The sequence below is a fragment of the Agrobacterium sp. S7/73 genome (assembly GCF_019355535.1).
Lineage (GTDB): Bacteria > Pseudomonadota > Alphaproteobacteria > Rhizobiales > Rhizobiaceae > Agrobacterium > Agrobacterium tumefaciens.
This window is the reverse complement of the sequence record NZ_CP072136.1, coordinates 1561049-1675308: the sequence shown is the minus strand read 5'-3', so window position 1 is coordinate 1675308 and position 114260 is coordinate 1561049. Positions and strand designations below refer to the sequence as shown.

Genomic DNA, 114260 nt, shown 5'->3' with positions numbered 1-114260 from the left:
AACTAGGAAGGTCACGATTCGTTGGCCCGTGGCGGGCCTTGCGAGGGCGCTGGCGCAAAGAATGCCGTTGGCGGCATCCTTTCCATACAAACAAAAAACGCGCCCGTTGGGCGCGCTTTTGCCGGAGAACCCGATCAAGAATTACTTGATCTTGGTTTCCTTGAATTCAACGTGCTTGCGTACAACCGGGTCATACTTCGTCTTCGTCATCTTGTCCGTGAACGTACGGCTGTTCTTGGTGGTGACGTAGAAGGTACCGGTGTCGGCTGTCGACAGCAGCTTGATCTTGATTGTTGTAGCTTTCGCCATGGTCGTCCTGCCTTTAAACAAAAGAGAAGCCGCAGGCGCTTCTCACCTCGGCTAAATCTGGCGCGAAACTACGTATCGCGCCTGAAAAGTCAAGTCTGTTTTGCCCTGAAAACAAAACGGAAGGCATAAAGCACCACGTAAAGCCCGAAAAACACGGCAAGCGCCCAGGCGAAACCATCGGTACCCGCAACATCCATGGAAATGCCGACGGCCTGTGGTCCGGCTATTGTGCCCATGGCATAGCAGAAGATGAAGGCGGCGTTGGCGGCCACCAGATCGGCCCCTTTGAGACGCGATCCCAGATGGGTAAGGCCGACGGTATACATGCCGGATACGAGGCCGCCCCAGAACAGCAGCAGGGCCGCGACGAGAATCCATCTATCCACCAGCAAGGGCAGCGCCAGCGTGCCGCAAACGCCCGCAAAGGCCATCAGCGCCAGCATTGTGCGCCGGTCCTTCATTCGGTCCGAAAGCAGGCCGATCGGTATCTGGAAGACCATGTTGCCGATGCCCATCACGGTCAGCAGAAGTGCCGCCTGCGATTCGTTGAAGCCTTCGCGGGTCGCATAGATGGGAAAGAGCGACAGACCGCCCGCTTGCACGGCGCCGAACACGAAGGCCGCCGCAGAAGCCATCGGCACCAGCCATATATAACGGGCGAAATGGTGGTTCGGCCTTTCGCTCAGCTCCGGGCTTTCGCCGCGCGCAAGGAAGATCGGGATCGCGGCAAGCAGTATGATTGCTGCCCCGACCAGAAACGGCAGGATGCCATCGCTGCCGACCACGGAAAACAATAACGGGCCAACCGCAAACCCAACCGCAAGTCCGGTGGCGTAGATGCCGAGAACCATGCCGCGTTTTTTCGGTGGCGCGGTCATGTTGATCCAGTATTCGGAGAGGATGAACAGCGTGGTGGTTGCGCCATGGAAGACGATTCGCAGCGGAAACCACATCCAGAAGGCGTCGGCGAAATAGAAACAGAGCGCACTCAGGGCCGACACGACAACGGCAAATAGCATCGTTCGCGCCACGCCGAAATCATGGGCGATCTTGGTGGTCACCGGCGCTGCCATCATCGCCGCAACGCCGGCCATTGCCGAATTTACCCCGATCATGGTGGAGGAGATGCCGCGCTTCTCAAGGATGATCGACAGGAGCGGCAGGCCCAGGCCGATGGCGACACCGACCGCACTGATGGCGGAGATGGCGGCGATCAGTGAGGGCCAGTGAATGGCGTCCGCTTCGCATTTCATTTGTGACATGACGGCCTTTATACAAAGTCTCGAATGAATCGGCCGTGGCGCGTGACATAGAGCCGCGCGGGGCTTTCAAAGGGCAGTGACGGATCACCTATCATGAGTTTTGTGACATCTTCGAGAACCGTGCGTGTGATTTTCGGCATGTTCAGACTGGAAAGCGCTGTCATGTCAAGCCATTGCACATTGTGCAGCTCATCTGAATCCCTGATTAGCCGGGTATCCAGCCGTAACTCGTCGGCGTAACAGCAAAAGAATCGCGTGTCGTAACGCCTGATATTGCCGGGCGGGGTGATTGCGCGCGCCACATATCGAAAACGCGAAAGATCCGGACCATCAGCGTCCATGCCCATATCGACGCCGGTTTCCTCCACGAGCTCGCGCGCGGCGGCAAGCGCCAGCGCCCGTGCCCCGGCAGCGCTCAGGCGGCGCGCGGCAGACGAGGTGAGGCTGCGCAGCACGGCGGGGTGCAGATCGCCGGAGAAGGGCAGAGCGTGGTCGCGCGGATCGCGTTTGCCGCCGGGAAACACGTAAGCGCCGGGCATGAATATGTGGGCGTTACTGCGCCGGCCCATCAGCACGCGAATAGCAGGGCCGGAACGATCAAACAGGATGATCGAGGCGGCATCGCGCGGCCGTAGTGGGCCGCTCGCCGCTTGGGTGTTCGAGGGAAGCTCGGACACTTGCAAATTCCCGCCCGCCGTCAGTGGGAGGAGCCGTCTATCTGCACTTTTGGCTGTTTTCCTTCGAAGCCGTGCATTCTAAGTGCCCATTGCAGGCCGATGACGCCACCCTTGATCGGTTGCAGCGTCAGAAGCGCGGCCAGAATGGTGATAGGCACCCAGATGGCGAAGTGTACCCACATGGGAACGGAAAGCACGAGATCGGTCATCATGAAGCCGCCAACGGCGATATGGCCGATGATGACGATGGAAATATAGGGCGGCAGGTCGTCGGAGCGGTGATGATGCATTTCCTCGCCGCAGGCCGCGCAATTGTCCACCGGCTTCAGGAAGGCCCGAAACAGGCGACCGCTGCCACAGGCCGGGCAGCGATTGGCCATGCCCCGCATGATCGAGCGGCCAAGCGGACGCTCCGCGCTTCCATCTCCGAAGGTAACCGTTTCCGAGCCCTGATTTGCACTCATCCTGAAGTCCTTCTCCCGTTTGTCTTAACCGCTTGACGCGGTCTTGTTACCGACGTCCTCTCGGCGGCCTTGTTCCCGGCTTGGCGGAAGGACGTGATGTCCGCCGGCCTGCCTTGTGGAACGACCGCGAGCCGACCGGCATCTTGCGCCCCGGGCTCAGCATTTCAAACCGCAGCGCACCAGCCAAGGGTACCGCTTCTGCAAGCCGCACCTGAACCGTATCGCCGAGTTGATAACCGAGACCCGTCTTTTCCCCCGTCAGAGCCTGATGGGCTTCGTCGTAGAGGAAATAGTCGGTTCCAAGTGTAGATATAGGAACAAACCCGTCGGCGCCAAACTGCGGCAGCGCGACAAATAGTCCCGCCTTGGTGACACCCGCGACGCGGCCATCGAACTCCTCACCGACGCGCTCGGAAAGATGGTGCGCGATCAGCCGGTTAATGGTGTCGCGCTCTGCGGCCATGGCGCGGCGCTCGAAGGTCGAGATTTCGGCGGCGATATCGTCCAGCGTCGCCTCTTCCTGCGGGGTGATGCCGCCTTCGCCGAGGCCTAGCGATCCGACCAGCGCCCGATGCACGATCAGGTCGGCATAACGGCGGATCGGTGAGGTGAAATGCGCGTACTTCATCAGGTTGAGGCCGAAATGGCCGATATTTTCCGGGCTGTAGATCGCCTGGCTCTGGCTGCGCAGCACCATCTCGTTGACCATGATCTGGTGCGGCGTGTCGAGTGCGCGCGCCAGAATGCCGTTGAAGGAATTGGCGCGCATCGCGACACCCTTGGCCATGGAAATGCCGATGGTGCCGAGGAATTCGCGCAGCACTTCCTGCTTGGTAAGTGTCGGGGCGTCATGCACGCGGTAGACCAGCCGCTGCTTTTTCTTTTCCAGGGTCTCTGCGGCGGCGACGTTCGCCTGGATCATCATTTCCTCGATCAGCTTGTGCGCGTCGAGGCGTTCGGGAATGACGACCTTGTCCACCGTGCCGTCGGGCCTGAGCTGGATCTTGCGCTCCGGCATGTCGAGTTCCAGCGGCTGGCGGCGATCGCGGCCCCGCTTCATCACGGCATAGGCGTGCCACAGCGGCTTCAGGATCGGCTCCAGCAGCGTGCCGGTCTTGTCGTCCGGGCGGCCGTCGATTGCGGCCTGCGCCTGCTGGTAGGAGAGCTTGGCGGCACTCTTCATCATGATGCGATGGAAAGTGTGGCTCGCCTTGCGGCCTTCCTTCGAGAAGGTCATCCGCACAGCAAGGGCAGGGCGGTCGACGCCTTCCTTCAGCGAGCAGAGGTCGTTGGAGATGCGTTCCGGCAGCATCGGCACGACACGATCAGGGAAATAGACGGAGTTACCACGCTTCAGCGCCTCGCGGTCGAGCGGTGCCCCTGATCGCACATACCAGGACACGTCGGCGATAGCGACGGTGACGATCACTCCATCAGGATTGTCGGGCGAAGGGTCGAGTTCGGCATAGACCGCGTCGTCATGGTCCTTGGCGTCGGCCGGATCGATCGTGATCAGCGGCAGGTCGCGCCAGTCTTCGCGGTGCGAAATGGTCGCGGGTTTTGCGGCATCCGCCTCGGCCAGAACATTCGGCGGGAAGATGTGCGGAATACCGTGGGCATGGATCGCGATCATCGAGATCGCCTTTTCCGAGGCGACTGAGCCGACGACCGAAAGAACCTTTGCGCGTGTCAGGCCGTAACGACCGCTGTTGCGCGAGGTTTCCACCTCGATCAGGTCGCCGTCCTTCGCATCGCCCACACCCTCGGGGTCGATGACCATTTCCTCGCCGCGCCGGTCGATCGGCATCAGGCGTCCGCCGCCGCCTTCCGTTTCCTTGAACACGCCAAGCAGTGCGTTCTGACGACGGTCGATCAGCTTGACGACGCGGGCCGTGTAGGCTGGGCCGATGCTGTCCTTGGAGGGGAAGATTTTTGCCAGAATGCGATCGCCGAGACCGGCGGCAGGGGCTTTCTTACTGCGATCCTGCGAGGACTGGCGGATGAGCACGGCGGGGGCCGCGCCCTGATCTTCAGGCCATTCGGCAGGCCGGCCGATCAATTCGCCGTCTTTGTCGCGGGTGGTGATGTCGAGAACCGTCACCGGCGGCAGGCCACCCGGTCGCGTCAGCGTCTTGCGGCTCTTCTGCACCATGCCATCGGTTTCAAGCTCCTTCAGCAGTGCCTTGAGCACAACGCGGTCGTCGCCTTTCAGCCCGAAAGCCTTGGCGATTTCGCGCTTGGAGGCCTGCTGCGGATGCTCGGCGATGAATTTCAGCAGCACTTCGCGGGAAGGCACCTCGCCATGGATGATGCCTTCACCTTCATTTGCCCGCTTGCCGCGCCCGGTACGTCCGAAGCCGTCGCTGGCGGAACCCTGTCTCTGACGCGGCGCCTTGCTCACGATTCTGCCTTCTTGGGTTTGGCTGCGGCCTTCGGCTTGGCAGCCGTCTTGCTTTTCGTTGCGGCCTTGGCTTTTGTCGCCTTCGGCTTTGCGGCTGTGTCGCCATCGGCCTTCTTGGCAGCAGGTTTCTTGGCCTTGGCGGGCTTGCCGCCGGTTCCTGTCTTGGCGATACGCTCGGCAATCAGCACCAGCGATTCGTCCAGCGTCACGGAGGTCGGATCCTGCCCCTTTGGAATGGTGGCGTTAACTTTGCCCCAGTTGACGTAAGCGCCGTAACGCCCGTCGCGGACAGTGATCGGGCCGCCATCGGGGTGATCACCCAGTTCCTTCAGCGCCGCAGGCGTGCCGTTGCGGCCGCGCCCCGGTCCCTTGCTCTGCTTCTCGGCAATGACGGTAACGGCACGGTTGAGGCCGATCGAGAACACGTCTTCGATGCTTTCGAGGTTCGCATAGGAACCGTCATGCAACAGGAAGGGTCCGTAGCGGCCAAGCCCGGCGGAAATCATCTTGCCGGTTTCGGGATGCTTGCCGATATCGCGCGGCAGGTTGATGAGCGCCAGCGCCTTTTCGTGGTCGATGTCCTCAGGCTTCCAGCCCTTGGGCAGCGAGGAGCGCTTGGCTTCCTTGCCATCGCCGCGCTGGATGTACGGGCCGAAACGGCCAGACCGAAGCGTCAACTCCTCGCCGGTCATCGGATCGGCACCCAGCGCTTTCGGCTCGTTGGATACGGAAGCTTCGGCTTCCGAGCCATCGGACGTGAGCTGGCGGGTGAAGTTGCACTCCGGATAATTGGAGCAACCGACGAAAGCGCCATATTTGCCGAGCTTCAGCGAAAGGTTGCCGGTGCCGCAAACCTGACAGATGCGCGGATCGGAACCGTCCTCACGCTTGGGGAAGACCAGCGGGGCCAGAACTTCATTGAGCGCATCCAGCACGTTGGTAACGCGCAACTCCTTGGTATCTTCGATCTGCGCGAAGAAATCCTTCCAGAAATCGCGCAGCACCTGCTTCCAGTCCAGTTCACCCGCGGAAATGCGGTCGAGCTTTTCTTCCAGATCGGCGGTGAAGTCGTATTCGACATATTTGGCAAAGAAGCTTTCGAGGAAAGCCGTCACCAGCCGTCCGCGCGAATGGGGAATGAGCTTGCGCTTGTCGATGATGATATATTCGCGGTCGCTTAGCGTCTTCAGTGTCGCCGCATAGGTGGAAGGACGGCCGATGCCTAGTTCTTCCATCTTCTTGATGAGCGATGCTTCCGAATAACGCGGCGGCGGCTCGGTGAAGTGCTGGCTGGCGTTGATCTTCTGCTTGGCGAGGTTCTCGCGCGCGTTGATCTGCGGCAGGCGGCCTTCATCGTCACCGTCGTCGCTCTGCTCGCCATCTTCTTTCTGGTCGGTATAGGCGGCAATGAAGCCGTCGAAGCGGATGACGGAACCGACGGCACGAAGCCCGGCCTTTTCACCGTCCTTGTCGGCAAGGATTTCCACCGTGGTACGTTCGATTTCGGCAGATGCCATCTGGCTCGCAATGCCGCGCTTCCAGATCAGGTCGTAAAGACGCAACTGGTCGGCATCGAGGTAACGCTTCACCTGATCCGGTGTGCGGTTAAAATCGGTCGGACGGATAGCTTCGTGCGCTTCTTGCGCGTTCTTTGCCTTGGTCGAGTAGAAGCGCGCCTTTTCCGGCACATAGCGGTCGCCGAACTGCTCGCCGATGGCGCGGCGTGCGGCATCGATCGCTTCCGGCGCCATCTGCACGCCGTCGGTACGCATATAGGTGATCAAACCAACGGTTTCGCCGCCGATGTCGATACCTTCATAAAGCTTCTGGGCCACCTGCATGGTGCGCGAGGCCGAAAAGCCCATGCGCGAGGAGGCAGCCTGCTGCAGCGTCGAGGTGGTGAAGGGCGGGCCGGGATTGCGCTTGACGGGTTTCGCCTCGACCGTATCGACAATATAGGTCGCGCCTTCCAGGAGCGCCTTCAGGCGGTTGGCGTCATCTCCTGTCTTGATCGAACGGCCTTGCAGCTTCTTGCCATCGGCGGAAACCAGCTTCGCCTCGAACTCGTCACCGCGCGGTGTCTTCAACAGCGCGCTGATGTTCCAGTATTCCTCGGAGACGAAACGCTCGATCTCGGCTTCGCGGTCGCAGACGAGACGCAGCGAAACGGACTGCACGCGGCCGGCGGAACGGGCGCCCGGCAGCTTGCGCCACAAAACCGGCGACAGGTTGAAACCGACAAGATAATCCAGCGCACGGCGGGCAAGATAGGCATCGACCAGCGGCACGTCGATGTCGCGCGGGTTCGCCATCGCGTCCAGTACCGCCTTTTTGGTGATGGCGTTGAAGACCACGCGCTTCACCGGCTTGTCGCCGAGAACGCGCTTCTTCTTCAAGAGATCAAGCACATGCCAGGAAATCGCTTCACCCTCGCGATCCGGGTCGGTTGCGAGAAACAGGCCGTCGGAGGATTTCACCGCGTCGGCAATGTCCTTCATGCGCTTGGCGGATGCGCTATCGACCTCCCAGGACATTTCGAAGTCCTGGTCGGGCAGCACAGATCCGTCCTTGGCAGGAAGGTCCCGGACGTGGCCAAAGGATGCAAGAACCTTGTAGCCCGGACCAAGATACTTGTTGATCGTCTTGGCTTTGGCAGGAGATTCTACGACGACGACATTCATATTGTTTTTTCTCTGGAACTGGTCCGTTAACATAGCCGGATCACGGCATAATGCCGCAATTCGCCTTCTTTATAATTCGACATGGACAGGTAATGCGCGCGGGTCAAGAGGCAAGCCCGATTTTATCGCTCCAAGGCAATTGCAACCTATGGATAATCTGTCGTTGTATTGCAATCTTTGGTAAATTTGTTATAGTGACCAACATGATTTGAATTGACGTAATGATCTTTGTTTCAGGTTGAAATTCCAGGATAGATATATGGTCCCGAACGCAACAAACAATAATGCCGATAATGAAGGGACCAGAGAGAACTTGGCTTATATTCGCCAGATGCTCGCGGAACTGAGGCTCGTCGCCAATCGCGAGGGCGCCGACATGCTGTGCTATCTGATTGAAATGGCCTATGTGGAAGTCGGCGATATCCAGAGCGGGCGGCGCAAGCTTTCAATCCGCGAGGAGCGAAACCCGCCCCCCGGCGTGCCGGTTTAACCGCCCGGCAATATCGAGTTCCAGCAGCACCATGTGAACCGTGGCTGCGGAAAAACCCGTGTGGCGAATGATATCGTCCGTTTCGACGGGCGAGTGCCCGAGAGCGGCAGCAACGATGCTGCGCTCGTCATCTCCGGGTGGTGACATTTCCTCATCGGATCGTGGTTCCTCGACCTTGCGGTCATAGGGCAATTGCGGTTCCATCAGCGGTCGTAGCGCATCGAGAATATCGGCCGCCCCCGTGGTCAGCATCGCGCCTTCCTTGATCAGCCGGTTGGTACCTTCGCAGCGCGCATCGAGTGGGGAACCTGGCACGGCGAAAACCAGCCGGCCCGCTTCGCCGGCAAGCCGCGCCGTGATCAGCGAACCGGATCGTTCCGCCGCTTCCACTATGACGACGCCGAGTGAGACGCCTGATATCAGCCGGTTGCGGCGGGGAAAATCCCGCGCGCGTGGCTCCCAGCCGAAGGGCATTTCGCTGATCGTCGCGCCGCCCTGTTCGTAGATGTCCTGCAAGAGCCCGAAATTTTCCTGCGGGTAGGGACGGTCGAGACCGCCCGCCAGCATGGCCACCGTGCCAGTTGCAAGGCTTGCCCGGTGCGCTGCCGCATCGATGCCGCGCGCCAGCCCGGAAGCGATCGTATAGCCCGCACGACCGCAATCGCGCGCCAGCATCGCGGCGAATTTCGCGCCGTTGATGGAGGCGTTGCGTGATCCGACGATGCCGACGCAAGGTCTTGTTGCGGTGGATGCTGATCCCTTCATGGCGATCAGTGGCGGCGCGCCGTCGAGCTGTCGCAGGGCAGGCGGATAGTCTGGCTCACCGATGCCGACGAAGCGAGCGCCGAATCTTTCAGCCGTTTCGATTTCGCCTTCCGCTTCCGCCTGTGTGGCAATGCGCGGGCTGCGCAATGAACCGCCGCGCCTTGAAAGCTCGGGCAGGGCAGAAAGCGCTTTTTCAGCGCTGCCAAAATGATTGATGAGTTCGCGGAAGGTGACGGGGCCGATATTGTCGCTGCGGATCAGCCGAAGCCATGCGACCCGCTGCCGCGCGGAAAGCTCTATGCCCTGCCGTGTCGTTTCCTCATGCGGCATGACTTATCCCTAAAGCTGGCCTTAGCCCTTTTGCCCGATCCTGCTTTCCGTGCCGGCCAGAAGCCGTGCGATGTTTTCCCGGTGTTTCCACCAGGAAATCACGCTCAGCAACGTTACCAGAAGCGCCGTCTTTTCAGGCCCGACTATCCAGAGGGCGACCGGGATCACAAGCATGGCAACCAGCGCCGACAGCGAGGAATACCGGGTGATGAACGCGGTTGCGAGCCAGATCAGCGCAAAAGCCAGCATCATCAGGGGGGCAGCGCCTAAAAGCACGCCGATATAGGTCGCCACGCCCTTGCCGCCCTTGAAACCGAGCCACACCGGAAACAGATGGCCGAGAAAGGCAAAGAAACCGGCAACCAGCGACGCCTCGTAACCCCAGAGCGCATTGGCGACGAGCACTGCGGCGGTGCCCTTCAGCGCATCGAGCAGCAATGTCGCTGCGGCGAGCTTCTTGTTGCCGGTGCGCAGCACATTGGTGGCGCCAATATTGCCGGAACCAATCTTGCGCACATCGCCCAGCCCCGCCATGCGGGTAAGAAGCAGGCCGAAGGGTATCGAGCCGAATAGATAGCCAATCAGCGCTGCAAGCGCGAGAAGGGCAGGCGCCGTCTGCCAGTCAGTCAAAGCACTCATTCAACGTTCCCTCTCGTCGCGCGCCTGCGTGATCCCATGCCCGTGATCTTATGCCAAGGAATGAACCGCTTTGCCAGCCACATAAGTGGCGACAGCGCGGCCGCTGAAACGGGCATCCTCAAACGGCGTATTCTTGGATTTCGACACCAGTTGATCTCTCGCAACCAGCCAAGGCTCGTCCAGGTCGATCAGCGTGATATCAGCCTTCGCGCCGGCTTTAAGCGTTCCCGCATCCAGTCCGAAGATTTTCGCCGGGCGGGTGGAAAGCGCATCGATCAGCCGCATCAGCGGAACCTCGCCGCTATGGTGAAGGCGAAGCGCCGCCGCCAGCATGGTTTCCAGCCCCACCGCACCGCTTGCCGCATCCGAAAAGGGCAGGCGCTTGGTGTCCACGTCCTGCGGGTCGTGCGACGAAACGATGATGTCGATCGTGCCATCCTTCAGCGCCTCGACCATGGCCTTGCGGTCGTCTTCTGCGCGCAAGGGAGGTGAGAGCTTGAAGAAGGTACGGTATTCGCCGATATCGTTCTCGTTCAGCGTCAGATGGTTGATCGAGATGCCGCAGGTCGCCTTGACGCCCCGCTGCCGGGCAAGACGGATCGCTTCTGCCGATTCCGGCACGGAAATCTTGGCGGCGTGATAGATCGCTTGCGTCAGACCGGCAATGCGTAGGTCGCGCTCCAGCGGAATGATCTCGGCTTCCTTGGGGATTCCGGACAGACCGAGCCAGCTTGCGAAAAGCCCCTCGTTCATGTCGCCGCCGCCGATATATTTGTCGCGGGTCTCAAGTGCAATCACCGCACCCAATTCGCGCGCATAGGTCATGGCGCGGCGCAGCACCAGCGTGTCGGAAAGCGCCCTGCGGCCATTGGTGAAGGCAACCGCACCGGCTTCCTTCAGCATGCCGATCTCGGTCATTTCCTCGCCGTTGAGGCCCTTGGTCAGGGCTGCGGCGGGATGCACATTGACGAGCGCCTTGTCGCGTGCCGCCTTTTTTACATATTCGACCAGCGCAATGTCGTCGATAACGGGGTCGGTGTCCGGCATGACGATGATGCTGGTGACGCCGCCGGCCGCTGCCGCGCGCGATGCGGATTCGATGGTTTCACGGTGTTCGCCACCCGGCTCACCGACAAAGACGCGGGCGTCCACCAGACCGGGAACGGCCAGCAGCCCCTTGCAGTCGCGAACCGTCGCACCCTCGGGCACACCCTGGTTGTGTGCCTGCCCGCCGGAGGCGAGGATCGTGCCGTCGGCACCGATGACGATGCTGCCCACCTCGTCCAGATTGCGGGAGGGATCAACGATGCGAAGGTTTTTGAGAACGGTCACGGCACTCATACGCGCTCACCCTGATTTTGCGAGACAAGCAGGGTTTCCATGACAGCCATGCGCACGGCAACCCCCATTTCCACCTGGCTTTCGATGACGCTCTGCGGACCATCAGCCACTTCGGATGAGATTTCCACGCCACGGTTCATCGGGCCGGGATGCATGACCAGCGCATCTTCTTTCGCTGCCTTCAACTTTTCGGCATCGAGACCGTAATAGTGGAAATATTCGCGCACCGAAGGCACGAAGGAGCCGGACATGCGCTCGCGCTGCAGGCGCAGCATCATCACAACATCGGCGTTCTTCAGGCCTTCCTTCATGTCATGGAAGACCTCGACGCTCATGTCGCGAATGCCGGAGGGAAGAAGCGTCGCGGGAGCGACGACGCGCACGCGCGCGCCCATCTGGTTGAGCAGGATGATGTTGGAGCGGGCAACGCGCGAATGCAGTACGTCGCCGCAGATCGCCACCGTTATTCCCGAAAGATCACCCTTGGCGCGGCGAATGGTCAGCGCGTCGAGAAGGGCCTGCGTCGGGTGTTCATGCTGGCCGTCGCCGGCATTGACCACGGAGCAGGCAACCTTCTGCGCGAGAAGGGCTGCGGCACCGGCCGAGGAGTGACGCACGATCAGCACATCGGGGCGCATGGCGTTCAGCGTCATCGCCGTGTCGATCAGCGTTTCGCCCTTCTTCACCGAGGAATTGCTGACCGACATGTTCATCACATCGGCGCCAAGCCGTTTTCCGGCAAGTTCGAAGGAGGATTGTGTCCGGGTCGAAGCTTCGAAGAACAGGTTGATCTGCGTGAGGCCCCGAAGCGTCGAGGTTTTTTTCTCGCGCTGACGGCTGATTTTCACCGCTTCGTCGGCCTTGTCGAGAAGCAGGGTTATATCCTGATGGGAAAGCCCCTTTATGCCGAGGAGATGGCGGTGGGGAAAATAGACCATGGAAATTGTCCTCCGGGTCGCAATAGTCAACGGGTCTATAAAGACAGGTGGCTTTGCGGGCAAGCATGCGATAAGCCGGGTTTTGGCATATACACGCAATAAAGCACGAATCCCGATAGAAGGATGCGAATGACAGGCATGAACCGGACAGAAGAATCGCTCGCCGAACTAAACCAGCCTAGCCTATGGTCCGGTATTAATGCCTATCGTTCCGATCCGCTGATCGTCGACCTCACATCCGGCCTGTCACGCAATCTGAGGGACGAGTTCGACCAGCTCGGCCGTTACGTCACCTCGCACGAAGCGCAGGAACTGGCGCGCATGGCCAATCAGGGCGTGCCGCAGCTGCACACGCATGGCCCGCGCGGGGAACGTCTCGATCAGGTTGAGTTCCATCCCGCATGGCACGCACTGATGCGCCGTTCCATGTCATCGGGTCTTCATTCCAGCGTCTGGGAAAATGCAGCCGAAACGCGCGGCAATGAACACAAGGCGCGCGCCACCAAATTTTATCTGACCTCGCAGCTCGAGGCCGGGCATCTCTGCCCGTTGACAATGACCAGCGCCTCTGTCGCCGCCATCATGACCTCGTCGCGTGTGCAGAAGGAATGGGTGCCGAAGATACTGTCACGGAAATATGATTCCTCGCAGAAACCGGCCTTGCAGAAAACCGCCGTCACCGTCGGCATGGGCATGACGGAAAAGCAGGGCGGCACGGATGTGCGCGCCAACCGCAGCACGGCGGAGCGGGTGGGCGAGGGCATCTATCGCCTGTCCGGCCACAAATGGTTCCTGTCCGCGCCGATGAGCGACGGTTTCGTCATGCTGGCGCAGATGGGCGACGGCATGGGCTGTTTCCTGGTGCCGCGTTATCTGGAAGACGGTTCCGCGAACGGCCTGCATTTCCAGCGCCTGAAGGACAAGCTCGGCAACCGCTCCAACGCCTCCGCCGAAGTCGAGTTCACCGATGCTTTCGGTTATCTTCTGGGTGAACCGGGCAGCGGTGTGCGCACCATTCTCGACATGGTGACGCTGACGCGGCTCGACTGCGCGCTGGCATCATCAGGCATGATGCGCGCTTCGCTCGCCGAAGCCGTGCATTTCGCACGCGGCCGTTCCGTCTTCGGCAAGACGCTCGTCAGCCAGCCGATCATGACGCGCGTTCTCGCCGATATGGCGCTGGATGTCGCAGCCGCGACGGCACTCTCCTTCCGGCTGGCATCGGCATTCGATGCCGCCCGCAACAATGCCGCCGAGGCGGCCTATGCGCGGGTGATGACGCCGATTGTGAAATACTGGTGCTGCAAGATCGCGCCGGCGTTGATCTACGAGGCGATGGAGTGCCTTGGCGGCAACGGATATGTGGAAGAACGGCCGATTGCCCGCCACTACCGCGAAGCGCCGGTCAATGCCATCTGGGAAGGCTCCGGCAACGTCATGGCGCTGGATGTGCTGCGTGTTCTTCAGCGCGGCAAGGATCTGTTCGATCTCGTTTTCCAGACGCTGGAGCGCGACCTCGGACCCGCCGGAAAAAAGACCACGGATGTGCTGCGCGCCGCAATCGCGCTTGCCGAACGCGATGAGGGTGCTGCCCGCCTGCTGGTGGAGCAATTCGCACTTGCTGCCGCTGCCGCAGAGCTTTGCCGGCTCGGCGCCGGCAAGATCGCAGACGCCTTCCTCGAAACCCGTCTGGCGGGTGGTTGGCGACATACTTACGGCATGCTCGATTCTCGCTTTGATCCGAATTATATAATCGATTTATTGTATCCGCCCGCGTCCTGACCAATAAAGGGTGGAAAGCTGTTGTTGCAGTCCCTGTGGGAGGGGTATCGGATTTGAGAAAAGGCGTTGGCGTGGGGCGTATTTCTGTCTTTAAGTCGTTGGGCGCGTGCGCGCGCATGGAGATGGAGGTCGATAGCAGATGCTGACCTTCCGCTCCGCCCGTCCTGAAGATGAAGAGGCGCTCTACGCCATCAGTCTTGCCACCGGCGATGCCGGGCAGGATGCCACCCCGCTTTATCGCGATGGCCGCATGGTGGGGCATATCTATTCCGTGCCTTATCTGCATCTGTGGCCCGATGCCGTTTTTGTGGCGGAAGACGAAGAGGGTGTCTGCGGTTACATCGCCGGCGCGCTCGATACCGCCTTGCATGATGAGCGGCTGGAGCATGAGTGGTGGCCGCATCTGCGCGCCCTTTATCCCGACCCCGTTGGCGACCAGCAAACATGGGACGCCGATCAGCGCCGTGCACATTTCATCCACCACCCGCGCCACACGCCAACCTGGCTGACCGATCCGTTTCCGGCCCATATCCACCTGAACCTTCTGCCACGCACGCAGGGCAAGGGCGGCGGCACGCGGCTTTTGTCGCGCTGGCTCGATATGGCGAGACAAAACAACGTCTACGGCATCCACCTCGGCGCCAGCGAGCGCAACCAGGCGGGTATTCGCTTTTGGGAAACCCGCGGCTTCAAACGTCTCGAAACCCACGACACACCAGGCACCGTGTGGTTTGGAATGGCGCTGGAGTGATTATTTGCGGGGTACGGGTCCTCGATCTTCATTCATCCACAGGAACCTTCTCCCCAGCTGCTGCGCTGCATTGTCCTCGTCTTCATGCTTTGTTAACCCGTTGGGTCAGGCCTTTTAAAAGACGGGTAGGGAAGTATGCTGGCGACCGCAGAGGTGATTTCAGCCGACAAGCCGGAAAAGCGCATCAAGGATCGCGCCGCGACCGAGAAGGCGATTTTTGAGGCGGCCCGGTCGCTTCTGGCCGAAGAGGGCTTTCAGGGTTTTGGCATCAATGCCGTTGCCCGCCGCGCCGGATGCGACAAGCAGCTGATCTACCGTTATTTCGGCGGTCTGGAAGGGTTGATCGAGGCGATCGGCGAGGATCTCGGATCCTGGGTAAAGGACCGTATTCCTGAAGATACTGGCGGCATGTTCCTGTTGACCTATGGCGATCTCATGGAAAAGCTGGCGCTTTATTTCATGGATGCGCTGCGCAGCGATCCTCTCGTCTGCAAGATCATTGCCTGGGAAGTGTCGGATGGCTCGCCGCAGGTCAGGCAGCTTGCCGAAGCCCGTGCCAAATCGCTCGGCAAATGGCTGGAGCGCATGCGCGGATCGCTGGCAGCACCCAAGGGCGTAGATACCGCAGCCGTCAATGCCGTGTTGTTCGCCGCCATCCAGCATCTCGTGATTTCCGCCGCCACCAGCGGCCAGTTCGCCGGTGTGCCGTTGAAGTCGGACAAGGACTGGGACAAGATTGCAACCGCCGTCAAAAGACTGGTGCGCGGCGTTTACGGCTGAACCCGGCGTAACGAGCCGGGCGAGACGGTCGCCTTAACAAAATCGGCCGTTATTTGACGAAAAATCAACCATGTTTTCAGTGGTCCGGCAACCTTGCGGCATCGCATGCCGTTGGCTTCGTGAGGGGTGTTTTCCACAGCCGGACCGGCCACCGTTAACCATACCGACAGCTTTCATTTGCTTAGCCATGGTTACGGGTCCAGTGTGAATTAACAAAATGTTAACCATGCGCAATGACTGCGTATAAGGGAGCCGCAAGTGAGCCGCTGGACAGCTTTGGGCGTCATGATGACGTTTTTTGCTATGCTGCCGTTGGATATTGACGCGCCAGCGTTTAACCTTTGCCTGATGGCTCTGGTGCGCTGGGCGGTGCTTGCTGGCATTCCCGATACGATTTTCACGCGGGAGCAGACTGCATGAAGTGGTTTTTGATCCTCTGGGCCGGTCCCGTTGCATTGCTCGGCAGCTGGTACTGGCTATCCTATTACGACTTGAGCTTCGGCTTCTTCATGCTGACGCGCCAGACGCATGATCTGGTATTCCAGATTTACGGCAATATCCTCGGCCTGCCGCCGGAAAGCCTGCCGCCGCTGGTCGCGCGCGCCATAGCGGTCGACAGCCTGATCGTTTTTGCGATCCTTGCTTTCCGCAAGCGAAAACAGATTGCCAATTGGTGGCAGGGACGTCAGCCCGTTGCGCGGGCGAGTGCCGAAAGCCTGTCCAGCGCGCCCTGAAGAATGAAGCTTGCGGCTGCCGAATCGATGCGTTCGGCCCGTTTGGCGCGTGAGACATCCATTTCCAGAAGCACACGTTCGGCGGCGACCGTTGAAAGCCGTTCATCCCAGAAAATGAAGGGCAGGGCGGTTTTTTCCCCCATGGTACGAACGAAGGCGCGTGTTGCCTGCGCGCGTGGTCCGGCCGATCCATCCATGTTTATGGGCAGGCCGATGATGAAAGCTGATACCTTTTCCTTTTCGGCAAAGGCCAGCAGCACCTCGGCATCCCGAGTGAATTTGACCCGTTTGATGACGGGGCGCGGCGTGGCGAAGCGCCGCGACAGGTCCGACATGGCAAGTCCGATGGTTTTCGTCCCAAGGTCGAGGCCCGCAATCGCCTGCGCCGGCTGAAGCGTTTCCGCGAGCTCCTCGATGGTAAGTATCGCCATGTCGTACGCTGTCCTTTATCTTTTTCGGACGAATTCGGTGCGCAGCACCAGACCCTTGACCGTCTCGTGCCTGCAATCGATTTCTTCCGGATTTCCGGTCAGGCGGATCGATTTGATGACAGTGCCCTGCTTGATGACCGTATTGGTGCCTTTGACCTTCAGATCCTTGATCAGCGTTACCTGGTCACCATCCGCAAGCACGTTGCCTGCCGCATCGCGCACTTCGTTCGCGCGCAAAGCTTCTGCGGCCAGCTCGGACGCAGGCCGCCATTCGCCGGTCGCCTCGTCATACACGTAATCGTCATTATCCGCGGCCATTGTCGCCTCTCTGAAATATCGGTAGTGCGGTTGTTCAAGCCGTCCTATGTCATAATATACGGGCAATACAAAGGAGAACTTCCCATGAAAATCACCTGGCTCGGCCATTCCGCCTTCCGCCTTGAAAACGGCAGCGCGAAGATCCTTATCGATCCGTTTTTCACCGGCAATCCCGGTTTTGCCGGACAGGATGCGAAAAGCGCGGCTGAAGGCATCACCCATATTCTCCTGACCCACGGCCACGGCGATCATGTGGGGGATACCGTCCAGCTTGCTCGCGAAACGGGCGCGACGGTGCTTGCCAATGCCGATCTCGCCGCCTGGCTTTCCACCAAGGGCGTGGCGAAGGTCGATATGGGTAATACTGGCGGCACGGTACATTTCGACGGTTTTTCCGTAACCTTTACCAATGCGCTGCATTCATCCGCCCAGATCACTGAGGATGGCGTTTCCCATTCACTCGGCAACGCCAATGGACTGATGCTGCATTTCGAAGACGGTCCGGCCGTCTATCATATGGGCGATACGGATATTTTCTCCGACATGAAGCTCATCAACGAATTGCACCAGCCGGATATCGGTCTCGTGCCAATCGGCGACCGCTTCACGATGGGTGGTGCGGTGGCTGCACTCGCCTGCCAGCGCTTTTTCAAATTCGCCAACGTCATTCCCTGCCACTATGGTTCCTTCCCGATCGTTGACCAGACGCCGGAGAAGTTCGTGGCCGGCATGGAAGGCTCGGATGCGCGCGTCCACACGCCGAAGCCGGGCGAAATACTGTCCTTCTGACATTTTGCTGACGCATGTCGCTACAGCAAAACCGCTACACAGTTTTACGCGACATGCTTTCTACCGTTGCGAATGGCGGACATGGTGATTATAGCGGTTAGGAAAATTCTGACCGGAGTAGAACCATGTCCGTCGATCTCGCCACCGTAAAGCGCGTTGCGCGCCTTGCCCGTATCGCTGTTACTGAAGACGAAGCACAAAATATGCTTGGCCAGTTGAACGGCATACTCGGTTTTGTGGAGCAGCTTTCGGAAGTGAATGTTGACGGCGTCGAGCCGATGACCTCCGTTACCCCCGTGGATATGAAAAAGCGTGCCGACGTCGTCACCGACGGCAACAAGGCGGAAGACATCGTCGCCAATGCGCCTGCGACCGACCGGGACTTCTTCATGGTTCCGAAAGTGGTCGAGTAATCCGACCACCGTTTGCCGCCCGATTTTTCCAAGATTTCGAAAGCCGTTGCCGACCATGACCGACCTGACGAGCCTGACCATTGCCGAAGCCCGCGAAAAGCTCAAGGCGAAAGAGTTTTCCGCCCTCGAGCTGACCGACGCCTATATTGCCGCCATCGACGCCGCCAACGGCGCGCTGAACGCCTATGTTGCCTTGACGCCTGAAAAGGCGCGCGACATGGCGAAAGCCTCCGATGGCCGCATCGCCGCAGGCGCGGCGGGCGAGCTGGAAGGCGTTCCGCTTGGCGTGAAAGACCTTTTCGCCACCCGTGACGTGCACACGCAGGCGTGTTCGCATGTTCTCGATGGCTTCAAGCCGAAATACGAATCGACCGTCACCCAGAACCTTTGGGACCAGGGCGCCGTCATGCTCGGCAAGCTCAACATGGACGAGTTCGCCATGGGCTCGTCCAACGAAAGCTCCTGGTACGGTCCGGCCATCAACCCCTGGCGCGCCAACGGCTCGGAGCAGAAGCTCGTGCCCGGTGGCTCCTCCGGCGGTTCGGCCGCAGCCGTTGCCGCGCATCTGTGCGCCGGCGCCACGGCAACCGACACCGGCGGCTCCATCCGCCAGCCGGCGGCCTTTACCGGCACCGTCGGCATCAAGCCTACTTATGGCCGTTGCTCGCGTTACGGCATCGTTGCTTATGCTTCCTCGCTCGATCAGGCCGGCCCGATCGCACGTGACGTGCGCGACGCCGCTATCCTGTTGAAGACGATGGCGAGCGTTGACGCAAAGGATACGACCTCCGTCGACCTGCCGGTGCCGGATTACGAAAAGGCCATCGGCCAGTCGCTCAAGGGCCTGAAGATCGGTATCCCCAGGGAATATCGCGTCGATGGCATGCCGGAAGAAATCGAAAAGCTCTGGGCAAAGGGCGTCGAATGGCTGCGCGATGCCGGTGCCGAAGTGGTCGATATCTCGCTGCCGCACACCAAATACGCGCTTCCTGCCTATTACATCGTCGCGCCCGCGGAAGCTTCGTCCAACCTCGCTCGTTATGACGGCGTACGTTACGGCCTGCGCGTCGACGGCAAGGACATTGCCGATATGTACGAGAAGAGCCGTGCAGCCGGTTTCGGCAAGGAAGTGCAGCGCCGTATCATGGTCGGCACCTACGTGCTTTCAGCCGGTTATTACGACGCCTATTACCTGAAGGCGCAAAAGGTCCGCACGCTGATCAAGCGCGATTTCGAAAACGTCTTCCATGAGGGCGTCGACGCCATTCTGGCGCCGATTACCCCGTCTTCCGCCTTCGCTGTCGGTGATGAGGAACTCGCCTCCGATCCCGTGAAGATGTACCTCCAGGACGTCTTCACCATCACGGTCAACATGGCCGGTCTTCCTGGCCTCTCGGTGCCTGCCGGCCTGGACGGCAAGGGCCTGCCGCTCGGCTTGCAGCTCATCGGCAAGCCTTTCGAAGAAGAGACGCTCTTCAAGACGGCGCATGCCATCGAGCAGGCTGCCGGTAAGTTCACCCCCGCCAAGTGGTGGTAAGCGGCTGAACAAAAGCTCTATAGTTGTCACGGGCGGCATCAAGTGCCGCCCGTTTGTTTTTATCGATTGTCCAGCTCACCCCGTACGAGTTCCAAGCCACGCGTCGTGATGCGGTAAGGCTTGCCGCCTGACGAGGCGATGGCTCTCTTCCGTTTTAGTTTGCGGAAGGTGAGGAGATCGAGGCCGCTGAAAATCCAGCCGTCGCGCGTATAGAGCGCGAGTTTTTCGATTTTGTGATGATCGTCTCGAACGAGTTCGATGCTGCCGCCCTGGGCGAGCAGGTGAAGAATGCGCTGTTCGGCGCGGGAAATGTCCATTGTCGGAAATCCGGTCGGCGTCTTCTAGACGCATGAAAACAAGTCCGGGTGCCGTTAAGGCATCCAGGTCGGTTTCATAATGGCCCGGCGCGCAAGAAACTTGCGGGCAGGGCCGTTACCGGGACTCCGATTGAGCGAACATAAAAGCTCCTTGTTTGCTCTTTTTGGTTAGCGGGGGAGACCTGCGAGGTCAAGTCCCACGGGGCATCACCCGACCGGGCGGGCAGGGCGTGTGGAAACCGCACTGGCCGAATCGCACCGCCGGTGCTTTACTTCGTTGGGCCATGGAGGGCGCGGCTTGATCGTCATTCGCAATGCGCAGGAGCAGGAAGCGGAGGTTCTGGCAGCCATCGGCCTCAGGGCATGGCGGCAGGCCACAACCGCGCTCGGCATTACCGCGACGCTTTACGATAACGCAGCCAGTGCCTTTTCCAATTTCACCCGCTCGTCCTGGCTTGCCATCCGCGTGGCCGAGTTCGGCGGCGCGGTTGCCGGATGGGCGGCACGGGAACATTTCAACGAGGCGATTTCCGATTTCTGGATCGATCCGGATTTTCAGCGCAGGGGTATAGGCAGCCTCCTGCTTGCGGATATCGAACGGCAGATATTGCAACGTGATTTCGAAACCATCCGGCTTGAAACCCATGCGCAGAACGAACCGGCGGTCGCCTTTTTCCGTCATCACGGTTACAGCGTCCACTGGCTCTCCGTCTCCTATGCGCCGAAGCTTGATCGCGACGTGCAATCCGTCGGCCTGCAAAAGCAGCTGGTCGAGGTCGAGAGCGGCCTTTATGGGCCGGGGTTCTGAGAGAGCGTCTGCAAGCCGGTTACAAGCCGTATCGGCCAGTCCGGCATGATGGCGAGGGACGCGACAAGGCCCACCTGTAGAATTACGATGGATATCAGGATGCTGCGGAAGGGTTCCTTGCGGGTTTTGTGGCGCAGCAGTTGTTGAGCCGAGACTGCGCCCAAGCTGCCGCCAATAAAGGCAAGCAATAACAGAGTACTTTCCCGAATGCGCCAGCCACCCTTTCTTGCCGCCTCCTTGTCCCACCAATAGACAAGAAAGACGAAAAGATTGAAGGCGATATAGGTCATGAAGCAGAGAGCGATCATGGTCATGACGTGAATTGAAACTGAGAAGCGTAAAAAACGCGTGTCCGGTTCCGGCGAAAATCCGGTGCCTGGCGGGACAGGGTGCAAGATGTCTTGCGCCCGCGCTCCATTTGTTCTACCCACCAAAGCCAAAGAACCCGTATATCGTGAGCTTCATATGACCCTTGTAGACGTGCGCACCCCCGACCCGAAACGCTTCATTCCCGGCGCCACCGGCGATTGGGAAATCGTGATCGGCCTGGAGGTGCATGCGCAGGTTCTCTCCAATTCCAAGCTGTTTTCCGGCGCTTCGACCACTTTCGGTAATGCGCCGAACTCCAACGTGTCGCTGGTGGACGCCGCCATGCCCGGCATGCTTCCCGTCATCAACGAGGAATGCGTCAAGCAGGCGGTGCGCACCGGTCTCGGCCTGAAGGCCAAGATCAACAACCGTTCGATCTTCGACCGCAAGAACTATTTCTATCCGGATTTGCCGCAGGGCTACCAGATTTCGCAGTTCAAGGACCCGATCGTCGGTGATGGCATCATCACGATTTCGCTCGGTCCGGACCGTCAGGGCAATTTCGAGGACATCGAGATCGGCATCGAGCGCCTGCATCTGGAGCAGGACGCTGGCAAGTCCATGCACGACCAGCACCCGACCATGTCCTTCGTGGACCTGAACCGTTCGGGCGTGGCGCTGATGGAAATCGTCTCCAAGCCCGACATGCGCTCGTCGGATGAGGCAAAGGCCTATCTCACCAAGCTGCGGTCCATCGTGCGTTATCTCGGCACCTGCGACGGCAACATGGACGAAGGCTCGATGCGCGCCGACGTCAACGTCTCCGTGCGCCGTCCCGGCGAAGGTTTCGGCACGCGCTGCGAGATCAAGAACGTCAACTCCATCCGCTTCGTCGGCCAAGCCATCGAATATGAGGCGCGCCGCCAGATCGCCATTCTCGAAGACGGCGGTGTCATCGATCAGGAAACTCGCCTGTTCGATCCCGGCAAGGGTGAGACGCGTTCCATGCGCTCCAAGGAAGACGCGCATGACTATCGCTATTTCCCTGATCCGGACCTGCTGCCGCTCGAATTCGACGATGCTTTCGTCGATGCGCTGAAGGTCGATCTGCCGGAACTGCCTGATGACAAGAAGGCCCGTTTCGTCGCCGATCTTGGCCTGTCGGTCTACGACGCCTCGATCCTCGTTTCGGAAAAGGCGATCGCCGATTACTACGAGTCTGTTGCTGCCGGCCGCGACCCTAAGGCCGCCGCCAACTGGGTCATCAACGATCTTCTCGGTGCGCTGAACAAGTCAGGCAAGGACATCGAGACGACGCCGGTTTCTCCCGACCAGCTGGGCGGCATTATCGATCTCATCAAGTCCGAGACCATTTCGGGCAAGATCGCCAAGGATGTGTTCGAAATCGTCTGGAACGAGGGTGGCAACCCGGCCGAAATCGTCGAGACGCGCGGCATGAAGCAGGTGACGGATACCGGCGCCATCGAAAAGGCCGTGGACGAGATCATCGCCGCCAACCCAGATCAGGTCGAGAAGGTGAAGGCGAAGCCGGCGCTTGCCGGTTGGTTCGTCGGCCAGGTCATGAAGGCGACGGGCGGCAAGGCCAACCCGCAGGCCGTGCAGGCGCTGGTGAAGGCCAAGCTCGGCATCGAGGACGAGTAAGCGGACGCTGCTTCCCGTGCCTGTACAAAGGCATTGAAGTAGCAAGTTCTCATCCGTCATTCTCGGCATAAGCCCGAGGATGACGTCGAGCACTGGGACTGACATTGATTTATGCCGGGATCACGCCCGGCATTTCTGTTTCGAGACGGAGCAAACATCATGTTTTTCATACGCACGGCAAGCCAGCGCGATATCGAGCCGGTCCGGGCGCTTCTGGCTACCACCTGGCATGCGACCTACGACGCGATCTACGGCGCAGACAAGGTGAAGGAGCTGATTGCCGCATGGCATTCGCCACAGGCCATGAAGGACCGCATCGAGAAAAAGGGCGGCGAATTTCTGGTGGCCGATAATGGCCGGCAGATCGGCGGTATGGCTTATGCTTCCATGTCTGCGAAGATGAGCAAGACGGCCCTGTTGCACCAGCTTTATGTCGGGCCCGAATTCCAGCGTCAGGGGGTCGGCCGCGATCTCTTCGCCGAGCTTGAAACCTGCTTTCCGGATGCGGAAATCATGCGTCTGGAAGTGGAGCCCAAAAATACTGTCGCAATAGCCTTTTATGAAGGCGTCGGATTTACCGAGGTTGACCGAATCGAGCGCATGGCGGGTATCGATGGTTTTCCCGGTATCGTCATGGAAAAGAGCCTGAAACGATGAATGCGACATTAGATACGCTGATAATCCGCGCGGCACGGCAAGAGGATGTTTCCGCACTCGCGGCCATCTATGCCGCTGACGAAATCGGAGGCCACGGCGATACGGCCGACGAATCGGCGCTGCCGGACTATCTCGCGGCCTTCCGCGATATCGAGGCGTCCCCCACCGAGACGCTTTACGTGGCGGAACTGGACGGCGAGATCGTCGGCACTTTCCAGACGGCCATCCTGACCAAGCTTATCGGGCGCGGCGCCAAATCCATGGTGATTGAAGCGGTGCAGACGCGGCCCGACATGCGCGGCCGTGGCATCGGCGCAGTCATGATCAACTATTGCCTTGATGAAGCGCGCGCCAAGGGCATGAAAGCCGTGCAGCTCACCTCCAACGTGGCGAGGCTCGATGCCCATCGCTTTTACGAGCGGCTGGGTTTCGAGAAGCGGCATTTCGGTTTCAGGATGAAGCTGAAATAGCGCGGATATATCGGGAAATACTGGACAATCGCCGTGAGGGGCGGCATAAGCTTGTCTTGTGCCGTGCACGGAAAATCGCTGCGGCGCATTCAAGCCCGAGGAACGCATAATGAAGACTCTCCTGACGCAAATCTTCACCTGGTGGAACGGCCAGACGATCGGAACGCGGTTTCACACCTGGCGTTTCGGCAAGAAGGTCGGACAGGACGAGTTGGGCAACACCTATTACGAAGGCGGCACCACCTCCTGGGGCATGCCGCGCCGTTGGGTGATCTATAACGGTTATGCCGAAGCTTCGGCCATTCCGCCCGGCTGGCATGGCTGGATGCACTACCGCACCGACGTGCCGCCGAGCCAGGAAACATATGTTCCGCGGGAATGGCAGAAGGCGCATCAGGCCAACCTTACCGGCACATCCAAGGCCTATCGCCCACAGGGATCGCTGGCGGTCGCAGGCGAGCGTCCACGCGTAACCGGCGACTACGACGCCTGGACCCCCGGCAACTGAGCAGGGCAAAATGAGCATTGCGATGCGCGGTGTTGTGCAAAACGCCGCGCTTGGCACCCGACCTCACCGGTTTTTGCCACATTCCGCCCTTACGCGTTGATCCGGTCGTCGTCCCGACACAGGCAATTTTTTGGAGACATATCGTATGAGGATATTCACGCGGGATCGTTCTTTGCGTGCGCTGACAGTCTCGCTGTTTGCAGCGGTCTCTGCTGTCATCCTCGTATCGCCCGTCTCCGCCGCCCGTCTTGAAAACCGCGTGGCAGTGTTTTCCGGCATCGACAAGATCACCGGCCGCATTACGTCTTTCGATGTCTATATCGACGAAACGGTTCAGTTCGGCGCGCTCCAGGTGACGCCTAAGGTCTGTTACTCGCGCGACCAGACGGAAGCCCAGAAGATCGATGCTTTCATCGAGGTGGATGAAATCACTCTCGACCGCAAGATAAAGCGGATTTTCACTGGCTGGATGTTCGCCGACAGCCCCGGCCTCAATGCTGTCGAGCACCCGATCTACGACGTATGGCTGACGGGCTGCAAGCAGGACTCTGAAGTTCCCGCTCCCTCAACGGCAAGCAAATAACGTTACGTTATGATTTTTAGAATTGCAGGTCTGGCTGGTTGACGGCCTGATCGAGCATTTTCGCATATTGCTGCTTCGGCACATCGATCGCGCCGAATGTCTTCAGATGCTCGGTGGTGAATTGAGTGTCGAGCAACACGAAACCGCTTGCTCTCAGCCGCTCCACCAGATGCACGAGGCAAATTTTCGAGGCGTTGGTGCGGCGGGAAAACATGCTCTCGCCGAAGAATGCGGCCCCAAGCGATACACCGTAAAGTCCGCCGACAAGTTCCTTGCCATCCCACGCCTCGACACTATGGGCATGGCCGATCTGGTGCAGTTCGGTGTAGAGTTTGCGAATTGTGGCGTTGATCCAAGTGCTCGGCCTGTCCGGCGCTTCAGCCGCACATCCTGCCATCACCGCTTCGAAAGCGGTATTGAAGCGTATCTCGAACAGCTTCTTGCGCATCGCCTTGGCGAGGCTTTTGGAAATGTGGAAATCGTTGAGCGGAATGATTCCGCGTATTTCCGGCTCGACCCAGAAAAGCTCGGGATCATCAGCCGAATCGGCCATCGGAAACAGGCCGGCGGAATAGGCGCGCAGCAATATATCGACGGTTATGCCGTTATTTTTGCTGCGCCGCCCAACCATATCTCTTAGTGAGACGCATCACCGGCCAGGTATTTTTCCAGCCAGTGAATGTCGTAATTGCCGCTGAGGATATCTTCGTTCTGAAGAAGATCCTGGAAAAGCGGGAGCGTGGTCTTGATGCCGTCGACGACGAACTCGTCCAGTGCCCGGCGCAGACGGCGGATGCATTCGTCACGGTCGCGACCGTGAACGATAAGCTTGCCGATCATGCTGTCGTAATAAGGCGGGATCTTGTAGCCCTGATAGGCACCCGAATCGACGCGCACGCCAAGGCCGCCCGGCGTATGGAAATAGGTCAACGTGCCGGGGGAGGGAACGAATGTGCGCGGGTCCTCGGCATTGATACGGCATTCGATGGCATGGCCATGGAATTCGATATCCGCCTGCGTGACCGACAGGCCCTGTCCCGAAGCAACCCTGATCTGTTCCTGCACGAGGTCCATGCCGGTGATCGCTTCCGTCACCGGATGTTCCACCTGAAGACGCGTGTTCATTTCAATGAAATAGAACTCGCCGTTTTCGTAAAGGAACTCGATGGTGCCGGCACCGCGATATTTCAGCTTGCGCATGGCGCTTGCACAAATTTCGCCGATCTTCATGCGCTGTTCAACGGTGAGGGCCGGGGAGTTCGCCTCTTCCAGCACCTTCTGGTGACGGCGCTGCAGCGAGCAATCGCGTTCGCCAAGATGAATGGCGTTGCCTTCGCCGTCGCCGAAAACCTGCACTTCGATATGACGCGGCTTGCCGAGGTATTTTTCCATATAAACGGCGTCGTTGCCGAAGGCGGCTGCCGCTTCGGAGCGGGCCGTCGAGACCGCCTCGTCGAGATCCGCTTCCGTCTTCGCTACCTTCATGCCGCGACCGCCGCCACCTGCCGTCGCCTTGATCAGGACCGGAAAGCCGATCGTCCGGGCGATTTCGAGCGCATTCTCGGGCTTCACTTCGCCGTCGGAGCCGGGAACCACGGGAATACCGAGTTCCTGCGCCGTCTGCTTGGCGGTGATCTTGTCGCCCATGAGGCGGATATGCTCTGCGGTCGGTCCGATGAAGGTAATGCCGTGCGCGTCGAGGATATCGGCGAACTTGGCGTTTTCCGACAGGAAGCCGTAACCGGGGTGAACGGCGTCCGCACCGGTGATTTCGCAGGCCGCAACGATCTGGTGGATGTTGAGGTAGCTGTCACGCGAAGGCGGCGGGCCGATGCACACACTTTCGTCGGCAAGGCGCACATGCATGGCGTCCGCGTCTGCGGTGGAATGCACGGCGACTGTCGGAATGCCAAGCTCCTTGGCAGCGCGCAGGACGCGCAGCGCAATCTCGCCGCGGTTGGCTATGAGGATCTTCGAAACCATGCTGAACCGCCTTTATTCGATGACCACGAGAGCTTCACCATACTCCACGGGCTGTGAGTCGTTGACGACGATTTCCACGACCTTGCCGGACTTCGGAGCCGGGATCTGGTTCATGGTCTTCATGGCTTCGACGATGAGGATGGTCTGGCCTTCCTTGACGGTCGCGCCCACTTCGACGAACGGACGTGCGCCCGGAGCAGGCGACAGGTAAACCGTGCCGACCATTGGCGAGGTAACGGTATTGGCCGGGTTGCGGGCAGGTGCTGCGGCGACCGCAGGTGCTGCCGGAGCGGCAACTGCCGCCGCTGCAGGGGCTGGCGCCGGTGCTGCGTAACCGGTGGGCGCTGCGGCATATACCGTGGTGGGCGGAGCGGCGCGGGAAACGCGGATACGCAGGTCTTCCTGCTCCACTTCGATTTCCGAAAGGTCGGTATCGTTGAGGATATTCGCGAGCTCGCGGATCAGTTCCTTGTCGATACCCTGTTTCTTTTCAGACATGACAAACCCTATTCTTTGTTTCTTTTTTATGCCGTGATGTTCTTCAGCGCGTGAAGCGCCATGATGTAGCCATATGGTCCGAAACCGCAGACCATGCCCTTCGCGGCGGGCGATACCATCGATTTGTGACGGAACTCTTCCCGCGCGTGGATGTTGGAAATATGCACTTCCACGACGGGCGTGGAAATCGCACGAATGGCGTCATGCAGCGCGATCGAGGTGTGGCTGTAGGCGCCGGGATTGATGACGACACCTGCCGCTCTCTCTCCCGCCTCATGCAACCAGTCCACGAGCACGCCTTCGTGGTTGGACTGGCGGAATTCCACAGCGAACCCGAGATCTGCACCAGCAGCAAGACAATCATTCTCGATGTCTTTCAGCGTCTTGCCACCATAGATACCCGGTTCCCTTTTTCCCAGCATGTTGAGATTGGGGCCGTTGATGACGATGATGATGTTGCCCATTCGTGTTTCCATAAGAAAATCAGCGACACCTATAGACTGCGCAGCCTTCAAGGAAAAGCCCCCGAAAGCCGTAAACAGCCGGCAGGCCCGGCATCCACAGGGAATGCAGCGGCTTTTTGCGGAATCAGGAGCAGGTGGCTTTTCCGCAACTGCGCATATTGGCGATTTTTTCCTTCAACGGGTCCGCACCAACAGCGCCGAAAACAGCCTCGTTGCCGACGATATAGGATGGTGTTCCTGTTATGCCGAGGCTGTTGGCGAGCTTGTAGGTTTCCTGCACCTGCGCGTCGTTGGGGTTTTCTGCCATCGATTTGCGGATGTCGGCTTCCTTGAGACCGAGCGACGTCGCGACTTCCATGGCGCTGTCTTCATTCGCCCGTCCGCGGCCGCCAAGCAAGGCGCGCTGGAATTCGGGATATTTGGCAGGCGCAAGCAGCTTGACGGCGTTGGAGACCCGATGCGCGGCGACCGATTCCGGCCCGAGGATCGGGAATTCCTTGAGCACGACGCGTACTTTCTTGTCCGTCTTCAGAATATTGTCCATGTCGCCCATGGCGCGTTTGCAATAACCGCAATTGTAATCGAAGAACTCGACCAGCGTGACGTCGCCGTCCGGATTGCCGAGCGCCAGATCGTATTTCGATTCGAAGATGGTCTTCTGGTTGTCGGCCACGGCTTCCGCCGCCTTGGCGTTGCGGGTCGCATATTGCTTGCGTTCAAGCGCGTCCTGAACTTCAAGCATGATCTCGGGGTTCTCGATCAGATATTGCTTGATGAACTCGCCCATTTCCTTCTTCTGCTTGTCATCGAGGGCATGGGCGGGCAGAGAAGCGAAAGCCGTGGAAAGGGCCGTTACGCTGGCGAGAAGGGTTGAACGGAGAAGATGCGCCATATCGGTCCTCATACTGTGCGGCCAATGCCTCATGAATGTTATGATGCAATTACCTTACTTTAAGCCAAATGCCATACGCCAAAAATAGTTGTCCGCATTATGGTCGCACGATTGTGAAGCGTGTGATTCTGGGGCAAGTCTCTGAAATACGGTTCAGGAAAGAGCATGCCCTTGATAACGATGTCGAAGCGGAGCGCAGTCGAACCCTTTCACGCCATGGATATTCTGGCGGAGGCGAACCGGCGACGGCAGGCGGGACGCCCCGTCATTTCCATGGCGGTTGGCCAGCCTTCCCATCCAGCACCGAAAGCCTCTCTGGCGGCCGCGCAGGAGGCGCTGAAGCATGGGCGGATCGGCTATACCGATGCGCTGGGCCTGCGTGAATTGCGCGAAGCGATTGCTGGCCACTACCGGCTGCGCCACCAGGTTATCGTCGATCCGGCGCGCATTGCCGTTACCACCGGGTCTTCTGCCGCTTTCAACCTCGCCTTCCTCAGCCTTTTCGATGCCGGTGATCATGTCGCGATCGCAAGGCCCGGTTATCCCGCCTATCGCAATATCTTGAAAGCGCTTGGCCTCAATGTCGTGGAAGTGCCGGTAACGGCGGAAACCGGCTATACGCTGACGCCTGCCAGCCTCGAGCGGGCGGAAACCAGGGCAGGCTGCAAGTTGAAGGGCGTGCTCCTGGCAAGCCCGGCCAACCCAACTGGCACGGTCACCGGCCGCGAAGCGCTGAAACGGCTGGCAAACTATTGTGAAAGCCGGGATATCGCCTTCATTTCCGACGAGATCTACCACGGCCTGACTTTCGTCGGCGAGGAAACGAGCGCGCTCGAACTCACCGACAATGCCGTCGTCATCAATTCCTTCTCTAAATATTATTGCATGACCGGCTGGCGCATCGGCTGGATGGTACTGCCGGAAAATCTCGTCCGTCCGGTCGAATGTCTTGCTCAGAGCCTGTATATTTCACCGCCGGAACTATCCCAGCTGGCGGCAACCGCAGCCTTTTCGGCGGCGGAGGAACTCGACGTCTACCGGGAAAGCTACCGCACGAACCGCGATTTCCTGATGACGCGCCTTCCGGAAATAGGCCTGCCGCTGGCGTCTCCCATGGATGGCGCATTTTACGCCTATGTCGATACCAGCCGCTTCTCTAATGACAGCATGGATTTCGCCAAACGCATGCTGGCGGAAATCGACGTGGCGGCGACGCCCGGCATGGATTTCGATCCAGAGGAGGGCCACAGGGCGCTGCGCATTTCCTATGCGGGTTCGGTGTCGGATATTGCCGAGGCCGTTGGGCGCATTGCTGGTTGGCTGAAATAAGCCCTTGGGTTTTTCTCCCCTTGGCGGGGATCAGGCGGGCGAACAACCGAAGGTGCTGGCAAAGGCCTTTTCACCCTTTGTGGTGAAGGTCAGCACGCGCCCGTTTCCTTGCCGCAGCCAGTCGCGCTGTTGCATGGCTTTCAGAAGCGATGCGCCGAGCCCGCCGCCGAGGTGGTGACGACGTTCGCTCCAGTCCAGGCAATGCAGGCAAACCGGGCGCCTTGCCTTTTCCAGCGGCGAAAGATCAATGCCGAAGCTCGAGAAGAAATCCCGCCCGCTATTCGTAAGTGCGGGATCGTCGCCTGACGTGACGAGACCTTTTGCGGTGATGGTGGAAAGCAATGCCACGCCACTTTCTCCGGCCAGATGATCGTAACAGATGCGCGCCTCACGAAGCGCGGTGTCCTTTGGTCCGGTACGCACGCGCACGGTCCCGGTGCGCTGCGCAAGTCCCATCAGCGCTTCAAGAACCTGCGCCACATCCGCGTCGGAAAGCCGGAAATAGCGATGTCGCCCCTGTTTTTCCGCTTTGAGCAATTGGGCGTCGGAGAGTTTTGACAGATGCCCGCTGGCGGTCTGCAGGGTCACCCCGGCGGCTTCGGCAAGCTCGCTTGCCGTCAGCGCGCGTCCGTCCATAAGCGCCGTCAATATGTTGGCGCGGGCGGGGTCGCCGATCAGGGCGGCGACATTTGCGATCAAGGGTCCGTCTTTCATAGTTCGATGATAGCCGAAGCATTGATGTGAGGCAATGGCGTAGACAGGGAAGGCAGAACACGAGGAGACCGACGATGCTGACCTGTTTCATCCGTTACGAGATCGACCCCTTCAAGGCCGATTCTTTCGATCAATATGCCCGCAACTGGGGTGAGGCGATACCGCGCTGCGGCGCCGATCTGATCGGCTATTACGCGCCGAAAGAGGGATCGAGCACTATTGCCTACGGCGTCTATAACATCGAAAACCTTGCCGCGTACGAAGCCTACCGGGCGCGACTTGCCGCCGACCCGGCAGGGCGGGAAAATTATGAATTCGCCCGGCGCGAGCAATTCATCCGCCGTGAGGACCGGCTGTTCCTGAGACTGGCATCTGCGCCGCACGGCGGAGGCGAACGATGATCGCCGTCATATTCGAGGTCTGGTCGGCTGAGGGCGAAAAACAGCATTATCTCGATATTGCCGCCAGCCTGCGCGCCGAGCTCGAAACCATCGACGGCTTCCTGTCCGTCGAACGCTTTCAGAGCATCGGCAATCCCGACAAGATGCTTTCGCTGTCATTCTTCAGGGACGAGGAGGCGGTGAAGGCATGGCGCAACACCACGTCGCATCGCGCAGCGCAGTCGCTGGGACGGTCGGCGTCTTTTGCAATTACCGCCTGCGTATCGCCACCGTGATGCGGGACTATGGTCTGGAGGAGAGGGAGGAGGCCCCGACGGACAGCAGGCAGGTCCATGCGGCGGATGATCAAGTGCGGCGTTGACGGGCCTTCAGATCAGTTTTTCTTCAAGCCGGTCCAAGGCTTTCTGGTTCGAACTCGCTGCCAAAACCCGCTATAGATGGAGCGGGTTATGGATGGAGAAGGGCTGCCACGCGGCGGTCCGCCCGATTGGACATGGAGAAAAGAACGATGTCGGCAGAAAAAGTGGCGATTGTGACGGCAGGCGGCAGCGGCATGGGGGCGGCTGTGGCGAAACGTCTAAGCGCTGATGGTTACAAGCTCGCGATCCTGTCGTCCTCCGGCAAGGGAGAGGCGCTGGCGAAGGAACTGGGCGGCATCGGCGTCACCGGCTCCAACCAGTCCAACGACGATCTCAATCGACTGGTGGAACTGACGCTCGAAAAATTCGGCCGTATCGACGTTCTCGTGAACAGTGCAGGCCATGGCCCGCGCGCCTCCATCCTCGATATCACCGATGAGCAATGGCACACGGGTCTGGATGTCTACCTGATGAACGTCATCCGCCCGACACGGATCGTGGCTCCATTCATGGTGAAACAGAAAACCGGGTCGATCATCAACATTTCGACTGCCTGGGCTTTCGAGCCGAGCAGCATGTTCCCGACTTCTGCAGTGTTCCGCGCCGGCCTTGCTTCCTACACCAAGATTTTTTCCGATACCTATGCGGTCGACAATGTGCGCATGAACAATGTTCTGCCCGGTTGGATCGATAGCCTGCCAGCCACGGAAGAGCGCCGCCAGGGTGTGCCGATGCAGCGTTACGGAACGAGCGAGGAGATAGCCGCAACCGTTGCCTTCCTCGTCTCGGAAGGTGCGGGTTACATCACCGGCCAGAACATCCGCGTCGATGGTGGTCTGACACGGTCTGTTTGACGATTGGCATATCGGGCTTCCGTCACCCCGGACTTGGTCCTTTGCCAACGCGGTCAAGTCCTTGATCGCGAGAGATTTTTTTCACGGCGCAGACGCGCCGTGGCTGGATGCCGGATCGATTACGGCATGAGATAAACCTAACATCCGCCAACAAGGCAAAACGCCCGCAACATGGTTGCGGGCGTTTTTCGTTTCAGTGTCTTCTATCAAAAGAAGCCTTTGCGCTGCCACCAGCCGCCCTTGCGCGGCTTCGGCTCGTCGCCGTCAGGGTTGGCGGGCGTGCCCGACGAGGTCACGACCGGCTCCGAACTCGAAACATTGCTGCCCCGGTTCGCGCGAACCTTTTCTTCCGTCGCCGGTGCTACCGCTTCCGAACCCAGATCGGCCGAGGCTTCACCCACTTCGTCGAGGGCGACATCGACGACGGTTTCCACAACGACTGCGGGCTCGACGATCACCGGCTCGACCGTTTCAACGGTTTTGGCTGCGACTTCAGCCTGCGGTGCCGCTTCAGCCGGCGGTACGTCTTCGGTCTTGGCCTTCGCCTTGCGGGTGCGGCGCGGTTTCTTCGGGGCTTCCGCTTCCACGACGTCGGCAACCACACCTTCCACCACTTCGGCAGCGGTAGGCTCTTCGGTTACGGATGCTGCGGCGGAAACCTCTTCGCTTTCGCCTTCCGTTTCGCCTTCTTCGCCGGACTCAGTGCCTGCGGCATCGAGAGCCTCGTCTTCAGCACGGTTGCGACGGCCGCCACGCTTGCCACGACGGCGACGCTTGCGCTTGCCTTCTTCATCAGAGCTTGCAGCTTCGTTCACACCGTTTTCATCGGCGTCGTCTGCGGCTTCATCGGTTTCGACGCCATCTTCGTCGTCCGCATCATCAGCGCCGGTGTCATCGCCAGCCTGCGCATCAACTGCACCGTTCTGGTCGTTCTGTCCGCCCTTGCCACGACGGCGACGACGACGCTTGCGCTTGCGCTTGCCGTCTTCACCATTGTCGCCCTGCTGCTGTTGCTGGCGCGGCTCGCTGGCCTGCGCCTTGACGATTTCTTCCTCTTCTTCGTCCTCTTCCACCTCAACAACGAAATCGTCTTCCTCTTCCACGAAGCTCGGGAGCATCTGGATAAGGCTTTCGATCTTCACCGGATTTTCAACCGCTTCACCACGATCGATGGCGAAATGCTGCGCACCGACGCCGGCATCGGCCGCAATGATGATCGCCACACCGAAGCGGCCTTCATAATCGACAATCGTGCCGCGCTTGTGGTTGAGCAGATAGAGAGCCGTTTCCGGCGTGCAGCGCACGGTGATGTTGTGGGTCGTGTTGCGCAGCAGATATTCCTCAACGCCGCGCAGCACGTGCAGCGCGATGGAGGATTCCGAGCGAACGTGACCCGTGCCGCCGCAATGCTGGCAGACCTGCGTGGTCGATTCCAGCACCGAAGCGCGGATGCGCTGGCGCGACATTTCCAGAAGACCGAAATGCGAGATACGGCCGACCTGGATGCGCGCCCGGTCGTTTTTCAGGCAGTCCTTGAGCTTTTTCTCGACGGAGCGGTTGTTGCGCTTTTCTTCCATGTCGATGAAGTCGATGACAACAAGACCGGCAAGGTCGCGAAGACGCAGCTGGCGAGCCACTTCTTCCGCCGCTTCCAGATTGGTCGTCAGCGCCGTTTCTTCGATGGAATGCTCGCGGGTCGAACGACCGGAGTTCACGTCGATGGCAACCAGAGCTTCCGTCTGGTTGATGATGAGGTAACCGCCCGATTTCAGCGTAACCTGCGGCTGCAGCATGCGGTCGAGCTGGGCTTCGATGCCCGAGCGCGAGAAGATCGGGTGGATGTCGCGGTAAGGCTGAACCACCTTGGCATGGCTCGGCATCAGCATCTTCATGAAGTCTTTTGCTTCACGGTAGCCTTCTTCGCCCGAAACGATGATCTCGCTGATATCCTTGTTGTAGAGATCGCGGATCGAACGCTTGATGAGCGAGCCTTCCTCGTAAACGAGGCAGGGGGCCGTGGAGTTCAATGTCAGCGTGCGGACGTTTTCCCACAGGCGCATCAGATATTCGAAGTCGCGCTTGATCTCGACGCGGGTGCGGTTGGCGCCTGCGGTACGCAGAATGACGCCCATGCCCTGCGGAACTTCCAGATCGCGCGCGATTTCCTTCAGGCGCTTGCGGTCGGTCGGCTGGGTGATCTTGCGGGAAATGCCACCGCCGCGTGCGGTATTCGGCATCAGCACGGAATAACGGCCGGCAAGCGAGAGATAGGTGGTGAGTGCGGCACCCTTGTTGCCGCGTTCTTCCTTGGCAACCTGCACGAGAAGGATCTGGCGGCGCTTGATGACTTCCTGAATGCGGTACTGCTTGCGCGGCTTGCGGGCAACGCGATCGGGAACCTCTTCCATGGCGTCTTCGGCGCCGACGGATTCGATCACTTCCTTTTCGTGATGATCGTCATCATCGTCGTCGTCATCATCGTCATTGCCACGGCGAAGACCCTCGACTTCCTCGGAAATCGTATCTGTATCGACCATGGCAGCCATTTCGCCGCCCGTGCTGCCGTCTTCTTCGGAAGAGGCCTCAGCAGTAGTGTCGGAAACGGCTTCTTCTTCCGCTACCTTCTTCTTGGCGCGGGGGCGGCGGGTACGCTTCTTCGGTGCTTCTTCCGCAACGGCCTCGACGGCCACAGCAGTCACATCTTCGGATACCTCTTCGGCAGCGGCAACGGTTTCGTCCACGACCACGGCGTCCGTCGTTTCGCTGACGGCAACGATGCCGACATCCGGCTGGTCCGCCTGCGACAGATCGACAGCCGGTGCGCCGGGCTCGGGGGCGTCAGCCGATTCGAAGTCGTCGCTGCGGCGATGATCCTCAGCTTCCGCCTTGAGGAGTGCCTGACGGTCGGCGAGCGGGATTTGGTAATAGTCAGGGTGGATTTCCGCAAAAGCGAGAAACCCGTGGCGATTTCCACCGTAATCGACGAACGCCGCCTGAAGGGAGGGCTCAACCCTCGTGACCTTGGCAAGGTAGATATTGCCGCGGATCTGTTTCTTGTGCTCCGATTCGAAGTCGAATTCCTCGATCCGGTTCCCACGGACAACGACTACGCGTGTCTCCTCTTCGTGGGAGGCGTCGATAAGCATTTTGTCTGCCATGTAAGCTGTGCTCCTCGGCGCAGCCTTGTTTTATACGAGAACAGGCCCGCCACACGGACGAGCCTTTCATATGAGTGCAAGGATGTGCCGGAAATGAAGTCTCCAGCCGGGCCTCTGTAAACTGGCAGCATCCGGACCGACGGCGAGGCGCTTGGCCTGCTCCTGGTATCCGGTTCATATGAAAACTGCTGCGACATCATTGGCCAGGCGGAACGACAATAATATATAGACCCCTTGGGGTCCGATGAATTTGCTCTCCTCAGAGCAGCGGTGGCATTGCCACCGGGTAGGTCTCCGGCCACGGCCGGAATTGATCCAGTTTCAGGATAAATGTAACGACGGCAGATGATTGCCCGTTTTGCAGCGCCAGCGTCTTTTTCGATTGGCAGCCGGCGGGCATCTATCCCGTCAACACTTTTAACCCTCATCCTTGTTGTATGTTTTCTCTGTCATAATAGCAATAGGCTGGCTAAATATGCCATATTGTTGGTGGAATTTCCGGGTTAACAATTGGTTCACCAACGCCTGCGATTGTGGGGCGCAAACGCACAAACACGTGTCCGGCGTGGCCGAAATTACGACGTTCCCGGCACTTTGCCGCACCATTTATGAAAAATGACTGAAATACGGAATTTCTTGAAGACCATGAATTTCACGCGCAGCGCAGCGATATTCGATGGGGCAGGGCCGCTTGGCGGGCGAATCGCGCGGCTTGCGGGTGCCCTTGTCTTGCCGGTTGTCTTTTCGGTCGCCGCATTCGTCTCCTGCGTTCCACAGGCCTTGGCCGTGGAGCCGCTCATCGCCAATCAGGCACGCATCATCGGCGACGAGGCGCGCACGCGCATCGTTCTCGATTTTGCCGAGGAACCGGAATTCGACATTCACTATCTCGATTCGCCCGCCCGCATCGTCGTGGACTTTCCGGCGGTGAATTTTGCGTTCCCCGCATCGGCTCTGGCGCCAACCGGCCTTTTCTCGGACATTCGCTTCGGTAGCATGGGGCAAGACAGCGCCCGCATCGTGCTGACGGCAAAAAAACCGGTTCAGGTGGCCGTTGCCGAAACCAAGAAGGGCGAGGACGGCACATCGTTCCGTTTCGTCCTTGATGCGGAGATCACCACCAAGGCCAAATTTGCTGAACTGGTGAAAGAACAGCAATGGCGCGCGCCGGCGCCGGTCTCGACAGCGGCGATCACACCTGACGACAAGACATCGCGGCAGACGGATTTCGTCATCGCTGTTGATGCCGGCCATGGGGGCATCGATGCCGGCGCTTCCGGCGGCGTAACCGGCACGGAGGAAAAGGTCATCACGCTGACCTTTGCCAAGGAACTTGTGGAGCGGATGAACCGGGAGCCCGGCATCAAGGCGTTCCTGACGCGTGATTCCGACACGTTTCTCGCTTTGTCCGAGCGGGTGACGATCGCCCGGCAGAACAATGCCAACCTGTTTATTTCATTGCACGCCGATACACTGAAGCAGAAGGGCATCCGGGGCGCGACCGTCTATACATTGTCAGACCGCGCCTCAGACCGCAGGGCGCAGGAGCTGGCCGAGCGCGAAAACAAGTCCGACCAGATTGCCGGTGTGGCAGCCTCCAGCGAGCCGCCTGAGGTGGCCGATATCCTTCTCGATTTCACCCGGCGCGAAACGCAGGCCTTTTCGGTGACGCTGGCAGAAAATATCGTATCGTCCTTCGAGGGACAGGTCGGCCTCATCAACAATCCGCATCGTTATGCCGGTTTCATGGTGCTGCGCGCCCATGACGTGCCATCGGTGTTGCTTGAACTCGGCTTTCTCTCCAATCCGGAAGATGAAAAACTGCTTCTTGATGCGGAATGGCGCAAGAAGGTCGCCGATACGCTTGCAACTGCGGTCGGACGATACCGCACCAAGGCCATGGCGAACGGCGGCTGAAGGGCCGGGCGGGCGAGCGGCGCCCCCGTTGTCGCCGTGCCCCTTGCTGCCGAAAAGCTGTTCAATTCTTGGGCCTTGCGGACGATTAGGTTGGTGAAGCCCTATTTTACTCACATTCGCCGCGTTATTGCGGAAGCGGATTCTGTGGTGATCCGCCATTGCGGCTGGAACCGCAATTGCGGCAGTCGGCCCGGTAACATATCAGCGAATGCTGTCGTTCCGGCTTGTCATCGAAGGTATGGTGTGCAAAACGGCACGCGATATGCAAGGATGCGCCCGTATCATCGGGCGTTGATGGTTACGATTCGAATTATCGGTAGCTTGGTATGATCAGACTGATTGGATATTTTTTCGGCTTGGCCAGCGTGCTATTCCTGTGCGCCGCCGCCGCCGGTGCGATTTATTTGCACGGCGTGACGAAGGACCTGCCGGATTACGCAGTTCTGAGCACTTATGAGCCGCCGGTGACGACCCGCGTGCACGCCGGCAACGGCGCGCTCATGGCGGAATACGCCCATGAAAAGCGCCTGTTCCTGCCGATCCAGGCTATCCCGGACCGTGTGAAGGCAGCTTTCCTTTCGGCGGAAGACAAGAATTTCTACAACCATCCGGGTGTGGACATCTGGGGTCTCGGCCGTGCCGTTCTCGTCAACCTCCAGAATATCGGCTCCGGCCGTCGTCCGGTCGGCGCGTCCACAATCACCCAGCAGGTGGCAAAGAACTTCCTGCTCACCAACGACCAGACCTTCGACCGCAAGCTCAAGGAAGCGCTTCTGTCCTTCCGCATTGAGCAGACCTATTCCAAGGACAAGATCCTCGAGCTTTATCTCAACGAGATTTTTTTCGGCCTGAATTCCTACGGTATCGCCGGTGCGGCACTCACCTATTTCAACAAATCGGTCACGGAACTGACGATTGCGGAAACCGCCTATCTCGCATCGCTGCCGAAGGGCCCGGCCAACTACCATCCGATCCGCCGCGAGAAGGCTGCGCTGGAACGCCGCAACTGGGTGATCGACCGCATGGCCGAGAACGGCTACATCACGGTCGGCGATGCCGAGGACGCAAAGAAGCAGCCGCTTGGCGTCAATCTGCGCCGTGGCGGCGCGCATATCTTCGCGTCTGACTATTTCGCCGAGGAAGTCCGCCGCCAGATCGTCGAGAAATACGGCGAGCAGGCGCTTCTTGAAGGCGGCCTTTCGGTTCGCACCTCTTTCGATCCGCAGATCCAGATGGAGGCGCGCAAGGCGCTTCAGGACGGTCTGGTGCAATATGACGAGCGTCGCGGTTTCCGTGGACCCGTCGAAAAGATCGAGACAACCGGTGACTGGACTGCGGCGCTCGCCAAGGTAAAGGGCCTTCGCGACGTTCCCGAATGGAAGATCGCAGTTGTCCTCGCCGTTGCTGCCGATGGCATCGATATTGGCGTGCAGGTCGATCCCGATGCCGAGGATGGCGACAAGCGCACACGCGGCCATATCTCCGCTGAAAACATGCGTTGGGCCTATCGCGATGCCACAGGCAAAAAGCCGACGGCTAAGTCGCCGGTTGGCGTTCTGGCTGTTGGTGACGTCGTTTACGCACAGCCGCTGTCCGGTTCCGGCAACGAATATCGTCTGCGCCAGCCCCCGAAGGTGCAGGGCGGCATGATGGTGATGGATCCGCACACTGGCCGCGTTCTGGCCATGGTCGGCGGCTTCTCCTATGCGCAATCGGAATTCAACCGCGCCACGCAGGCGATGCGCCAGCCCGGCTCCTCCTTCAAGCCGTTCATCTATGCGGCTGCACTCGACAACGGCTATACCCCGGCCTCGGTCATTCTCGACGCGCCAATCGAGGTTGTTTCGGGCGGCCAGGTCTGGAAGCCGCAGAATTACGGCGGGGGTTCCGCCGGTCCTTCGACCCTGCGTCTCGGCATCGAAAAATCCCGTAACCTCATGACAGTGCGTCTGGCGCAGGACATGGGCATGAATCTGGTCGCTGAATATGCCGAACGCTTCGGCATCTACGACAAGATGCCGCCGCTTCTGGCAATGTCGCTCGGTTCGGGTGAAACAACCATCATGCGCATGGTCTCGGCCTATTCTGTGATCGCCAATGGCGGCAAGCAGATCAAGCCGACGCTGATCGACCGCATCCAGGACCGTTACGGCAAGACGATCTTCCGGCATGAGGAGCGTGCCTGCGAGGGCTGCAACGCCACCAGCTGGCAAAATCAGGACGAGCCGGTCATCGTTGATAACCGCGAGCAGGTTCTCGACCCGATGACCGCTTACCAGACGACCTCCATGCTTGAAGGTGTCGTGCAGCGCGGCACGGCGGCGGGCAAGATCAAGGTCGATCTGCCGGTTGCTGGCAAGACGGGCACCACCAACGATGAAAAGGACGCCTGGTTCGTCGGTTACACGCCGGACATGGTTGCCGGTCTTTATATCGGCTTCGATTCGCCCGCACCGCTTGGGCGCGGCGGCACCGGTGGTTCGCTGTCGGCACCGATCTTCGGCGAGTTCATCGCCGATGCGGCCAAGCACCTTGAACCGAGCAAGTTCATCGTGCCTGAAGGCATGAAGTTCATCGCCGTCAACCGCAAGACCGGCATGGCCGCTTCGGAAGGCGAACCTGATACGATCATGGAAGCCTTCAAGCCGGGCACCGGCCCGGCCGATACCTTCTCGGTGATCGGCGCGGAAGGCATGTCGCAGGAGGATATTCTGAAGACCTCGCCACAGGCCCAGCAGGCCATCACCGGCGGTGGCGGCGGTCTTTATTGATACCAGTCTTATGTTTGGCGGGGGGCGCGGGTCTTTACATCCGCGCCCCCCGCATTTATTTGAGCTACCAGTTTAATTGAAGGCGAAGAACCAGCGAAATGCGCAATGAAATTGTGAACGTAGTCGACGAAATCAAGCAGGCCATAAGCCTGCTGAGGAGGCATCTTTGACTGGGACCAGGCGATAAGACGACTGGACTGGTTGAATAACAAGGCAGAGGACCCGACCCTCTGGAACGATGCCACCGAAGCGCAGAAATTGATGCGCGAGCGCCAGCAGCTGGATGACAGCATCAATGGCGTGAAGGCGCTTGAGCAGCAGCTCAAGGACAATGTCGAGCTGATAGAACTAGGCGAGATGGAAGGCGACGACGAGATTGTCAAGGACGCCGAAGATGCGCTGAAGGCGCTGAGGAGCGAGGCGAACCGCCGTCAGGTGGAAGCCATGCTTTCCGGTGAAGCTGATAGCAACGATACCTATCTCGAAGTTCATTCCGGCGCCGGCGGTACGGAAAGCCAGGACTGGGCCAACATGCTGCTGCGCATGTATACCCGCTGGGCTGACCGCGAAGGCTTCAAGGTTGAAGTGCTGGAAGTTCATGACGGTGAAGAGGCCGGCATCAAGTCCGCGACGATCCTCGTCAAGGGCCACAATGCCTTCGGCTGGCTGAAGACGGAATCAGGCGTACACCGCCTCGTCCGCATATCGCCCTATGACAGCAATGCGCGTCGCCACACATCGTTCTCCTCCGTCTGGGTTTACCCGGTGGTCGATGATTCGATCCAGATCGACATCAACGAGAGCGATTGCCGCATCGATACCTATCGTTCGTCCGGTGCAGGCGGCCAGCACGTCAACACCACCGATTCGGCCGTGCGTATTACCCACATACCGACCGGTATTGCCGTGGCCTGCCAGCAGGAGCGTTCCCAGCACAAGAACCGCGCCAAGGCGTGGGACATGCTGCGCGCCCGTCTCTACGAGGTGGAACTGCAAAAGCGGGAAGATGCGGCAAACGCTCAGGCCGCATCCAAGACGGATATCGGCTGGGGCCACCAGATCCGTTCCTACGTTCTGCAACCCTACCAGTTGATCAAGGACCTGCGCACCGGCGTGGAAAGCACCGCACCCGGCAACGTGCTGGATGGCGATCTGAACCAGTTCATGGAAGCGGCCCTCGCGCACCGCATCAGCGGCGGCGCAGACGTGGAAGTGGCTGATATCGACTGACGCGCCACAGCGTCGCTTGAAAAAATCACCCCTCGCAAACCCATTGCGAGGGGTTTTTCGTTGGAGGAGATGCATGAAACAGGCGCTTTACATCGTCGACGTTCAGCCGAGCTTCAATCCGCCGGCTGCGCTTGTGGCGGACATATCCGTGCTGGCCGCCACCATGCCAAGCGTTGCCAGCGTCGAGCGCCATAATGAAAGCGTCACACCTTTCGAGCGGCAACTCGGCTGGAAGCCGGGCAGGGACGACTGCTCGCTGGTTGCGGCGGACTGGATTTTCATAAAGCACGGCTACGCTCCGCCAAGGGCGGCTATCGACCACCTCCTGTCTCTAAAGCTCGACAGGGTGCTGGTCTGCGGCATTCAGGCCGATACCTGCGTGCTGGCTGCGGGTTTTGCCCTGTTCGATGCGGGGCTTCATCCCACGCTTCTGCCGTGGCTGACGGTGGGCTCCAGCCTCGATCGCAGCGGCGAACTCGGCGCCAGACTATGGAAACATCATTTCGGTGCGATTCTGGCCGGGCCGCATGAGCTTAACGCGTAGAGAGGTTCCAGTAAAACTGCGTATAATCCACGAGGTAGAGAACCTCCAACGATTCCGTTCAAACCGACGTTCTCTCGCCCTCAGTTCGAGGCCTTTTCGATCTTCATCTCGCCGAGTTCGTCGATCAGGATCGTCCAGCTTTCCGCTTCCCTGATCTGCGGATCGGTTTTCAGATAGACGGTCACGAACAGGCCGGGCGAGGCCGATGCACCGTTTGAGCTTTCGGGGCGAATATCCGTGACGTAGGACTTCATCTGGTTGAACTCTTCCAGCTCGATGTTTTCGAGAAGGTTCGGTCCGTTTGCGGTAGTGGCGATGCGCTGCAGATAGACTTTAGCGGTGCCATCGCCCTGGCGGATTGCAACCACCTTGTAATAACCGCGCGAGGGTGTCGCTGGCGGCGGCCGCAACTGGCCGTCAGGACCTTTCACCGGCTCAAGATTATGCTCTTCCCACATGCCGCTGCTGACAACGAAGATCGCCGATACCGGCAAGTTGTCGATGGCCTCCGTTTGCGCCCGCACGGGAAGCGCTGTGGCGGCGAAAATGAGGGCGGCGAGAAGAGGTTTTTTCAGGGGCATGGCCATCATCAGTGGTTGGTGTCAATTGTTGAATTGTTCGGCGAGTACGCGGTCTGACCATGAACGGTCTGGGTCCGAGAGAATTCTGGCCGTCCTATCCTGCGATTGCGCAATCCGCACATGCCGTACGGATTTCACCTCCGTATGGTCGGCGACCGCGTTCACCGGACGCTTGTCGCGCTCCAGAACGTGAATATCGACCGTCACCTTGTTGGGTAAAAGTGCGCCGCGCCAACGCCTTGGCCGGAAGGCGCTGACGGGTGTGAGCGCCAGCAGCGGTGATTCCAACGGCAGGATCGGTCCATGGGCTGAGAAGTTATAAGCTGTTGACCCCGCCGGTGTCGCAACCATCATGCCGTCGCAAATCAATTCTTCAAGCCGCGTCTTGCCGTCCACCTCGACACGAAGCTTGGCGGCCTGATGCGATTGCCGGAACAGGCTGACCTCGTTCATGGCAAGCGCCGTAAATTCATCGCCGTCGGAATCCGTCGTCGTCATGCGCAGCGGATGAAAATCATTGCCGGTCGCCACCGCAATACGCTCGACCAGGCCGTCTACCCGGTAGTCGTTCATCAGAAAGCCGACCGATCCCCGGTTCATGCCATAGACCCGCTTGCCGGAATTCATCGTTTCGTTGAGAATTTGCAGCATGAAGCCATCGCCGCCGAGCGCCACGATCACTTCCGCCTCGTCGAAGGGTGTGTTGCCGTAAGCGCCTTTCAGCTCCTCCAGCGCCCTCTGCGCCTCCTCGGTTGCGGAGGCCACGAAGGATAGTGAACAGTTAGAATGCGACATTCGCTTCCCTCGGCAACGACGCATACCGGAATCGATATGCGGACGATGCTGTAACCTGTTGAAGCAGCTCATAATCTCCAAACGTCGATAAAACGGTCGATCGCAAGCCACAAGACGCATCCTTGGTACATGAAGACGGCAGCAGGCGACAAGGCCTTTCCGGCGGACAGGCGTTCGCAGCAGGCGGGTTTGCCCGCGTGCGGTCCACAGCTTCTTGGTTTCCGGCCTTCGACAAGGGTTGCGATGCGGCGCGACGTGAGGCAACTTGCGCGAAACAAGCGGAACGGCGAGTGGCAGGAGACGGGCGTGGTGCTGAATTACAATATCTACGATGTCTTTACCGAGACCAAAATGGCGGGAAATCCGCTGGCAGTCATGTATGACGCGGATGGCCTCGACCAAGTGACGATGCAGGCGATAGCCAGAGAAATGAACCTCTCCGAGACCGTTTTCGTCAACCGCTCGGGCAACCCGGCCCACGCGGCTTCGCTGCGTATCTTCACGCCTTCGGGCGAGTTGCCTTTCGCAGGCCACCCGACTGTTGGCGCAGCGATCGCGATAGCCGAGCGCAATCGCAATGAAGGTGACGACGATATCGATATGGTCTGTGTGCTGGAGGAAAAGGTGGGTCCGGTCCGCTGTGCGGTGAAAATGCGCGCCGGTGCGGTCAGCTTCGCCGAATTCGACCTGCCGCGCAAATCGTCCCGCGTCACCCTGCCGCTCGATCATACCGCACTTGCCGATGCGCTGGGCGTGAGCGAAGGCCATCTCGGCTTTGAGAACCACGTACCGTCGATCTGGACGGCCGGTGTGCCGTTCCTGCTCGTGCCGCTGCACAATATTGCCGCTATCAGCGAAATGGATTTCGACGCCAATCTCTGGCTGCGCACCGCACCGCTGGTGGAGGGGCGCCTGACGGCGGCCTATATCTACTGTCGCGGCGGCGTCAATCACGCGGCAAAGTTCCATGCCCGCATGTTTTCCCCGGAAATGGGGATTTCGGAAGACCCCGCCACCGGTTCCGCCGCCGCCGCCCTTTCCGGTGCAATCCATCATTTCGACGGCCTGACAGACGGTCACTATCCGCTCTTGATAGAGCAGGGCGTGGAGATGGAACGTCCTTCCCACATCCATCTGCGCATGGACATCAAGGACAACGAAATCGCCCGCGCCCGCATCGGTGGCCACGCGGTCCGGGTAGCATCGGGTACGTTCGAGATCTGATTTCAACGTGAGCGACTGAACTACAGTCGAAAAGCTACCTGCCGACCAAAACGAAAAACCCCGGCCATGACCGGGGTTTTATTGTTTCTGGTCTTAACCAGAGATCAGTTGAACCGACCCGCCGCATGGGCAAGCATCGTGTAGACCTTGCCGGTATCGGAGGTGAGGTAGGACTGGGTGACTGTCCGGTCACGGTCCGTGCGGGCGACATCAGCGAGCAGCTTTTCGAAATCGGTGATGTAGCGGTCCACGGCGGTGCGGAATTCGGCCTCCCGCTCGTATTTGCGCTTGATCTCGTCAAACGTCGTCTGGCCCTTCAGCGTATAGAGGCGACGGGTGAAGACGTCACGTTCGCCGCGCTGGTACCGGCGCCACAGTTCCACCGACGCATCGTGGTCGATCGCGCGGGCGATGTCGACGGACAGCGAGTTCAGCGATTCCACCATGTGACGCGGATTGCGTGTATCGGCAGCACGGGTCGGCTGCTGATCGCCGCTTGCGCGGGGTGCGGAAGCGGCGGCCGATTCCTGCGAGGCACCGCGCAGAAGATCGCTGATCCAGCCACCGCCTTCTTCGCGGCGTGCGGCAGGCGCTGCAGCCGCCTGGGACGGGGCAGGCGCCTGACGGTTTTCGACCTGGCGGTTCTCAAGCGGCAGGGTGCCACGCAAGGCGGGTGCGGCTGCCGGCTGCGGCTGAGCCGGGCGTGGTGGCTGTGCCGGCGTGGCTGCTGCCGGCTGCGGACGCGCTTCGACACGGCGTTCAGCGGCAGGCTGGGTCGCTGCAATGGCGCGGGCGACGGGTTCGGAAACTTCCATCTGTTGGGTCGAGCGACCGACAAGCTGGGAAATATCCTGCAGGGCCTTGATCTGCTCGGAAACGGCGCGGCGCATCGCTGCGGCGCTTTCCTTGGCCTCTTCCGGCAGGTCGAACGCGCCGCGCTTCAGTTCGGCACGCGTCGCATCCAGCTCGCGGCGGATATCGTGGCTGGAGCGGCGGATTTCGTCCGTCGCGCCGGCAAAACGGCTGACAGCTTCCTCAACTGCCTGACGCAGCGTTTCCTTGAGGTTGGCGGCGGCGGCATTGGATTTTTCCGAGGCACTGCCGAGCAAGTTGTCGACTTCCGAAAGCGAGGATTCGACACCGCCACGCAGGCGGTTGACCAGCTCGTCGGAATATTTCTGCGCGTCGGAGAGCGTGCTCTCGATCGAACGGCTGGCATCCTGACCAGCGGCGAGGAGGGCACCCCGCATGGTCTGTGCTGCCGAGCGGGCGCGCTGTTCCGTCTCGTCGAGCGAACGGCCGATATCGGAGAAGGATGCCTGCAGATTGTCACGCAGGTTGCCGGCGACGTTCTGCGAACGCTCCTCGGCCTCGTTGAGCGTGGTTTCCACCACGCTGACGACGCCGCGCATGGCGGTTTCGATTTCCTCGGAACGCTTGACTAGTCCGACAGACAGGCTGCGAAGTGCATCCTGACGCTCTTCCAGCGTACCGACAAGGCTCGACTGCGCGGCATTGAGCAGTTCGGACGCCTGGCTCAGAACCTTCGAATGTTCCTCGAAACGTCCGACGATGCCGGCAACCTGCGCCAGTGTCTGGCCGGAAATATTCGACAGACGATCGATCTTTCCTTCCAGCAGACGGCTGGAGCTGGACACCATGTCGGCGGCCTGCGAGGCGGATTCGGAGAAGCGGGTGGCCGATGCGTTCAACGCTTCGTCGGCCGTGCCGAATTCCTGCGCGGCGCGCTCAACCGCAGAGTTGAAGTTGTTTGCCGACTTTTCGACGATTTCGGCCATGCTGTTATGGGTCTGCGACAGCATATCCGTGCTCTGGCGCGTGGCGGCGACAAGCTTGTTTGCCACATCGCTTCCCGTGCGGGTGTATTTGTCGATACCTTCTTCGACGGCGTCGGCCATGGCGGTATGCGTCTGCGACAGCATGTCCGTGCTCTGGCGGGTTGCCGCGACAAGCTTGCTTGCTGCCTCGCTTCCGGCATTGGCATAATCGCTGATCGCCTGTTCCACCATGCCGACCATGCCGCTGTTGCTCTGCGACAGAAGTTCGGCGCTCTGCTGGGCGGCGGAGACGATCTTTTCGGCGGCTTCGCGACCGATGGTGGCGTATTCGTCGACGACAGGCTTTGCCTTCTCTTCGATCAGGCGCGACAGTTCAGCAGAACGGCTGGCCAGCATCGAGTTGAGTTCACGGGTGCGGTTGTCCAGCGCCGAGCGGATGGATTCGCCGCGCGCATCGAGAGCGGATTCGACACCGGTCAGGGTCTCGGAAATGACGCCCACCTGCGAGCGCACGACCGCTTCGGCCTCGGCAACCTTGTTGACGATGATGTTGCCCGCCTCGGAAAAGGTTTGGGCGACGGCTGCCGCCTGGCCGGACAGGCGTGTCTGTGCATCCGAGATGCGGTTGACGATCTCGCCGGAGCGTTCTTCGATCGCCTTGGTGAAGGCGTCGTTCTGGGCCTGTACCTGTTCGGCGAATTTCGAGCCGGTTTTCGCAAGCAGGGCGGTGGAACGAACTGCTTCCTCGTCGATGCTCTGGGTGGCGGAAATGACCGCTCCACGCAGGCCGACCGCAAGCTCACTCGCCTTGCCTTCGATGGTGCGGTTGACGTTTTCGAGGCCGATCGTCAGCGCGCGGTCCATGGTGCCGAGGCGTTCATCGATGCGGGCCGAACCGGCATCGAAGGTTTCCGCCAGACGGCTGGTGCGGCTTTCGAACGTGTCGGCAACCCGTATCGTCTGCTCGTCCAGAATGCCGGTGATACGTTGAGCAGCATCGTCGCTGGTGCGGGCGAAGGCGGCTGTCTTGTCTTCCAGCGCGTCGGCAAAGCGACGTCCGGCATCCTCGATCGACGTGTTGACGTTGCCGAGATCGCTCGACACACGCTCCTGCAGCGCTCCGAGCGAAGTCTCGATGCGGGTGCCGGTCTCGTCGAGCCTGCCCGTGACGCTTCCGATCGAGGTTTCGATCCGCGATGAGAGAGCATCGGTCGCACCGCCGATTTCGCGGGCGGCCTCACCGATCTTGACGGCAATATCGCCGGCACTGTTGCGAAGACGCTGTTCCAGCGTGGCTGCACTGCCGTCTATGGCCTTCTGCAACGTCTCCTGCTGGGTTTCGAGCGAGAGTTCGAGCATGCTGGCGCTGGATGCAACGGTGGTGCCGATCATCATCGCCTGCTCGGAGAGCATGTCGCCCATCTGGGTCGTGGCTGAGCTCAACGTCGCGGCGATATCCGCCTGGCGCTGCTCGAGCGCGGTACGGATGTCTTCATGCGATTGCGAGAGGTTGTTTTCGAGGCGGGAGACGCCTTCTTCCACCGTCTGCGCAAAACGGCTGCTGCCGTCTTCCACGACGCTTTCGATGCGGCTGGCCGCGCCGAAGACGCTCTGCTCGATCAGGCCGCTATTGCGCTCAAGCGAGCCGGCAATGCGTTCGGCCTGCGAACCGAGCATGGTCTCCAGCCGCTCGTGGCCGCTGGCGAGTGCGTTTTCAAGCGTGAAAGCCGTCGATTCCAGTCGCTGGCCGACGCCTGCGGCCGCGAGCGACAGTGATGCGGTTCTGGCATCCATCGCCTCGGAGATACGCTCCTCAACGCCAGAAATCGTCATGTCGAGCGCCATGGTGCGGCTGTCGAGAGCGTCCGCGATGCGTTCTTCCGCACTGGAGACAATGCCGGAAAGGGTGGCAGTGCGGCTGTCCAGGGCATCGGCAATACGATCTTCGACCCCGGAAACCGCCGAGTGAAGCGCAGCAGTGCGTCCGTCGAGGATGTCGGCGATCTTTTCCTCGACACCGGAGAAGCTCAGGTCGAGCGCCATGGTGCGGCTGTCGAGCACGTCAGTGATCCGCTCTTCCGCGCCGGATACGACGTTTTTGAGCGAAGCCGTGCGGCTGTCGAGTGCGCTGGCAATGCGGCTCTCGGCACCGGCCACCAATTCGCCAAGGACGGCGGTGCGGGTATCGAGCGCTTCGGTAATTTTTTCCTCGGCGCCGGAAAACGCCATGTCAAATGCCATGGTGCGGCTGTCGAGTGCATCTGCAATGCGTTCTTCAACGCCGGAGACGACGGCGTTAAGCGCCGCCGTGCGGCCATCAAGCGTTTCTGCGATACGGCTCTCGGCACCGGCCACCAATTCGCCAAGGACGGCGGTGCGGGTATCGAGTGCTTCGGTAATTTTTTCCTCGGCACCGGAAAACGCCATGTCGAGTGCCATGGTGCGGCTGTCGAGTGCATCCGCAATGCGTTCTTCAGCCCCCGAAACGACGGCGTTGAGTGCTGCGGTGCGACCATCAAGCGTTTCCGCGATACGGCTCTCGGCACCGGCAACCACGTCGCCGAAGGTGGACGTGCGGCTGTCGAGTGCGCCCGCAATCCTCTCTTCGGCACTTGCCACAATGCCGGACAGAGCGGAGGTGCGGTTGTCGAGCGTTTCCGACAGCCTCTCCTCGACATTGGCGAAGGTCATGTCGAGCGACAGCGTGCGGCTGTCCATCGTGTCGGCGATGCGTTCCTCGACGCCGGAAATGGCGCTGGAAAGAGCGGCCGTGCGGCCATCCAGCGTCTCGGCAATACGGTTTTCCGCACCGGATACGACGTCGTGCAGGGCAGCCGTGCGGCTTTCCAGCGTATCGGAAATGCGGTCCTCGATGCCGGAAACGGCGCCGGTGATGGCGGCGGCGCGGGTTTCGAGCGTTTCCGAAAGACGGCGCTCGACATCGGCAACGACGCTGTTGATTGCGGCTGCACGCTCCTCAAGCATCGCGGCTAGACGTTCCGCCGTGCCGGAGACCGAGCCGGTAATTGCCAGCGAACGGCTGGCAAGCGCCTCGTCGAAACGGTCCTGGCTTGCCGAAAGCGCGCCAAACAGGGCATTGCTGCGCTCCGCCAGCACGCCGTCGATCTTCTCGTGCGAATTGGCGAAGGCATCGGTGATTTCAGCGGTGCGCTGGCCGATTGCGTCGCTGAACGCGCGGGTACGGGTCTCAAGCGCGCTTTCGAGCATTTCCTGGCCGGTGCCCAGTGCGGTTGCAAGTGCAAGCGACTGGTCGGTCATGGTGTTGCCGATGCGCTCAAGTCCGCTGGTCAGCATGGTGTCGAGGGCTTCGGAGCCGCCAGCAACGGTTTCGTTGATCCGGGCGAGGCTCTCCATCAGCTTGCTGTCGAGGCTGCCGGCGCGCTGGTCGAAGGCACTGGCGAAATCCGCCACATGTTCGTCGAAGGCGGAGTTGACCTGGCCGACCGTCGCCTGCAGGCGTTCTTCGTAGAGGCCGGAGCGAAGATCGAGATCCATGATCGCGTCATCAGCCGTGCTTTGCAGGCTCTGGCGGAAGGACAGGCCTTTTTCTTCAAGCGTCGTGGACAGCTTGTCGAGCACGTTATCCAGCGAACCGCCGATGATCTGCTGGCCGCGATCGATATTGCGGTTGAGTTCGAGCGTGCGGGTGGAAAGGGTCTCGTTGAGCTGGCGGGTGCGTTCCTCGAGTGCGCTGTTGAGGCTTTCCGCGCCGCTGTCCAGCGTCGAGGCGTGGATCGCGAAGCGTTCCAGCAGCACTTCGCCGCGCTCGTCCAGCGTCGAGGTGAGGTTGTGCAGACGCATGTCGAATTCGCTCGACAGCGTTGCGCCCGAGGAATTCAGTGCCTGAAGCAGGTTTTCGGTCTTGGCGGCAATCAGGCTGCCCATCGCCTCGGTCGAGGCGCGCGATTTTTCGAGCAGCGCGGCCGAGCGTGTGTCGATCATCGAGGCGAAGGCCTCACCTGTCGTGGAAAGCCGCATCGAAAGCTCTTCGCCGACGATGGAAAGCTCTTCCTTGATCTGTTCCTGCGCGCCGACGATGGAGGAGCGGATGCGCTCCGCATGGTTGACGATGGCGTCACGCTCGGCGCTCAGTTCCTGCACGAGGCTGCGCACGCGCAGTTCATTGTCTGCATAGCTGCGCTCAAGCGCGTTGACTTCAGAATGGACGAGCGTTTCGAGTTCCGTCGCGCGGGCAATGGTGCGCTCGATGCCATCGTTCATGGCCGAGACTTCTCGGCGAACCGCCTGGCCGACGGACATGATCCGGTCGGAGGCGACAGTTTCGGGTTCGGCAAGACGAAGGGCGACTTCTGCCATCGACCGGGCAGCGTTGCGCAGATCGCGGGCACGCGCCATCATGATCGCGAAGGCGAAGAACAGCATGATCGGAACGACGATGCCGACGACGATCGCCATCAGCCCAGGTATTGCGGCGAGATCGGCAACCGAGCCGATGTTCCAGAGTGCACTGCCGTAGATAAGATGCGCGATACCGAGGCCGCCGAGCGCCCAGATCACCGACATGATCGTCGCGTTTCTGAGCGCGCCGCCGATGGAGCCGCCTTCGAGCGATTTCAGGATCATGGCCGGGCTGCGCTTGGAGCCGTCGTTGGCAGCTTCCAGATTGGGGGATCTGGGCGCCTGTTCGGTAGGCGCGCGCGCGGCCTCGGGAGCAGGGGTCTGTCTGCTTGCTTCCTTCAATCTGGCCTCCGGCTGCTTTGGCGCTGTCGTCTTCCGCGATTCCGGCTTGTCTTCGAAAGCACCAAGCTGCAGGGCGTCTTCCAACGCCTGAAATGCAGTCTCGTCGACAGAGTCGCTGATCTTGTTATTCGCCATGCGGTTACGCCTCGTTACACATACGCCCGGCTTCATGCCGTTTGACCATCTGCGACCCGCAAATGGACTGCCGCCATCATGCCAGCGGAACATTATCCCGTTAAAGAGAACAATTCCGCCATTACCAATCCCGAATTGCTGGTGGTCCAGCTTTCGGGCGAAATTACATCACTGTGCCGGAATAACAAAGCTTGAGCATAAGCCTCGTCGGAACGGCAGTACCGTAGTGACACATTTAGGTGTTCGAAACAATTAATGCGGGTTTGCCGCAGCAGCGAAGTGTCGGCTTTTTAACAGTTTTTAAACCCGAGTTTCACGCTGAACGCCTTGTTTCGCATAAGTTTAACATAAATTAACCATAGCAGAAGATTTTCGCCCGCGTCACGCCGTAATTTAAGCTGATAGCACCGGCTTCAATGCGTAAATACGACACAGATGTGACACGAAACAGGAAACGGCGAGACAAAGGAATTTCAGATATGGCAGCCGTCAGTATTGCTTTCGAAGCTCCGGATAATTTTGGTGGTGCGCCGGCCGCCGCGACAAGACCAATCGATTTCGAACATCTCGCCCGCCAGACGATGGGCGACAAGGAACTTGAAATCGAGGTGCTGCAACTCTTCAGCCGTAACGCCCGTGCTGCCCTGCATGAAATGGCCGGCGCTGACGACAAGACCGTCAAGGCAACTGCCCATCGTCTGAAGGGGGCCGCGCAGGCGGTTGGTGCCTCCACCGTTTCCACGGCGGCGGCGGCAGTGGAGGACAAGGGCAACGATAGCGCGGCCGTAGCCAGACTTGCGGCAGCGATTGTCGAAGCGGAAAATTTCATCCTCAAGCTCTGCCGTTAAGGCGAACCCAGTCTGTTTTACAGGGCCGGTTGCACTTGGCGCCTGCGAGAAGCGGGTTGCCAAGGCCAACCGGCCTTTCTATGTGTTTGTTTAGAACAGTTCTTAGACACCATTTTGGATCTCCGGCATGACAAAACTGACCATTGTTGCCTTTGACGGCACGCCCCATGAACTCGACGTAAGCAACGGTTCCACCGTCATGGAGAATGCCGTGCGCAACTCCATACCCGGCATCGATGCGGAATGCGGCGGCGCCTGTGCCTGTGCGACCTGTCATGTCTATGTGGATGACGCATGGGCGGAACGCGTCGGCGGACCCGAGCCGATGGAAGAGGACATGCTGGACTTCGCCTTCGAAGTACGCCCGACCTCGCGTCTTTCCTGTCAGATCAAGATGAAGGACGAGCTTGACGGCCTTGTCGTTCACGTTCCCGAACGTCAGGGCTGACGGCAAGCCGAATTATACGCCACAGAAAAAGCCCCGCTCACCTGTTAGCGGGGAGCGGGGCGAGGCGGGTACGCAGCATGCAAGCGAGGGAGGAAACACCTGCGAGCCTCAAGTGCGCACCGGGAGAACCGGAGGTGGTTTCGAACGCCAGACCCCTGCGGATCACCACCGTTAAAAACCATGTGAACAAGCTACAATGAGTCTTGTCGACCGCACCATGACGAGAAGTCACGGGTGATATCGAACATGACGTAACGTCATGTTAGCGTTGCGTTTCGCGTCCAGGGGAGTATGGGCGGAAAGGCGGCTCAGCGCCGGTTCTGGCCCTGTTCGATCCGGTTCTTCAAAAGCCGGGTCATGCGCGCGTCGAAGTTTTTGGATTCCACGATATCGAACCTCAACTGATCCTTGTCGTGCTCGTCCATGACGGTCTGGGTGATCTTGCCGACCATTGCCTGTAGCGTTTCACAGTCTTTTTGCGGACGAAGCGCCGTCAGTTGCCTTTCGAGCGAGCGGGCATGGGTGCGGGCGATTTCCGCGTGCCGTTCCTCGTGGCGCTTGATATCTGCAAGCAACGTATCCCAGATGAAGGCCAGTTCCGCCGTGGTGCGGCGGCGGTTTTTCCATTGCGGCAGGAGAATACGGGTGTTCAGCAACACCTTGGTGCTTCCAACGCTGCACATGCCGTTTTTCTCGACATAGGTGAGTTCGCCGCCGAATTTGATCTCGGTGGCTCCGGGATGGCGTGCGCCGGTGTTGCGCGTCAGCGGGCCATGCTTGGAAAGCTGCTTGTCGAGGTCAGCGGCGGTTTTACCGCTGATCGAAAAATAGGAATAGGTCTTGCTGACGATGGTTTCGGAAAAGGCCGATCCGGGCATGGAAAGGGCTAATGCGCCAGCGAAAACGGCGCAAAGAGCACGTGAAGATATGGTCATAACCCGGCCTTCCGGTTGAACTTGAAAAACGTTTGCTGCATAGGCGGAGCGGAACTTATAAGAATTGGCATAACACTCCGTTATTCCCGAAAGGCGCGTGTTACGTGATAACAGCCGGCAGCAATGTGTGGCAAGCGGCCCATGGTCGCTCCCTGAAACTTGATGGACGTGGCCGTATTATGGCCATCGTCAATGCGACGCCCGATTCCTTTTCGGATGGCGGCCGTTATCTTGCCGTTGATGCGGCTTTTTCCCATGCTCTGACATGTGTTGAGGAGGGGGCGGATATCATTGATATCGGCGGCGAATCCACCCGCCCTGGCGCGGCCGAGGTGACCGAGGGTGAGGAACAGGATCGCGTGCTGCCGGTTATCGAACGGCTCCGTCGCGAGACTGATGTTCTGATTTCCGTCGACACCTACCGCGCATCCACAGCAAGGCTGGCGATCGAGGCGGGCGCCCATATCGTCAACGATGTTTTCGGCCTGCAGAAGGACGGGAACATGGCGGGCGTGGTTGCCGCCGCGCGCGCGGGCGTCTGCATCATGCATACCGGGCGCGACAGGCAGAAGCGCGCCGATGTTATCGAGGATCAGTTCGAATTCCTCAATCGTTCGCTTGAGATGGCGGAAGCTGCGGGAATCGCCCGCGACGCCATCGTGCTCGATCCCGGTTTCGGTTTTGCCAAGGACGAGCGTGAAAATGTCGAGCTGATGGCGCGCTTTGGCGAACTTGCCGCGTTTGACCTGCCTGTTCTGGCCGGGACGTCGCGCAAGCGGTTCATCGGGTCGCTGACGGGCAGGGATGCGGCCCACGAACGCGATATCGGAACAGCAGCGACGACAGTGATCCTCAGGCTGGCGGGTGCCGCGATTTTTCGCGTGCACAATGTCGCCGTAACACGCGATGCGCTGGCAATTGCCGACGCGGTTCTTGCCAAAGCGTCGGCAAGGCCCGATGCATAGATCAATAGATGCCGGAGTGCCGCATGCCTTAAAAGAGGCCGGCTATTCCGGTATAACCCCGCCATGGAGGCGATGCGATGAGCCGCTACACCATTATTCTGAAAAACTGTTCCTTTTTCGCCCGTCATGGCCTTCTCGAGCAGGAGGAGGTGCTGGGCCAGCGCTTTTTCGTCGATGCCGAGATGGAGGTTGAAGCGGGTAATGCGCTCGAAACCGACGATATCGAAAATACCGTCGATTATGGCGTCGCCTTCGCCGTTATCGAAAAGATCGTCGTCGGCCAGCGCCGTTACCTGATAGAGGCTCTCGCGAACGATATCGCCAAGGCCCTGCGCGCGCGTTATCCGCAGATTGTCTGGCTGCGTATCACGGTTCGCAAGCCCTCTGCGCCGGTTCCCGGCATTCTCGACTATGCGCAGGTGAGTGTTGAACACCGTGCCTGACAGGATGACAGTTGCCGCACTAGGCCTTGGCGGGAATATCGGTGATCCTGCCGCTGCAATGGCCAGAGCCTTGCGCGAACTGGATGCGCACGACGATTGCCGGGTGCTGTCTGTCTCCGGGCTTTATCGCACGCCGCCCTGGGGTAAGACGGACCAGGCGGATTTTTTCAATTGCTGTGCGCTGGTCGAAACCTCGCTTTCAGCACCCGCGCTGCTGCAATTGTGCCTCGATATCGAAAAGGGCATGAAACGGGTCAGAACGGAGCGCTGGGGGCCACGCACCATCGATATCGACGTGCTGACCTTTGGTAATGATGTTGTCGTTACGGAAAGCATTGAAGTGCCGCATCCGCGCATGACGGAGCGTGCCTTCGTGCTGATGCCGCTAGCCGATATCGCACCCGATCTCGATGTCCGGGGCAAGCCCGTGCGAGAATGGCTGCGGCAGGCGGATAAAACCGGCATCATCAGCGCAAACGAAAAACGGGAGTGGTGGACACTCCCGCTTGGCGATGGCTGAAAAGGTCGCGGGTTTTACGGCTTGATCGAACCGACGGCGATCTGGTCGATGTCGCGCGCGAGTGTGACGCCGATAACCGGGATCATCTGGTCGGCGACCTTGACGGAAATGGTGATGTTCATCGAATTGTCGTTCGAGACGCGGGCGACCATGGCACCGTTGAGCTTGGCGCGATTGATGCCTACAACGACCTTGTCACCGCTGACCTGCCCGGAAATGATGTCCAGTCCCTTGCCTTCGGCGCCGTCGAGGAACTTGCCCTCGTAAGAGCCGCCCTTCTGGCTGATGACCGCGGACATGGGCTGGCTGAAGACGCCGACGCGGCAGGTGCCGGCGAGCTTGATGCCCGTCTGCTTGTCGTCGAGTGGCTCGCCCGTCAGGTCGCAGGTGAACTTGGTACCCTTGTACTTGCCGGCGACGATTTCGCCCGGACCTTTCCAGCTTCCGGCAACGGAACGGAAAAACACGTCGTCGCGATCGCGCGATGCGGCATGGACGTCAGACAGGCCGAAGCTGCCGCTGACGGACAATATGGCGGCAAGTCCGCCCACAAGCGAAAAGAAGCGCGAATACATGATACTTTCCCCGGCGAAGAAGCCTGTTCGATAAGCGGCAATCTACCGGCGGAATGGTTAATGCTTGGTTTATTTCGGCTTTATTTACAGCTTCGTCCGTAACCTTTTGAGCCGTACAAGTCCGGCTGATCAGGCTTTTTGACCGGTTTTTCCGCCACCTAGATCGGGCGTGAGGTCAGACATGAAATCACCTATGCCGGGTCGCTTTACCGCCTTGAAGGGTAGCGGGCGGCACAGATCCATCGCCGCAATGCCGATTCGCGCCGTCATCAGACCGTTGATGACGCCTTCACCCAGGCGTGCGGAGAGTTTTGAGGCAAGCCCGTGACCGAGAACCTGCTGGGCAAGCCCATCACCGACGGCGATCGAACCTGTGACCGCGAGATGAGCGACGACGTCACGCAAAAGCCTGAGCATGCCGAGCGTGCCCGGCCGGCCGCCGTAAAGTTCCGCCATGGCGCGCACCAGCCTTGTCACCTCGAACAGCACATAGGCGAGATCGACCACGGCGCGTGGGCTGACGGCGGTAACGACGGAGACGCGTTTGGAGGAGTTGAGGATCAGCGCGCGAGCCTGCCGGTCGAGCGGCACCAGCAATTCGCGTTCGGCAAGCTCGATCAGATGCGGCCCGTCGATCACGTCGTTTTCGGTGTCCTTGAGTGCGGCGCGCCCCTTGGCCGTTTCCGCGCGGTGGGAGAGAACTGCATTGAGGCGGGTAACGATGGCGCGGGCGGGTTTCGGGCTCTTGTCGAGGCTGGCCGTCTCCGCATCGGCTTTCAGCGATTGAACGGCGTTGAGCCTCATGATGCCGAACACTTCTCGTCCGACCAGAACGAGGACGGCAAAAAGCGCAACAAGGAGCGCAATGCTCGCCGTGTAACCCAGCCAGTCGGAGCGGGAAAAGAGATTGCGGATAAGCTGATCCGCCCAGAGCCCGAAGGCCAGCGAGAACAGCACGCCGAGTGCACCAAGCGCGAGCTTGCCGAAGGAGAAGCGGCTTTTCTTCGGCACGGCCACCGGCAATGCGGCGGCATCCGTCTCTTCAGGTGCTAAAAATGGATCATCCTCATCGGGCGTCAGGGAAATCTCGGTGTCGAAGCTGCGCGGTGCGCGTTTTTGCGCGACGGTTGCGCTTGCCGTTTCTTCGGTTTCGAGCGTGAACGCCGCCGGGCGGCGTGCCTGCGGATCGTTTGGTGTGGGAGCCTTCATGCGAGCTTGTCTCCAAACAGGAACTGCATGGCGCGGTCGAGCCTTATGTGGGGAACGGAAAGCCGGATGCCGCCGCTGCCCGGTTCATCGATATTGGGCGGGCGGAAACGCACGACATTGACGTCCGGCAACGTCGCCTTGTCGCCATCCCTGTCGATGCTGCGGAAAAGCGGCTCCGGGTCTTCGGGCAGGTCGCCGGGAAAGATCGCCGTTTTACGGTTGCCGTCAAATATCTCGCCGTTGATGGTTTCACCCGCCATCGGCGTGCCGACGATTACCGGAAGCTCGTGACCGTCCTGTCTCACGCTTGCTTCCCGCGTAGCGCGCACGGAAGCCAGTGCCATGACCTCGATGCCGGCACCATTCATGCCGATGGTAGTGATGGCGCGGTCCACCAGACGGCGGGTTAGCCGTTCCAGCCGGTCGTGGCTTTCATGATGCAGGTGGTCGGCCTTGGTAGCGGCAATCAAAACCTTGTCGATGCGCCGGCCCAGCAGCGACGATAGCAGACTGTTGGTGCCAGGGCGGAAACAGGCGAGAACATCGCCCAGCGCCCGTTCCAGATCCTGCACCGCCTCGGGGCCGCGATTGACCGCCTGAAGAGTGTCGATCAGCACGATCTGCCGGTCGAGGCGGGCGAAATGTTCGCGGAAGAAGGGTTTCACAACGATTGCCTTGTAGGCGTCGTAGCGCCGCTCCATCATGGCGCGCAGCGACCCCTTTGGTGCCTTGTCGTCTGTCAGGCCCGGCAGGGGCGCAAAGGTCAGCGCCGGTGATCCTTCGAGATCCCCCGGCATCAGCAGACGGCCCGGCGGCAAGGTGGAGAGCGACCGCTCGTCGGATTTGCAGGCTTTCAGATAGGCTGCGAAGCTTTCCGCGAGGCGTCGCGCCGTCATCTCGTCGGCGGGCGCATTGATGTCGAGCGAGGAGGCTATTGCCAACCATTCCTGCGCGAGTTCGGCGCGGATGCCATTTTGCGCCAGCGCGACGGTGCTGTCGCTGAAGCTCTTGTAGTCCTGCGAAAGCAGCGGCAGGTCGAGCAGCCATTCGCCGGGATAATCGACGATATCGATGGACAGCTTGCCCGCGGAAAACCAACGGCCCCAACCGCTGGCGCTCTGGTAGTCGAGCGTGATCCGCAGTTCAGAGATTGCCCGTGTCGAGTCCGGCCAGAGCCTGTCGCGTACCAGAGCTTGAATATGGTCCTCATACTGAAACCGGGGAATGGCATCGTCCGGTTGCGGCTCCAGACGCACATTCGAGACGCGCCCGGAACGCATGGCCTCAAACAGCGGCAGACGACCGCCATTCAGAAGATTGTGGACGAGCGAGGAGATGAAAACCGTCTTGCCCGCCCGCGAAAGACCAGTGACGCCAAGCCGCAATGTCGGATTTGTAAGGGTGCTCGCACGGTCGGCCAGATTGTCGAATGCAATGAGCGCACTGTCTGTCAGGGACGTAAGAGAAGGCGGCAATGGCAGTTTCCCAGCTATTTTTCACGGTCACAGCTGCAATATAGGAAGGGGCGGTTGCCCAAAAAAGAAGCGCGCCAATGGATTTTCAACGGGTCCGGCTTCGGCAACGCATTGGTCGCACGCTGCTGCTGCTATTTTCCGGGCGACAGAAAATCGACCAGTCGCCAGCGATTTTTACCGTTCCCGCCACTGTCGTCGTGATCGAGAACCGCAAGACCCGATGTCGGAAAACCGGAGGGCAGGGCGGCATGCAGCAGGTCCTCGCCTATCATCGCCTCCAGCGTCGCCTCCATTGTGGGGTTGTGCCCGACCAGCATCACGGACTGTGCGTCCGTTTGCGCGGCGATGAGAGAAAGATAGGTTTCGCTGCGCGCATTGTACATTTCGTCGATATAGACGATGTCGATGCCCTCGTTGAAGGCCCGCTGCCAGGCCTGCGTGGTCTGCCGGCAGCGCGTGGCCGTGGAGGACAAGAGCACGTCCGGGCGGTAGCGCCGGTCGGCGGCAAGGTCGGCGATGATCTCCGCCTCGGCAAAACCGGCCTCGTTCAATCCCCGGTCGAAATCGCGTTCTCCCGGTGCCGCCCAGGCGGCCTTGGCGTGGCGCAAAAGATACACTCGGCTCGGAGAAGATGCTGTCAAGGGCGGGGACCGACGTTCGAATGGGAGGCAATGGAGGAATGCTACAGGATAGGGTTGCATGACCGCAAGTCCTCTTTCCTGTTGGTAAGTCGCGTTTAAGTGATTTAAGAAGAGATCGCTTGAATACGAATAAAGGATAAAAATTAGTCATTTAGATGATTTTTGTGTCAGTTTTAAAAATGCCTGAAAACTGATCTGTAGACTTGAATCAGCCTATATCATTGGAGTATACACCGCCGCATTGAGATGTTCTTCGAGGAGAATCGCGTTGAGTGAGAAGATCGATCTTAGCAAATATGTGCTCTCGGAAGACGACGAGTTCATGAATGCAAACCAGCGTGCCTACTTCCGCGCGAAGCTGGTGGCCTGGAGAAACGACATCCTGAGAGAAGCGCGCGAGACCCTCGGACATCTCGCCGAAGAAAGCGCCAACCATCCCGACCTAGCCGATCGGGCATCTTCGGAAACTGACCGGGCGATCGAACTTCGCGCCCGTGACCGCCAGCGCAAGTTGATCTCCAAGATCGACTCTGCCCTTCAGCGGATTGATGACGGCACTTACGGTTACTGTGAAGAAACGGGTGAGCCTATTGGCCTCAAGCGCCTCGACGCACGACCGATAGCGACCCTGTCCATCGAGGCGCAGGAACGTCACGAGCGTCGTGAAAAAGTCTACCGCGACGAATAAGGCGCAGCGTTGCTCCGGGCGCTTCGGCGAGCCGGCCAATGAACAAAACCAAAATGACAAAGGGCACGGATTTGTTTCCGCGCCCTTTTTTTGTTTTGAATGTCTGTCTGCCGACAGATGTGAACCTGTCAGCGGTCGCGGGTAACGGAAAGTTCGCCGAAAATACGCGCCATTTCCTTCTGCATGTCGCCATCCGGCGTTGCACCGGTAACAGGCGGCGAGACGGGTTCGGTTTTTGGCTTTTCCGCAGCAGCGGCGACTGCCTGTTCGCTATCCGCATCCTTGCTCTTGGCGATCTCCGCCTCAAGAAAGCTTTCGAAATCGCTGGCAAGGTCATCGGAAAATTTCGGCTCGGCGTTAGCGGAGACGACGGGCGGATTTTCGGGCTTTGGCGCAAAGGGCGCAGGCGCATCTTGCCCCGGTTTCAGCCCGGGTAGAACGCGCTCGCGCGCGGCATCCAGAAAATCTGCGGCATTCGTTTGGTCGATGACCGGTTCGCGCGCGGCAAAAACCGGCGGGGCAACGACCGTCGGCCGTTCTTCAGGAGCCGTTGCCTGGACAGGCGGTGCGGGCGGCGCCGAGGGTAGAGGAGCCGGCGCGAAGGGATCAGGGCGACGCTGTTCCGGTCGCTCGGCGGGCATGTCGAGCGATGCGGCGGCGAGAGGCAGAACAGCGGCGGCCGGTGCCGCAATGACCGATGCCGGTGGTGGCGCAGGACGGGTAGTATCCCTTTCCGGGGCGACAGGTCTTATCGGTGCAACGGGCTCGCGTGCCGTCATGGGCGTGGATACCGGTTGCGGCGGCGTAGACGGACGTGGTGGCAGCGATGCGGCCGGTGCAGGGGTGGGTGCTGGACGAGCAGCCGGGGCGGGCGGGTCCGGCCGCTGCGGCTGCTTTACGGGCTCTTCCGGCAAGGAGGCTGGAGATGCCGCTGCGATTGGCTGCTGTGGCAAAGCTGGGCGGCTTTCGCGAGGGGTCGGCGGTTCAGCCCTTTTAGGTTCGCTGTCCTGACGCGGCAGCGCCTTGAGTTCCGCTTCCTGCGGTTCGCGCACTTCCCTGACGATTGGGATCGCGCCGATACCACTCTCGATGACGATATCGGTTGGACCGCCGATCATGACAAGATGCTCGACATTGTCGCGGCGCACCAGCACCAGACGGCGCCGGGCGTCCACCGCCGTCGCATCGAGAACCTGCAAGCGCGGCTGCCGGTTGCGACCGCCACGGATGAACGGGGCCGCCCCGCCGCGCCTGCGCAGTATCCAGAGAACAATTGCCAGAACAAGCAGGGCGAGACCGACACCGACGACGGCGACGATGAGATTGTTTCCATAGGTGCCGATAAAATCTTCCATCATGGAGATCATCCCTTCAGATTTTTTCGTGCAATTAATATTGCCGTGGTTCTTATAATGTGAACGTCAAGCAGGAAAAGACGATTTTTTTAAGCGTGATACAAGGTTTATTCATTTCGTCCCCAGGATCGCTTCATAAGGATCGTCTCATCAGCCGGCCGGGCGCCACCAAAGCGCCATATCTTTCCCTTCAATGCCGGGGAGCAATGAAGGTTGCAATTCTCTCTTCGAAGGAGCGATTGTAAATGCTTGCGAAATTGCTGGTTGACGGGTTTCCGGTAAGAGTTTTCATTTTTGTTGTTTTATTTGGATTGCCGGGATTTGTTTTTCCCGCTCAGGCCGAGACGGCGGATGACAAGGCGTCCGAAAATCCTGCGAACATGATCGAGTTCGTAAGAGACAATCCATCCTGTATCGATTTCACGGATGGATGCTCGGTTTGCACGGTAGCGGATGGCAATATCGTCTGCTCCGCGCCGCGCATTCAATGCCAGGTTAAAGCGCTGACCTGCAGTCGCAAAATAGGCTTCTGAGGCATTTGCGCCTCTTTAGGGCCGTTTCTCTGTGCGATTTTAAGCCTTTGTGGTGCAGCGGAGCTTTTTGACGGTCAAGCGAGTTGCTACAAGAAATTCTACTGCCCGATTCCGTTGAGGAAATAGGGCTGACCGAATGACGACCTGCAGGACTGCGAGGCCAAGATGACACGGGTGCGCGAGACAAGCGACAACGACCTTCCGCTGGTGGACAGGCGTGCCCGTTCCGGCACGGTTCTGCGGATTCTCCTGCTGGCGCTGGTGCTCATCGCCGCCGCCGCTGCTTTCGTCTATTTCAAGGATTCGCTGGAAAACGAAATCGTGCTCGGCATTCTCGGCGTGCTGGCGATGATGGGTATCTTTTTTCTGGTGTCGTCGATCATCGGTTTCATCGAGGTCATGCCGCAGTCGCAATCGGACGGGCTGGCCCGCCGTTTCCTGTCGGCACACCCAGACGGCACACTGATTACCGATGCCAAGGGGCATATGGTCTACGCCAACGCCACCTATTGCCGGATGAGCGGCACCACGAAGGCGAGCGATATCCAGAGCCTGGAGACGCTGCTCTCGCGCAGCCGGGAATCGACCGAAGCGCTCTATCGCCTCATCAATGTTTTGCGGGAGGGGCGTGACGGTTACGAGGAGTTCCGTCTGCTCAAGCCGCTCGGGGAGGCCACTTCCGGCGGGCCGCACTGGTACCGGCTGAAAGGTCGGGTGCTGAAGGATGCGGGAGGCGAGGCGCTGCACGTCTTCCAGATCGCCGACATCACGCCTGAGCGGGAAGATCAGGAACGCTTCTTCCGCGAATTGCAGAACGCCATCGACTATCTCGACCATGCGCCGGCCGGTTTCTTTTCCGCAGGTCGCAAGGGTGAGATCGTTTATCTGAACGCCACCCTGTCCGAATGGCTCGGCATCGATCTCGCGCAATTTTCGCCCGGTTCGATGACTGTGTCGGACATAGTCGCCGGCGAGGGTATGGCGCTGATCGAATCCGTCCATCCGCAGGGTTCAGCCAAGCGCACCGAGATTCTCGATCTCGACATGCGCCGGGTCAACGGCCAGAGCATGCCGGCCCGCCTCGTGCATCAGGTTACCTCGAAGGACGGCGCGCCCGGCGAAAGCCGGACAATTGTTCTGATGCGTCCGAAAGGGCAGGAGGATACGGAATCCTCGTCCGCCATGCGCTTCACGCGTTTCTTCAACAATACGCCGATGGCCATTGCCTCGCTCGACGGCGAAGGCCGCATTCTTCGTATCAACGCGCCATTCCTCAAGCTGTTCTCCGGCGTCGTCGGGCGTGACGATATTGATCGCGGCGTTGCCCTCGAAGCCATCATCCACGACAATGAGAAACCCAGGCTTGAGCAGGCGCTGGCCGAGGCGAAGGACCGGCAGGGCGATATCGCCCCGTTCGATTCCCGCCATCCGAGCGACGAGGGCCGCCATTTCCGTTTCTACGTCAATGCCGTCATCGATCAGGACGACGAGGCGCCCGAAGAGGTGGCAATCGTTTATGCGATCGAGGTGACGGAGCAGAAGGCGCTCGAAACCCAGATGGCGCAGACGCAGAAGATGAACGCCGTCGGCACGCTGGCAGGCGGCATCGCCCACGATTTCAACAATGTGCTGACTGCGATCCTGTTGTCATCAGACCATCTGCTGTTGCAGGCCCGGCCCGCAGACCCGAGCTTCGCCGACCTGATGGAGATCAAGCGCAACGCCAACCGCGCGGCGGTGCTGGTGCGACAGCTTCTCGCTTTCTCGCGCAAACAGACGATGCGCCCGGCGATCCTCAACCTGACCGACGTTATCGGCGACCTGCGCATGCTGGTAGACCGGTTGATTTCCGGCACCAATGTCAAGTTGGAAGTGGATTACGGCCGCGATCTCTGGCCGGTGAAGACCGACCTGTCGCAATTTGAGCAGGTGCTGATCAATCTTTGCGTCAACGCGCGCGATGCCATGCCCGATGGCGGCAAGATCACCATCCGCACCCGCAATGTGGATGCGGATGAAGCCGCAGCGCTCGGTCGGCCGGAAGTCCCGGCGGAAGACATGGTCATGGTGGAAGTCGCCGATAACGGAACCGGCATTCCGCCGGAGATTATGGACAAAATCTTCGAGCCGTTCTTCACCACCAAGGATGTCGGCAAGGGCACCGGTCTCGGCCTGTCGATGGTCTATGGCATCGTCAAGCAGTCCGGCGGTTACATCTATCCCGAATCGGAAGTGGGCAAAGGCACTGCGTTCCGCATCTATTTGCCGCGCCACGTGGTGGAAGTGGTGCACGTTCCGGGCCAGCAGCCCGGTGAAGCGGCACTCGCCCCTGTGGCTCTGCCCGAACCGGTGAAGGAAGAGCCGCTGGATCTCACCGGCAACTCCGCCGTCGTGCTTCTGGTGGAGGACGAGGAAGCAGTGCGGCGCGGCGGCAAACGCATGCTGGAAACCCGTGGTTACACCGTTCATGAGGCGGGTTCGGGTGTCGAGGCGCTGGAGGTGATGGAAGAGCTGGAAGGCAAGGTCGATATCGTCGTGTCGGACGTCGTCATGCCGGAGATGGACGGTCCTTCACTCCTGAGGGAATTGCGCAAATCCTATCCCGATCTTAAATTCATCTTCGTTTCTGGTTATGCCGAGGACGCGTTTGCGAAAAACCTTCCGGCGGATGCCAAGTTCGGCTTCCTGCCAAAACCCTTCTCGCTGAAACAGCTGGCGATCGCCGTTCGCGAAATGCTCGACAACAAGGAATGACGGTGGATGGCGCGGGCGTGAGATTAGGTCCGCTGTTGCTCGCGATTCCCTTGCAGGCGCTTGGCGTCAAGGCTGAAACCACGTCAGGAAAGGCGGATAGCACCGCGCTTTCCCGCAATGCTATCGCAAGCCCCCTGTTTTTCCCAAGGTTTGCCTCTTCGCAAACGCAATAGTGATTGCACCGTTTCACAGGGGGCTTAAAATCCTATCTTAACGACCTAGATATATAGAGGCGAAGTTCTCCCTCCTGGTGATGACTGCCGGTTTGAGAACGGTTTGGAGAATGATGAAAGATGATCGCTGAGCCGATCTACATGCAGGGCGAGGGCGACGGGGAAGACGGCGGTACGAACCGCGGAACGTCCGTTATAACCCGCGTCAAGCCAAAGACGAAAAGACCGAATTTGTACCGTGTTCTTTTACTGAATGACGATTACACTCCAATGGAGTTCGTCATTCATATTCTGGAGCGTTTTTTCCAGAAGGATCGCGAAGCGGCGACCCGCATCATGCTGCACGTGCACCAGCACGGCGTAGGAGAATGTGGGGTGTTTACATATGAGGTCGCAGAGACGAAAGTAAGCCAGGTCATGGATTTCGCCCGACAGCACCAGCATCCGCTGCAATGCGTCATGGAAAAGAAATGAGGATCGCAACGTGCCAACTTTTTCCCCAAGTCTCGAGAAGGCGCTGCACCAGGCACTGACCTTTGCAAATGAGCGTCACCACGAATATGCGACGCTGGAACATCTCCTTCTGGCGCTGATCGACGACGCGGATGCCGCTGCCGTGATGGGCGCCTGTAATGTCGATCTCGATGCGCTGCGCAAGACTGTCAGCGATTACGTCGACAACGAACTGACCAACCTCGTGACCGGTTATGACGAGGATTCCAAGCCCACATCCGGCTTCCAGCGGGTTATCCAGCGGGCTGTCATTCATGTTCAGTCGTCTGGCCGCGAGGAAGTGACCGGAGCGAACGTGCTTGTGGCCATTTTCGCCGAGCGCGAAAGCCACGCTGCCTACTTCCTGCAGGAGCAGGAAATGACCCGTTACGATGCGGTCAATTATATCTCCCACGGCATCGGCAAGCGTCCGGGCACGTCGCAGACCCGCGCTCCGCGTGGCGCAGACGAGCCGGAGGCCGACCCCAAGGCTGCACGCAGCAATCCCGAGGAAGAAGGCTCATCCGCCAAGAAACAGCAGGATGCGCTGAAGGCCTATTGCGTCAACCTCAATGAAAAGGCGAAAAACGGCAAGATCGACCCGTTGATCGGCCGTCATGAGGAAGTCAACCGCACCATCCAGATCCTCTGCCGCCGCTCCAAGAACAACCCGCTGTATGTGGGCGATCCGGGCGTGGGCAAGACGGCGATCGCCGAAGGTTTGGCCAAGCGTATCGTTGAAGGCAAGGTGCCTGAAGCGCTGGCCAATGACACGATCTTCTCGCTCGACATGGGCACGCTTCTGGCCGGAACCCGCTATCGTGGTGATTTCGAGGAACGCCTGAAGCAGGTCGTCAAGGAACTCGAGGAATATCCCGGCGCTGTCCTGTTTATCGACGAAATCCACACCGTCATCGGTGCGGGTGCGACCTCCGGCGGCGCAATGGATGCATCGAACCTGTTGAAGCCCGCTCTGTCGTCAGGCGCGATCCGCTGCATCGGTTCGACCACCTACAAGGAATATCGCCAGTTCTTCGAAAAGGACCGCGCGCTGGTGCGTCGCTTCCAGAAGATCGACGTCAACGAGCCGTCGATCGATGATGCTATCGCGATCATGAAGGGCCTGAAGCCTTACTTCGAGGATTATCATCACCTCAGATATTCCAACGAAGCGATCAAGGCTGCGGTCGAATTGTCGGCCCGCTACATTTCCGACCGCAAGCTGCCGGACAAGGCGATCGACGTAATCGACGAGACCGGTGCGGCGCAGATGTTGCTGCCGGCGTCCAAGCGTCGCAAGCTGATCACGGAACGGGAAATCGAAGCAACCATCGCGACGATGGCTCGCATTCCGCCGAAGACCGTTTCCAAGGATGACGAGATGGTTCTCGCCAACCTCGAAAAGGAACTGCGCTCGGTCGTTTATGGTCAGGACATCGCCATCGAGGCGCTGGCCACCGCCATCAAGCTGGCACGCGCCGGTCTGCGCGAACCGAACAAGCCGATCGGCTCATATGTCTTCTCCGGCCCGACCGGCGTGGGCAAGACCGAAGTGGCCAAGCAGCTCGCCGCCTCGCTCGGTGTCGAGATGCTGCGGTTCGACATGTCGGAATATATGGAGCGCCATACCGTTTCGCGTCTGCTCGGTGCACCTCCCGGTTATGTCGGCTTCGATCAGGGCGGTCTCTTGACCGATGGCGTCGATCAGCATCCGCATTCCGTGGTGTTGCTGGACGAGATCGAGAAGGCCCATCCGGACATCTACAACATCCTGTTGCAGGTAATGGACCATGGCTCGCTGACCGACCATAACGGCAAGAAGATCGACTTCCGCAACGTCATCCTCATCATGACGACCAATGCGGGTGCTTCCGAAATGGCAAAATCGGCCATCGGTTTCGGTTCTTCGCGACGCACGGGTGAGGATGAAGAGGCGATCAATCGCCTGTTCACGCCGGAATTCCGCAACCGTCTGGATGCGATCATTCCGTTCTCGCCGTTGCCGACTGCCGTTATCCACAAGGTGGTACAGAAGTTCGTCATGCAGCTCGAGACCCAGCTCTCCGAGCGGAATGTCACCTTCGATCTGCACGAAGACGCGATCTCCTGGCTGGCGGAAAAGGGTTACGACGAGAAGATGGGCGCTCGCCCGCTGTCGCGCGTGATCCAGGAGCACATCAAGAAGCCGCTCGCCAACGAAATCCTCTTTGGCAAGCTCAAGAAGGGCGGTGTCGTCAGCGTCACCGTCGGCAAGAAGGACGATGGTTCCGACGGCCTCAAGCTCGAGGTTCTGCCGGAAACAGCGCCGGTAAAGCCGAAGCCGGAAGCAGAGCTCAATGCTGCCAAGTCTCCGGGCAAGGCGTCTAAGGCCAAGGCGAAGCCCGCCTCGAAGGCAGCGATTGCCAATGAGGAAGCGGATGTTCTGGTTGCCGAGGCGAGCAAGCCCGACGAGGAGAGCAAGCCGCGCCGCAAGGCGAATACGGTGCCGAAGGTGCCGAAGAAGAAATGATAACGGTCTTCCGACCGACAAATTGGTGCCGGGCGAAAGCCCGGCATTTTCATGCCTGAAGCGCGTCGGATTTTACCGGATCCGTGAAACGCGCTTTATTTTTCTCGTCATTCCGAAACCGCTGCGCACTTTCGGACGACATGCATTAGTGGACCAGCAATGCGATCAGCAGACAGCGATACCATCCCCCTGCGCGGCTGGTTTTTCAGGGGAATGCGGGGCATATTCTCGCTGCCCTCGCTTATTCTCATGACATCCTTCGTCGGTTTCAGCGCCTTCGCGCTGGAATCGGGCGTTCAACGTGGGGAAGCGGTGTTTATGACGCTGGTTATCTGGGCTTTGCCGGCCAAGATGATCCTGATCGGCTCGATGGTCGGCGGCGCCAATCTTGCCGCGTGTTTTCTGGCAGTGACGCTGTCATCGGTGCGAATGATGCCCATGGTTGCCTCCATCGTTCCGGAGATGCGTGGCGCAAAAACGCCGACATGGATTTTGTTGTTCCTCTCCCACTTCGTGGCGATCACCGCCTGGGTCTTCGCCACGCAAAACCTTTCCAAAATACCGCGCGAAGCACGGGCTGCGTGGTTTGCCGGTTTCGGCATTACCCTTACCGTCGTCAACGCTATCATTGTCGGCCTTTGTTACGGCGTCGTCGCGGCTTTTCCACCGCTTGTCGCAGGCGTGCTGTTTTTTCTGACGCCTGTCTATTTCATAGCGTCGATCTGGGCGACCGCCCGCCATTCCGTCGTCAAGGTCGCCTTCATCATCGGTGTGATCGCGGGGCCGGTCTTTGCGGTAATCGCGCCGGAATTCGACATTCTCTATGCCGGGATCGGTGGCGGCACAGTGGCTTATCTGATCGACCGTTTCGTCTTTCGTCGAAAGATCATTCCCGTCTCACCGGAGAGCGAACCATGATGACCGAACAGTGGTGGGCGCCCTATCTCTTCATCGCCATTGCCGGCTGGCTGGCGACCGATCTCTGGCGCTGGCTCGGCGTGCTCGCCGGCAACCGGCTGAAGGAGGATTCCGAGGCGCTATATTGGGTGAGGGCAGTCGCCACCGCGCTCGTGATGGCCGTCACCGCCAAGCTGATCGTCTTTCCAACCGGAACGCTTGAAGCTTCACCGCTATGGCTACGCATCGGCGCGGCAGCACTCGGTTTTACAGCGTTCCTGGCCGCCGGCCAACGCGTCATTGTCGGCGTAGCCGTGCCCATCGCACTTTTGGCAGCCGGGTTGTTTGTGCTCGGTTTTTAGTACTCGTCTTATCCGAATATTAAGCGCTCTACTCTACTTTACTGCTGGCTTGAACCGGGGCGTCAATTCAATGCGACTATTTGCGGCAGAACGTTTTGTACTTGTCTTTATCGCCATCTTGTTCTTAACAGATGCAGTATTGATCTTTGCCAAAGGTATTCATGTCGATTACGCCGGATATTTTTTATGCGGACTCGCGGGTGCCGGCATTTTTATCCTTGGTCAGTTCTATCGCACAAGCGGCCGCGATCTGCGCATAGCCGCCGCTCTGATTTCTGGTGGACTGTTCATTCTGTTTACGCTTGTCGCGTCCGTCTTTAATTACATGTTTCTGCCCGTCTCTTTCCCGGCAATCGATCACTTGCTTTTCCGCGTGGACGCGGCCTTCGGTTATAGCTGGACAGGCATCGTCATATGGGCTGCAACATACCCATGGATCGGAAAAATCCTGTTTTTGGTCTACGCGACGTCGTTGCCACAGCTTTTGGCAATAATCATAATTCTCGGCTTTACCGGCAAAGACCGGATGCTGCACCAGTTTCTGGTAACAGGGGTGCTTGGGGCCTTTACGAGCATCATCTTCTGGATTTTTTTTCCAACCTACGGAGCCGCAGCATATAACGAACTCCCACAATGGGTTTTGGAAACCATTCCCATCGCACTTGATCCTGCGTACGGTCGTGAGACCATAAGGCTGGGTCAGGAGGGAGTAGCGTATATATCTCCGCGAAACGTTTTAGGTCTAATCAGTTTCCCATCGTTCCACACCTTCATGGCGGCGATGTCCGTCTGGTTCGTTCCGCGTCACTGGTTGGTGATGGCGGTGATCTTGCCGATCAATATCTTGATGTTGCCCGCTGTTCTCGTTCAAGGCGGTCATCATCTGTCTGATGTTTTCGGTGGTCTCATCGCCTTTGCAATGGTCTGTGCTGTCTCGACTTGCCTGCTCAATTGGCTGTCGGTGAGAGAACGGGCGAACGATGCGGCAGCCGTTTCGACTCAAGTCATCGCGGCGGAGTAATCGCCCCGGTTTCCGCTCTCGCGCGCCTCATCGACAAGCCAGTCCGACAGGAGCCGAGCTGATGCGGTCATCTCTTCTGCTTCAATCAACCAGTAATATTTGTCCGCATCGGCCGCCCGATCGAAAAGCACGGTCAATTGACCGTCGGCGATTTCGTCGCGAAGAAGCGCTGTCGGGCAAAGGCCGATGCCGTGTCCCGCCTTGAGAGCGGTCACGAGCAGATTGAAGTCGGCAAAGATTGGGCCAGTGCCCTGGAACAGGGATAGGCCAGCAGTCGCCAGCCAGTCCCGCCATGCCGTCTCGGTGGCGTCATGCAGCAATTCGGCCAGCAGCAGGCTTGCGACATCGTTGAAGGGACCGGACTTCGTGGCGTAAGCGGGTGCGCATGTCGGGCGCGTCTCGGCACTGAAAAGCGCCACGGCTTTTTGTGCAGGGCGTGGGCCGTGGGTGATGCTGAGATCGGGCTGCGTGGTCTCATTCCTGCCGGAATAGCTGATTGAAACCTGTATGTCTGGATAGAGCGCGCGGAAACGGGGCAGGCGGGGTGTCAGAAAATGCGCAACCACTGAAGGCAGGCTGGCCAGACTAACGGTGATGCGGTTTCGGCCCCGGCTGATCCGTTCCGCACCGGAAGCGATCTGCCCCAAGCCGGACGAAACCGTCATTCCGAATTCCTGACCCGCCGGCGTCAGTCTCACGCCTCTTGCATGGCGCTCGAAAAGCGGCGCGCCGAGCCATGTTTCCAGATTGCGCACATGCTGGCTTACGGCCGTCGCCGTCATGCCGAGTTCCTGCGCGGCCAGGGAAAAACTTGTCCTTCTGGCCGCAGCTTCAAACGCGCGGAGGGTGGCGAGCGGTGGCAGTTTCATGATGCTGCGAGGCTAAGTCAGACTTGGTCTGAGCGCAAGAAAAACCCGTCTTGTCATCACGCCATTCATACCGCAATTTCGCTTCACATTTTCATCCATCCGAGGATTTCATGACCCCCGTGTCCGCCGCCGAACCCATTGATGCCACCGCGCGCCGCGCCGTCCGTTCCGTCGTCGTTTATCCGAACGGCACACTTCAGACACCGGACCTGGCGCGTCTTGAACAGGCTAAAAAAGCCATGGTGAAGATAGACGAAGTCATCGTGCCACCGCGCGAGGGCGGCACTTTCAATGTTCCGAAGGGACACTTTTTCCGCATCGTCAGCACCGAAGGCCCGCAGGTGGGGGATTTGAATCTCTGGAATGCCCATGATCTGACGGAGCGCTTTTTCAGCGGCAAAACCCGCGCCCTGCATGCGACCCATGTTTCCGTAGGCAACCGCCTGTGGAGCAATCTCCCGTCCCTGCGGCCGATGGCGACCATCACCCATGATACTTTGTCATGGTATGGCTGGGATGAAGATGGCGGTGGCGTGCATGATGTGATCGGCACCCGGTGCGATCCCTATACCAACAAGCTGTTGAGCGGCGGCGATTATCACCATTGCTGCCATTCGAACCTCACCAATGCACTCGCCGCGGCCAAAGGCCTGTCATTCGGCGAGGCGGAACCGCATGTACACGATGTTCTGAACGTCTTCATGTGCACGGGTTTCACCCGCGATACGCATCAGTATTTCATGAAGGCAAGCCCGGTGCGGCCGGGCGACTATCTGGAACTCTTCGCGGAAATTGATCTCATCGGCGCGCTCTCCGCTTGCCCCGGCGGCGATTGTGGCGCCAGCCATTCGAGCGACGCGGTCCCGTGCTATCCCCTGAAGGTGGAGATATTCCGGCCGGATATGGCGGTGCTTGAAGGCTGGCCCTGGCCGGAGAGGAATGCCTATCGTCCCGTGGAATGATGATAAACACCACGGTCGTCATGCCGGACTAGATCCGGCAACCAGCCAAGGCGCGTCTGCGCCGAGAGGAATATTGCGCGATCAATGACTTTATCGCGCCGCACCCCGGATAAGCTCCGGGGTGACGGTGTGCGGATGCCGCCATTCTGCCAAACGCGTAGGCGTCTTGGCAAAAATCACGAGGCAAGTGCCGCCTTTATCTTTTCCGCATGGGCCTTCAGCACTTCGCCATCGGCCATAGCGCCGGAATGCGGCTTCAGCGGCTCGCGTTCCTTGCGCGGAATGACGTGGAAATGCAAGTGGAACACGGTCTGGCCAGCCGCCGGTTCGTTGAACTGGGCGACAAAGACGCCATCAGCGTCGAAGGCTTCCTTTGCTGCGACTGCCAGTTTCTGCACCACGGCAATGGTCTTTGCCAGCACTTGCGGGTCGGCATCGAGCAGATTGCGCGAGCCGGTTTTCGGAACGACCAGAAGATGGCCGGGTGCCTGCGGCATCACATCCATGAAAGCCAGCGTATGCTCGTCTTCATAGAGCTTGTGGCTCGGAATTTCGCCGCGCAGGATTTTCGCGAAGATATTGTTGTCATCATAGGCGCTGGCGGTCATCGGTGATCTCTCCTCGTAACGGACTAAAGCATGTCGCGTAAAAGCGTGTAGCGGTTTTGCGATAACGACATGCAACGAAACAAAGGCATAAAGCGTAGGCGGCGAATCTGAAAGATCGCGACAGCTTTATGCATCCGGCTCGTGTTCCTGTCGCTCACCCTTGCGGAAGGGCGTGTGGTCTTCCAGATAGTCGCCAATATGTTCGACCTCTTCACGCTCGCGCTGAAGATAATCGGCAATCGCGCGGCGCAGACCCGGATGAACGATGAAATGCGCTGAATGGGTGGTGACCGGCACGTAACCGCGCGCCAGCTTGTGCTCACCCTGCGCACCCGCCTCCACCCGCTTCAAACCCTTCGACAGCGCGAAATCGATCGCCTGATGGTAACAAACCTCGAAATGCAGGAAGGGATGGTCCTCGATACAGCCCCAGTGTCGGCCGTAAAGCGCATCCGAGCCAATGAAATTGATTGCACCGGCGATATAGCGTCCCTCGCGTCTGGCCATGACCAGCAGAACGTCGTCAGGCATGCGCTCGCCGATCAGCGAATAGAATTCCCGCGTCAGATAGGGCCGTCCCCATTTGCGGCTGCCGGTATCCATGTAGAAGGCGAAGAACTGGTCCCAGATCTCCTCTGTCAGGTCGCTTCCGGTCAACCAGTCGATCTCAATGCCGTTTTCCAGCGCTGCCCGACGTTCCTTTTTCAGCCCCTTGCGCTTGCGCGATGAAAGGGCATCAAGAAAATCGTTGTGGTCGCGATAGCCGTCATTGATGAAGTGGAACTGCTGATCGGTCCTGTGCAGGAAGTCCCGGGGCAGAAGCGCGGATAGGTCGGCGTCTTCCAGAAACGTGACATGCGCGGAAGAAACGCCGATCTTTTCCGTCACCTGGACAAGGCCGGATGCCAGAAGCGGTTTGAAGCGCGTCTCGTCTTCGGTTTCGGATACCAGCAGCCGCGGCCCGCTCGCCGGCGTAAACGGCACCGAACATTGCAGCTTCGGATAATAATGGCCGCCGGCTCGCTCAAAGGCATCCGCCCAGCCATGGTCGAAGACATATTCGCCCTTGCTGTGGTTCTTCAGATAGGCCGGAACGGCTCCGACGAGTTCGCCCGACGCGTTTTCGAGAAGCAGATGGTGCCCAAGCCAGCCGGTCTTGGCAGTGGCCGATCCGGAATCTTCCATCGAGGATAGAAATGCGTGGGAAATGAAAGGATTATACGGTTTTCCTGACACATTGCGTGATGTTCCGGAAAGCCGTTTCCAGCTGTCCGGATCGATATCCCTCAGAGATTGCGCAACGCGTATGGAATAGTCTTCTGTCATGCCGTGGCGGAGGGGTTCTCTCTCGGGTCGAAACCTTCGAATGTCATCTGGTCCGCATATTTATAGGTAGTCTCGCGCGCATTTTCATCCCTGACAGTCCAGGTAATCACGGGAAGCCCAAGTTTTCTTTGCGCCTCGATGAAACTGTTGGGCAAATGACCCCAATGATAGGAGATGAAATCAACACCGATCTGCATCGCCTCGTCGTGTTTGAAGAAGTCTTCCGGCTTGGCGCCTTCGGCGGTAAGGCCGAGCGGCCAGGGCGAGCCTGCAGCCTTCAGGTCTCTGAGGAGGTGATGGTCGAAGCTCATCAGAGCCACCTGGCCCTTGTAGCCCTCGAGATCTTCCAGCACCGCTTCGGCAAACCCGTCATCGACGCCTTCGCCCTGACGTCCTTTCAGTTCGATCACCAGCGGCACCTTGCCGGCGCATAGCGCCAGAAGCTGTTTCAGCGTCGGTATGCGGTCCTTGGTCTGACCGACCGAAAGCAGAGACAATTCACTTGCGGTATGTTCGCGCACATCGCCCTTGATACCCGTCAGCCGGGCCATGTCGTCGTCGTGAAAAATCACCGGTACGCTATCGGCGGCCAGCTGCACGTCGCATTCGATGGCAAAACCAGCATCGATGGCGCGCGAAAATGCGGATAGCGTGTTTTCCCAGACCGCCTTGTTCAGGTCATGATAACCGCGATGGGCGACGGGCTGGGCGGTAAGCCAGGAAAGTTTAAGGGTCATACGTCGATTTCCACGATCGCGTCGATCTCGACGGCGGCATTGAAGGGCAGGCAGGCCATGCCGACGGCGGCGCGGGCGTGCTTGCCGGCATCACCCAGAACGTTGGCGAGGAGATTGGAGGCGCCGTTAATGACGAGATGCTGTTCAACGAACTCCGGAACCGAGGCAACGAAGCCGTTCAGCTTGAGGATACGACGGATTTTCGAGAGGTCGCCGTTCAAGGCAGCCTTGACCTGTGCGAGAATGTTGACGGCGCACAATTCGGCGGCGCGCTGGGCGGTTGCAACGTCAACATCGCGGCCAACGAGGCCCGTCACCGCAATCTTGCCTGATTCCATCGGCAGTTGACCCGATACATAAAGAAGATTGCCGCTGATGGTGAACGGAACGTAGTTTGCGGCAGGTGCTGCCGCTACGGGAAGAGTAAAGCCCAATTCCTTGAGGCGGCCTTCGATGACATCAGACATTTTCGTCTCCGGTTTTGTTGTAAATCCTTCAAGAATCCGGCATTCAGAAGATGTTGATCCAAAAGCCGGGCGGTTGCTTGTACAATATGAGCAGCGAGTCCAACAGGAGATATTGAATGTTTGTCAGGACGCTTGGTTTCGTTGCCGCCACAGGGCTCATGACCGGCCTGTCGAACGGTGCCAATGCCTTGCCCGTCACGGTTCCGGACCTCATCGCCCATCGCGCCGTCTACGATCTCGAACTCAAGGACGCGACGGATCGTTCCGGTATCGAGGGCATGACGGGCCGAATGGTCTATGAATTCACTGGCTCTGCGTGTCAGGGTTACAAGACGGATTTCCGTTTCGTGACACAGATCAACACCGGCGACGCGGTCCGCATGACCGACCAGCAGACGACGACCTTCGAGGACCTGGCGGCCAGGAAGTTCACCTTCGAGACCAAGTCCTACACCGACGACAAGCTGGACAAGGAAGTGCAGGGCGCTGCAATCGACAACAAAGAGGGTGTGAAGGTTGATCTGACCCGCCCGGACCCCCGTCAGATCGATCTCGTCGCCAGCGAATTTCCGACCGAGCACATGTTTCAGGTCATTGAAAACGCCAAGCAGGGAAAGCGCATCTTCGAATCCCGTATTTTCGACGGCTCGGATGACGGCGATGAAAGCCTGATCACTTCGACGCTGGTCGGCAAGGCGCAGATGCCGAAGGACGGCGATGCCGAGGCCGGCAAGGCGGGCGAATTCGGCAAAGCCGCGTTCTGGCCGGTGACGATCGCTTATTACAACGACAAGACCGGCACCGACGCCCTGCCGATCTACCGCATGTCGTTCAAGCTTTACGATAACGGAATCACCCGCGATCTGACGATGGATTACGGCGATTTCGTTCTGACCGGCAAGCTCGCGAAGCTTGATATCCTCAAGCCGGAAACCTGCGAAAACAAGCCGGTTCGCTAAAAGACGGACCGTTTGCGTGGTTTTTTCGCAGAAATGCTTGCTTTTTATCTGAGGCGACTGTATGCGCCTCACCATTCCACACGCGAAGCTTGGGATGTTCCGGGAGAAATCCGGTCCGTTCCGCCCGGTGGTGTCGATGAAAATCGGCGCTGTTCGCTTCGCGGGGGTTAAACCGGAAAAGGAGTAACTAGGCATGGCATTGCCCGATTTTTCTATGCGTCAGCTTCTGGAAGCTGGTGTTCACTTTGGTCACCAGACGCATCGCTGGAACCCGAAGATGAAGCCGTACATCTTCGGCGACCGTAACAACATCCACATCATCGACCTGGCTCAGACCGTTCCGATGCTGTCGCGCGCCCTTCAGGTCGTGTCCGACACCGTTGCTCGTGGCGGCCGCGTTCTGTTCGTCGGCACCAAGCGTCAGGCGTCTGAAATCATCGCCGACAGCGCAAAGCGTTCGGCCCAGTATTACGTCAACTCCCGCTGGCTCGGCGGCATGATGACCAACTGGAAGACGATCTCCAACTCGATCCAGCGTCTGCGCAAGGTTGACGAGATTCTGAACTCGGAAGGCACCGGCTATTCCAAGAAGGAGCGTCTGACCCTCGAGCGCGAACGCGAAAAGCTTGAAAAGGCTCTCGGCGGTATCCGCGATATGGGCGGCGTTCCGGACCTGATGTTCATCATCGACACCAACAAGGAAAAGATCGCGATCGAAGAAGCCAAGCGTCTTGGCATTCCGGTCGTTGCGATCATCGACTCCAACTGCGATCCGGATCACATCGACTACCCGATCCCAGGTAACGACGACGCATCGCGCGCCATCTCGCTCTATTGCGACCTGATCGCCCGCGCCGCCATCGACGGCATCCTGCGTCAGCAGGGTTCGTCCGGCCGCGACATCGGCGCTTCGGAAGAAGCTCCGATCGAGCCCGCGCTCGAAGACGAGGCTGGCGCCTGATATAGGCCCTGTCTGGCGGCGATTTCGTGTCGCCGTCTCCTCGACCAGGATATGACAAGGCCGTCAAAGACCTTAATGGGTTGACGGCCTTGTTCGTTTCAAACCGCTCCGTCGGGGCTTCGGTGAAGTCTCTGGCGTTTTGATGCGGATGAAATCCGGTGGCAGCCTTCATAACGCTGTCACACTTGAGCGGCACCCATCGTTTCGATGTATGGAGACGCCGCAGCACTTGGGAATGCGCATGCCCCTTTCCTGAAATCGTCCCGGTTTCAAAGGGTGTGCGGCCGGGTACACTCATCACCCAGAACTTCGGCACGGCGAATTCAGCCGGCTGACCGATCGAACCGATAAGAGGCAAACAATGACCGAAATCACAGCCGCAATGGTGAAGGAACTGCGCGAGAAATCCGGCGCAGGCATGATGGACTGCAAGAAGGCTCTTGCTGAAACCAATGGCGACATGGAAGCGGCGATCGACTGGCTGCGCGCCAAGGGCATCGCAAAGGCCGACAAGAAGTCTGGCCGTACGGCTGCCGAAGGTCTGATCGGCGTCGCCACCATGGGTCACAAGGCTGTTGTTGTGGAACTAAACTCCGAAACCGACTTCGTTGCCCGCAACGACGCGTTCCAGGATCTCATTCGCGGCATTGCCCAGGTAGCGCTCTCCACCGACGGCACCGTTGAAGCCGTCAGCGCCGCCACCTATCCGGCAACCGGCAAGTCCGTTTCCGACAGCATCAAGGACGCGATCGCCACCATCGGCGAGAACATGACGCTGCGCCGTTCGGCAGCACTCGAAGTCGAGCACGGCGTTGTCGCGACCTACATCCACAATGCTGCCGGCGAAGGCATCGGCAAGCTTGGCGTTCTCGTTGCCCTGAAGTCGGTTGGCGACAAGGCCGTTCTGAGCTCCATCGGTCGCCAGGTCGCCATGCACATCGCTGCAACCAACCCGCTCGCCATCCGCGCCGAGGAAGTTGACGCAGCCGTGGCCGAGCGCGAACGCAACGTCTTCATCGAGCAGGCCCGTGAATCCGGCAAGCCGGAAGCCATCATCGAAAAGATGGTTGATGGCCGCATGCGCAAGTTCTTCGAAGAAGTCGCTCTTCTGTCGCAGGCTTTCGTCATCAACCCCGACATCACTGTCGGCGCTGCCGTCAAGGAAGCTGAAAAGGAAGCCGGTGCTGCCATCGAAGTGACGGGCATGGTTCGCCTGCTGCTCGGCGAAGGCGTCGAAAAGGAAGAAAGCGATTTCGCAGCAGAAGTCGCTGCAGTCGCCAAGGGCTGATTATATTTACCCAATCTTGGGAAAACGGGAGGGCATCGCGTGACAACGCGGTGCCCTTCGTGTATCCGCGTTTCGGTTACATTTCCGAGGAGTCATGATGTCTTCCAAGCCGATCTACAAACGTGTTCTTCTCAAGGCTTCCGGTGAAGCCCTTATGGGCGATCAGGGTTTCGGTATCGATGTGGCGGTTGCAGACCGTATCGCCTCCGATATTGCCGAGGCGAGGGCGATGGGCGTTGAAGTCGGCGTTGTCGTCGGCGGTGGCAATATTTTCCGCGGCGTTGCCGTGGCGTCCAAGGGCGGTGATCGCGTTACCGGCGACCATATGGGCATGCTGGCCACCGTCATCAACGCGCTGGCGCTCGCAACCTCCCTGCGCAAGCTCAGCATTGACACCGTCGTTCTGTCCGCAATCGCGATGCCGGAAATCTGTGAAAGCTTCTCGCAGCGTGCAGCGCTCCACCATCTGGCGCAGGGCCGCGTGGTGATTTTTGCCGGCGGCACGGGCAACCCCTTCTTCACCACCGATTCCGCTGCAGCGCTGCGCGCCGCGGAAATGGGCGCGGAAGCGATCTTCAAGGGCACCCAGGTGGACGGCATCTATTCCGCCGATCCGAAAAAGGACCCGACAGCCACCCGTTTCGACGAGCTGACCCACAGCGAAGTGCTCGGCAAGGGACTGGCGGTCATGGATATTGCAGCTGTCGCGCTTGCCCGCGAGAATCACATCCCGATCATTGTTTTCTCGATCCACGAGAAGGGCGGTTTCGCGCAGATATTGACCGGCGGCGGCCGCAAGACCATCGTGCACGACAAATAATCAAAAAACGATGTCGCCCCTGTGGCGTATTCCGGCCGCCACGGCCGATAGAGATGGAGTATCAAGATGAGTGGTATTGACCTCAACGATATCAAGCGCCGCATGGATGGTGCCATCAATGCATTCAAAAGCGATATCGCATCGCTGCGCACCGGCCGCGCTTCGGCCAACATTCTCGATCCGGTGACCATCGAGGCCTATGGCTCGCGCGTTCCGCTAAACCAGGTCGCAAACATCACGGTTCCGGAGCCGCGCATGCTCGGCGTCAACATCTGGGACAAGTCGATGGTGAACGCCGTCGACCGTGCCATCCGCGAATCCAATCTCGGCCTCAACCCGATCGTTGATGGTCAGAACCTGCGTATCCCGCTGCCAGAACTCAACGAGGAGCGCCGCAAATCGCTCGTCAAGGTAGCTCATGACTACGCCGAGAAGTCCAAGGTGGCGATTCGTCACGTGCGTCGCGATGGCATGGATGGTCTGAAAAAAGCCGAAAAAGACGGTGATATCGGTCAGGACGAAAGCCGTGGACAGTCGGAAAAAGTGCAGAAAATCACCGACGACACGATTTCGGAAATTGAGCGCTTGCTTGGCGAGAAGGAAAAGGAAATCATGCAGGTCTAGTATCGCTTGCGATAGACCTGTATTTTATTCGTTTTAATTCCGCGCTGCCTGTTACTGGATCGATATGCCGACGACGACACGTTCCTCAATACCCGAGCACGTCGCCATCATCATGGATGGAAATGGGCGATGGGCAAAACAGCGCGGTCTTCCGCGCGTGATGGGGCATCGCCGCGGGGTCGAGGCTGTGCGCGAAACGGTGCGTGCGGCCGGCGACTGCGGTGTCCGCTACCTCACACTTTTCGCGTTCTCGTCGGAAAACTGGCGCAGGCCCGAATCCGAGGTCAGCGACCTGATGGGGCTCTTGAAGGCTTTCATTAGGCGCGACCTTGCGGAACTGCACCGCGAAAACGTGCGTGTACGCATCATCGGCGATAGGCAGGGGCTGAAAAACGATATCCGCAGTCTTCTCGAAGAAGCGGAACACATGACAGCTGACAACACCAGGCTGACGCTGGTGATTGCCTTCAATTACGGCAGCCGCGACGAGATTGCCCGCGCGACAATGGCTATTGCCCGCGATGTCGCCGAAGGCCGGCTGGATGCAGAATCGATCACGCCGGAGATTATTTCGGCCAGACTCGACACATCAGGCATACCAGATCCTGATCTGATCATCCGCACCAGCGGCGAGGAACGGTTGTCGAACTTCCTGCTCTGGCAGGCTGCCTATTCCGAGTTCCTGTTCGTTCCCGAATATTGGCCCGACTTCGACCGGCAGCGGTTTTTTTCCGCAATCGAGCAATATGCAACGCGTGATCGCCGTTTTGGCGCTCTGGCCGAGCAGGTTGCCGTGGCAGGCGCCTGATGAGCCGTGAACTCAGACTGCGGATCATATCCGCAATCGTCATGGCGGCGGTCATTTTGGCTGCGACCTGGTATGGCGGCATTCTGTTCCGCATCGTGGCCGGTCTGCTGGCAATCCTCATCTATTATGAATGGGCGACAATCACCCGCATGTCGGAAACCAATTCCACCGGCAATGCCTGGGGCTGGTTTGCGGTCGCCGTCATCGCCGGCAACACGATTTTCGGCGAACCTTCGCTCGACCTGCCTCTGCTCTCTGGCTTCACGCTGACGGCGGCACTTTTTCCCGTCTTGCGTGGCAGAAACTGGTGGCTGGTGGGCGGCATCGTTTATGCGGGTCTGAGCGGCATATCGCTGGCCGCCATTCGCGGCGATGAGCTGACGGGTTTCGTCGCCATCCTGTTCATTTTCGCGGTCGTCTGGTCAACGGATATTCTCGCTTATTTCGTCGGGCGCGCCATCGGCGGGCCAAAGCTTGCGCCGTCGATTTCACCGGGCAAGACTTGGTCAGGCGCTATCGGCGGAGCGGTGGCCGCATTGATCGGCGGCGGCGCGGTGTCTCTTGCCTATCACGGCAGGATCAGCCTGCTGCTGCTTGGGCTCGCTCTCATTCTTTCGGTGTTCAGCCAGATAGGCGATCTCTTCGAATCCTTCGTGAAACGGCGTTTTCAGGTCAAGGATTCGAGCCATCTCATTCCCGGCCATGGCGGCTTCATGGACCGGGTTGACGGTCTTGTTTTCGCCTGCTTTACGGTATTCCTCATTGCTTTCGTGCATGCGGCGGCAACCGGCGACGTGCCCGGATCGGGCGGCGGCCTGTTGCCGGGCTTTTAATCGGCGCGCAAGGTCATGAAATAAAGGGCAGATTGTCATGAACACAATAATGGCGGCGACCGGTTTTCTGACCGGCTATATCGTGCCCTTCGTCCTCGTACTTTCCCTGCTAGTTTTCGTCCATGAAATGGGCCACTACCTTGTCGGCCGCTGGAGCGGCATTCGCTCCACCGCCTTTTCCATCGGTTTTGGCCCGGAGCTGATCGGCTTTACCGACAGGCACGGCACGCGCTGGAAGATTTCCGCCATACCGCTCGGCGGCTATGTAAAATTCTTCGGCGACGAGGATGCGTCCAGCAAGCCGGATAGTTCCGGCCTGTCGCACATGTCGCTTGAGGAGAGGGCGCAGACGCTTTCCGGCGCTAAGCTGTGGAAAAGGGCGGCGACGGTTGCCGCCGGACCTATTGCCAATTTCATTCTCGCCATTCTCATCTTCGCGGTCCTGTTCGGTGTCTATGGCCGTATGATCGCCGATCCGGTCGTGGCGGAAGTGCGTGAAAACAGCGCGGCTGCGGCCGCCGGCGTGCACCCCGGTGACCGCCTCGTTGCGATCGACGGTGAAAAGGTCAAGACGTTCGAGGACGTACGCCGTTATGTCGGCATCCGTCCGGGTACGCCGATCACCGTGACCGTCGAAAGGGCAGGCGAGGAGCTGAAGCTGCCGATGGTTCCGACCCGCACCGAAACCACGGACCAGTTCGGCAACAAGCTGGAAATGGGCATCATCGGCATTGTCACCGACCAGAACAGCGGCAATTTCCGCCACATCGAGTATTCGCCGTCTGAGGCGCTGCTTGAGGGCGTGCGTGAAACGGGCCACGTCATCACCGGTACTTTCAACTACATCGGTAACCTCGTGACCGGGCGCATGAACGCCGATCAACTGGGCGGTCCAGTCCGCGTCGCACAGGCTTCCGGTCAGATGGCGACGCTCGGTATTTCGGCCGTCATCCAGCTCGCAGCGGTTCTTTCCGTATCGATCGGTCTTTTGAACCTGATGCCTGTGCCGGTTCTGGACGGCGGACATCTGGTGTTTTATGCAATCGAGGCCATCCGCGGCAGACCGCTTGGTGCCGGTGCGCAGGAGGTTGCGTTCCGTATCGGCATGGCAATGATTTTGGGTCTTATGGTTTTTGCAACATGGAATGATATCAGCAGCTTGATTGGCTGAGGATAGTGTTTTAACGGTTTTGTTAGTCGATTGTTTACCCTGTTTTTATCCCGAAGTGGCGAATGCGCCACTCTGGATCACGAAGTAAACAGAATTTAACGTTCTGACTTGCTTGTAGGGGAAAAGCAGGTAAAACGACGCACATGGCCGGAGTCGGGTTCCGCCCGCTGAGGGACAACGTAAAAAGGTAAGAATTGAAATGAAGGCTGGTTCAAGATTTTTGAACGCGGTGTCGGCGGTTGCGCTGTCTGCTGGTGTTTCTTCGGTTGCGGGCCTCGGCGTGCTTGCCTCTGCTGGTGTTGCGAATGCAGCCGTCATCAGCAAGATTGATGTTCGCGGCGCTGAGAGATCCGGTGCGGACTCCGTACGCTCCAACATTACCATTGCGCCGGGTAAGAACTTTTCCAATTCGGACATCGATGAATCGGTGAAGCGTCTTTACGCCACCGGTTACTTCTCGAATGTCTCCATGCGCGTTTCCGGCAGCACGCTGGTTGTAACGGTCAACGAAAACCAGCTCGTCAATCAGGTGGTTTTCAACGGTAACCGCAAGATCAAGGACGACAAGCTCGCTGGCGTCGTGCAGACCCAGCCGCTCGGCCCGTTCAATCAGGCAATCGTTACTGCCGATATCGCGCGCATCAAGGAAGCCTATTCCGCGATCGGTCGCAGCGACGTCGAAATCACCACCCAGACCGTTTCCGTTGGTCAGGGACGTGTGAACATCGCTTTCGTCATTAACGAAGGCGAGCGCACGAAGATCGGCCGCATCGATTTTGTCGGTAACAATTCCTATAGCGACGGTCGTCTGGCCGCTGTCATCAATACCAAGAAGTCCAACATGCTGTCGTTCCTGACACGCAAGGACGTCTATAACGAGGACAAGCTGCGCGCCGACGAAGAGGCGCTGCGCCAGTTCTACTACAACCGTGGTTATGCCGACTTCCGGGTCGTGTCGTCCGATGCTGTGCTTGATGAGTCCAAGAACGAATACACCATCTCCATCACGGTCGACGAAGGCAAGAAGTACGACTTCGGCAACGTCGCAGTCGAATCGACTGTTCCGGGTATTGACGGCTCCGAGCTTCAGGGTCTCGTGGAAACCCGCCAGGGCGCTAGCTACAGCGCCAAGGAAGTCCAGCAGAGCATGGAAGCGATTTCCAAGCGCGTTGCCGGTGAGGGGTATCCTTTCGCCCGTGTAACGCCGCGCGGCGACCGCGATATGTCTGGTAACACCATCGGTGTGACCTATATCGTCGATCAGGGCGAGCGCGCCTATGTCGAGCGTATCGAGATCCGTGGCAACACGCGTACGCGTGACTACGTCATTCGCCGCGAGTTCGATATTTCCGAAGGCGATGCTTTCAACCAGACGGTCATCACGGCTGCCAAGCGCCGTCTTGAAGCGCTCGGTTATTTCTCGAAGGTCAATGTCTCGACTGCCGGCGGCAGCGCGCCTGATCGCGTCGTCATCGTTGTCGACGTTGAAGATCAGTCGACAGGTTCGTTCGGTATCGGTGCGGGTTACTCGCAGAACGACGGTGTGCTGCTTGAAGCATCGATTGAAGAGAAGAACTTCCTCGGTCGTGGCCAGTACATTCGTCTCGCCGCCGGTGCGGGTGAAGATGATGCACGCAGCTACACGCTGTCCTTCACCGAGCCGTATTTCCTTGGTTACCGTCTGGCCGCAGGTTTCGACCTGTTCAAGAGCCAGAGCCGCAGCGAAGATTATTACGATTACGACGAGCAGGGCTTCGCACTGCGCGTGACGGCGCCGATCACCGAGAACCTCTCGACGACGTTCAAGTACACCTACAAGCAGCTCAACTACGACGGTGAGGGCGATTGGGAAACCGGCAGCAATCTTGCCGAGCCCTATAAGGCTCTGATCCGTGGCGGTGACTGGACACAGTCCATCATCTCCAACACGCTGAACTACAATACGCTCGACGACCGCAACATGCCGCGCGAAGGCTGGCAGGCTGCCTTGACGAACGAATTTGCAGGCCTCGGCGGCGATTCCGAATATTACAAGATCTACGCCAAGGCGCGCTTCTACTACACGCTTTCGGACGAGTACGACGTTATCGGCTCGCTCACCGGTCAGGCGGGTCACGTCGTTCCGACGGGCGACAATCTGCTGGTGTTCGATCAGTTCAAGTTCGGTGGTCGTCAGGTTCGCGGCTTCAAGAATGATGGTATTGGCCCGCGTATCGGTTCCGACTCCATCGGCGGCACGACCTACTTCGCGGCTTCTGCTGAAGTCACGGCTCCGATGCCAGGTGTTCCGGAAGATTTCGGCCTCCGTCTCGCCGGTTTCGTCGATGCCGGTACGCTGTTCGGCAACAAGGTTGCCAACAGCGCAGGCGTGAAGGATGACAACTCCATCCGCGCATCCGCCGGTATCGGCGTGATGTGGGCATCGCCCTTCGGACCGATCCGCGTCGACTATGCGGTTCCGATCGCCAAGGAAGACTACGACGAGGAACAGCGTTTCCGGTTTGGCATGTCCAACACTTTCTGATATCGGCAGTCCAGAACTGCAACTTTGAACGTTCTGGAGTGTCCGGCTAATGGAATACAACGCGTTTTTTCCGCCCCACGAGGGACTGCGATTGAAAGACATCGCAGACCGTTTTGGGGCGGAACTGTCTGATGAGGCGGCGGGAGAACGGATCATCAGGTCCGTTGCGCCGGTCTACCGGGCAAAACCCGACCAGCTCTGCTATATTCTTTCTCGCAAAAACCGCGATGAGTTGCCGACCTGTGAGGCTGGCGCCGTCATTTGTGACGCTGCACTTGCGGATATGCTGCCGTCTCACATCCCGGCGCTGATATCGAAAAACCCGCACACGCTTTTTGCGCAGGTAGGTGCCTTGTTGCATCCCGCCGCGATGCGTCCCGGTACGATTGTGGTGATGGAAGCTGAAGTTTCCCATACCGCGCATGTCGATCCGTCTGCAAAGCTGGAAGCTGGCGTGATTGTCGAGCCGCTCGCCGTGATTGGCGCTGGTGCCCATATCGGCGCCGGTACGCGGATCGGGCCTGGTGTCATCATCGGCGCGGATGTTCAGGTGGGGCGTGATTGCACGATTGCCGGCGGCGCGAGCATTCTTGCCGCTCTCATCGGCAACAATGTGATTATTCACAACGGAGCGCGCATCGGTCAGGACGGGTTCGGTTATGCGCCCGGTCCGCGCGGCATGCTGAAAATCGTGCAGATCGGCCGGGTTATCATTCAGGATAATGTTGAGATCGGCGCTAATACGACGATCGACCGTGGCACGATGGACGATACGGTCATCGGCGAAGGTACCAAGATCGACAATCAGGTTCAGATCGGCCACAACGTCCGCATCGGCCGCCATTGCGGCATCGTCAGCAAGGTCGGCATTGCGGGCAGCACCCGCATCGGCGATGGTGTGATGATCGGCGGCGCGGCGGGTATCAACGGCCATATCACTATTGGTGACGGCGTGCAGATTGCGGCGATGAGCGGTGTTGTCGCCGACGTTCCGGCCGGCGCCCGTTATGGTGGGACGCCAGCGCGTCCGATGAAGTATTTCCTGCGCGACATGGCCGATATTCTGGCGCGCGCTGAAGGGCGTGATAAAAAAACAGGAGAAAAAAACGATGGCTGAAGAAACCAAGACGACGCTCGGCGCGGCTGACATTCTGGAAGTCATGAAGCTTTTGCCGCATCGTTACCCGTTCTTGCTCATCGACAAGATCATCGAGATCGATGGTAATAATTCGGCGATTGGCATCAAGAACGTGACGGTCAACGAACCGCATTTCACCGGTCATTTCCCGGATCGCCCGATCATGCCGGGCGTTTTGATCGTTGAGGCCATGGCCCAGACGGCAGGCGCGATCTGCGCCCGCAGCCAGGGTGAAGGCGGTTATCTCGTCTATTTCATGACAATCGACAATGCGCGCTTCCGCAGACCCGTCGTTCCCGGCGATCGTCTGGAAATTCACGTGGTCAAGCAGCGCCAGCGGGGCAATGTCTTCAAATTTCATTGCGAGGCCAAGGTCGAAGGCGCGCTGGTGGCGGAAGCTGACGTCGGTGCGATGATGATCCCCGAGGACCAGCAATGAGCACTATCGCGGCTTCGGCAAAAATTCACCCGACCGCCGTTGTCGAAGACGGCGCGTTTATCGGTGAAAATGTCGTCATCGGTGCCCTGAGCTATGTCGGCGCGAAAGTCACTCTGCAAGACGAGGTCACGCTGCACAATCATGCCGTCGTCTCCGGTCTCACCGTCATTGGCCGTGGTTCGGTCATCCATCCAATGGCCGTTATTGGCGGTACACCGCAGGCAATTCGCCACGATGGCTCGGAAACGACGCTCGAGATCGGTGCGCGCTGCATCATGCGCGAAGGCGTTACGATGAATGCGGGCAGCTCCGATGGCAGCGGCAAGACGATTGTCGGCGATGACAACCTGTTCCTCGCCAATTCGCATGTGGCGCATGATTGTCGCCTCGGCAGCCATATCATCCTGTCGAACAATGTGATGCTGGCGGGACATGTCACCATCGAGGACCGCGCCATCCTGGGCGGCGGCTGTGCCGTGCATCAGTTCACTCGAATCGGTCGTCAGGCCTTTATCGGCGGGTTGTCGGCGGTCAATTATGACGTCATTCCCTATGGCATGCTGAACGGTAATCCCGGCATTCTCGGCGGGCTGAATGTCGTTGGCATGACGCGTTCCGGTATCGACCGCGCGGATATTCACAAGGTCAGGCGCGTCTTCAAGCAGATCTTCGAAGGCGAAGGCGCTATCCGCAGCAATGCGGCTGCGATTGACCGCGCAGAATATCTCGATTGCCCCCAGGTCATCGAAATCCTCGATTTCATCGGTGCGGATAGCGACCGCGCGCTTTCCTCGCCAAATCGGGGCAAGTGAGCCGTGACAGGCGGCGGGCGTCTCGCCATCGTGGCCGGCAGCGGCCAGCTGCCGCTGCATGTCGCGGCGGCCGCGCGCGAGATGGGGGAGAACCCCTTCATTGTACAGCTGCGCGATGATTCCCAGTTTGACTGGAGCGGTTTCGACAATGCGGTGATTAGCGTCGGCGATGTCGCCGGGCTTGGTCGGCTGCTGCGCGAAAACCAGGTTGACCGCGTCGTGCTTTCCGGCGCCGTGGCGCGGCGCCCTGAATGGCGGGAAATCCGCCCCACGATCGGCATATTGCTGAAACTGCCATCCATCGTCCGCACCCTGCTGTCGAGCGGCGATGACGCCGTTTTGCAGATGGTCATCAAGGTCATCGGCACGCTTGGGGCAAAAGTCATTGGCGCCCACGAGATCGCACCCGGTCTGCTTGCTACGACCGGCCCTTTCGGTGCGCATAAACCTGCTGAAGACGATCTGCGCGACATACGCAAGGCCGCGCAGGCCGCACTGGCACTCGGCACGCTTGATGTCGGGCAGGGTTCAGTCGCCGTTGGCGGCCGTATCGTTGCACTGGAGGGCGTCGAGGGCACAGACGCGATGCTGGCGCGTGTCGCGGCATTGCGCGCCGAGGGCCGCATCTCGCCCCGTCGAAAGGGTGTTCTGGTGAAGCTCTGCAAGCCGCAGCAGGATATCCGCGCTGACCTGCCAACTATCGGCGTGGAAACGGTGGAGAACGCGCATAAGGCCGGGCTAGCGGGGATCGCCGTTGAAGCCGGACGCGCGCTGGTACTTGATCGCGATGAGATGTTGAAGGCGGCAGATCAGGCCGGCATATTCGTCTGCGGTATCGATACGTCACTCGGTGAAGACATGATGGGCGGAGACATGGTGGGATGACGGCAACGTTGAAGGTGGCGGTTATAGCCGGCGAGGTATCCGGCGATCTTCTGGGTGCCGATCTCATTCGGTCCCTGAAAGGCCATTACTCGGGTTCTGTCGAGTTGATAGGCGTCGGCGGTGAGGCTCTGGAGGCGCAGGGGCTGGTTTCGCTGTTCGATTATTCCGAACTCTCCATCATGGGCTTCACGCAGGTTCTGAAGAAGCTGCCGAAGCTGATTTCGCGGATCAACCAGACTGCGCAGGCAATCATCGTCGCCAAGCCGGATATTCTGCTGATCATCGACAGCCCGGATTTCACCCATCGTGTTGCGAAAAAAGTCCGCAAACAATTGCCGCATCTGCCGGTTGTCAATTATGTCTGCCCCAGCGTCTGGGCGTGGAAGGAATATCGCGCCACCGCGATGTTGTCCTATGTCGATCACGTTCTGGCCCTGCTTCCATTTGAACCGGAGGCGATGCGGCGTCTCGGCGGCCCGCCGACAACCTTTGTCGGCCATCGCCTCAGCGTCGATCAAGACGTGCTCTCCGTGCGGCAGAGGCGGGCTGAGCGGCCCCTGCCTGCCAACGGCGAACCGAAAACCATTCTGCTCCTGCCGGGGTCACGTTCCACCGAAACGACCCGGTTGATGGAGCCGTTTCAGGAAGCGGCAAAAGCATATGTCGAGCGCAACGGCCCGACGAAGTTTCTGCTGCCGACAGTGCCGCGCCAGGAAAACCGCATCCGCGAACTGGCGGCAACATGGCCTCAGGATATCAGGCCTGAAATCGGCATCGATCCCGCCTTCAAGTGGAATGCATTTGCGCGCGCCGATGCGGCGATTGCCGCGTCCGGCACCGTTATTCTCGAGCTCGCGCTCGTCGGCGTACCAACCATATCGGTCTACAAGACCGACTGGATTTTCACGATGCTGAGCAAGCGGGTGAAAACCTGGACCGGTGCGCTTCCGAACCTGATTGCCGACTATGTCGTGGTGCCGGAATATTTCAACGAGGTGGTACGGGCAGGGTCGATGTTGCGTTGGGCCGAGCGGCTCTCATCCGACACCACCGAACGGCGGGCGATGCTGGAAGGCTATGCTCTTGTGCAGGAGCGTTTGCACACAGAAGTGCCTCCTGGCGAAACCGGCGCCCTTATACTTCTCGATGTGCTGAACAGCCGCGAGCAGCAAGGCTGAACCGGCAGCGATCCTGTCTGCTTCCTGGGGTCGGCAGGGCAGGTTTCGCTATTCTTATCGATGATCATATCCAACAAAAAAGCCGGCGGATAAAACCCGCCGGCTTTTTTATGTTGGTTGGTTTCCCGGCTTAACGCTTGGAAACCGGAACGTAGTCACGCTTGCCGGCGCCCGTGTAGAGCTGGCGCGGACGGCCGATGCGCTGCTGCGGATCCTCGATCATTTCGTTCCACTGCGCGATCCAGCCTACGGTGCGGGCCAGTGCGAACAGCACGGTAAACATGGTCGTGGGGAAGCCAAGCGCCTTCAGCGTGATACCCGAATAGAAGTCGACGTTCGGGTACAGCTTCTTCTCGACGAAATAAGGATCGGAAAGAGCGATCTTTTCGAGTTCGAGCGCGACCTGCATGATCGGATCGTCGGAGTTGCCGGTGGCTTCCAGCACTTCGTACATCGTCTTCTGCATGATCTTGGCGCGCGGGTCGTAGTTCTTGTACACGCGGTGGCCAAAGCCCATCAGGCGGAACGGATCGTTCTTGTCCTTGGCGCGGGCAATGTATTCCGGAATGCGGTCAACCGTGCCGATTTCGTTGAGCATGTTGAGCGCCGCTTCGTTGGCGCCGCCATGTGCCGGACCCCAGAGGCAGGCGATGCCCGCTGCAATACAGGCGAACGGGTTTGCACCCGACGAACCGGCAAGACGCACCGTGGAGGTGGAAGCATTCTGCTCGTGATCCGCATGCAGGATGAAGATGCGGTCCATGGCGCGGGCCAGAACCGGATCGACCTTGTACTCTTCGCAAGGCACGGCAAAGCACATGTGCAGGAAGTTGGAAGCGTAATCGAGGTCGTTCTTCGGGTAAACGAAGGGCTGGCCGATATGGTACTTGTAGGCCATGGCGGCGATCGTCGGCATTTTCGCGATCATCCGCAGCGAAGCGACCATGCGCTGGTGCGGATCCGTAATGTCCGTCGAGTCGTGATAGAAGGCCGAGAGAGCGCCGACCGTGCCGCACATGACAGCCATCGGATGTGCGTCGCGACGGTAGCCGGTGAAAAAGCGGCTCATCTGCTCGTGCACCATGGTGTGGCGCGTTACGCGGGTGTCGAAGTCCTTCTTCTGCGCAGCCGTCGGCAATTCGCCGTAAAGCAGCAGATAGCAGGTTTCCAGGAAGTCGCCCTGTTCGGCAAGCTGCTCGATTGGGAAGCCGCGGTGCAGAAGAACGCCTTCGTCACCATCGATATAGGTGATCTTGGATTCGCAGGAGGCTGTCGAGGTGAAGCCGGGGTCGTAGGTGAAGGAGCCCGTGTGCTTGTACAGCGTGGCGATATCGACGACGCTTGGTCCAATCGTGCCTTCCCTGACCGGGAGTTCGACCTGTTTTTCGCCAAGTGTCACTGTAGCGCTTTTTTCCGTCATACTGATCCTCCGAAAACATGCGGGTGGGGGCGTTGAGATACGCCCCGCGGTTAAGCGTCTACCGATTAGCTATATGATCCTTGCGCGGATGCCAAGCTATCCAAAGGTCAAATTGTGCATTGCGGCAAACGCAATCGCGTTGCTTCAGGCTTTCCCGGCAGCAGCAATTCAATCTCGGTCAACGCATCGTTAAAGTAAAGGATTGCAATCCCCAGCGCTGGTCTGCAAACCTGTTTTTGGTGCGGCAAGGGGCGGTGGGGATTGCTCGGTCAAGGGGAAAAACAGCATTTCGAATATGCTAAAACGATGCAGGGAGACTTGCCCGGCACACGGGAAATTCTGTTTCCTCTCCGCCGAAGCAGTGATGCGGCAACATATGACACTCCCGCCATTATTCCCGAGATTAACCGCAACACTACCGTGGCCGAAAAAATCGCCATGTGCCTGGCCGAGGAGCGCGCATTCGGCCACGATTTTCTTTTCATTCCCGTTTCCATCGGCTGCGGCGCGGTACTCTGGTTTTCTCTAGATGCCACGCCTTCCCCGGTCGTTTTGATTGCCACATTTCTTTTTGTCGCCGTTCTGGCGCTCTTTGTGAGATATAAAGCTGGCATTGCGGCGGCGGTTTGCGGCCCTTTCGCTTTTCTATTGCTGGGCATGCTTCTGGCAGATTTCGAAACCCGAAGGGCAGGGACCGTGGTGCTGGATACTACGTATAGATAATAAAATCAAATAGTTAAGTATGGAAATTTCTTTGTGCCATACCGACAAAGGCGGGCCGCTTTGAGGCCGTTAGGCCGATATCACTAGCCATCTTGGAAGCGCTTTCCTAGGTCGCACGTATTTCCTGTTGCCGCTGGCGCGGCAAGCTGCCCGCCCTCTGGCGGTAAAGTTCATTGTGGTTTTGCTGATCCTGTGCGAAATTGCATGAAATCTTCTTTGCACCTTTCGATCTTCTTTTCTCCATTTCTGTCGCCCGCCTCGCTTTCACAAGCGCGGCGGGTTTTCTTTTGCGCAAAACGAAAAAGCCCCACGGGGTCAACCGTAGGGCTTTGATCAGGCCGCCTTATATAGCGCCTTCAGTTCTTCCAAGTCTTCAGCGAGCATGGCGCTATAGGCCGTTGCTGCCGCTTCTGCCAGACCTTTGGCGAATGGCGAGTTTCGCACCCACTGGAGTGTTGATTGCCCCACCTTAGGCTTGACGTGGGCCACAGCGAAACCGTGTTCATGGTCATGGGTCAAGACAACATCGCGGATCGTCATTTGCATGTCAGGCAAGAAGAATTGGACCTTTGCCAGCTTGCGGAAACCTGTGTCCCGGTCATAGCCCTTGATAGGCTCGATGCTGATAGTCTTTACGTTCACGGTGTTCCTCCTTCGCAAGTGATTGTGATCCAAGCTCCCTTTTGGTCTGGCTTCATCATTTTGACATTATAAGAGCGCCCGGAACGCTTTTCCCGGATGCTCCATGTTGTGTTGACGGCCTTAATGGCAGGCTGCTGACGGACAGTAATTTCCACCGTGGAAACGCCGCGAGGGACGTTGTTCAAGACCATTTCATCACCGCTGCGAACCTCGATCCTGCCCGACGTGGTGAAGATCGTGGTGACGGGACCGGCTCCGGGGATCACGCCCCCGAAACCGTCATTGCCGTCTGCCTTACGCCGAAACTCGAAAACTCCGCGCAAGTCTCCGCCCCCGGTCATTGCTGCACCTGCGATGCCTGGGCATTTTGTGACATGCCAAGACGAGACATGTTTAACGGCTCCATGTACGTATCGCCGCCCTCGACCTTGCTCATGTTCTCGAAGCCGCGAATCTCGTCAACCGACAAGAAGCCAGCTTCCCGACCAATCTTGTAAGCCGCGTAGCGGGTAGCCAAATCACCACGAAGCAGGCCGGAAAGGTCATGCTCAATATAGTGAGTCTTGCGAGCTTCAGGCGAAAGCAGCGTGACGTTGTAGACGCTTTCGATTCGCTTTGCCCACGGCGCAAGGACTCGAGTCACAAGAGCGCGGCTTTCCTCGCCAATGTTGCTGTAGGTCGCATCGTCCGTAATGCCGACCGCTGAAGGCGGAACGCCATAGACGCGGCAGATATCCAGATTCGACAGCTTGCGGCTTTCGAGGAATTCCGAGTCCTTCGCTGAAAACGAGAGGGTCTCAAATTTAGCTCCCCCATCAAGAACCATCACCTCATTAGCCTTCAACTGCCCGACGAAGCGCTCTTTAAACTTCTTGATTGCATCGTCTTTGCCGTTGACCGCAAGTTTCTCCGGGAAAACGAGAATGCCAGCCGGACGGAAGTTGTTTTCCGCTGCCGCGCCTGCCGTGTCCTGTTGAGCCAAGGCCAGCCCGAAGGTAGCGTTTGCGATCTGGATAGGCGAAAGGCCTAGAACGCCGTCATTGGTCCGATAGCGCACATGCAGGATTTCGTCTTGCGTGTACGTCTGCGTTCCGCCGTTCTGCAACGCGACCTTGTAGCGAAGGCGTCCAGTTGAAAGCCGCTCCACCGTGACAGAAGGTGAGGGGATAGGATGCAGCGCGATAATCTGGCTACGGCCATTCCGTTCGATCCGGGCATAAGCATTGCCGTACATCAGCGCCGCAACATTCATCCACTCCCGGCCTTCGAACGCGGTGAGAAATGGCGAAAAGGAATCCTTCAGCACAGTGTAAAGCGAATGGTCAGAAGCCGTTTCCCGGCCACCGTCATCCGTTTTACGGTAGACCTTCAGCGGAACCGCCGCCAATTGCTCCGCTACAAGCTGAATGCAGCGGTGCGCAACGGCATGGCCTGAAGCCTTCTCGATGTCAGCCCGTGCCTGCCAGCGCGCACCAAGGAATTCGCCTAGGAACGGATCGCTAGAGGCTACGGCCCGTGTTTCTTGTGTCTTAAACGGCCACATGTGCGCCCCCTTCCAGTTCCAAAATTCGAATACGACGTTGCGCGTCAGTCATGGGCTTGCGCGACCGGACGGCAAGAGACGTGCCGGAATATGCCGGGAACGCCTGCACAACGCTGATTTCACGAAGGTCAATAGCCTTCAAAGTCCGTCGCTCGCCGTGCCATTCGTCGCCGCCTTCAGGCACATTGAAGCCGAAGGACATGCCGCCGATATCATGGCGGGCAGCAAGCGAAGCGATATCGCGGCCCAACTGTGTGTCTGGCAAATCTAGTTCGAAACGGAGTCCTTTCTGATCCTCTGCGAGGATCAGGCTGCCCGACGCGCTACGGCCCAACACCTTGCCGGGGTCATGATCGACAAGCGCCAGAATGTCGGGGTTCGAACGAAGCGAAGCACCGAACGCGCCAGCCTGAATGACCTCACTGAAATCACCAATCCGGGTTTCATGGCCGAATGTGGCGACATAGCCCGTGAGTTTGCGCCCGGATGCCTTAACGTCCATGGCAGCGCGTTTTTCGAAATTGGTCATTAAAACGATACCTCCCTGAATGGGGCAGTTAGCGCATCAACGCCAATTGCTATTGCCTGTGGTGGTTTCTCCGCTGCGGCTTCCCGGTATGCGTACCAGTGACCGACCAAAAGAAGGATTGCGTGTTTTACGGGAGGCTGTGCCGGACTGGCGATGCTGACGCCGATTTCCGAAACGTAGCCTTCAGCCGCAAGGATCAGACCTGAAACGTAAGTGTCATCCTCCGCGTAATCTACGCGGAGGTGAGTCTTAGCCTCGGCCAGCGAGACAGCCGCCATATTAGGCGACGGCCTTCCATGCGAATGCTTCAGGATGGCGGATAGCCACGTCAGCATCAAGAAACGCATGCAGGCGAAGACCGCCCTTGGAAGCATCTGTGTACGGGTTTTGCAAAATGTCTACTCCCGACCAGTAGCCAATAAGCAGGTTTGCAAATGCGCCGAAGATCAGCGGGTTTTCACCGGCAATCGTCGGAACCTGATTCGTGGCAACGACGCGCTCACCATGGAAGGTTTCAGCGGTGCTGAGATTGCGCTGCTGACCGTCCTTCAGCTTGCGGGCAACAGCCATCAATGCCGGATTGGTCAAGAAGCCCGTAGTGCCGGTCACGTCGTCAATCTGGAGCGCCGCGATAAGGTCCGCTGCAATATCGCTCAAGTCCGTTGCCGTGGTAGCGCTTTCCGGAATCTGAGTAAGGATGCCAACCGGCTGCTTTGCGGCAGCGGTGCCGTTGATAGCGGCCTTGTCGAGAGCCTGCGCAAGTACGAAAGCCAAGTCCTGACGAAGCACGTTTTCAAGCGCAACGCCGTTCTGAAGCAGCAAGCGGCGAGACAGGTACATTTCGCCGGAAACCGTCTTCGGAGACAGCGACACCTTGTCAAAGGTCGCATCGCTGGCCGTTGTCGGTTCGTCTTCATTCACCCAAACAGCATTTGGGCCGGAGACCAGTCGCGGCAGATCGAGGTTGCCGCTCAGGCCGGAAATGATGGTAGCGCCGAGAGACTGGACAGCCATTACAGGACGAAGGCGGTCAATCAGGCCACCCATGTTCGTTGCGACGGTGTTGCCAGCGGTGCCAGTCGTCAGCATGGCGCGGTTTTCCTCACCGAAGATGAGCGAGGTAGGAACCATCACGCCGCGCACTTCGCGACCCTTGGACAATTCGTCATGCACTTCGCGTTCAACGCCGGTCAGGCTATCGCCGTTGCCTTCGCGGATCGCCTTGGAGACAGAATAAGAGCGAAGCTCGCGAGCCATGCCATTATCAGCCGGTGCGGCTTCGTGGCGCTCGAATTCTGCGATGGTTGCTGCATTCTTGATCTGGCCGTCCAGAGACCGGATTTCGCTTTCGATGCTATCGAATTTCGACTGTTCCGGGTTTGCACCCAATGCGCGGATTTCTGCGATCTTAGCTGCACGTGTCTCTTTCAGGTGATGAATGTTCAAATATAGTCTCCTTTTCTGAATAGTGCGCAAAGAGCCATGCCGATGCGGAATTGCTCGGTTTGGATAGACGCAACAATGTCGTGGTTTGTCGTAGGTGTTGCCTGCGGCAACATGCTGCCCGCCCCTCAGTCGGGACAGGCTCGCCGGTTCAAGTCTTGTGCTTGCGTCCGGTGATTGTGTTTATACTCAATTTTGCTTGCGCATCAACAGTAAAACGCAAAAAGCAAGGAAGTATATTTTTACACTGTTTGCTTGACAAAACAGCGGGTCAGATTTTTTGTATCGCTACTTTTTTCCGCCGTATACCCCAATGAAAACTGGTGGGGGCGCTTTTCGTGGTCCTGTGTACTCTCGAACACTGTGGAAGCCCACGCTGTTGACGTTGTAGCTAACTTCGGACGGCGGAGCCTTTTTTGAAGCATCCTCATGAAGCAGTTCTTCTGGATCGTCGTCTACCTCAACCTCAACTTGCCTGAAGGTAACAAGCGACCCATTTATGGCTCTGCATTCTAGTATATCTTCACGCCATTTCTCGCCGTTCGTCAGATTTTCTGCATCAAGCACGGTTACAATGTACGCTTTTCCGATCTGTATCATTCATTTCCTTTCTATCTAGGCATCTTCCATAAGACACGCAGGAAGAGCACTGTCTTCCGTGTGTCGCGCAGCAGTTTGCAATGCCATTGCCAGAGCTACAAGGCCGTCGATGCGTCCTGACGCCTTCGACTTATCAAGCTTCCGTGCGCCGGACGGGTCTTTCGTGATAACCGCATTGGCCGCGCACATCTTCATGAGCGGATTTCCGGCGTGATTCACCTTCTGTTGCGCGACGGCGACCTCCAGCATATCCACGGCAGGACTCATATCCTTGTAGCCCTGCCCGAACGGCTGAAGCGGCAAATCAATCGAAGCCTTTGCCAGTTCACGCCGCAAGTCTTCTATCCGCCAGCGGTCGAAAGCAATTTCCTTGATATCGAACCGGCCAGCCTCATCAGCGATATATTCCGCAACGGCCTGTGGATCGATGACCTTTCCCGGCAACAGCGTGAGCCGTGACGACTCCTGACGCGCCCATATATCGTAAGGAACACGGTCATTCTCGCTTTTCCCGGCGATATCGAATTCAGGCAGGAAGAACCGGGGCAACACCGTAAAGCGGCCATCCTCTTCCGGGAAAACCAGAACGAAGGCCGTCAAGTCTCGCGCTGCTGACAGGTCAAGAGCGCCATAGCACTCCCGGCCTTCAAGCGCGGATTCGTCAATCGGGCCTAGGTCGCAATCGTTCCATTCGCGAGCCGCGATGAATCGGACGGTGCCGTCAATCCGCTCGTTGAGAATCTTGTTTCGGAAGTCCGCTTCCTTCGATGGAATCCGCTTTGCTTGCCCCGCCATGCGCTCGACTTGCTCCAGTTGCAGGAAATCGCCCAGAGCAGGATTGGCCTTTATCCAAGTCTCATAAATCCATGGATCATCGTCCGGATCAGTCGTGAACAAGGCTAGATGGAAGGTTTCGTCTTCAATCTCGCCCGTTTTGACCTTCAAACCATAGTCGATCATCTCCGAAAAGAAATGTGTGTCATCTTTAGCCTGTGTGCTGATCACAACAATTAGCGGCTCATCACGCGCACCAAGGGCGGAATCCATTGCGTCGAATAGGTCGCGCTTCGGCCAATATCCCGCTTCGTCGGCAAGGAAGAATGATGGCGACAAACCAAGCTTGGAATCAGCATCCGCGCTCACAGCCTTCAGAACGGAGCCTTCACCGGGATAACCGGCTTCGACTTCGATTTCCTTTGAGAACTTGATAATGTTCACACGTTCCGAAAGCTCGACATGAGCCTCCAGCATGGCTTTGCATTCGGCCCAAGCCTTACCGGCCTGAATCTTATCCATCGCACCGAAGTACAATTCCCCACGCTGTTCGGCTTCAGGTCCGACAAGATGGCAAAGTGCGAGCGCCGCGCTCAATCCGGTCTTTCCGTTCTTACGGCCCATAGACAAGACGGCAGTTCGTACAGGGCGACGGCCATATTCGTCAGTAGCGTAAATCGGCGCAAGAAACTCTTCGATCTGCCATTCACGAAGCTGCATGTTCTGGCCTGCGAGTTTGCCCTGTGTGATTTTCATGTCATTGACGAATGCGACGACGGCTTCCAGTCGGGTGAGGCCCTCGACCTCCCATGGAAGAACCTCACGGTTCTTCTGCTGCCCGCCACTCATGATATCCCCGGTCTTGCCGGATGCTTTCGGCTTCGCGCCGGGTCCTCGACGGCCCATAATGTCTCCTTTCGCTGTTCACTTTTTCATGACGATTTCCTTTTCGTCGTTCAATTTTTGATACTAAGTCTTCGTTGATGCCCCACGCCGTTCCCCGGCACGTCGACTCTCGTCTTTCGATGCCCCCTACCTTCGGAACCGGGCAGGGAGGCCCGTCAGGCGTCACTCCAGCCTTCCGGGTCAATGGGGTTGCCGTCCACGTCAAAGCCAGCCCACGCCCTGCGAAAGCCGCTGCTCTTGCCTGTCTTAGCTGTGCGTCTATCCTTCGCATTGGTCTTGCGGTTGTGACAGGATGCGCACATGCTCGTTAGCTCAGACGTGGGCGGGAATGCCAAGCCTCCCGCATTGATTGCCTTGTCGTGGTCTACGACTTCCGCAATCTCGATGACACCACGCGCACGGCACGGCTCACAGACCGGACATTCCATTAGCTTGGCTATGCGCAGCCGTTGCCACTGAGCCGTGTTATACGGCCATCTGCTCATGAGGGGCGGGCGGTCTGCCGCGCAGCGGCAGTAATGACAACCTTCGGCTTGACCGGAATAGGCTGCTTACGCACCGGATCAATTCGGCTCTGACGTGCAAACACCTGCCGGTTCTGATGCATCAACTTCATTGCACCGCCACCCATTCACCATGTCCCACGGCTTTAGCCAAACCACGGCGCTTCAGGCGCAACAGCACCTCATTGACCTCGTGACGCCCGTAACCCGTGAGCCGAGACAAGATCATAGGCGCTGCCGGTATTGACCGCTTCCGCAGGAGCGTAAGCACCTTCTCGTCAGGCTCAGCCAATCCACTCCATGCGACCGGACGGCCCACTAGCGCGCCGATGACCATTTCGTTTTCAGCCTGCATTGCACATACCTTCAGATGCGCGATAAGACTTGAATGACGTAAACAGGCAATCGGCCTCATCTTCAGCGGTCAGTGAAGCGATAGGAAGGACCCTTGCTTCCTCGCCATCGATCGGCTCTCCGCTTCTTTCGTCTGCATCCACGATAACGAATAACTTGCTCGTTGCTCCCATGACCTTGTGCAGTCTTCTGCTATTCGCACGCACCACGTACATGCCATTCCACCATTCTGTTTTTTCCATCTCCAATTCTCCTTTCGTTGTGTTCGTGCATAATCCTGTCCGCCTACTCACGCACGGCTGCCGAAGCCGCCGCCAAGTGTGTAGGGGGTATGGGGGGGTACGCGGCGGCTAGGTTGGCGGAGGTTGGCGGCTAGGTTGGCGGAAGGTTTGCGTACCCTACTCATCATCGCCGTATCGCTTCTGTCCGTCCCAATTTCTAACAAGCTGCTCCACTCCCTTTCCATCCATTCGGATATTCTCAGCTATGATTTTTCCTTCAGCCAGAAGGTTAGTCATAGCTCTCTCAAAGTCGCGCACCGAAAATTCGCAAGCCCCCATTTTGTGAAGAAGACGGGGCGCATAATTACCACTCTTCAACGTTGTGAGGCGCTTCCTTGTGACCGGCGCGTTGTGCTGATCCAGACGCTCAAGAAATAGCTTTTCCGCTCTAACCTGCTTAGCCTTGGCTTCCACGCTAGGAGGCCTGTTCGGATCATCCAGAACGAAGACGCCCTTTTCCCATCGTACAGTCAGCCCGTCACCGAACTTGCCGTAATTGCTTTTCGTCGTTTTCAGCTTGCGCACGTCTTCGTCAGCATCATCCTTGCGCCCGTCCCTTGTCATGTAGACCGCCGCTCGCGCAGAATTGGCCCACGCCGTTGAGCCTGACGTACCTTTACCGCTCTCAATACCGCTCTGTGACGGGTGGTAGAGCAGGATCACAGCCACGTCCTTTTCGATGGCAAGCTTTCGCAACTGGCCTATGAACTGGCGAACCTGTGACCGCTTGATTTCGTCGCCTCCGTACACATCAGCGCACGTATCGAGAAACAATGCGACCGGCTTCACGAAATCGACGGTTGCCACCAGCTTATCCCAAAGCGACGTTGCCTTGATCCCGTCTTTACCAAACGGAGCGCACAACAACGCATCTTCGCCAGCCCGACCTACCAGTTTAAAATCGGTGATTTCGGACCGTTTGACGCCATGGCTTCGAGCTACATCATGCAAACGCCTCTTGAATTCGTCATCCGCATCTTCGGCACCAAAGTAGACGACTTTTCCGGGGCGAAGCTTTAGACCTAGAAAATCCTCTCTCAGCGCAGACGCTACGGCGGTTTGCAAAGCGAGCAACGATTTACCTGTGCCGCCTTCCGCCGACAGGATGGATACCTGCGCATGCGGGAAAAGGCCTTCCCAATACCATTCGCGTTCCGGCACGTCGTCATCCCTCCATTCATCGGGCGAGACGTAATCAAGCAAACCCTTTGGCTTCTCGTCCCGCGCTGTCGTTTTTCGGGCTGATCGTGCGCCTAGCTTCTCGAAATTGAACGTCCCCTTCCAGCGATGGCCGTCATCCTCTGCATGCGGTTCCGTCATTAGTGCGTGGTTCGCGATGCAATGCGTTCATCAAGCCAAGCCGTCACTTCGGACCGAACGTATGCGATACGGCGCGCCGATAGTTGTACTGGCTTTGGGAATAGGCCCGTTGTGCTCAGAATATTAAGCTGCATCGCGGAAAACGTCGTTTCGGCTGCGGCTTCCTTTGGCGACATGAGGCGCGGAAGTTCTTTCGACATGTATACTCCTTTCTCTAGACGCACTTGCTTGTTACCGGACCTCCTTGGCCGGTGCGAAATAGCGCTGATTGTTATGGATTGCCTGCCGTTGTTGGCGACGAGTGGTTTATAGCTCCAATAAACTGAAGCTATCAACTAAAAAATGCATAATACGTCTTAGTATATTTTTGCATTACTTGCTTGACGTTTTGACGCCTGAAGAAAAATTTAGAAATTTCGTTGAAAAGACTTTGTTATTTCCGATTGACGGGCGTTGATTGGCAATAATCGCACCAATCCTGCATAAGCTGGCGTCTTTTTTCTAGCGCATCAGAACGGCGGTATGCTTGTTCTACGGCGTTCCCAACGGCATGGGCTAGAGCGGCCTCAATGATATCTCGTTGATGGTGGGTTGCATCCCCTGCCCAATCCCTAAACGTGGAGCGCAAGCCGTGCAACGTCTCTGTGCCGCCCGTCGCGGCCCGGATAACCTTGAGCATGCCTTTATCGCCCATTTGGCAACCTTCCTTCTCTCCTTCAAATACAAGCGCGCCTGTCGCCACTTGTTTACGTGCTTGCAGGATCGTCAAGGCGCGGTCAGAGAGTGGAATACGATGTTCTTTGCGGGCCTTCATGCGCTCAGCCGGGATAATCCACAGCTTGGCATCCATATCGATTTCGGACCAAACCGCGCCGCGAACCTCGCCAGATCGGGCAGCGGTCAGGCACGCAAACTCAGCCGCCCGAGCGTAGACTGATGTTTCGGCTCTAATCTTCTTCATCACGGCTGGCATGTCCTTATACTCGATGGCCTCATGATGGATGTGGACAACCTTGTTAGCCGGAAGGATGTCCTTAAGCCCGCCTTCCCATGCCGCTGGATTGTCACCGCTGCGCAGTCCTTGCGCCTTCGCCAGATCGAAAACCCCCGCAATGCGCGTCCGGGTCCGATCTGCCGAAACTCGCATCGTCTCCCAAAGCGGGCGAAGCACGTCCAACACGTCTTGGCGCGTTATGTCGGCAATGGGCATTCTATGTAGGGGGGCGGCATGGTCGTTAATGCTTCTGCGAATTTGGTAGTGGTGCTTCTCGCTATTCGTCTCGGCGCACTTCTTCTTGATGTAGTCCTTGGCAACATCAAGGAAGGTCACACGTACGTGAAGGGCATCGCCACGTGCCAGACGTTCCCGGATGACTTCCGCCTTCTCTCGGGCAAGCTGGAGCGAAACCGGGGCAGTTCCCTGCCCATATCCTCCAAGGCCCATTTCAGTGCGTTTGCCGTCTCGCTTAAATATGAATAACCATTGCTTGGAGCCACCGGCACGGACCCGCATAAACAGTCCGTCGCCGTCGCTGTATATTCCGGGCTTTTCTAGCTTCTTAATTTTGGCTTCATTGAGCTTGTGCCGCGCCATACCAGATTCCTCTTGCCATAACTTCATCATGAAAAATACGCAAAATACGGTCTTTTGCAAGTCTATTGTACACGTAATTTCAATACCTTACAGATATCCGTGGTGCTGGATACCCCCGTCACCACCACCATCACCGGCACCGTGGCGCGCCGGGAGGTCGATGCACGCGGCTACTGGCGATATGTCGTCGATCTGACCGCAACAGCGGACCCGACATTGTCGCGTCCGCCGCAGAGGATATCGGTGCTTTCGCGTGGCGGAGGCGAGCCGATCGCACTCGGCGCAACCCTTCGCGGCAAGGTCCGCCTCTCGCCGCCATCCGGCCCGGCCTTACCGGGACTGAACGACTTCGCCTTCACGTCCTATTTCAAAGGCATAGGCGCGACCGGTTTCTTTTATAAATCACCGCAGGCGCTTGTATCACCCGTTGGTGACGCAAGGCCTGACAAGGGTTGGTTGGAATGGGCCGATATGCGGCTTTACGGCCTTCGCAGCGCAATTGCCGAACGCATCCGCACCACCATCGGCGGTGATGCCGGAGCCTTCGCCGCCTCCATCATCACCGATGAGAGACAGGCCATATCGGCGGAGACGATGGAGGCGTTGCGGCTCTCCGGCCTTGCTCATATCGTTGCCATATCCGGGCTCAACATGGCACTGGCCTCCGGCATATTCTTTGTTGGCCTGAGACTGGCTTTCAGCCTGTTTCCCGCCTTTGCGCAGCGCTGGCCGGTCAAGAAGATCGCGGCTTTCGCGGCACTGCTGATGACGCTTGCCTATTATCTGATTTCCGGTTTCGCCGTTTCCGCCGAGCGTGCCTGGCTGATGATGTCTGTGATGCTGATCGCGGTCCTTTTCGATCAGCCATCACTCAGCCTCAGAAACGTTGCCATTTCCGCCCTGATCATTCTGGCTTTCTCGCCCTCGGAAATCATGGGTCCGAGTTTTCAGATGTCATTTGCGGCCACCATAGCGCTTGTTTCGGCCTATGCCTTCTGGAGCCGTTGGCGCACGGATCGCGAGCGGCTGTTCATCGGGCGCAAGCCCGCATGGCTGAAGGTGGCGGAAATGATGGGCGCGGTCATTGGCGGCGTTATCACGACGTCGCTGATCGGGGGCCTTTCTACGGCGATCTATTCGGCCGAACATTTTCACCGTGTCACCACCTATGGACTGTTCGCCAATCTGGCTGCAATGCCGCTCATGTCGCTGATCGTCATGCCATTCGCTCTTATCGCCATGCTGCTGATGCCCTTCGGGCTCGATGCGCCGTTCCTGAAGATCATGGGTTATGGCATGGCACTCGTCATCGAGGTTGCAAACGAGGTGGCCTCCTGGGGCGGCAGCGCAGCGACTGGGCGTCCGCATGGCTGGTTTATCGGTTTGGCTTCGGTGGGTTTCCTGCTGCTGACATTGCTGCGCAGCCGGCTTGCGCTTCTTGGCATCCCGTTTCTGCTCTTCGCCTTCGGTGTGTCGGCAGTTACGGCCTATCGTGATCTGCCGGATCTATTGATTCACGAGGACGGCGACTTGGTGGCACTCCTGGAGGACGGCAAGGTCTCAACCACAAAAGCCCGTCCGCAGGGCTTCGTTTACGGCCAGTGGCAAAGGGCGCTGCTGCTGCCGGAAAAAACCGTGCCGCCAGATTTTATAAATGGTGAGAGCATGGCAAATACTGCTGGTTCTGACTCGAGATCGAAACTGTCGCCGGAAGACATGGCTGTCGTGGTACGCGAGATGACGGCGGCGCTCAAAGACGCTAAAGCTGGCGTCTTCACCTGCAGGAAAGACATATGGTGCGTAGCGAGCGCCGCGAGCGGAGAGTGGATCGTCGTTCTGGAAGATGGCCGCTTCGCGGGAAAAGCCTGCGATATTGCCGATATCGTCGTTGTTTCCCGCAGAACCTCTTTTTCTCAGTGCCGCTCGAGTGCACTCCTGCTCAGCCGTGACATCTTGCGGCGTCTCGGTTCTGTGGAAATAGATTTTGCTGACAAGAGGGAGGAGGGTGTGGCGAGCGGGCTGCGCGCCGCAATCGCCGGAACGGACAGGCCCTGGAGCCAGCACCGTTATTACGACTGGAAAAGCGGACGTTTCGACCGTGATCTGCCGCAGCCCATCATCCGGCTGCTGGCGGCGTCGCAATGACTGCCGCCAGCATGGATCAACGGGCCTTGGCGCGCAAATCTTCAGTCAATTCGCCGATCTCGCCAACTTCCTCTTCATGACCAGCGTCGCGCCAGCTCTCCTTCAAACCGGCCTCGTACCATTCTTGCATGGCAGGCAGGGTGAGCAGCCGGTCGCAATAGGCTTTCGCTGCTGGCGAAAGATCCGCACTGCCATAGGTCTGGAAACGGAATGCAACCGGGCAGAAGAAAGCATCGACCGCCGTGAACTTTTGACCGGCAAGATATGGCCCGCCGAATTTTGTGAGACCCTCGCTCCACAATGCATCGATCCGCTTTATATCGGCTTTAAGCCCGGCATCGCCGCCCCTTGGTTTGACCCGAATGCCCACCGACATGGGATAGAGATTGCGCAGCGAGGAAAAGCCGGCATGCATCTCACTTGCGGCCGAACGCGACCAGGCCCTGGCATGCTTGTCGCTTGCCCAGACACCCTGGTGTCTTTCAGCAAGATATTCGACGATCGAAAGCGTTTCCCAAACCGTCATACCCTCATCGACCAGGCAGGGCACCTTGCCCGTCGGCGAAAAGGAGGAGAAGGAGACGCCTTCGCCGAACGGAATGAGCTTTTCATCAAAGGCGATACCGAGCGTGCGCATCAATACCCACGGCCGTAGCGACCATGAAGAATAGTTCTTGTTGGCTATATAAAGATCGTACATGGCGTATCTCCCGGATATGACGCGTATTTCTACACCTGCCAAGCGTTCACGGAATATCGAAAATTATCCATGGCTCCCATAAACGCCGTTGATGAATGGTGATGTGGGGTCGCCGAGAGCGCGCCTTGCGATAAGTCACCCTTTGGTGACGACTAAAACTGACTGCGCAACACGACAGAACAACGTCGCTAAAAAACAGCGGGTGTGATCGCTTCGACAATTACAGCGAGCAGCCCATTCGCCACCACGCCTGTAGCGAAACCGAAGCATCTTTATGGAGCAGGAACTCAGTTTAGAAAGGGCAACGCGCATAGCTTAGTGGCGCATATCCTCGTGCACCCGCAAAGGCACGCCACGTTCGGAAACAGCCAAACCCGATATAGGCGCCATCTTCACGATGACGCCTATTGTAAAGCGAATACGTTCGGTTCGATAAGATCAATGGTAGCGGCGGATCAGCCCTACCAGCTTGCCCTGAATTTTAACCCGGTCGGGCCCGAAGATACGGGTCTCATAGGCTGGGTTTGCCGCCTCGAGCGCAATGGAGGCACCCTTGCGGCGGAAGCGCTTCAGCGTGGCTTCCTCGTCATCCACCAGAGCCACAACGATATCCCCGGGATTGGCGGTGTTGCCGTTGCGGATGATGACTGTGTCGCCGTCGAAAATGCCGGCCTCGATCATCGAATCACCCTTGACCTCAAGCGCGTAATGTTCGCCCGTGCCAAGCATGTCTACTGGCACTGCCACATCATGGGTGTTGTTCTGGATGGCGGAAATCGGCACGCCCGCAGCGATGCGGCCCATGACCGGCACGGTGACAGCCCCGCCCAGATCATTGGCCGGCGTCTTGGGGGCAAGGGCCGGTTCCGGCGTCTTGGGCTTGCCAAGGCTGCCTTCGATAACGCTTGGCGAAAAGCCGCGCTGCGGCCTTGCACCCGGCGTATAAGCCTCGGGCAGCTTGATGACTTCCAGCGCCCGGGCTCTATTCGGTAGCCGACGAATGAACCCGCGCTCTTCGAGAGCGGTTATCAGGCGGTGGATGCCGGATTTCGAAGCAAGATCGAGTGCGTCCTTCATTTCATCGAAGGAGGGCGGCACGCCGGACTCTTTCATTCGTTCATGAATGAAGAGAAGCAATTCCTGCTGTTTGCGCGTGAGCATGAGGAAAACACCCTTTAGAATCGTAGTGGAAGTCGCGAAACAAATACAGAACGAACACTATATGTTCCATATGTGTTCTGCAATCCCCTAAAATTTCGTGAAGGTGCCATCTGTTGCTGTGATGATTTGCCTCATAGCACGCAATTGTGCTTTTGTGCGGTCAAAACCGTCCCGGCATGCTCCGGGCGGAAGGCCAGCAGGATACATTTTCATGACGAAACCCTATAGCGTTGACCATCTCGTTTTGCCCGTGGAAGTCATAGGCGTCGCCGTGAAGCGCCTCGTCAGTCTTGGCTTTACGGTTGCGCCGGAGGCTCTGCATCCTTTCGGCACCCAAAATGCCTGCGTATTTTTCGCCGATGGCACCTATCTGGAGCCGCTCGCAATTGCTGATCCGGCTAAATATAATGCTTCAATAGAGAGGGGTGATGTGTTCACCGGCAGGGATGTGGCCTTCCGGCAACGGGACGGGCAGGAGGGTTTTTCGGCTCTTGTCGCCAGGACTAAAGACGCCTTGGTTGACCATGAGCGGTTTCGGGCAGCCGGCCTTTCGGCGGGCGATGTTTTCGAGTTTTCGCGGCCTGTTCGGATGCCGGATGGCTCGCAAGGCGAGGCGGCGTTCCGGCTGGCTTTTGCGGCAAGCGGGGCGGCCGCGGATTTCTTTTTGTTCAGTTGTCAACGGCTTCAAGCCCTTCCGGGCGATCGCACCATGCTGGAGCGCCACGCCAATGGTGTCACCGGCCTGAGTGAAATCGTCCTGTTTTCCGGCGGCAATATGAAGGTGGCGGGCCTGATCGAGACAGTGTTTGGCTGTGAAGGCAAATGGTCTCCGGGCGGTGATATGGTTTTCGCGACCGGCAATGCCAACATCAGATTGCCCGGAAAACCGCCTTTCGGCGGGCAGGCCCTGAATGCTCAGGATGGCAACGAAGGCAGATTGCGCGGCGCGGGCATCGTCTTTTCGTCACACGATCTTGCCGTGACAGAGGCGGTGCTTGCTGCTAATGGCGTGTCCTGCGCAAAAGCGGACGGCCGTCTGGTGGTGCCCGCAGCACCTGGTCAGGGTGTTGCCTTCGCCTTCGAGGAAAAATGATGAACGTTACGAACAATCTTAAAGTCACAGCCGGCGACGGCGCCAGCAAGGTTTCTTTCTCGAATACTGAGCGGTTTTCGCTGATTGCCGGTCCCTGCCAGATGGAAAGCCGCGAACATGCCTTCATGATCGCTGGCGTCCTGAAGGAGCTTTGCGACAAGCTGGGAATAGGGCTTGTCTACAAGTCCTCTTTCGACAAGGCGAACCGCACTTCGCTTTCCGGAAAACGCGGCATCGGCCTGGATAACGCGATGCAGGTTTTTGCCGATCTCAAAAAGGAATTCGGTTTTCCTGTTCTGACCGACATCCACACGGAAGAGCAATGCGCCATCGTTTCCGAGGTAGTGGACGTGCTGCAGATCCCGGCGTTCCTCAGCCGCCAGACCGATCTTCTCGTTGCCGCCGCCAAGACCGGCCGCGTCATCAACGTCAAGAAAGGCCAGTTTCTGGCGCCCTGGGACATGAAGAACGTGCTTGCCAAGCTCAATGAGAGCGGCAATCCGAATGTGATGTTGTGCGAGCGCGGCGCGTCCTTCGGTTACAACACGCTGGTTTCCGACATGCGCTCTTTGCCGATCATGGCAGCGCTCGGCGCACCTGTCGTGTTCGATGCCACCCATTCGGTGCAGCAGCCGGGCGGGCAGGGCGGCTCCACAGGTGGCCAGCGCGAATTCGTCGAGACGTTGGCGCGTGCGGCCGTTGCGGTTGGCGTGGCCGGCCTCTTCATCGAGACGCATGAGGATCCGGACAATGCGCCGTCAGACGGCCCTAACATGGTCCACTTGAAGGACATGCCGAAACTGCTCGAAAAGCTTCTGGCTTTCGACGCGATTACGAAAGCCTGATCGGCTGACCGTGACGGCGGGCACTTTTGTGCCAATCGATTTTAATGGCGGGCGGGCCGTTTCCGCTGCCCACCGTCATTGTAATTTCTTCGCCATCGTCTAAGACAGGCGACGGAAAATATCTGTTCCATTCCCAAGGGAGAGACCATGACTGCCATTACCGATATCATCGCGCGCGAAATTCTCGACAGCCGCGGCAATCCGACCGTTGAAGTCGACGTTTATCTCGAAGACGGCTCCATGGGCCGTGCCGCCGTTCCCTCCGGCGCCTCCACCGGCGCGCATGAGGCGGTTGAGCTGCGCGATGGCGGCAAGCGTTATCTCGGCAAGGGCGTGGAAAAGGCGGTCGAAGCCGTCAATACGGAAATCTTCGATGCGATTGGCGGTTTCGACGCTGAAAACCAGATCCAGATCGATCAGATGATGATCGCGCTCGACGGCACGCCGAACAAGTCGCGCATCGGCGCCAACGCCATCCTCGGCGTGTCGCTCGCCGTTGCGAAGGCTGCCGCTGAAGCCTCCGGCCTGCCGCTTTACCGTTATGTCGGCGGCCCGAACGCGCATCTGCTGCCGGTTCCGATGATGAACATCATCAACGGCGGCGCGCATGCCGATAACCCCATCGACTTCCAGGAATTCATGATCCTGCCGGTCGGCGCAGAAAACATTCGCGAAGCCGTGCGCATGGGCTCCGAAGTCTTCCATACGCTGAAAAAAGAACTGTCCGCACAGGGCCACAACACCAATGTCGGCGATGAGGGCGGTTTTGCACCGGGTCTCGAAAGCGCGCCGGCAGCACTCGATTTCATCATGAAGTCGATCGAAAAGGCTGGCTACCGTCCAGGCGACGACATGTTCATCGGTCTCGACTGTGCGGCGACCGAATTCTTCAAGAACGGCAATTACGTTTATGAAGGCGAAGGCAAGACCCGTTCGCCGATCGAGCAGGCCGAATACCTGGCCGAACTCGTCGCGAAATATCCAATCATCTCCGTTGAAGACGGCATGGCTGAAGACGACTGGGATGGCTGGAAGGCGCTGACCGATCTCATTGGCAACAAGTGCCAGCTGGTGGGCGACGATCTTTTCGTCACCAACTCCGCCCGCCTTCGCGACGGTATCAAGATGGGTGTCGCCAACTCCATCCTCGTCAAGGTCAACCAGATCGGTTCGCTTTCCGAGACGCTGGACGCAGTCGAAACCGCGCACAAGGCAGGTTACACCGCCGTCATGTCGCACCGTTCGGGCGAAACGGAAGATTCCACCATCGCCGATCTCGCGGTTGCAACCAACTGCGGTCAGATCAAGACCGGCTCGCTTGCCCGTTCCGACCGGCTCGCAAAGTACAACCAGCTTATCCGCATTGAAGAAATGCTTGGCCCGCAGGCTGCTTACGCCGGCCGTTCGATCCTGCGCGGATAATCCGCGTTCGGGTTTCGCGATATGGCCCGCCGCCTGGCGGGTCAGTCTCAGGGATGGGCGGTTTATCCGCACTGCTCACTCCCGAGTTGATCTGAGGTTCAGTCAGGCCAGGTCCCTGGGTTGAAAGGGCTCTTTTCACGGCGAAGACGCGCTGTGGCTTGATGCCGGATCACGCTCGGCATAACGAACTCTCTCTGATATCGTCGTCATTATTAGCCCGCCTCTGGCGGGCTTTTTTGCGTCTATCAGTCGCGCGGAATTTAAGGTCAACGGATAGTTAAACAATCCGCATTAGTCTCGAGACTCACATTATGCGTTTTAAGGCTTCTCTCCGGCATGTGGACCAGACATCATAAAAAGAGACGATTCGGCCGTTTGATCGTTCCGGCCATTACGATCGCTTTTCTTTCCTATTTCGGGTATCATTCCATCCACGGCGACTTCGGCCTTCAGGCGACGGAGCGGCTGGAGCGGCAGCGTATTGCCAGAACGGCAGAGCTTGCCAAGCTGACGCAGGCGCGCGTTGCGCTGGAGCGGCAGGTCGAATTATTGAGCGACGGTTCTCTCGAACGTGACATGATTGACGAGATTTCCCGTTATCAGTTGAATATGTCCCGTACGGACGAAATTGTCATCATGAATACCTACTTCTAATTAACCGAAATCAAGTTAATTAATGATTTGTGATTTATTCACAGCACTTTAGCATGAATATGTGCCATGCGTTTAAAGCATTGCTGCATGGCATTTTCTTGCATATGGTACGCGCCAATCTATCCATTCAAACGACAACTCAGGGAGGGATGAATGGCGCCGCGAAAAACCGCGTCCGTATCCGGCCGAAAGACAACGGCAAAGGCTGCAGGCGAATTCACCGGTAAGAACAGCCCGGACTTTTCGAAGGAAGAAGAGCTTCACGCCTATCGTGAGATGCTTCTCATCCGTCGCTTCGAGGAAAAGGCCGGCCAGCTTTACGGCATGGGCTTCATCGGTGGTTTCTGTCACCTCTACATCGGTCAGGAAGCCGTTGTTGTCGGCATGCAGATGTCTCAGAAGGAAGGCGATCAGGTCATCACCGCTTACCGTGACCACGGCCATATGTTGGCTCTGGGCATGAGCGCGCGTGGCGTCATGGCCGAATTGACCGGTCGCAAGGGCGGCCTGTCTAAAGGCAAGGGCGGCTCGATGCACATGTTCTCCAAGGAGAAACATTTCTACGGCGGCCACGGCATCGTCGGTGCGCAGGTTTCGCTCGGAACCGGTCTTGCCTTCGCCAATAAATATCGCGGCAACGACAATGTCTCCGTGACATATTTCGGTGACGGCGCCGCCAACCAGGGTCAGGTCTACGAGAGCTTCAACATGGCCGCTCTCTGGAAACTGCCGATCATCTATATCGTTGAAAACAACCGTTACGCCATGGGCACCTCGACCGCCCGCGCCACCGCCCAGTCGAACTATTCGCTGCGCGGCCAGTCCTTCGGCATTCCCGGCATCCAGGTGGATGGCATGGATGTGCGCGCCGTAAAGGCAGCCGCCGATCAGGCGCTGGAACATTGCCGCTCCGGCAAGGGTCCGATCATTCTGGAAATGCTGACCTACCGTTACCGTGGTCACTCCATGTCCGACCCGGCGAAATACCGTTCGAAAGACGAAGTGCAGAAGATGCGCTCCGAACATGACCCGATTGAGCAGGTCAAGGCACGGCTTCTGGAGCAGGGCTGGGCAAGCGAAGACGAGTTGAAGGCCATCGACAAGGATGTCCGTGATATTGTCGCCGATAGCGCAGACTTCGCCCAGAACGACCCAGAGCCGGATGTATCCGAGCTCTACACCGACATTCTGCTCTGATCGGGAAAGGGAAACCCATGCCAGTAGAAATTCTTATGCCCGCCCTTTCCCCGACCATGGAGGAAGGCACGCTTTCCAAATGGCTTAAAAAGGAAGGCGACAAGGTCACATCCGGCGACGTGATTGCCGAGATCGAGACCGACAAGGCGACCATGGAAGTGGAAGCTGTGGATGAAGGTGTTATCGGCAAGCTGCTGATCGACGCCGGCACCGAAGGCGTCAAGGTCAACACGCCGATCGCCGTTCTCATCCAGGAAGGCGAAAGCGCTGCCGACATTTCTTCTTCCGCCAAGAAGGAAGAGCCGAAGGCTGAAGCTGCAAATTCCGATTCGGATGCCGCAGGCGGCAAGACCCGCGAAGCATCCGAGGAGCCGAGCGCTGCCAAGGAAGCCGCAAAGGTTCCGGCAGCACCTAAGATCGAAGTCGCTGCCGATCCGGATATTCCTGAAGGCACGGAAATGGTGATGACGACGGTGCGTGAAGCGCTGCGCGACGCCATGGCCGAAGAAATGCGCGCCGACGAAAAAGTCTTCGTCATGGGTGAGGAAGTCGCCGAATATCAGGGCGCTTACAAGATTACCCAAGGCCTGTTGCAGGAATTCGGCGAGCGCCGCGTCATCGACACCCCGATCACCGAGCACGGTTTTGCCGGTATCGGCGTCGGTGCGGCAATGACGGGCCTGCGGCCCATCGTCGAATTCATGACCTTCAACTTCGCCATGCAGGCGATCGACCAGATCGTCAACTCGGCTGCGAAGACGCTTTACATGTCGGGCGGCCAGATGGGTGCGCCGATGGTGTTCCGTGGCCCCTCGGGTGCTGCTGCCCGCGTTGGCGCTCAGCATTCGCAATGTTACGCCGCATGGTACAGCCATATTCCGGGCCTCAAGGTCGTCATGCCCTACACGGCAGCGGACGCCAAGGGTCTCCTGAAGGCAGCCATCCGCGATCCGAATCCGGTCATCTTCCTTGAGAATGAAATTCTCTACGGCCAGAGCTTCGAAGTGCCGAAGCTCGACGATTTCGTGCTGCCGATCGGCAAGGCGCGCATTCACCGCAAGGGCAAGGATGCGACGATCGTTTCCTTCGGCATCGGCATGACCTACGCAATCAAGGCGGTTGCGGAACTCGAAAAGCTCGGCATCGACGTCGAACTGATCGACCTTCGCACCATCCGTCCGATGGATCTGCCCACCGTCATCGAATCGGTCAAGAAGACCGGTCGTCTGGTCACCGTCGAGGAAGGCTTCCCGCAGTCATCGGTTGGTGACTTCATCGCCAATCAGGTCATGCGTGCCGCTTTCGACTATCTCGATGCGCCGATCCTGACGATTGCCGGCAAAGACGTTCCGATGCCTTACGCGGCAAACCTCGAAAAGCTGGCTTTGCCGAACGTCGATGAAGTCGTTCAGGCTGTCAAAACCGTCTGCTACAAGTAAGGGGAGGCGTTTCGATGCCGATAAACATCACCATGCCTGCCCTTTCTCCCACCATGGAAGAGGGCAATCTGGCCAAGTGGCTGGTCAAGGAAGGCGACAAGGTCGCACCCGGTGACGTGATCGCCGAGATCGAGACCGACAAAGCAACCATGGAAGTGGAAGCCGTCGATGAGGGCACGGTCGCCAAGCTCGTGGTTCCCGCAGGCACGGAAGCGGTCAAGGTCAACGCCCTGATCGCTATCCTCGCCGCCGATGGCGAGGATGTGGCTGAGGCAGCAAAGGGCGGCAATGCTGCTCCTGCCGCGTCCCAGGCCAAAGCCGAGGCTCCGAAGCAAGAAGCTGCAAAGGCCGAAGCGCCAAAGGAAGAAGCTGTCCCAGCCAAGGCTGAAAAGCCAGTTGCCGACCAGTCCTCCGCACCTTCCACCCCGGCCCCGGTTGCAAAATCCGGCGAGCGCATCTTCGCTTCGCCGCTTGCCCGTCGTCTCGCCAAGGAGGCCGGTCTCGACCTCACGGCCGTGTCCGGTTCCGGCCCGCATGGCCGTATCGTCAAGACTGACGTGGAAAAGGCTGCCGCTTCCGGTGGTGCGAAGGCTGCTCCTGCCGCCGCAGCATCCGCAGGCGCACCAGCTGCCGCACTTGCCAAGGGCCCGTCCGAAGAAGCTGTTCTCAAGCTGTTCGAACCCGGTTCTTACGAACTGGTGCCGCATGACGGCATGCGCAAGGTCATCGCCAAGCGTCTGGTCGAATCCAAGCAGACCGTTCCGCATTTCTACGTTTCCGTGGATTGCGAACTGGATACGCTTCTGGCGCTGCGCGCCCAGCTCAACGCCGCCGCTCCCGAAAAGGACGGCAAGCCCGCCTACAAGCTTTCGGTCAACGACATGGTCATCAAGGCGCTGGCTCTCGCGCTGCGCGATGTGCCTGATGCCAACGTCTCCTGGACGGAAAGCAACATGGTCAAGCACAAGCATTCGGATGTCGGCGTTGCCGTTTCCATTCCGGGTGGCCTGATCACGCCGATCATCCGCAAGGCGGAAGAGAAGTCGCTCTCCACCATCTCCAACGAGATGAAGGACTACGGCAAGCGCGCCAAGGAGCGCAAGCTGAAGCCCGAGGAGTATCAGGGCGGCACGACGGCCGTGTCCAACATGGGCATGATGGGCGTCAAGAGCTTCTCCGCCGTCATCAACCCGCCGCACGCCAC

General features: G+C 58.8%; 111 protein-coding genes and 2 pseudogenes (1 of these 113 cut by a window edge). 62 read left to right on the top strand and 51 right to left on the bottom strand.

Annotation, left to right across the window (positions count from 1 at the left end; genetic code table 11):
- Positions 1–141: 141 nt before the first annotated feature.
- The 6 genes from rpmG to topA form a co-directional block, all read right to left on the bottom strand.
- Positions 142–309 (bottom strand): 50S ribosomal protein L33, encoded by a 168-nt coding sequence (gene rpmG / locus J5276_RS08285; RefSeq protein ID WP_003496403.1) that lies wholly within the window; start codon positions 307–309, stop codon positions 142–144.
- An 89-nt stretch (positions 310–398) separates the two neighbouring features.
- The gene (locus J5276_RS08280; protein WP_019565488.1) at positions 399–1562 is read right to left on the bottom strand and encodes an MFS transporter; all 1164 of its coding nucleotides are present in this window, start codon (positions 1560–1562) and stop codon (positions 399–401) included.
- A 17-nt stretch (positions 1563–1579) separates the two neighbouring features.
- Positions 1580–2248: an NUDIX domain-containing protein gene (locus J5276_RS08275; protein WP_019565489.1), complete on the bottom strand. Its 669-nt coding sequence runs from the start codon at positions 2246–2248 to the stop codon at positions 1580–1582.
- Positions 2249–2268: 20 nt separating this feature from the next.
- Positions 2269–2712 (bottom strand): DUF983 domain-containing protein, encoded by a 444-nt coding sequence (locus J5276_RS08270; RefSeq protein ID WP_112154931.1) that lies wholly within the window; start codon positions 2710–2712, stop codon positions 2269–2271.
- Positions 2713–2758: 46 nt separating this feature from the next.
- Positions 2759–5113 carry a ribonuclease R gene (gene rnr / locus J5276_RS08265; protein WP_112154930.1) on the bottom strand — a complete coding sequence of 785 codons (2355 nt, stop codon included), beginning with the start codon at positions 5111–5113 and terminating at the stop codon, positions 2759–2761.
- Positions 5110–7794, bottom strand: coding sequence for a type I DNA topoisomerase (gene topA / locus J5276_RS08260; protein WP_003512719.1), 2685 nt, complete (start codon positions 7792–7794; stop codon positions 5110–5112). The genes rnr and topA overlap by 4 nt, the downstream gene beginning before the upstream one ends.
- 259 nt (positions 7795–8053) lie before the next feature.
- Here topA and J5276_RS08255 point away from each other — a divergent pair, with 259 nt between their 5' ends.
- Positions 8054–8284, top strand: coding sequence for a hypothetical protein (locus J5276_RS08255; protein WP_019565491.1), 231 nt, complete (start codon positions 8054–8056; stop codon positions 8282–8284).
- On the opposite strand, the gene dprA is transcribed toward J5276_RS08255, so the two are convergent.
- Genes dprA through J5276_RS08235 form a run of 4 tightly spaced genes read right to left on the bottom strand, consistent with a single transcriptional unit; the run spans position 8240 to position 12297 of the window.
- Positions 8240–9379: a DNA-processing protein DprA gene (dprA, locus tag J5276_RS08250; RefSeq protein ID WP_065704684.1), complete on the bottom strand. Its 1140-nt coding sequence runs from the start codon at positions 9377–9379 to the stop codon at positions 8240–8242. The genes J5276_RS08255 and dprA overlap by 45 nt on opposite strands.
- A gap of 21 nt (positions 9380–9400) precedes the next feature.
- The gene (gene plsY / locus J5276_RS08245) at positions 9401–10018 is read right to left on the bottom strand and encodes a glycerol-3-phosphate 1-O-acyltransferase PlsY (protein WP_003512722.1); all 618 of its coding nucleotides are present in this window, start codon (positions 10016–10018) and stop codon (positions 9401–9403) included.
- A 48-nt stretch (positions 10019–10066) separates the two neighbouring features.
- Positions 10067–11359 (bottom strand): dihydroorotase, encoded by a 1293-nt coding sequence (locus J5276_RS08240; protein ID WP_065657978.1) that lies wholly within the window; start codon positions 11357–11359, stop codon positions 10067–10069.
- Complete coding sequence (locus J5276_RS08235; RefSeq protein WP_003512724.1) at positions 11356–12297, bottom strand: aspartate carbamoyltransferase catalytic subunit; 942 nt, start codon at positions 12295–12297, stop codon at positions 11356–11358. The genes J5276_RS08240 and J5276_RS08235 overlap by 4 nt, the downstream gene beginning before the upstream one ends.
- A 129-nt stretch (positions 12298–12426) precedes the next feature.
- Here J5276_RS08235 and J5276_RS08230 point away from each other — a divergent pair, with 129 nt between their 5' ends.
- The 5 genes from J5276_RS08230 to J5276_RS08210 all read left to right on the top strand — a co-directional run bounded on the left by J5276_RS08230 (position 12427) and on the right by J5276_RS08210 (position 16344).
- Positions 12427–14079 carry an acyl-CoA dehydrogenase family protein gene (locus J5276_RS08230; protein WP_025593276.1) on the top strand — a complete coding sequence of 551 codons (1653 nt, stop codon included), beginning with the start codon at positions 12427–12429 and terminating at the stop codon, positions 14077–14079.
- A gap of 139 nt (positions 14080–14218) precedes the next feature.
- Positions 14219–14830 (top strand): GNAT family N-acetyltransferase, encoded by a 612-nt coding sequence (locus J5276_RS08225; protein WP_019565494.1) that lies wholly within the window; start codon positions 14219–14221, stop codon positions 14828–14830.
- A 135-nt stretch (positions 14831–14965) separates the two neighbouring features.
- Positions 14966–15610, top strand: a complete 645-nt coding sequence (locus tag J5276_RS08220; RefSeq protein ID WP_003512728.1) for a TetR/AcrR family transcriptional regulator — start codon at positions 14966–14968, stop codon at positions 15608–15610.
- Positions 15611–15868: 258 nt separating this feature from the next.
- Positions 15869–16030, top strand: coding sequence for a hypothetical protein (locus tag J5276_RS08215; protein ID WP_013635969.1), 162 nt, complete (start codon positions 15869–15871; stop codon positions 16028–16030).
- Positions 16027–16344, top strand: coding sequence for a DUF6105 family protein (locus J5276_RS08210; protein WP_003512730.1), 318 nt, complete (start codon positions 16027–16029; stop codon positions 16342–16344). Before J5276_RS08215 ends, J5276_RS08210 begins: the two co-directional genes overlap by 4 nt.
- On the opposite strand, the gene ruvX is transcribed toward J5276_RS08210, so the two are convergent.
- Positions 16296–16775 (bottom strand): Holliday junction resolvase RuvX, encoded by a 480-nt coding sequence (gene ruvX / locus J5276_RS08205; protein ID WP_003512731.1) that lies wholly within the window; start codon positions 16773–16775, stop codon positions 16296–16298. The two genes, J5276_RS08210 and ruvX, sit on opposite strands and share 49 nt — an antisense overlap.
- Before the next feature lie 15 nt (positions 16776–16790).
- Entirely contained in the window at positions 16791–17093 is a 303-nt protein-coding gene (locus tag J5276_RS08200; protein ID WP_003512732.1) for an alkylphosphonate utilization protein, read from the bottom strand.
- Between the two features lie 84 nt (positions 17094–17177).
- On the opposite strand from J5276_RS08200, the gene J5276_RS08195 reads away from it, so the two are divergent.
- From J5276_RS08195 to gatA, 3 genes are all read left to right on the top strand, one after another.
- Positions 17178–17882, top strand: a complete 705-nt coding sequence (locus tag J5276_RS08195; RefSeq protein WP_003512733.1) for a metal-dependent hydrolase — start codon at positions 17178–17180, stop codon at positions 17880–17882.
- A gap of 125 nt (positions 17883–18007) precedes the next feature.
- On the top strand, positions 18008–18295 hold the full coding sequence (gene gatC, locus J5276_RS08190) for an Asp-tRNA(Asn)/Glu-tRNA(Gln) amidotransferase subunit GatC (RefSeq protein WP_003512734.1): 288 nt from the start codon (positions 18008–18010) through the stop codon (positions 18293–18295).
- A 55-nt stretch (positions 18296–18350) separates the two neighbouring features.
- The gene (gene gatA, locus J5276_RS08185; RefSeq protein WP_003512742.1) at positions 18351–19832 is read left to right on the top strand and encodes an Asp-tRNA(Asn)/Glu-tRNA(Gln) amidotransferase subunit GatA; all 1482 of its coding nucleotides are present in this window, start codon (positions 18351–18353) and stop codon (positions 19830–19832) included.
- 59 nt (positions 19833–19891) lie between these two features.
- Here the strand turns inward: gatA and J5276_RS08180 are convergent, their stop codons facing one another.
- Positions 19892–20149, bottom strand: coding sequence for a YjhX family toxin (locus tag J5276_RS08180; RefSeq protein ID WP_003512746.1), 258 nt, complete (start codon positions 20147–20149; stop codon positions 19892–19894).
- Between the two features lie 298 nt (positions 20150–20447).
- Between J5276_RS08180 and J5276_RS08175 the strand changes: the two genes are divergently transcribed.
- On the top strand, positions 20448–20957 hold the full coding sequence (locus J5276_RS08175) for a GNAT family N-acetyltransferase (RefSeq protein WP_003512748.1): 510 nt from the start codon (positions 20448–20450) through the stop codon (positions 20955–20957).
- On the opposite strand, the gene J5276_RS08170 is transcribed toward J5276_RS08175, so the two are convergent.
- Positions 20939–21271: a DUF1294 domain-containing protein gene (locus tag J5276_RS08170; RefSeq protein WP_065657975.1), complete on the bottom strand. Its 333-nt coding sequence runs from the start codon at positions 21269–21271 to the stop codon at positions 20939–20941. The genes J5276_RS08175 and J5276_RS08170 overlap by 19 nt on opposite strands.
- Before the next feature lie 151 nt (positions 21272–21422).
- On the opposite strand from J5276_RS08170, the gene gatB reads away from it, so the two are divergent.
- The 5 genes from gatB (at position 21423) to J5276_RS08145 (ending at position 25146) form a co-directional block, all read left to right on the top strand.
- Positions 21423–22928: an Asp-tRNA(Asn)/Glu-tRNA(Gln) amidotransferase subunit GatB gene (gene gatB / locus J5276_RS08165; protein WP_112154929.1), complete on the top strand. Its 1506-nt coding sequence runs from the start codon at positions 21423–21425 to the stop codon at positions 22926–22928.
- Positions 22929–23087: 159 nt separating this feature from the next.
- Positions 23088–23585 carry a GNAT family N-acetyltransferase gene (locus tag J5276_RS08160; protein ID WP_003512751.1) on the top strand — a complete coding sequence of 166 codons (498 nt, stop codon included), beginning with the start codon at positions 23088–23090 and terminating at the stop codon, positions 23583–23585.
- On the top strand, positions 23582–24055 hold the full coding sequence (locus J5276_RS08155; RefSeq protein ID WP_111783122.1) for a GNAT family N-acetyltransferase: 474 nt from the start codon (positions 23582–23584) through the stop codon (positions 24053–24055). The genes J5276_RS08160 and J5276_RS08155 overlap by 4 nt, the downstream gene beginning before the upstream one ends.
- A gap of 109 nt (positions 24056–24164) precedes the next feature.
- Entirely contained in the window at positions 24165–24563 is a 399-nt protein-coding gene (locus tag J5276_RS08150) for an NADH:ubiquinone oxidoreductase subunit NDUFA12 (RefSeq protein WP_013635978.1), read from the top strand.
- Between the two features lie 145 nt (positions 24564–24708).
- Positions 24709–25146 carry a DUF2155 domain-containing protein gene (locus J5276_RS08145; protein ID WP_013635979.1) on the top strand — a complete coding sequence of 146 codons (438 nt, stop codon included), beginning with the start codon at positions 24709–24711 and terminating at the stop codon, positions 25144–25146.
- 16 nt (positions 25147–25162) lie between these two features.
- On the opposite strand, the gene aat is transcribed toward J5276_RS08145, so the two are convergent.
- From aat to J5276_RS08120, 5 genes are all read right to left on the bottom strand, one after another.
- Positions 25163–25777, bottom strand: coding sequence for a leucyl/phenylalanyl-tRNA--protein transferase (gene aat, locus J5276_RS08140; RefSeq protein WP_112154928.1), 615 nt, complete (start codon positions 25775–25777; stop codon positions 25163–25165).
- A gap of 5 nt (positions 25778–25782) precedes the next feature.
- The gene (accC, locus tag J5276_RS08135; RefSeq protein ID WP_013635980.1) at positions 25783–27129 is read right to left on the bottom strand and encodes an acetyl-CoA carboxylase biotin carboxylase subunit; all 1347 of its coding nucleotides are present in this window, start codon (positions 27127–27129) and stop codon (positions 25783–25785) included.
- Between the two features lie 12 nt (positions 27130–27141).
- On the bottom strand, positions 27142–27627 hold the full coding sequence (gene accB, locus J5276_RS08130) for an acetyl-CoA carboxylase biotin carboxyl carrier protein (RefSeq protein WP_003512759.1): 486 nt from the start codon (positions 27625–27627) through the stop codon (positions 27142–27144).
- A 26-nt stretch (positions 27628–27653) separates the two neighbouring features.
- Entirely contained in the window at positions 27654–28091 is a 438-nt protein-coding gene (gene aroQ, locus J5276_RS08125) for a type II 3-dehydroquinate dehydratase (protein WP_019565501.1), read from the bottom strand.
- A gap of 124 nt (positions 28092–28215) precedes the next feature.
- A complete protein-coding gene (locus tag J5276_RS08120) occupies positions 28216–28983 on the bottom strand; it encodes a DsbA family protein (RefSeq protein ID WP_111783121.1) in 768 nt (255 codons plus the stop codon).
- A 171-nt stretch (positions 28984–29154) separates the two neighbouring features.
- Between J5276_RS08120 and J5276_RS08115 the strand changes: the two genes are divergently transcribed.
- Positions 29155–30312 (top strand): pyridoxal phosphate-dependent aminotransferase, encoded by a 1158-nt coding sequence (locus tag J5276_RS08115; protein WP_025593298.1) that lies wholly within the window; start codon positions 29155–29157, stop codon positions 30310–30312.
- A 30-nt stretch (positions 30313–30342) separates the two neighbouring features.
- On the opposite strand, the gene J5276_RS08110 is transcribed toward J5276_RS08115, so the two are convergent.
- Complete coding sequence (locus J5276_RS08110; RefSeq protein WP_112154927.1) at positions 30343–31026, bottom strand: helix-turn-helix transcriptional regulator; 684 nt, start codon at positions 31024–31026, stop codon at positions 30343–30345.
- A 74-nt stretch (positions 31027–31100) separates the two neighbouring features.
- On the opposite strand from J5276_RS08110, the gene J5276_RS08105 reads away from it, so the two are divergent.
- From J5276_RS08105 to J5276_RS08095, 3 genes and pseudogenes are all read left to right on the top strand, one after another.
- A complete protein-coding gene (locus tag J5276_RS08105) occupies positions 31101–31427 on the top strand; it encodes an NIPSNAP family protein (protein WP_065704670.1) in 327 nt (108 codons plus the stop codon).
- Positions 31424–31788: pseudogene (locus J5276_RS08100) on the top strand (antibiotic biosynthesis monooxygenase). The gene J5276_RS08105 and the pseudogene J5276_RS08100 overlap by 4 nt, the downstream one beginning before the upstream one ends.
- Before the next feature lie 147 nt (positions 31789–31935).
- Positions 31936–32640: an SDR family oxidoreductase gene (locus J5276_RS08095; protein WP_112154926.1), complete on the top strand. Its 705-nt coding sequence runs from the start codon at positions 31936–31938 to the stop codon at positions 32638–32640.
- Between the two features lie 206 nt (positions 32641–32846).
- Here J5276_RS08095 and J5276_RS08090 read toward each other — a convergent pair whose 3' ends face one another.
- A complete protein-coding gene (locus J5276_RS08090; RefSeq protein ID WP_112154925.1) occupies positions 32847–35798 on the bottom strand; it encodes a ribonuclease E/G in 2952 nt (983 codons plus the stop codon).
- 645 nt (positions 35799–36443) lie between these two features.
- On the opposite strand from J5276_RS08090, the gene J5276_RS08085 reads away from it, so the two are divergent.
- The 4 genes from J5276_RS08085 (at position 36444) to J5276_RS08070 (ending at position 42260) form a co-directional block, all read left to right on the top strand.
- Positions 36444–37715, top strand: a complete 1272-nt coding sequence (locus tag J5276_RS08085) for an N-acetylmuramoyl-L-alanine amidase (RefSeq protein WP_112154977.1) — start codon at positions 36444–36446, stop codon at positions 37713–37715.
- A gap of 326 nt (positions 37716–38041) precedes the next feature.
- Positions 38042–40486, top strand: coding sequence for a penicillin-binding protein 1A (locus J5276_RS08080; protein WP_003512768.1), 2445 nt, complete (start codon positions 38042–38044; stop codon positions 40484–40486).
- Between the two features lie 98 nt (positions 40487–40584).
- A protein-coding gene (gene prfB, locus J5276_RS08075) for a peptide chain release factor 2 (RefSeq protein WP_097102382.1) occupies positions 40585–41716 on the top strand; the annotation gives its coding sequence in 2 pieces (ribosomal slippage) (positions 40585–40653 and positions 40655–41716; 1131 coding nt in all).
- Positions 41717–41789: 73 nt separating this feature from the next.
- Positions 41790–42260 carry a cysteine hydrolase family protein gene (locus J5276_RS08070; RefSeq protein WP_065704656.1) on the top strand — a complete coding sequence of 157 codons (471 nt, stop codon included), beginning with the start codon at positions 41790–41792 and terminating at the stop codon, positions 42258–42260.
- An 80-nt stretch (positions 42261–42340) separates the two neighbouring features.
- On the opposite strand, the gene J5276_RS08065 is transcribed toward J5276_RS08070, so the two are convergent.
- On the bottom strand, positions 42341–42841 hold the full coding sequence (locus tag J5276_RS08065; RefSeq protein WP_065704965.1) for a hypothetical protein: 501 nt from the start codon (positions 42839–42841) through the stop codon (positions 42341–42343).
- A 21-nt stretch (positions 42842–42862) separates the two neighbouring features.
- Positions 42863–43636: an NAD kinase gene (locus J5276_RS08060; protein ID WP_003512774.1), complete on the bottom strand. Its 774-nt coding sequence runs from the start codon at positions 43634–43636 to the stop codon at positions 42863–42865.
- Positions 43637–43942: 306 nt separating this feature from the next.
- Here J5276_RS08060 and J5276_RS08055 point away from each other — a divergent pair, with 306 nt between their 5' ends.
- Positions 43943–44860 carry a PhzF family phenazine biosynthesis protein gene (locus J5276_RS08055; RefSeq protein WP_035251764.1) on the top strand — a complete coding sequence of 306 codons (918 nt, stop codon included), beginning with the start codon at positions 43943–43945 and terminating at the stop codon, positions 44858–44860.
- A 104-nt stretch (positions 44861–44964) separates the two neighbouring features.
- Here J5276_RS08055 and J5276_RS08050 read toward each other — a convergent pair whose 3' ends face one another.
- The gene (locus J5276_RS08050) at positions 44965–51516 is read right to left on the bottom strand and encodes a hypothetical protein (RefSeq protein WP_174011336.1); all 6552 of its coding nucleotides are present in this window, start codon (positions 51514–51516) and stop codon (positions 44965–44967) included.
- 479 nt (positions 51517–51995) lie between these two features.
- Between J5276_RS08050 and J5276_RS08045 the strand changes: the two genes are divergently transcribed.
- Positions 51996–52364: an Hpt domain-containing protein gene (locus J5276_RS08045; RefSeq protein WP_003512780.1), complete on the top strand. Its 369-nt coding sequence runs from the start codon at positions 51996–51998 to the stop codon at positions 52362–52364.
- A 127-nt stretch (positions 52365–52491) separates the two neighbouring features.
- Positions 52492–52812, top strand: coding sequence for a 2Fe-2S iron-sulfur cluster-binding protein (locus J5276_RS08040; RefSeq protein WP_003512782.1), 321 nt, complete (start codon positions 52492–52494; stop codon positions 52810–52812).
- Positions 52813–53120: 308 nt separating this feature from the next.
- Here J5276_RS08040 and J5276_RS08035 read toward each other — a convergent pair whose 3' ends face one another.
- On the bottom strand, positions 53121–53747 hold the full coding sequence (locus tag J5276_RS08035) for a DUF922 domain-containing Zn-dependent protease (protein ID WP_003512784.1): 627 nt from the start codon (positions 53745–53747) through the stop codon (positions 53121–53123).
- 179 nt (positions 53748–53926) lie between these two features.
- Between J5276_RS08035 and folP the strand changes: the two genes are divergently transcribed.
- The 3 genes from folP (at position 53927) to folK (ending at position 55675) form a co-directional block, all read left to right on the top strand.
- Positions 53927–54712 carry a dihydropteroate synthase gene (gene folP, locus J5276_RS08030; protein WP_081308532.1) on the top strand — a complete coding sequence of 262 codons (786 nt, stop codon included), beginning with the start codon at positions 53927–53929 and terminating at the stop codon, positions 54710–54712.
- Between the two features lie 77 nt (positions 54713–54789).
- Entirely contained in the window at positions 54790–55155 is a 366-nt protein-coding gene (folB, locus tag J5276_RS08025) for a dihydroneopterin aldolase (protein WP_013636000.1), read from the top strand.
- Positions 55156–55159: 4 nt separating this feature from the next.
- The gene (folK, locus tag J5276_RS08020) at positions 55160–55675 is read left to right on the top strand and encodes a 2-amino-4-hydroxy-6-hydroxymethyldihydropteridine diphosphokinase (RefSeq protein WP_111795824.1); all 516 of its coding nucleotides are present in this window, start codon (positions 55160–55162) and stop codon (positions 55673–55675) included.
- Positions 55676–55689: 14 nt separating this feature from the next.
- Here the strand turns inward: folK and J5276_RS08015 are convergent, their stop codons facing one another.
- The 4 genes from J5276_RS08015 to J5276_RS08000 form a co-directional block, all read right to left on the bottom strand.
- Positions 55690–56250, bottom strand: coding sequence for a hypothetical protein (locus J5276_RS08015; protein WP_003512790.1), 561 nt, complete (start codon positions 56248–56250; stop codon positions 55690–55692).
- A 129-nt stretch (positions 56251–56379) separates the two neighbouring features.
- On the bottom strand, positions 56380–57459 hold the full coding sequence (locus J5276_RS08010; RefSeq protein ID WP_038490816.1) for a YcjF family protein: 1080 nt from the start codon (positions 57457–57459) through the stop codon (positions 56380–56382).
- Entirely contained in the window at positions 57456–58934 is a 1479-nt protein-coding gene (locus J5276_RS08005; RefSeq protein ID WP_019565517.1) for a YcjX family protein, read from the bottom strand. Before J5276_RS08005 ends, J5276_RS08010 begins: the two co-directional genes overlap by 4 nt.
- Before the next feature lie 131 nt (positions 58935–59065).
- On the bottom strand, positions 59066–59575 hold the full coding sequence (locus tag J5276_RS08000) for a histidine phosphatase family protein (RefSeq protein WP_111789448.1): 510 nt from the start codon (positions 59573–59575) through the stop codon (positions 59066–59068).
- Positions 59576–59843: 268 nt separating this feature from the next.
- On the opposite strand from J5276_RS08000, the gene dksA reads away from it, so the two are divergent.
- Positions 59844–60263, top strand: coding sequence for an RNA polymerase-binding protein DksA (gene dksA / locus J5276_RS07995; protein ID WP_003512796.1), 420 nt, complete (start codon positions 59844–59846; stop codon positions 60261–60263).
- 128 nt (positions 60264–60391) lie between these two features.
- On the opposite strand, the gene J5276_RS07990 is transcribed toward dksA, so the two are convergent.
- Positions 60392–61630 (bottom strand): flagellar biosynthetic protein FliO, encoded by a 1239-nt coding sequence (locus J5276_RS07990; protein ID WP_162632850.1) that lies wholly within the window; start codon positions 61628–61630, stop codon positions 60392–60394.
- 233 nt (positions 61631–61863) lie between these two features.
- On the opposite strand from J5276_RS07990, the gene J5276_RS07985 reads away from it, so the two are divergent.
- From J5276_RS07985 to J5276_RS07955, 7 genes are all read left to right on the top strand, one after another.
- Positions 61864–62151, top strand: a complete 288-nt coding sequence (locus J5276_RS07985) for a hypothetical protein (RefSeq protein ID WP_065688257.1) — start codon at positions 61864–61866, stop codon at positions 62149–62151.
- A gap of 165 nt (positions 62152–62316) precedes the next feature.
- A complete protein-coding gene (gene cckA, locus J5276_RS07980; RefSeq protein WP_003512808.1) occupies positions 62317–64905 on the top strand; it encodes a cell cycle histidine kinase CckA in 2589 nt (862 codons plus the stop codon).
- Between the two features lie 293 nt (positions 64906–65198).
- A complete protein-coding gene (gene clpS / locus J5276_RS07975) occupies positions 65199–65552 on the top strand; it encodes an ATP-dependent Clp protease adapter ClpS (protein WP_003512812.1) in 354 nt (117 codons plus the stop codon).
- 10 nt (positions 65553–65562) lie between these two features.
- Complete coding sequence (gene clpA, locus J5276_RS07970) at positions 65563–68079, top strand: ATP-dependent Clp protease ATP-binding subunit ClpA (protein WP_013636010.1); 2517 nt, start codon at positions 65563–65565, stop codon at positions 68077–68079.
- 159 nt (positions 68080–68238) lie between these two features.
- Positions 68239–68997 carry an AzlC family ABC transporter permease gene (locus tag J5276_RS07965; RefSeq protein WP_111783108.1) on the top strand — a complete coding sequence of 253 codons (759 nt, stop codon included), beginning with the start codon at positions 68239–68241 and terminating at the stop codon, positions 68995–68997.
- Positions 68994–69338, top strand: coding sequence for an AzlD domain-containing protein (locus tag J5276_RS07960; protein ID WP_003512818.1), 345 nt, complete (start codon positions 68994–68996; stop codon positions 69336–69338). The genes J5276_RS07965 and J5276_RS07960 overlap by 4 nt, the downstream gene beginning before the upstream one ends.
- 70 nt (positions 69339–69408) lie before the next feature.
- Positions 69409–70359: a phosphatase PAP2 family protein gene (locus J5276_RS07955; RefSeq protein ID WP_112155110.1), complete on the top strand. Its 951-nt coding sequence runs from the start codon at positions 69409–69411 to the stop codon at positions 70357–70359.
- Here the strand turns inward: J5276_RS07955 and J5276_RS07950 are convergent.
- Positions 70338–71228 carry a LysR family transcriptional regulator gene (locus J5276_RS07950; protein ID WP_112155109.1) on the bottom strand — a complete coding sequence of 297 codons (891 nt, stop codon included), beginning with the start codon at positions 71226–71228 and terminating at the stop codon, positions 70338–70340. The genes J5276_RS07955 and J5276_RS07950 overlap by 22 nt on opposite strands.
- A 110-nt stretch (positions 71229–71338) precedes the next feature.
- Here J5276_RS07950 and J5276_RS07945 point away from each other — a divergent pair, with 110 nt between their 5' ends.
- Positions 71339–72190 carry a DUF1989 domain-containing protein gene (locus tag J5276_RS07945; RefSeq protein WP_112155108.1) on the top strand — a complete coding sequence of 284 codons (852 nt, stop codon included), beginning with the start codon at positions 71339–71341 and terminating at the stop codon, positions 72188–72190.
- A 176-nt stretch (positions 72191–72366) separates the two neighbouring features.
- Here J5276_RS07945 and J5276_RS07940 read toward each other — a convergent pair whose 3' ends face one another.
- The 4 genes from J5276_RS07940 to J5276_RS07925 all read right to left on the bottom strand — a co-directional run bounded on the left by J5276_RS07940 (position 72367) and on the right by J5276_RS07925 (position 75328).
- A complete protein-coding gene (locus tag J5276_RS07940) occupies positions 72367–72798 on the bottom strand; it encodes an HIT family protein (protein ID WP_112155107.1) in 432 nt (143 codons plus the stop codon).
- A gap of 126 nt (positions 72799–72924) precedes the next feature.
- Positions 72925–74124 (bottom strand): GNAT family N-acetyltransferase, encoded by a 1200-nt coding sequence (locus J5276_RS07935; protein ID WP_112155106.1) that lies wholly within the window; start codon positions 74122–74124, stop codon positions 72925–72927.
- The gene (locus J5276_RS07930; RefSeq protein ID WP_112155105.1) at positions 74121–74861 is read right to left on the bottom strand and encodes a glycerophosphodiester phosphodiesterase; all 741 of its coding nucleotides are present in this window, start codon (positions 74859–74861) and stop codon (positions 74121–74123) included. The genes J5276_RS07935 and J5276_RS07930 overlap by 4 nt, the downstream gene beginning before the upstream one ends.
- Entirely contained in the window at positions 74858–75328 is a 471-nt protein-coding gene (locus J5276_RS07925; RefSeq protein WP_003512829.1) for a RidA family protein, read from the bottom strand. The genes J5276_RS07930 and J5276_RS07925 overlap by 4 nt, the downstream gene beginning before the upstream one ends.
- A gap of 116 nt (positions 75329–75444) precedes the next feature.
- Between J5276_RS07925 and J5276_RS07920 the strand changes: the two genes are divergently transcribed.
- The 15 genes from J5276_RS07920 (at position 75445) to lpxB (ending at position 89768) form a co-directional block, all read left to right on the top strand.
- On the top strand, positions 75445–76287 hold the full coding sequence (locus J5276_RS07920) for a cell envelope integrity EipB family protein (protein WP_019565533.1): 843 nt from the start codon (positions 75445–75447) through the stop codon (positions 76285–76287).
- Between the two features lie 61 nt (positions 76288–76348).
- Complete coding sequence (locus J5276_RS30335; RefSeq protein WP_003512833.1) at positions 76349–76474, top strand: hypothetical protein; 126 nt, start codon at positions 76349–76351, stop codon at positions 76472–76474.
- Positions 76475–76480: 6 nt separating this feature from the next.
- Positions 76481–77248, top strand: coding sequence for a 30S ribosomal protein S2 (gene rpsB, locus J5276_RS07915; protein WP_003512836.1), 768 nt, complete (start codon positions 76481–76483; stop codon positions 77246–77248).
- 361 nt (positions 77249–77609) lie between these two features.
- Positions 77610–78536, top strand: a complete 927-nt coding sequence (gene tsf, locus J5276_RS07910; RefSeq protein WP_003512838.1) for a translation elongation factor Ts — start codon at positions 77610–77612, stop codon at positions 78534–78536.
- Positions 78537–78633: 97 nt separating this feature from the next.
- Positions 78634–79356, top strand: coding sequence for a UMP kinase (pyrH, locus tag J5276_RS07905; protein WP_003502561.1), 723 nt, complete (start codon positions 78634–78636; stop codon positions 79354–79356).
- 66 nt (positions 79357–79422) lie between these two features.
- Positions 79423–79980 carry a ribosome recycling factor gene (frr, locus tag J5276_RS07900; protein WP_003512840.1) on the top strand — a complete coding sequence of 186 codons (558 nt, stop codon included), beginning with the start codon at positions 79423–79425 and terminating at the stop codon, positions 79978–79980.
- A 64-nt stretch (positions 79981–80044) separates the two neighbouring features.
- Complete coding sequence (locus J5276_RS07895; protein ID WP_003512842.1) at positions 80045–80788, top strand: isoprenyl transferase; 744 nt, start codon at positions 80045–80047, stop codon at positions 80786–80788.
- Entirely contained in the window at positions 80788–81621 is an 834-nt protein-coding gene (locus J5276_RS07890; protein ID WP_003512845.1) for a phosphatidate cytidylyltransferase, read from the top strand. Before J5276_RS07895 ends, J5276_RS07890 begins: the two co-directional genes overlap by 1 nt.
- A 49-nt stretch (positions 81622–81670) precedes the next feature.
- Entirely contained in the window at positions 81671–82792 is a 1122-nt protein-coding gene (rseP, locus tag J5276_RS07885; RefSeq protein ID WP_019565535.1) for an RIP metalloprotease RseP, read from the top strand.
- A gap of 199 nt (positions 82793–82991) precedes the next feature.
- Positions 82992–85316: an outer membrane protein assembly factor BamA gene (bamA, locus tag J5276_RS07880; RefSeq protein ID WP_174011339.1), complete on the top strand. Its 2325-nt coding sequence runs from the start codon at positions 82992–82994 to the stop codon at positions 85314–85316.
- Positions 85317–85365: 49 nt separating this feature from the next.
- Complete coding sequence (gene lpxD / locus J5276_RS07875) at positions 85366–86433, top strand: UDP-3-O-(3-hydroxymyristoyl)glucosamine N-acyltransferase (protein WP_003512851.1); 1068 nt, start codon at positions 85366–85368, stop codon at positions 86431–86433.
- Positions 86426–86893 (top strand): 3-hydroxyacyl-ACP dehydratase FabZ, encoded by a 468-nt coding sequence (gene fabZ, locus J5276_RS07870; RefSeq protein WP_003512853.1) that lies wholly within the window; start codon positions 86426–86428, stop codon positions 86891–86893. Before lpxD ends, fabZ begins: the two co-directional genes overlap by 8 nt.
- The gene (gene lpxA, locus J5276_RS07865; RefSeq protein ID WP_112155103.1) at positions 86890–87705 is read left to right on the top strand and encodes an acyl-ACP--UDP-N-acetylglucosamine O-acyltransferase; all 816 of its coding nucleotides are present in this window, start codon (positions 86890–86892) and stop codon (positions 87703–87705) included. Before fabZ ends, lpxA begins: the two co-directional genes overlap by 4 nt.
- A gap of 3 nt (positions 87706–87708) precedes the next feature.
- On the top strand, positions 87709–88590 hold the full coding sequence (locus J5276_RS07860; protein ID WP_162633697.1) for an LpxI family protein: 882 nt from the start codon (positions 87709–87711) through the stop codon (positions 88588–88590).
- Positions 88587–89768, top strand: coding sequence for a lipid-A-disaccharide synthase (lpxB, locus tag J5276_RS07855; protein ID WP_112155102.1), 1182 nt, complete (start codon positions 88587–88589; stop codon positions 89766–89768). Before J5276_RS07860 ends, lpxB begins: the two co-directional genes overlap by 4 nt.
- A gap of 130 nt (positions 89769–89898) precedes the next feature.
- Here lpxB and gltA read toward each other — a convergent pair whose 3' ends face one another.
- Positions 89899–91188, bottom strand: a complete 1290-nt coding sequence (gene gltA, locus J5276_RS07850) for a citrate synthase (protein ID WP_003496202.1) — start codon at positions 91186–91188, stop codon at positions 89899–89901.
- A 306-nt stretch (positions 91189–91494) separates the two neighbouring features.
- Here gltA and J5276_RS07845 point away from each other — a divergent pair.
- A pseudogene (locus J5276_RS07845) lies at positions 91495–91899 on the top strand (hypothetical protein); the annotation flags it as partial.
- 345 nt (positions 91900–92244) lie between these two features.
- Here J5276_RS07845 and J5276_RS07840 read toward each other — a convergent pair.
- The 13 genes from J5276_RS07840 to J5276_RS07780 all read right to left on the bottom strand — a co-directional run bounded on the left by J5276_RS07840 (position 92245) and on the right by J5276_RS07780 (position 102400).
- Positions 92245–92553: a hypothetical protein gene (locus J5276_RS07840; protein WP_065658108.1), complete on the bottom strand. Its 309-nt coding sequence runs from the start codon at positions 92551–92553 to the stop codon at positions 92245–92247.
- Positions 92550–92894 carry a head-tail adaptor protein gene (locus J5276_RS30780; protein WP_370647508.1) on the bottom strand — a complete coding sequence of 115 codons (345 nt, stop codon included), beginning with the start codon at positions 92892–92894 and terminating at the stop codon, positions 92550–92552. Before J5276_RS30780 ends, J5276_RS07840 begins: the two co-directional genes overlap by 4 nt.
- Complete coding sequence (locus J5276_RS07830; protein WP_209159381.1) at positions 92891–94096, bottom strand: phage portal protein; 1206 nt, start codon at positions 94094–94096, stop codon at positions 92891–92893. The genes J5276_RS30780 and J5276_RS07830 overlap by 4 nt, the downstream gene beginning before the upstream one ends.
- Positions 94083–94625, bottom strand: a complete 543-nt coding sequence (locus tag J5276_RS07825) for an HK97 family phage prohead protease (RefSeq protein ID WP_209159382.1) — start codon at positions 94623–94625, stop codon at positions 94083–94085. Before J5276_RS07825 ends, J5276_RS07830 begins: the two co-directional genes overlap by 14 nt.
- The gene (locus J5276_RS07820; protein ID WP_209159383.1) at positions 94625–94903 is read right to left on the bottom strand and encodes a head-tail connector protein; all 279 of its coding nucleotides are present in this window, start codon (positions 94901–94903) and stop codon (positions 94625–94627) included. The genes J5276_RS07825 and J5276_RS07820 overlap by 1 nt, the downstream gene beginning before the upstream one ends.
- Before the next feature lies 1 nt (position 94904).
- The gene (locus tag J5276_RS07815) at positions 94905–96071 is read right to left on the bottom strand and encodes a phage major capsid protein (protein ID WP_209159384.1); all 1167 of its coding nucleotides are present in this window, start codon (positions 96069–96071) and stop codon (positions 94905–94907) included.
- Between the two features lie 285 nt (positions 96072–96356).
- Positions 96357–96668 (bottom strand): hypothetical protein, encoded by a 312-nt coding sequence (locus tag J5276_RS07810; RefSeq protein WP_209159385.1) that lies wholly within the window; start codon positions 96666–96668, stop codon positions 96357–96359.
- Positions 96669–96683: 15 nt separating this feature from the next.
- Positions 96684–98162 carry a terminase large subunit gene (locus J5276_RS07805; protein WP_247749955.1) on the bottom strand — a complete coding sequence of 493 codons (1479 nt, stop codon included), beginning with the start codon at positions 98160–98162 and terminating at the stop codon, positions 96684–96686.
- A 798-nt stretch (positions 98163–98960) separates the two neighbouring features.
- Positions 98961–99206: a hypothetical protein gene (locus tag J5276_RS07800; protein ID WP_174065360.1), complete on the bottom strand. Its 246-nt coding sequence runs from the start codon at positions 99204–99206 to the stop codon at positions 98961–98963.
- Positions 99196–99447, bottom strand: coding sequence for a hypothetical protein (locus J5276_RS07795; RefSeq protein WP_174065361.1), 252 nt, complete (start codon positions 99445–99447; stop codon positions 99196–99198). The genes J5276_RS07800 and J5276_RS07795 overlap by 11 nt, the downstream gene beginning before the upstream one ends.
- A gap of 156 nt (positions 99448–99603) precedes the next feature.
- Complete coding sequence (locus J5276_RS07790) at positions 99604–100806, bottom strand: AAA family ATPase (RefSeq protein ID WP_174065362.1); 1203 nt, start codon at positions 100804–100806, stop codon at positions 99604–99606.
- Complete coding sequence (locus tag J5276_RS07785) at positions 100806–100982, bottom strand: AlpA family transcriptional regulator (RefSeq protein ID WP_280173937.1); 177 nt, start codon at positions 100980–100982, stop codon at positions 100806–100808. Before J5276_RS07785 ends, J5276_RS07790 begins: the two co-directional genes overlap by 1 nt.
- A gap of 257 nt (positions 100983–101239) precedes the next feature.
- Entirely contained in the window at positions 101240–102400 is a 1161-nt protein-coding gene (locus J5276_RS07780; RefSeq protein WP_174065363.1) for a site-specific integrase, read from the bottom strand.
- 93 nt (positions 102401–102493) lie between these two features.
- Between J5276_RS07780 and J5276_RS07775 the strand changes: the two genes are divergently transcribed.
- Positions 102494–104545, top strand: a complete 2052-nt coding sequence (locus J5276_RS07775) for a ComEC/Rec2 family competence protein (RefSeq protein ID WP_370647615.1) — start codon at positions 102494–102496, stop codon at positions 104543–104545.
- 16 nt (positions 104546–104561) lie between these two features.
- On the opposite strand, the gene J5276_RS07770 is transcribed toward J5276_RS07775, so the two are convergent.
- A complete protein-coding gene (locus tag J5276_RS07770) occupies positions 104562–105245 on the bottom strand; it encodes a glutathione S-transferase family protein (RefSeq protein ID WP_112155100.1) in 684 nt (227 codons plus the stop codon).
- A 438-nt stretch (positions 105246–105683) separates the two neighbouring features.
- Entirely contained in the window at positions 105684–106406 is a 723-nt protein-coding gene (gene lexA / locus J5276_RS07765; protein ID WP_111795837.1) for a transcriptional repressor LexA, read from the bottom strand.
- Between the two features lie 211 nt (positions 106407–106617).
- On the opposite strand from lexA, the gene J5276_RS07760 reads away from it, so the two are divergent.
- The 7 genes from J5276_RS07760 to J5276_RS07730 all read left to right on the top strand — a co-directional run.
- Positions 106618–107499: a VOC family protein gene (locus J5276_RS07760; protein ID WP_112155099.1), complete on the top strand. Its 882-nt coding sequence runs from the start codon at positions 106618–106620 to the stop codon at positions 107497–107499.
- Positions 107499–108344, top strand: a complete 846-nt coding sequence (gene kdsA / locus J5276_RS07755; RefSeq protein ID WP_111795839.1) for a 3-deoxy-8-phosphooctulonate synthase — start codon at positions 107499–107501, stop codon at positions 108342–108344. Before J5276_RS07760 ends, kdsA begins: the two co-directional genes overlap by 1 nt.
- A 147-nt stretch (positions 108345–108491) precedes the next feature.
- The gene (gene eno / locus J5276_RS07750) at positions 108492–109766 is read left to right on the top strand and encodes a phosphopyruvate hydratase (RefSeq protein ID WP_003512870.1); all 1275 of its coding nucleotides are present in this window, start codon (positions 108492–108494) and stop codon (positions 109764–109766) included.
- A 336-nt stretch (positions 109767–110102) separates the two neighbouring features.
- The gene (locus J5276_RS07745) at positions 110103–110420 is read left to right on the top strand and encodes a septum formation initiator family protein (protein ID WP_003512872.1); all 318 of its coding nucleotides are present in this window, start codon (positions 110103–110105) and stop codon (positions 110418–110420) included.
- 153 nt (positions 110421–110573) lie between these two features.
- Positions 110574–111617 carry a pyruvate dehydrogenase (acetyl-transferring) E1 component subunit alpha gene (gene pdhA / locus J5276_RS07740; protein WP_003512874.1) on the top strand — a complete coding sequence of 348 codons (1044 nt, stop codon included), beginning with the start codon at positions 110574–110576 and terminating at the stop codon, positions 111615–111617.
- A 17-nt stretch (positions 111618–111634) separates the two neighbouring features.
- On the top strand, positions 111635–113056 hold the full coding sequence (locus J5276_RS07735; protein WP_003512876.1) for a pyruvate dehydrogenase complex E1 component subunit beta: 1422 nt from the start codon (positions 111635–111637) through the stop codon (positions 113054–113056).
- Between the two features lie 14 nt (positions 113057–113070).
- Positions 113071–114260 carry the 5' portion of a pyruvate dehydrogenase complex dihydrolipoamide acetyltransferase gene (locus J5276_RS07730; RefSeq protein WP_019565543.1) on the top strand. The gene runs 181 nt beyond the window's last position, so the window shows 1190 of its 1371 coding nt (coding positions 1–1190); the start codon lies at positions 113071–113073; its stop codon lies off the right edge, out of view.

Coding starts and splice junctions, on each gene's coding strand:
- rpmG (WP_003496403.1), bottom strand. CDS start 309: ATGGCGAAAGCTACAACAATCAAGATCAAGCTGCTGTCGACAGCCGAC.
- J5276_RS08280 (WP_019565488.1), bottom strand. CDS start 1,562: ATGAAATGCGAAGCGGACGCCATTCACTGGCCCTCACTGATCGCCGCC.
- J5276_RS08270 (WP_112154931.1), bottom strand. CDS start 2,712: ATGAGTGCAAATCAGGGCTCGGAAACGGTTACCTTCGGAGATGGAAGC.
- topA (WP_003512719.1), bottom strand. CDS start 7,794: ATGAATGTCGTCGTCGTAGAATCTCCTGCCAAAGCCAAGACGATCAAC.
- J5276_RS08255 (WP_019565491.1), top strand. CDS start 8,054: ATGGTCCCGAACGCAACAAACAATAATGCCGATAATGAAGGGACCAGA.
- dprA (WP_065704684.1), bottom strand. CDS start 9,379: ATGCCGCATGAGGAAACGACACGGCAGGGCATAGAGCTTTCCGCGCGG.
- plsY (WP_003512722.1), bottom strand. CDS start 10,018: ATGAGTGCTTTGACTGACTGGCAGACGGCGCCTGCCCTTCTCGCGCTT.
- J5276_RS08240 (WP_065657978.1), bottom strand. CDS start 11,359: ATGAGTGCCGTGACCGTTCTCAAAAACCTTCGCATCGTTGATCCCTCC.
- J5276_RS08235 (WP_003512724.1), bottom strand. CDS start 12,297: ATGGTCTATTTTCCCCACCGCCATCTCCTCGGCATAAAGGGGCTTTCC.
- J5276_RS08230 (WP_025593276.1), top strand. CDS start 12,427: ATGACAGGCATGAACCGGACAGAAGAATCGCTCGCCGAACTAAACCAG.
- J5276_RS08225 (WP_019565494.1), top strand. CDS start 14,219: ATGCTGACCTTCCGCTCCGCCCGTCCTGAAGATGAAGAGGCGCTCTAC.
- J5276_RS08220 (WP_003512728.1), top strand. CDS start 14,966: ATGCTGGCGACCGCAGAGGTGATTTCAGCCGACAAGCCGGAAAAGCGC.
- J5276_RS08210 (WP_003512730.1), top strand. CDS start 16,027: ATGAAGTGGTTTTTGATCCTCTGGGCCGGTCCCGTTGCATTGCTCGGC.
- ruvX (WP_003512731.1), bottom strand. CDS start 16,775: ATGGCGATACTTACCATCGAGGAGCTCGCGGAAACGCTTCAGCCGGCG.
- J5276_RS08200 (WP_003512732.1), bottom strand. CDS start 17,093: ATGGCCGCGGATAATGACGATTACGTGTATGACGAGGCGACCGGCGAA.
- J5276_RS08195 (WP_003512733.1), top strand. CDS start 17,178: ATGAAAATCACCTGGCTCGGCCATTCCGCCTTCCGCCTTGAAAACGGC.
- gatC (WP_003512734.1), top strand. CDS start 18,008: ATGTCCGTCGATCTCGCCACCGTAAAGCGCGTTGCGCGCCTTGCCCGT.
- gatA (WP_003512742.1), top strand. CDS start 18,351: ATGACCGACCTGACGAGCCTGACCATTGCCGAAGCCCGCGAAAAGCTC.
- J5276_RS08180 (WP_003512746.1), bottom strand. CDS start 20,149: ATGGACATTTCCCGCGCCGAACAGCGCATTCTTCACCTGCTCGCCCAG.
- J5276_RS08170 (WP_065657975.1), bottom strand. CDS start 21,271: ATGACCATGATCGCTCTCTGCTTCATGACCTATATCGCCTTCAATCTT.
- gatB (WP_112154929.1), top strand. CDS start 21,423: ATGACCCTTGTAGACGTGCGCACCCCCGACCCGAAACGCTTCATTCCC.
- J5276_RS08160 (WP_003512751.1), top strand. CDS start 23,088: ATGTTTTTCATACGCACGGCAAGCCAGCGCGATATCGAGCCGGTCCGG.
- J5276_RS08155 (WP_111783122.1), top strand. CDS start 23,582: ATGAATGCGACATTAGATACGCTGATAATCCGCGCGGCACGGCAAGAG.
- J5276_RS08150 (WP_013635978.1), top strand. CDS start 24,165: ATGAAGACTCTCCTGACGCAAATCTTCACCTGGTGGAACGGCCAGACG.
- J5276_RS08145 (WP_013635979.1), top strand. CDS start 24,709: ATGAGGATATTCACGCGGGATCGTTCTTTGCGTGCGCTGACAGTCTCG.
- aat (WP_112154928.1), bottom strand. CDS start 25,777: ATGGTTGGGCGGCGCAGCAAAAATAACGGCATAACCGTCGATATATTG.
- accC (WP_013635980.1), bottom strand. CDS start 27,129: ATGGTTTCGAAGATCCTCATAGCCAACCGCGGCGAGATTGCGCTGCGC.
- accB (WP_003512759.1), bottom strand. CDS start 27,627: ATGTCTGAAAAGAAACAGGGTATCGACAAGGAACTGATCCGCGAGCTC.
- aroQ (WP_019565501.1), bottom strand. CDS start 28,091: ATGGGCAACATCATCATCGTCATCAACGGCCCCAATCTCAACATGCTG.
- J5276_RS08120 (WP_111783121.1), bottom strand. CDS start 28,983: ATGGCGCATCTTCTCCGTTCAACCCTTCTCGCCAGCGTAACGGCCCTT.
- J5276_RS08110 (WP_112154927.1), bottom strand. CDS start 31,026: ATGAAAGACGGACCCTTGATCGCAAATGTCGCCGCCCTGATCGGCGAC.
- J5276_RS08105 (WP_065704670.1), top strand. CDS start 31,101: ATGCTGACCTGTTTCATCCGTTACGAGATCGACCCCTTCAAGGCCGAT.
- J5276_RS08095 (WP_112154926.1), top strand. CDS start 31,936: ATGTCGGCAGAAAAAGTGGCGATTGTGACGGCAGGCGGCAGCGGCATG.
- J5276_RS08090 (WP_112154925.1), bottom strand. CDS start 35,798: ATGGCAGACAAAATGCTTATCGACGCCTCCCACGAAGAGGAGACACGC.
- J5276_RS08085 (WP_112154977.1), top strand. CDS start 36,444: ATGAATTTCACGCGCAGCGCAGCGATATTCGATGGGGCAGGGCCGCTT.
- J5276_RS08080 (WP_003512768.1), top strand. CDS start 38,042: ATGATCAGACTGATTGGATATTTTTTCGGCTTGGCCAGCGTGCTATTC.
- J5276_RS08070 (WP_065704656.1), top strand. CDS start 41,790: ATGAAACAGGCGCTTTACATCGTCGACGTTCAGCCGAGCTTCAATCCG.
- J5276_RS08065 (WP_065704965.1), bottom strand. CDS start 42,841: ATGCCCCTGAAAAAACCTCTTCTCGCCGCCCTCATTTTCGCCGCCACA.
- J5276_RS08060 (WP_003512774.1), bottom strand. CDS start 43,636: ATGTCGCATTCTAACTGTTCACTATCCTTCGTGGCCTCCGCAACCGAG.
- J5276_RS08050 (WP_174011336.1), bottom strand. CDS start 51,516: ATGGCGAATAACAAGATCAGCGACTCTGTCGACGAGACTGCATTTCAG.
- J5276_RS08045 (WP_003512780.1), top strand. CDS start 51,996: ATGGCAGCCGTCAGTATTGCTTTCGAAGCTCCGGATAATTTTGGTGGT.
- J5276_RS08040 (WP_003512782.1), top strand. CDS start 52,492: ATGACAAAACTGACCATTGTTGCCTTTGACGGCACGCCCCATGAACTC.
- J5276_RS08035 (WP_003512784.1), bottom strand. CDS start 53,747: ATGACCATATCTTCACGTGCTCTTTGCGCCGTTTTCGCTGGCGCATTA.
- folP (WP_081308532.1), top strand. CDS start 53,927: ATGGCCATCGTCAATGCGACGCCCGATTCCTTTTCGGATGGCGGCCGT.
- folB (WP_013636000.1), top strand. CDS start 54,790: ATGAGCCGCTACACCATTATTCTGAAAAACTGTTCCTTTTTCGCCCGT.
- folK (WP_111795824.1), top strand. CDS start 55,160: ATGACAGTTGCCGCACTAGGCCTTGGCGGGAATATCGGTGATCCTGCC.
- J5276_RS08015 (WP_003512790.1), bottom strand. CDS start 56,250: ATGTATTCGCGCTTCTTTTCGCTTGTGGGCGGACTTGCCGCCATATTG.
- J5276_RS08010 (WP_038490816.1), bottom strand. CDS start 57,459: ATGAAGGCTCCCACACCAAACGATCCGCAGGCACGCCGCCCGGCGGCG.
- J5276_RS07990 (WP_162632850.1), bottom strand. CDS start 61,630: ATGATCTCCATGATGGAAGATTTTATCGGCACCTATGGAAACAATCTC.
- J5276_RS07985 (WP_065688257.1), top strand. CDS start 61,864: ATGCTTGCGAAATTGCTGGTTGACGGGTTTCCGGTAAGAGTTTTCATT.
- cckA (WP_003512808.1), top strand. CDS start 62,317: ATGACACGGGTGCGCGAGACAAGCGACAACGACCTTCCGCTGGTGGAC.
- clpS (WP_003512812.1), top strand. CDS start 65,199: ATGATCGCTGAGCCGATCTACATGCAGGGCGAGGGCGACGGGGAAGAC.
- J5276_RS07965 (WP_111783108.1), top strand. CDS start 68,239: ATGCGATCAGCAGACAGCGATACCATCCCCCTGCGCGGCTGGTTTTTC.
- J5276_RS07960 (WP_003512818.1), top strand. CDS start 68,994: ATGATGACCGAACAGTGGTGGGCGCCCTATCTCTTCATCGCCATTGCC.
- J5276_RS07955 (WP_112155110.1), top strand. CDS start 69,409: ATGCGACTATTTGCGGCAGAACGTTTTGTACTTGTCTTTATCGCCATC.
- J5276_RS07950 (WP_112155109.1), bottom strand. CDS start 71,228: ATGAAACTGCCACCGCTCGCCACCCTCCGCGCGTTTGAAGCTGCGGCC.
- J5276_RS07945 (WP_112155108.1), top strand. CDS start 71,339: ATGACCCCCGTGTCCGCCGCCGAACCCATTGATGCCACCGCGCGCCGC.
- J5276_RS07940 (WP_112155107.1), bottom strand. CDS start 72,798: ATGACCGCCAGCGCCTATGATGACAACAATATCTTCGCGAAAATCCTG.
- J5276_RS07935 (WP_112155106.1), bottom strand. CDS start 74,124: ATGACAGAAGACTATTCCATACGCGTTGCGCAATCTCTGAGGGATATC.
- J5276_RS07930 (WP_112155105.1), bottom strand. CDS start 74,861: ATGACCCTTAAACTTTCCTGGCTTACCGCCCAGCCCGTCGCCCATCGC.
- J5276_RS07925 (WP_003512829.1), bottom strand. CDS start 75,328: ATGTCTGATGTCATCGAAGGCCGCCTCAAGGAATTGGGCTTTACTCTT.
- J5276_RS07920 (WP_019565533.1), top strand. CDS start 75,445: ATGTTTGTCAGGACGCTTGGTTTCGTTGCCGCCACAGGGCTCATGACC.
- J5276_RS30335 (WP_003512833.1), top strand. CDS start 76,349: ATGCGCCTCACCATTCCACACGCGAAGCTTGGGATGTTCCGGGAGAAA.
- rpsB (WP_003512836.1), top strand. CDS start 76,481: ATGGCATTGCCCGATTTTTCTATGCGTCAGCTTCTGGAAGCTGGTGTT.
- tsf (WP_003512838.1), top strand. CDS start 77,610: ATGACCGAAATCACAGCCGCAATGGTGAAGGAACTGCGCGAGAAATCC.
- pyrH (WP_003502561.1), top strand. CDS start 78,634: ATGTCTTCCAAGCCGATCTACAAACGTGTTCTTCTCAAGGCTTCCGGT.
- frr (WP_003512840.1), top strand. CDS start 79,423: ATGAGTGGTATTGACCTCAACGATATCAAGCGCCGCATGGATGGTGCC.
- J5276_RS07895 (WP_003512842.1), top strand. CDS start 80,045: ATGCCGACGACGACACGTTCCTCAATACCCGAGCACGTCGCCATCATC.
- J5276_RS07890 (WP_003512845.1), top strand. CDS start 80,788: ATGAGCCGTGAACTCAGACTGCGGATCATATCCGCAATCGTCATGGCG.
- rseP (WP_019565535.1), top strand. CDS start 81,671: ATGGCGGCGACCGGTTTTCTGACCGGCTATATCGTGCCCTTCGTCCTC.
- bamA (WP_174011339.1), top strand. CDS start 82,992: ATGAAGGCTGGTTCAAGATTTTTGAACGCGGTGTCGGCGGTTGCGCTG.
- lpxD (WP_003512851.1), top strand. CDS start 85,366: ATGGAATACAACGCGTTTTTTCCGCCCCACGAGGGACTGCGATTGAAA.
- fabZ (WP_003512853.1), top strand. CDS start 86,426: ATGGCTGAAGAAACCAAGACGACGCTCGGCGCGGCTGACATTCTGGAA.
- lpxA (WP_112155103.1), top strand. CDS start 86,890: ATGAGCACTATCGCGGCTTCGGCAAAAATTCACCCGACCGCCGTTGTC.
- lpxB (WP_112155102.1), top strand. CDS start 88,587: ATGACGGCAACGTTGAAGGTGGCGGTTATAGCCGGCGAGGTATCCGGC.
- gltA (WP_003496202.1), bottom strand. CDS start 91,188: ATGACGGAAAAAAGCGCTACAGTGACACTTGGCGAAAAACAGGTCGAA.
- J5276_RS30780 (WP_370647508.1), bottom strand. CDS start 92,894: ATGACCGGGGGCGGAGACTTGCGCGGAGTTTTCGAGTTTCGGCGTAAG.
- J5276_RS07830 (WP_209159381.1), bottom strand. CDS start 94,096: ATGTGGCCGTTTAAGACACAAGAAACACGGGCCGTAGCCTCTAGCGAT.
- J5276_RS07825 (WP_209159382.1), bottom strand. CDS start 94,625: ATGACCAATTTCGAAAAACGCGCTGCCATGGACGTTAAGGCATCCGGG.
- J5276_RS07820 (WP_209159383.1), bottom strand. CDS start 94,903: ATGGCGGCTGTCTCGCTGGCCGAGGCTAAGACTCACCTCCGCGTAGAT.
- J5276_RS07810 (WP_209159385.1), bottom strand. CDS start 96,668: ATGATACAGATCGGAAAAGCGTACATTGTAACCGTGCTTGATGCAGAA.
- J5276_RS07805 (WP_247749955.1), bottom strand. CDS start 98,162: ATGCAGCTTCGTGAATGGCAGATCGAAGAGTTTCTTGCGCCGATTTAC.
- J5276_RS07800 (WP_174065360.1), bottom strand. CDS start 99,206: ATGCAGGCTGAAAACGAAATGGTCATCGGCGCGCTAGTGGGCCGTCCG.
- J5276_RS07795 (WP_174065361.1), bottom strand. CDS start 99,447: ATGGAAAAAACAGAATGGTGGAATGGCATGTACGTGGTGCGTGCGAAT.
- J5276_RS07790 (WP_174065362.1), bottom strand. CDS start 100,806: ATGACGGAACCGCATGCAGAGGATGACGGCCATCGCTGGAAGGGGACG.
- J5276_RS07785 (WP_280173937.1), bottom strand. CDS start 100,982: ATGTCGCCAAAGGAAGCCGCAGCCGAAACGACGTTTTCCGCGATGCAG.
- J5276_RS07780 (WP_174065363.1), bottom strand. CDS start 102,400: ATGGCGCGGCACAAGCTCAATGAAGCCAAAATTAAGAAGCTAGAAAAG.
- J5276_RS07770 (WP_112155100.1), bottom strand. CDS start 105,245: ATGTACGATCTTTATATAGCCAACAAGAACTATTCTTCATGGTCGCTA.
- lexA (WP_111795837.1), bottom strand. CDS start 106,406: ATGCTCACGCGCAAACAGCAGGAATTGCTTCTCTTCATTCATGAACGA.
- J5276_RS07760 (WP_112155099.1), top strand. CDS start 106,618: ATGACGAAACCCTATAGCGTTGACCATCTCGTTTTGCCCGTGGAAGTC.
- kdsA (WP_111795839.1), top strand. CDS start 107,499: ATGAACGTTACGAACAATCTTAAAGTCACAGCCGGCGACGGCGCCAGC.
- eno (WP_003512870.1), top strand. CDS start 108,492: ATGACTGCCATTACCGATATCATCGCGCGCGAAATTCTCGACAGCCGC.
- J5276_RS07745 (WP_003512872.1), top strand. CDS start 110,103: ATGTGGACCAGACATCATAAAAAGAGACGATTCGGCCGTTTGATCGTT.
- pdhA (WP_003512874.1), top strand. CDS start 110,574: ATGGCGCCGCGAAAAACCGCGTCCGTATCCGGCCGAAAGACAACGGCA.
- J5276_RS07735 (WP_003512876.1), top strand. CDS start 111,635: ATGCCAGTAGAAATTCTTATGCCCGCCCTTTCCCCGACCATGGAGGAA.